Raw genomic sequence first — 115,343 nt, forward strand, 5'->3', positions numbered from 1 at the left:
ATTATAATCTCTGTCTGATTGGGGAATTTCCATAATTTTATCTATTATTTTTTCATGTTCATCTTCTTCATGCCAAATATTAAGTTGTGCGAACGGGTCTTTCTCCATCACTCTGCCTCTTTTCGTTTGTAAAATAGTAACACTTCGTAAATACCAATACATATTCCCCAAATTTCAATGAGCTAAAAATTGCTATCCTTTCAGGAAAATTCGTTGCAAACGGATTAGCCACTTGAGGCGGATGTGCCGCTGCAACCATAATGTGTATTCCAGTCTAAATCCAATACAATGGCCTGTATGTCCGATATCTGCATCCTCTATCAAGTAAACCGGAGTCTTAATCTTCCAATTATAACCTATGACAAGGGCAGGTGATAGGTTCGATTGAATTAATCTGCCGATTAACTTAATCTCCACTTTTATGCAATCCTCGTAGGAGGAGGATGAGTCTCTTCTTTCATTTTTCTCTATAACTTAACAGTGGTATTGGGACATTGAATCTTTCTGGTAATGTGAAAATGAAAAAAGACCATCTCGATATATGAATCGAAATGGTCTTTATAGTGGTTCGAATTTAAGATGGACTTTGTACATCCAAAGTTACCAAGCGTGGCTTCGACTGTAGTTTCTATTCATCTGGCAACTGCACGGTATCTTGCGCTGTTAACCTCTGGATTCAGCATAAAGCTGATCAAAAGCCGCTGCTGGACCGTGTACCCGCAAGCCGAGGCTGCCCGATGCGAAGGATGAATCCGTAACGTCTATTTTGGCCGCAGCCATGTCATCGACATACACGCGAATACGTGCTCCATCGGCGATAACTTTCAGGCGATAGGTCGTTCCTGTATTTACCGTCATGCTTGCGCCTGTAATGTAGGTCCAATTGTTATCGAATTTTCCGAGAACGACGGAGCCGTTCGTATTGATCGCAGCGTAATATCCCTTCAAGCTATTGGCGCCGAATCCCGGGTCGGACACGCGAAACAAAAGGCCGGCATCACCGCTTCCGGTAGTCATGCGGACATCGCCTTCATACACTACGTTGCCGAACGACGAAGTAGAAAAGACAGATTTATGACCGCTGCCGGCGCTTACCGTGTAGGCCCCGCTGCCAATCCCCCACGTCCCTCCGTAAGCTGCCCAGCCGTCGGGGTTTCCATCGCTGAAGCCGTCGGCAAACACCGGCGTTGCCGTCAGGTTGTCGAATGTCACCGCCGAATTGTACGTGCGCACGCCGATTCCGCCTGAGGTATAGGAACTGTCGCTGTGCGTGACGACAGGCGTATCCATATCATTAACGTAGACTTTAATAGTTGCTCCGTTCGCGACGACCTTCATGCGATAGGTCGTCCCTGGTGTTACGGTGAAGGAAGCGCCTGTCAGGTAAGTCCAGTTGGAGTTGAACTTGCCTAAAACGACCGTGTTGTTCGTATTCAGCGCCGCATAGTAGCCCTTCAGTGCATCGCTGCCTATCGCCGGGTCGGACACTCGGAACAGCAGGCCGGCATCGCCTCCGCTCGCCATTTTCAGCTCGCCCTCATAAACGAAGTCCGACAAGTTGATGCCGTTCGCGATTGATTTAAAGCCGGCTCCTGCATTTACGCCATAGGCTCCTCCGCTAACGCTCCATGAACCGCCGTATGTTGTCCAGCCATTGTCGCTGCCATCGCTGAAGTCATCGCCGAATGACGGACCTATCCACTCCAGCTCGATGCTGTCGATCTCCGCGTAGTTGACTCCTTTCGCAAATTTGATTGTGTTCTGGTAACCTTTCTTCATCTGTGTCTCGAATACGCTGACGTCGTAAGTATCCCAGCCGATGTTATTATAGCTGAGCGGGAACGGCGTGCTTCCGTTAACCGATACGTTGTGGGTAGCGGTTGCGCCGCTTCCGTTCGCATACCTCACATGGACTTTGTAGTGGCCCGATGCCGGCGCGTTGATGCCCTCGAACAGCGCGTAGCTGTCACTGTAGTCAATATATCCGGCGACTGCTCCGTGAGATGCTCCTGCTTTCGTATGAACTAGCGCGTTATGCAAGGTCGCGTGTTCCCCTTCAATTCGAAACTCGCCGGAAGGTACTTGTGTTCGCGCAGCTGGAGATACAGGAACGCCGAAATTTGGGGTTCCGTCCCCATTCCACGTGAACTTCTGCATGCGCGTCGGACGAGGTCCGCAGCCTTGCCCTGTTTCATTATTGGCATGATACACAATCCAATCTTCCGTGCCATCCTTTGATTTGGCAAAGCTGTTATGGCCTGTGGCGTATACGTTGTTCGAAGGGGAGGATTGGAACACGGAGCCAGAAGACTTTGTCCAGGAAGCGGCGCTTAACAAATTAGCCGTATCGGATGCCGTCAGCAAGCCGAGCCGGTAATTGTCCGACCAGCACGGGAAAGTCGAGTAACCAATGAAGATTTTGCCGTTTCGCTTGAGAACTTCAGGTCCTTCGACCAGATCGCTCTCCCAGCTTTGGTCGCGCGTCGCGATTTTAGTTAGCGGGGTGGACAGCGTCCACGGGTTGCTCATAGCGGCGATATAGATGCTCGACCAATTGGAATCATAACCGCCGTATAGAAAGTAGAGCGTGCCTCCGTTTTCGAACACAGTGCCGTCGAGCCCAGCTCCAGTACCGACGACTTTTCCTTTGCTCGTCCACGAGCCGGCGAATGGATCTGCCGAAGCGTTTTCCAAAATGTAGACACCACGGCAGGAGTCGCCGCAGCCTGAATTGGCCGTATAATAAATATACCATTTGCCTCCGATAGAATGAATTTCGGGAGCCCAAATGTCAGACATGCCGCTCGGAGGTGTCCATACCACCTTCTTCTCGCTGCTGTCGATTCCGGTCAACGTGCGCGAACGCCAAAGCGTGACATCGCCGGTCGTGCGTGTGTAATAATAATACCCGTCGTTGTCGTTATAATAGACCCAGGGATCTGCCCCGGCACTGTTAACGGGGTTTTGAAACTCAGTCGTGGGGGTAGCAGCGACGCTCCCAACAGCTAGCGACAACGCCATCCAAACGGCAAAAAGTAAGGCGATCGATTTTTTCATACGAAATCTTCCTCTCGCATTTGTTTTGTACTTGCACCTTCAAATACCGCTTTGCAAGCTTGCTGAGTCTTTTTATGATAACGGTTACAATTCAGAAACCTGTTTTTCTTTCCGGTATTGCCCGGGAGAAACCTGCTTCTCTCGCTTGAATACGCGCGAAAAATATTTTTCGTCCTCGTACCCTACCTCTCTGGAAATTTCAACAACTTTCTTATTCGTTCCGGCGAGCAGCGCCGCGGCTTGCTCCACTCTCTTCATCGTGACGTAATCGATAAAATTCATCCCGGCGGCCTCTTTGAACTTCACAGAAAAATACGAAGGGCTCATGTACAGCGATAGAGCAACCTCCTGCAACGAGATGTCTTGCTTATAATTTTTGTCGATAAACCGAATCGCTTGCTCGAGCTGGCTGCCGGAATCGTTTTTCGCCCGCTTGCATACCCCGGCAAGGCTATGAATGATAGAAAACAGCCAATCTCTGATGTCGAGAATGCCTACCTTTCTGTTTAGGAGGGCTGCAAGAACGTTAACTTCCCATTCGGGTCGAATGTCAAGCTTCTTATCTTGCAATCTCTCGTTCAAGCGCAGCAGCACGTTTAGCGCTACCCTCTTCACGTCAGCAATCGTTGCCATTGAATCGATCGCCGCCAACATGTAACGGTCCAAAGCCTGGACCAGTGAGTCCATATGATTCATGTCGATCCACAGCTGGATGTCGTCGTACTTGGGAACTTCTACTGGCTTGTCGCTTAGTGACGCCTCCATTTCATCGAACGCATAACGGCGAGCCGAACCATGGAGCAAGCCGTAATCGACCATCTTCATAGCTTGCCTGAACGAAACTTCGATCGCGGAGCCTGGCACCTTAGCACCAATCCCTGCAATAACGTCAGTGTGCACATCCATCAGTTGTATGAATTGGCGCTGAGCGTCCGGCCATGGAAGATCCCGCTCTAATTCAGAAGCTGATCGGGGGATGCAAGCGACAAGGATGTTCTTTCCGATCTCCGCGATTCTCCATTCTAAGTCGGCTGCTGCCCGGCTCAGCTCAGCATGCAGCGAGGCGATGCCTGCGGGTGTATGCAGGGCAGCGACAAAGTAATCGCCAATGAGTTCCTCTGCCGAAGAAGGCTCGCCTCGCAGTCGATTTCCCAGCTCGACCGCTGCATTTTTCCGAAGCGCGTCCCTTTGGTTGCGCTCAAGCTCTTGTCTCGCCTCCAGCCGGCCTCTGAGCTTCAGGAAAATTTGCTCCGCTTCATCGAACAAATTCAGCTTGAGCATATACGCCGCAGCTCCAAGAGCGATGCCTTGCTTCGCATAATGAAAATCCTCGTAACCGCTGAGCAGCACAACTTCGCATTCCGGGTCCATTTCCTTGGCCGCTTTCAGCAAATCGAGACCGCTTAACTCGTACATCTTAATATCCGTCATAAGCACGTCAGGCCGAAGATGGGCAAAGCATTCCAGCCCTTCCTCTCCACTGCCTGCCAGAGCCACGACCTGAAATCCCCAGTCCTCCCAAGGCACGGCGTCTTTCAGTCCCTCTCTCAATATTTCTTCGTCATCCACAATGAGCAGAGAAAACATCGTTTTAAGCCTCCTTTACCAATGGAAGTGTCAGCGTTACAGTCGTTCCGCTTCCGTACTCGCTTTCGATGCCCAATCCGTAATTCGCGCCGTAAAACAATTGAATGCGCTCATGAACGTTCAACAGGCCGATATGATCGGAAGGTGTCAAATAAGCGAGCCTCATTTGAATGGACGAAAGCTTGTTGCCTGAAATGCCTACTCCATCGTCTTCTACGGAGATCAGGAGCCGATCTTTGCCATCGGTCCTCAGACGAACGATAAGCAATAACGGTTTATCCTGGCTGGAGGCGTGTTCGAACGCATTCTCGACAACAGGCTGGAGCAGAAACTTCGGCATTTTGTAGTTCTCGATCCCTTCCTCATACTGCTGCACAACCTTGACTCGGGAATTGTAGCGAATTTCCTGAAGCCGGATATAGGCACCGACATGTTCCAATTCCTCTGCCACACGAATGATTTGATTGCCGCGGTATAAACCGAAGCGCAGCAGTTTGCCGGTCGCTTGAATCATTTCCGACGCCTTGTCATTTTGCTTGGTTTTGACGAGCAAGTGGATGGACGTAAAGATGTTATACAAAAAATGCGGGTTCATTTGTGATTGGAGCGCGGTCAGCTGGGCTTCTTTTTTCCGCTTCTCAAGCTCGAAACGCTCCAACTCCTTCTCCTTGATGTCCTCGCTCATGGAGTGGAGCCGATTCAGCATCTTTTTGAAGTTGCGCGCCATATGAGCGAATTCATTGTCGCCCAAATACAGCGCAAGGTGATTCAGCTTTTGCGTCTCAAAGCCGTCCATAGACCGGATCAGCTTTGCCATCGGCCTTAAGATTTGCTTGATTAGCAGTTCTGAAAAAGTCAATGCGAACAGCAGCAGCATTCCGACAACGATCAGGCTGCTAGTCAGAATGCGAACGTTTGAGGAAGCCTCTCCTTTCGAAGGCATGACGTAGACGAAACGCCAATCCGAAGCGCGTACTGCGCTATCGGCGATCATCATGCCGTTAGCCGAGTGTGTCTCGAACTCCGCCCCTCCGTCCCTCAAGCCCGTGCTCGCCAGCCAATCGCGAACACTTCGCTCCGTCTCGAATTCGTGTGGGCTCGACGAGTAGATCAGATTGGCAGAGCGATCGAACAAGTACAAAATGCGATTCGATCGTTCGGCGGACAACTGGATCTTCTCGTCGAAGAAAGGCTGCATCGCCATCTCGATATAGCCGATTTGCTTGAAGGCGCGCGTCTCGCGTCCCGGCTGCGGCAAAAATTTCACTTTGCTGTATAAGACGAGCCTGCGCACTTCGTCAGCGCCTTCATTATCTGCGTCCCAGAAGTAGGTGGCGAATTTGTTCATGAGCGCTTGCTGCCAAGCGTCATTGCTTGAGGCAAGACGTTCCTCGTTATCGCTCGTATAGATTAACCGATAGTCCTCGTCGTAGAATCGGATGTAGCGGATATGATGGGCCAAGATGCCTTTGTTCAAAAGCAAATCGGACATGTCCTTATTGTCCCCGAACGGCGCGGCGCTTGCTGTCAATGTGATCATTTCCTGCTGGATAGCAGGATCAAGGGACAGTTTTTTCAGGAAGATGCTGTAGCTTTCCATCTTGTATTCGATATTGCTCCGAATTTCCCGAACCGTGCCGTAGTCCTTCGTCCGGGCTTCTGTCAGGACGACGTCTCTGAATATAACGAAATTTGCCAAAATGACGATGAAAAGCGGTATGATGCCTAGCGAGAAATAGACGTAAAGCCGTGTTCGCATTCCCGACCTGCGCTGGTATTGCAAGATGAACCGATCGATCTCGTCTGTCTGGGATACATGTTCAATATGCGTCAACAGGCTGCTGAACGCGCTGATGGGGCGAAGCAGCCTGTCGGTGCTCCAATACAAAATAGCGCCGAAGATAACGAAAATGAACAGGCTGAATAAAATGATATGGAACAAGGGTTTGCGAAATTTCGCCTCGATTTCCTTGTCGTTCATCCATAACGAATATTCGAAGTCGCTATGCGGCAAGGAGTACTGTATTTCCAGATAAGAGGAGCTCCGCGCCATATCGGATTCGCTGTCGCCCGCGGCGTTTTGCCTGTAGACAGGGAGTTGTTCCTTATTCCGGATTTCGATCATCATCTGCTGATCTGAGATTAGTTCTCCGAACTCAAGCGCTCCGACCAGATATACGCCGTTCGAGACGCGCGTCACAATGACGTGCTCGGGCTGGAGCTTCTGCCTCGTATGAGACTTGGCTATCAAACGAAGCGCCTCCCGCTTCGTCTTCTCGGTGTCCATCTTGTCTCGGTCAGCCGTCTCTTCGTCGTAGACGGCCCAGTCCGTCGTTCCCTTGCCGATCAGCCAACCGCCCGCCAAGACGTTCAGGCTCTGAAGCTCTCTCATATGGTACAATTCCACGCTCAAGCGATCGAGGACGCGATCAATCTGCTCGCTTCTCTCGTAAGACGTGGTTGGCTTTCCCGCAATCGGTGTTATCTTGGCGCGTAGATCGTAATCGTCTGCCAGCAGCTCCAGCTTCTCGCGCACCACCGAATACGTGTCTCGAATCCGATCGTCGATTGCCAGCAGCTCGCTTTTTTTGGATGCGATGATTTGATCGGTAATCAGTTGTTTGGACACGACGAAGCTGATCCCCGACGATAATACATCGCAAAGCAGCAGCAGCATAAGAGCTTGTAAAAAAACTTTTCGCTTCAAAGTCATAGCATCCGATCCTCGCAGCGGGCTTATATAACGGCAGGCAGGCTTCGACATTCCCGAGCAGAGCTTGCCGTCTATAGATGACTTGCGCCCCTGAATTACTTAGCATTCGCCGCCTCGAAAGCTTCAATGTCATTAACAATAGCCTCGTAGCCGTACGAAGTCCACTCTCCAATAAACTTGTCCCAGTCAGTCTCGATATCCGCATCTCCGGTTACGAAGCTCGAAATCCATTTCGTATACACTTCTTCTGTTTTCGGGCCGTATTTGGCCGTGTTGTTCGTATTGAGGCCAATAATTTCCTCGCGAACGCCATGTTCGATAACGTCCATATAATTGTCGTGAAGAATCGGAAGCACTCGCGGCGACTTTTCTTTGGCAATGCCCGGAAAGATCAGCTGGCGGATGAAATGATGCTCGATGCCGCCGAAGTCGTGCTGCCACTTCTCCTCATTGTACAGGACCTTTCCATCTTGCATCTCGTAATGGATGCCTTCCACACCATTAAGGCTGAGATTCGTTCCTTCTTCGGTAAGCAGCCAATCGAGAATGGCCAACATGCGGACACTGACTTCTTCGTTTTCATTGGCAAGCAATATGCCAGTGGATCCGTAAGGGCTGCCGGAGCTTCTGACCTGCCCCTTCGGACCTGACGGGAACGGAACCGCCAGCGTAACATCCGCATCGGGCTTATATTGCTGCAGCGGAATTTGAATAAAATCTTTGTAATCGATGCCGTTCGCGTTATGGATGATCATGCCTGCGCGTCCTGTCGTAAATTTCTCCCGCGCGTTAGAAGCCTTCAGCAAACCAAACTCCTTGTCGATTAAACCTTCCTCATACATCCGGTGAAGAAATTTCACGCCTTCCTTGAATTCCGGCATGAGCACTTTATGCGTCCATTGCCCGCTTTGCTTCGTCCAACCCATCGAATGTACGCCGGTAAAGGTCGTCAAAATTTGATCAAATGTACCGAGGTCATCCGCTCCGTTCAGAGTAAGTCCTATATTTTTGTTGCCGTCGGGGTCGCTCTTAACGAACGCCTTTAACACCCTCTCCACTTCTTCCCAGGACTTCGGCACTTCAAGATTCAACTGCTCCAGCCAGTCCTTGCGAATGAACAAGCCCGGGTTGGGATAACCGTCGTTGCGCGGAATGGAATAAAAGTCTCCGTTTTCGTCAGCGTATATCGGCTTGGTTCCGAGCTCCTCAGCTTGCTTTAGCTGATCCAAAATGTTGATGAAATGATGTTTCTCCGCAAGCTCCGACACATTGACCGCCACTCCATCTTCAATCAAAGCCTTGTATTGAGCACCAAGATCCGATATCCAGAACCATGGCACAAGTGCGTAAGTGGCGTAATCTCCGGAAGCGATTCGCATGGCGAAATGGTCGATGTTCGGCTGAAAGTCGGCAACCGTAACTTTGAAATTAACGTTGAATTTTTTGCTGATAAACTTCATGACTTCATCGTCAGGATTCACCATAATCGGCCACCAAGCCATTACTTCGATATCCAGCTTCTTGCCGAAAGGGTCCGATTCATTGTCCGTTCCAGCATTCTTCGCAGTTGGAGCTAAAGCGAGCAGGTCCGCTTCTTTCGGATCGTTCGAATTTGCACTGCAAGCGCCAAGGATGGGGACAAAAAACACACTGATCAGAAGCATCGCAAAAATACGCCTTTTCACCGTACAGCCCCCTCAAGCTTTCATAGAAACTAACCTTTCATCGCAACTAACTTAACTGATACAGTTCAAGCCGCCGGAGCTTAGCTCCACCGTCCTTGGAATCATATAACCCCAATCCGGTTGCCGCGGTATCGGGAAATATGAGGTCGGTTATAACGGCAATCCCATCATTGACGAACACCTCTACCGAGGAGCGATCCACAAAGACATGCAGCTTGATTAGTTCGCTCTCCTCCTCAAGCTTCACCGAATGAATGACGGCAAAATTCTCTTGAAAGCCAATTAATCCGGACCGTGTACGGTCTAAATAGATTTCATTGTGTTCGGATTTATAGCCAATTACCGTTTGCTGGGAATCCGACGCTCTGACCTTTATAACGACATCCGAGGCTTCGGCGGAATGAAATTCCGCAATCATTTCAAAGCTTTCAAGGTTCAAGTCCGCCAGACGCGCGTGTGCTTCCCTGAGGGATGTTTCCTCTAGCGCCAAAATAGGCGTTCGAAGAATTTCCAATTCGCGGACGGGCTTCTGAATCAGCCGAATGCTGCCGCTTTGGGATGCCAATGCCAAGCTCCTTGGAACGGTCATCGCGCTTCGCCATCCATCTGTCGGGGTAACGGTGCAATAGTGATGATTGCTCATCCATGCCAGATAAATCCGGCGTCCATCTTCCGCTGGAAGATCGGACCAGCTGACCCCTGCGTAATTGTCGCTGCCGTAATCCAGCCGAAGTACGGTGCCAGCAGGGTTATCGTTCACAAAGGTCTGTCCATCGAAGTCCCCGATAAAATACTGGGTGAGCGACCCTTCGGCATGCTCGGCTCTTCCTCCGACGCTGACGATCATGACCCATTTCGTATGGGCAGAATCTCCATCGACAGGCAGTGGAAACAAGTCTGGACATTCCCATACCCCGTCGTTCAGTCCGTTATTGTGTCCAAATTCGCTGCCAAAGGTCCATTCCTTCAAATTGGCGGAGTGGTATAGACAGACCGATCGTCCCGTGGCCAGAATCATGACCCACCGCTTTGTGCCGGGATGCCAAAACACTTTGGGGTCACGGAAATCGATGAACCGATCGCTCTCCAGAACGGGATTGCCGATATATTTGACCCAGCTTCTTCCGGAGTCGGAGCTGTACGCCAAACTTTGGCGTTCCCTGACGCGCTCTGTTCCCGGCACTTTGTCATGATGGGTGAAAATGGCGACCAAGCCCGGCTTGCCACCGAAAAACCCTGTCGTATCCTCCCAGTCTACCACCGCGCTTCCGGAGAAGATTACCCCGTTCTCATCCGGATACAACGCGATCGGACGATGTTCCCAATTCACCATATCCGCACTGACGGCGTGCCCCCAATGCATGGGCCCTGGCGTTGTGCCGTCCGGGTGGTGCTGGTAAAACAAGTGATATTCTCCGTTAAAGAAGACCATGCCGTTCGGGTCGTTCATCCAATTTTTTTCGGGCGTAAAATGATAGATTGGTCTAAATAAATCCATATGGCGCACATCCTGTCTACTATTTATATGGTAAAAAAGAAAAATAAAATTTTACTCCTTGCGCAGTGTAATGGCGTGTTTCTCGTCTCCGTCCCAAAAGGCAAGCTCGACGACTGCACCCGGTGCAAGCAACGGCTCGCAGCCTTTCAGGTCCAGGAAAGGCTCGCTTGCCATCTGCTGCGTCTCCAGGCAAAACGCTGGATTTGCCGATGGGCTGCGCAAATCCTGATACACTCCCCGCTCCCGCGATGCCTCTATGATGGCAACATTGTAAAATTTGACGCTCTCGTCAGCGGAGCTTGCCACTTCCGAAAGCTCAGCAATCACAAACAACGCTTCGCGATGAGACCCCGATGCCAATAGCCACTTCGTTAACGCAAGCGCGTGAGCGAACGATAAGCAGCCGGAATGTCCGAACGCGAGAGGAAACAGGAGATGGAGTCCGAGCTCAGCTCGCAGCTTGGCACACGGCGCTTCCCACGCTGCTCCCGTCAATTGATGGCAATAGCAAAGCAGACTGGGCTTCCGTTCCGGCTCCTCCAGACTAAGTTGCACGAAGGCGGCAAGCGTTTCGTTGCTTACTGCCCTGCCGACATGGCGGATGGTCAAATAAATGTCAGGCTCCATTATCGCGCCTCCCCGCTCTCAAGCGGCACATACTGATGAAGCGCACAGCCGTAGTACCCGCCAAATCCGATTGAAACAGTCAAATAATAGTCTCCCGGCTGCAGCAATCCGTCCTGAACGGAGCAGGCAACGCTGTGAAGGACATCGACATTGTGCATGTGCCCGAATTCCGGCAGCGTCCCCCGATAGATTTTATCGGGAGTGCAGCCGATCGCCATCGCGATGCCAGTCCACTGTTCCATTCCGAGGTTCGTGCAATATACGGCGCAAATTTGTCCCAAATCTAGCGAAAACCGGCGCAGCAGCGTCCGGACAACGTGGCGGACACCAAGGTAAGACGTCGAGAAATACTGCCGCGACTGTTGGGAGGGTTGAGAGGAATCGTCGAATACGAAGCCGTCCGCTCTTATTTCCACACCGTACGTCGCATGGCCCCCTAGACTTGGCTCCGGCGTATACAGCGCGGAGCAAGCGCCGTCACCGAAAACCATGTACCGATTGACTCGTTCCGATGGCTTGCCGGCTTTGTCCGCCGTCACGAAGAGGATAGCCTCACCTTCTCGCACGAAGCTGGCATAAAACCGTTCTGCCAAATGCAAGGCAAGATGCACGGTGGAACAGCCGTATTCGCCGAGCTGAACGACCATCGTGCGAATCAGGCCCATTTCACGCACAATACGCTGCACAGCTTGCCGGTGTACGCTTGCTTCGTTCGTGACGCTTGCCAACAAGACGGCCGATATGGTCAAGCTGCGATCCGCCGCCTGGCGGACGGCTGGCTCAATGACGCGCCTCGCCATTTCCTCGAAGCCAAGCTTCTTTTCGACCGGCACATATTGAAAGCCCTTGCTGGCATATTGTTGCGCTGTACCGGCAAAATCGACGCCAGCCTCCAGCCCTTGGCCGACTGCTTCTTCCACCGTCATTTTAGTCTCCGGAACGTATACGTAGATACCGCTTAACGAAAAAATCGGATCTTTTAATAGCTTGTTAGGAACATCACGAATCAGATCGATCCCCCCGCCTCCTTTTTATCAGCTGCCCAATTCCTTGGCGCCTCCCCAAGTTGCCTCGCCCCTGCAGCGGCATTCATTGCCTCCTATGGGCATACGGCTTCCTCCTGCTTTACTATGGGAATGAACTCGCTTTTAGCGGCTGGACTCACTTGTACACTGGCGGTTCGCGAAGAACCGCCCGCGCATCTATTGCATCCGTGTACTTAACTATTTTTGATTAGCGATGTAACGATCGTACGCTTCTTGCACATATCCGATAAACTCGGGCAGTCCCGCTTTTTCAAGCTCCTTTTTATAGGCGTCCCATTCCTTTTCAATGCCGCCATCAATAATCCACTTTCTCCGGTTCGTGTCAATTAGTCCATAAACTTGAGGCGACAGAAGCGCCATTTTATCCGCCGTTTCTGCTTCGTAAAAAAGAGTATGAGGAATAAACGGATCATTAAAATGCTTATCCAAATACCCAACGGCTTTCATATCGTTCAAAATATCTTGTGCGTCCTGCGGATACTCAACCACCGTATCGTAGTAATCCGTCAAGATAGCAACGGGCGTATTTCCTTGAATCGTATTTCTCGCCCGCATATCGTTATAGGTATCTAGGCCGTCCTTTAACGTATCAAATACCATAACGCCCTTCTCGTTCTTTTTATATTGGTAGCCGAGCGGTCCCCAGTTCGTCTGAACCGACCATTCGGGATCATACATTTTATCGACCCATGCAAGCACCGCCGCAGGATTCTTGGTCTTGGTCGTCAACACGAATGATAGCGGATTGTGCATTTCAACCAAGTTTTCCCTGCCGCCATATTCGCCGCCCGGTCCCTTCAAATACGGAACGGGAACATAATCATGGGCTACCTTCTCGCCCGCGACATCGAGAACCGAAAAATGCACGACGGAACCTACTGTCACTACTTCGTTCCTCAGCTTGGCTTGAAGCTTTGGCCCATCCGTGATAGAGAACTCGGGATCAATGAGTCCCTCTTTGTACATTTCATGGAGATATTGAATGCCTGATTTGTAGGCTTCCGTCGAAGCGGTATTGAAAATCTTTCCGTTGCTGTCCAGGTCCATGCTGTCGCCGCGATCGACCTGTCCCCATAATCCGAAGAACTGGCCAAAATCGGCATTATTTCTCCATGAACCAATACCGGAATTGGCATTTTTGTTGGCAAGAGCCAGCCCGATTTCGTCTTTAATGCCATTCCCGTTCATGTCGTTCTCGACAAATTTCTTTAACGTATCGCGATACTCGTCTATCGTCGTCGGCACGGGAAGATTCAATTTGTCCAGCCAAGGCTTATAGATAGAAAGAATCCCCTGATTCGTAATTAGGCCAAACATTTCTTCGATATACGGCAGCCCGTAAATATGTCCATCCGGCGCTGTAATTAACGCCCGATACTCGGGTCTTTTCTCCAAAACTTTAGAGAAATAGGGCATGTCGTCAATATAATCCTCGATCGGAAGGAAAATGCCCGACTTGACATTTTTCATCACTTTCCCGATGCTCATCGTACCTAAAAACGCATCCGGCAAGTTGTTTCCAGCCAGCATCAGATTCACTTTCTCGTCGACGGATTCGTTAGGTATCTCTTCCCATTTGATTTTGACATTGGTCGGAGTCACCTCGCTATACTTCTTGAACCAAAGCATTTCTTCTACCGGCAAATTTCTGGGATCCTTGCCCCGTACGATCGTAATGCTCGTTGGTGCATTGGGATCCGTTGATTCGACTTCATTTGTCTGGTTATTGCTGTTTGCCGGGCTGCTCTCGGCGCAGCCTGCCAGCAAGCTGACGGATACGCAGCCGATTACAAAGGCTTTCGTCCATTGGGTTAATTTCATAGTTTACAGACCTTCCCTTCGAATTTTTATTTGTGGTTTATTTCCCTTGCCGCTTGGCTTCCAAACCCTCCAGATCACCTCCCCTAAAAAGTTTTGTGGCGATTATCCCTTAATCGATCCGATCATGACGCCTTGCGTGAAATACTTTTGCAAAAACGGATAAACGATGAGCAGCGGCAAGCAAGCCACAACGATGACACCGTACTTGAGCTGCTCCGATATGCGCTGTTTCGCAGCAAGCGACATCGGATCAATAACCATGCGAGAACCCGCTTCATTCATAATCAGCAGATTGCGGAGTATAACCTGCAATGGAAACTTCTCATTGCTTGTTAGATAGAGCATAGGCTCAAAGAAGGAATTCCAATGGCCGATGCCATAAAAAAGCGCCATAACCGCGATGATGACCTTCGATAAGGGCAAAGCGATGGAGAAAAAGAATCGAAAGTCCGAGCATCCGTCCATGACCGACGCTTCCAGCAGCTCTTCCGGTATGTTGCTCTGGAAGTACGTTCGCGTAATGATGATATTCCAAACGGAGGCTGCCACTGGCAAAGTGATGGCCCAGACGGTATTAAGCATGCCGAGATTGGAAATGAGCAGATAGGTTGGAATGAGTCCTCCGCTAAAAAACATCGTGAAGGCAAATAACAGCATGATGGGCGTCTTGCCCGCAAGCCCTTTACGCGACAGCGCATAAGCACAAGGAATGGTAACAGCCAGATTAATGAAGGTTCCGATAAACGTATACATAATGGAATTGAGATAACCGTCCCATAGCGGCTTGTAAGCGAATATTTTTTTGAAGCCGTCAAGATAGATCGATTCTGGGAAAAGGAGCAAACCGCCGCTGTTCACTTGATCGGGATCCGTGAAAGAAGCCAGAAACACGAAGTAAAGCGGATACAAAATAGCGATGGCAATGATGCTCATAATCGAATAATTAAACAGGTTAAATAATTTGTCGCCTTTGGATTGGCTTATCACTTTACCCACTCCTTACCACAGACTGTTCTGGGTCAGTTTTTTGGAAATAAAATTCGTCACAATCAGCAATACAAAGTTGATGACGGAGTTAAACAAACCGATGGCAGTCGCCAAACTGTACTGCGAATTCAGAAGTCCCACCTTGTACACATAAGTCGAGATGATCTCCGATGCCGGCAAGTTCATTCCTTGCTGCATAAGAAATGCCTTTTCCCAGCCGACCGCCATGACGCTGCCGACGCCGAGAATGAGCAGAATCATAATGGTAGGCGTAATAGACGGGAGGTCGATATGCCATATCCTCCGTACGGTTGTGGCTCCGTCCACGGTGGCTACCTCGTGTAATTCGGGATTAACCCCGCTTAATGCCGCCAAATAGATGATGGCGCTAAAACCCATCGTCTGCCATACGCCAGAGGCGATGTATACGCTGCGGAACCATTCGGCCCGCGCCATGAAATTAACGGCGTCTCCGCCGAACATCGTAATGAGATTGTTCACGAAGCCCGTGCTTGGAGCCAAAAACACATTGAGCATCGATACGAGGACGACCGTGGAAATAAAATACGGCGCATAGGTAATGGTCTGCACGAAGCGTTTGAATAGCTGCCTGCGAATTTGATTAAGCAGCAATGCGAATAAAATGGGAATAGGAAAGCCGATCAAAAGCGAAAAAACGCTAAGTTTTAACGTGTTGACTACGACATTCGTAAATACATATGAATTAAAAAAGGTTTCAAAGTGCTTGAACCCTATCCAAGGGCTTCCCAATATTCCTTGAACCGGATTGAAATTTTTGAATGCAATGATGATGCCGTACATGGGAGCATATTGAAATAAGAAGAGATAGACTAAGGCTGGCAATAACAGCACATATAATTGCCAGCTTTTCATGACTTGCTTAGGCGCCAATTTATTCATGATAGCGGTTAGCCTCCAGTTCGTTTGTCATTCGGTTTGACGAGTCTTGCCAATTTATATTTGCGCGTGCCTTCTCGCATCTCGTCGTAAATTCTCGTTCCCGGCAGCCCGATCGACTCCAGCAAAGCGCCTTCCATTTCATGATCCCTTTGCAAAGTAGAATAGCGTCTATTCCCCGTCAAATCGCTGGATAATAACACATTTTCCGTAATGTCCTTTTCGAACGCGAAGTCGAATCCAACACCTCGCAAATATTGCTCTCCCTCTTCAAATTTGGACAGGGGAAGATCGTCGGCATAAATGAACGTGCCGCCAGGCTTCAATACGCGGTACACCTCCTCGTAAAAGCGGTGCACATTAGGAAACAAATCCGCGGCTTCAATCGTCAGCACAATATCGCAGGAAGCTGTGCCGATAGGCAGCAGCTCGGCGTCTCCGACAAAGAAGTAAGCGTTCTCATGACGGTTTCGATTTTGGCAGAACAAGACGTTCACTTCGGTCAAATCCATACCTACGACGCTTTTGGGATGAAACTCCTTACAGAGCGCAGCCACGTTGCCGCCCCTGCCGCATGCGATTTCCAGCACGTCTTTGCCGGTAACGCCAGTGTCTCCGATCGCTTCCCGCAGCAGACGAACCGAGTTCCGGTGAACGGCATGCGCCTGAAGCTCTTCGCGTTCCTCTAAGTCCGCATATCCCCAATTCACGAATGTGGAGAAACGAGATAACCCGCTTGCTTCCAACGTCTCGTGTATCGAGGTAAACATCCGTTTAACGGAGTCCTTGTGCTCCGATTTTCGCTCGTCATCGAGCATCAATCGATAAGTTCTCCCTTCAACAGGATAATAAGAATGAAGACAGGCGGGGCATACCCACGATTCGACGCTGTCGTCCAATGCTGCCTTGCAACGGGGACATGCAGCTACAATGCCGGACATAGGCCAAATCCGGCTGCTCATGCCTCCCTATCTCCCTTGGTGAAATGCCAGATGTGAAACGTCCGTTTGCCTTGCTTCATCTCCTCGTACCTCTGAGTGCCAGGTGCTTCGAGCCATTCCAGCACTTCCTGCTCGCTTTCGAACGAACCTCGCAGCGCAGACATCCGATTGGCCAGCGCCTTTTCCCCCGCCTTCAGCACATTGGCTGTAATATCCCGGGAAGCAATCTGTGTGAATCCTAGCTCCTGAACAACCGCAATATTTTGCTGAAGGTCTGCTTCATCCATGACGTCGGCGTAGAGGAACAAGCCGCCAGGCTTCAATACGCGCCGCGTCTCTCGATAAAATTCGCTTATATCAGGGTACAAATGAGAGGACTCGATATTCAGTACGACGTCGAAAGCATCGTCTGCGAAGGGCAGCTGTTCTGCATCCCCAACGACAAATGAGGCCTGAGCATATCGATTGTTTGCCGCGCAGAATGCAATATTGGATTCTGTCAAATCCAAGCCTACCACCTGTCCAGGTCCATATAACTTGCACAAGGCGCTAACGTTGCCGCCCCTGCCGCAGCTTACTTCCAGAATGTTTTTGCCTATGAGCTCGCATCCCTTGACTACTTCCGACAACAAACGGATAAACAGCGCGTTCGCTCTACTGGCGTCCTTGTCGTCTTCTTCGTGTTCGAGAGGGGCATATCCCCAATTATTAAAGGTCGAAAATCGCGACAAGCCCTTATCCTCCAGCGATTGATTAATCGCGCTGAACGTCCGTTTAACCTCCTCTTTCTGCTTGCCTACGTTTCCCGATTGAAGCATGACGGGCTGGCCCGCGACTTTTTCGAAACGCAGCTCGCAAGCAGCGCATTCCAAGCGGTCTTGATAATCGGTAACATTGCCTTTGCATTTGGGACATGCTAGCGCAATCCCTGATGTATGCCATTTGATGCTCAATTTGACTCCTCCTCGGTTTGTTTATCGTTTCCGCTTGCGTGATCTAGCTATCAGCCGTTCGCGCTGCTATAGTTGCGTATCGCCTTGTTCCACAACACCCGAACGCTAATCAAGAGAAGCACGGGCGCTGCGGCGCCCCACATCATCTGATCTATCCTTAAAGCGTTCATTGCAGCGAGTGGAGCGAAATTCGTAATGACAAGGAACGGCAGCACATATACACCGATTCGCTGGATCCATCTGCCGTAGATAGGCATCGGCATATTGTTGGCATCCCAGATTGCGTAGAAAATGCTGGATAATCCGCCGGTATTCACAAACCAGAATGAAAGCAGCGCCGGAACGATCATTAGGCAATACGTGATTATGACGCCGATGCCAAGGAATAGCATATACAAGACGATAGAATACGCCGTGAGTGGGATCTCCATTGCGTTCCAGCCGATTGCCACCATTGCAACGCCTGCGACCACGTTCGGGATTGGCATGCCCAAATCCAAGTATCGGAGCGAAACGAGAAACTGCAGGGAGATCGGCTTCACAATCATCAGGTCGAGCGAACCGTTTCTTACGTACTCGGGCATGCGGACGAAATTCGTAAAGAACAGGCCAGAGTACACGCCAGTCATGATGGTGTACGTACCGACGAACATAAGCATGCCATCAGGGGTAATGCCGTCAATATGCAGATCTGTTTTGTACACAACCACAACGTAAAGCAGCTTCGAAATCAGATAGGCTAGCTCCACCGCCAAGCCAAGCACGAAGTTCGCGCGATATTCAAGCTGGGCAATCAAGCAGTTTTTGACGAATAGCCCATAAATGATCAAGTAGTTATTCAGCGTGCCGAGCCGACCTTTCAAATCTCATCCCCCTAAACCGAGATATTTCTTCATCCCAACGCTCCATATCATTCGCGAGCCGGCAAATAACACGCCAATCCACAAACCTTGCAGACCAAGCCCCTGAGCAATTTCATGTCCATTCAGCTTCCCATTAATGACGTTCGTCGGAAAATAAATCGAATATTTAAACGGGAGATAATCCAGCAGTTCGTTAATCGTCTCGCCAAAAACTTCAATCGGAAATATGCCGCCGCTAAGAATAATGATTAAAAGGCCCGTCAATTCAAAAAAATAAGATATTTCTGCGAGCCAGAAAGCAATTGCCGCAACGGTATACGAGATAAGAAAGGAGAGCAGCAGGGCCAGAGTCACCGCCGCGACAAACAAAGCGACTCTTTCTATCGTCAAGTCCACACCGTACAAGTTCGCGAATACGATTAGCAAAATGAAAATGATGCCGTGCATGACAGCGAAAAAGAACATTTTCTGCCCAAGAAGGCCAAACAGCTTTAATCCGAAATAGCTAGCAGGCAATATTAAATGTTTGTTGAGCGCCCCATCTTTAATGTCGGTCCCGATCGAATGGTCTGTATTCGAGGACACGATTCGGGTTACAATGGCTGCGACAATCGTATAGAGAATCATTTCTTCATACGAATAGCCAAAAAATTGCCCGTCAGGCGAACCGGCAAATACAGCCGTCCATATAAAGGTTTGAATGAGAATCGGAAAAAACGCGCTGACGAGCGAAAAGGCAAAGTCGAAGCGGTACTCCAGCGAGGTCTGAATACCCAGTTGAAACACCCGTAAATATTTACCGAATGGGTTCATGCAAGCTCCCCCTCCGATACAACGATAAGATGACGTCCTCGATGGGGACATCCTCGATCGTAATGTCATCGATCGGGAACCTGCCTAGCAGTTCTCTGGACACTTCTTGGATACGCTCCCTCCCAATCTCCATCGTGACGACTTGACCATTCGACTGCATCACTGTTCCATAGGGAGCAAGCCATTCTGCTTCGACGCTGCTTGCAAACTTAAGCTTTACAATCTTTTTCCTGTTCATCCAATCGTCAATCCGATTGAATTCGCCATCGAACACGAGACTTCCGTCGCTAATGATAATAGCTCGATTACACAGGTCTTCAATATCTTTTAAATAATGGCTCGTTAGCAGAATTGTCGTTCGGTGCTGCTCGTTGTACTGCTTTAGAAATCTTCTCACCCTTTGTTGTGTCTCAATGTCGAGCCCAATTGTCGGTTCGTCGAGGAAGAGAAGCTTTGGGCGATGAATGAGCGCTGCTATCAGTTCCATCTTCATCCGTTCTCCCAGAGAGAGGCGTCGGACCTGCACGTTAAGAATCTTACCGACGTCAAGCAGCTCTACGAGTTCATCGAGCGTTTCCCGATACTGGCGTTCCTCCACTTGGTAGATGTAACGGTTTAATACGATCGACTCGGAAGCGGGCAGATCGGTCCATAGTTGGCTTTTCTGCCCCATCACGATTGCAAACTGCCTCTTAAACTCTTTTTTTCGTTCATACGGCTTGTAGCCAAGCACCGAAACATCTCCGCTTGTCGGATGGAGTATTCCCGACAGCATTTTAAGCGTCGTCGTTTTTCCTGCCCCATTCGGTCCAAGGAAGGCTACCATCTCGCCTTCTTCGATCGAGAAGCTTACCCCTTTCACCGCTTCTTTCACAAGCGTATTCCTGCGAAACAAATTTTTCAGCGAATGCAAGACGCCGGCTTCTTTCGTATAGTAGGAGAAGCTTTTGTATAACTCCTCCACGTGTACATCCTTCAACCAGCGGTCACCTCCCGTAATGGTACAGCAAGCCGCACCGGGAACAGACGGGCATCAGTCCGCATGATAGCAGCTCCCGATGGTTTCCGTACTTGTCGCCATGCCAGATCTCTTCAGGAGAAGCCTCGTGCAGACTCCCTACAACAAGCTCAGGGAAGAACTTGCATGGAGTCGCTTGCCCGTTCGGCAGCACGTCCATCCGCGTCGATATAGCCAGACATTTCGTCCGGTTCATTCCTGCTTGCGGCTCCCCTCTAATGAAGCTATCCACTTCATTCTCCTCAAGCGCAGGCATAAATCGAACGCGGCTCGCCCATACCTGTTGCGAGATTCGGCGGACTTCTTCTTTCAAAGCCTCGATTCGATCCGGAGTAATACGGTATGTGAACGAATGCCAACTGCAACTGCCCATCCTTATGGAATCCAGCCACTCCATGCGCCTGGCGTAGAAGTCATCCATCGACGAGGCCGATTCAGGAGAAATGTACCAGGGATAGACGAGATAGATGGAGTCAACGCCCATTTCTGAAAAGTGCTTAATAAAGTCAAAGAGCTTTGGTATCATATTGTCGTTCATCGTCAAACTAACGGAAACACGGCCCTTGTATATTTGTTTCCGTTGTAGTTCCAGAAGCGTCTCGATGGCCGATACGACCTTCCGCCAGGTTCCCTTCCCGCGGATTTTATCATTTTCAATTTCGAATCCTTCCAGACTGGCCAATACAACAAGCCCTTCGCCGATCTTCAATAGCGAGTCTAGCTTCTGCTCCAGCAACACCGCGTTGGTACAGATCGTCGTCGTCCTCTGGTCCGCTTCCAGCATATTTGCTATTTCATCGAACCGGCTGTAATAGAGCGGCTCTCCTCCCCACAAATACACCTTTGATTTTTTGGGCTTTGTGAAGGCGAGCAGACGTTCAACCAACACCGGATCAATCTCCCTGACCTGCTCCGATTTTTCCATGTTCCAATGAAATCCGTCTTCGTTCCACTCGTAGCAATGCTTGCACCTCAGATTGCATCCGTTGTTCAGCTTAATTCCAATGTCCTCCGGTATATCGAGCGCATAGCGTGGATTATCCGCTATTCTGCGACTCGCCCGGGACATGTTCATAATCGTGCGTTTCATGTCACTGAACAACTGCTCGTCAAACGTTCGATTCGTTTTCGGCTGCATATAGATTCCCTCCATATTCAATCGTGCTCGCTCTTGCTTGGAGTAAGTTTTCGTGTATGCGGACAAGTGGTTCAAAGGCATATCCCTGAGTCTTCCAATCGTCGTACCAGATGCCGAGTCCCCGCTCGATCCAGTATCGTGCATTGCTTTCCTCATGCTTGGCGAAGGGCTCTAGAAAAATGAACGGCGTGGCTGATTCCAATGACTCGAATAGCGAGTAGCCGCCTGGTTTGCTAATGATCGCCATGGAATTGCGGATAATATCAAACAGCGGCGGATAATCATCTCGCCGGGAATAAACGACGGGATAACCGGAGTCGATTCGCCCGAGCGGCGGAAAACCGTGAACCCCTCGCCCATCCTTAAGCCACGGGCTCCAATTTGGATCGTTCATATAATAGCGGACGTTCTCGCTCATTTCGATATCGTTATCGAAATAAGCCAGTACATTAAGCTGCATGCCGCCAGCGAGCATTTCCCGGCATGCTCGTTTATAAGTGCCGATTCCCCATCCGCCGCCATGAAGCGTGAAGCGCTGCTCGCGTTCCGCAAGCGGAATCGCAGATTGCTCCGTAATCGATAGAGTCATCGCCATCTGGCTGCAGGACGTGTCGAAGAAACGGATTTTTCGATAAAAGTCACCTATCAATTCGCGGTACACGACATAGGATACCGATATGCCTGCGTCCAGATGAAGCAAGTCAACCTTTAGGCCGCCAGAGCCATGACGTTCGCGATATTGATTCAGAACTGGCAGCCAAAATCCGGTTGTCGCGATAAACGAGTTTCGCCCTTCCCGCTCCCATTCATCGAGCAGCTGCTCCACCTTTAGCGGATCGAAGCTGCCGGAAATGTCATGGGCGAATTCGGCGCTTTTTTTAGCCAAGTTGAAGTCGTTGTGAAACGCTTTTCGGTAAGCCGGAACCTTATTTTTAATAGAATCCCTATAGAAGTTTTCTAGGACGCATATTTCGGAGCGAATTCCCTGCGCGTCAAGCCGGCGCGATAATTGCACAGCCGGCACATAAGCGCCTAGCGAATTGCCCGATCCCAGCAGCGTAACAACTCCCTTTGGATTATTCATAGATTCGGGCACCTCGTTCTTGCAGGATCCGCTTCGCCTCGTCGTACAATCGTTCTCGCTCCCCGGTATCTTCGGCAATTACCGTTACATACAATCTTCCCTTATACCAATGGGCATCATCGCTTGGAATAGACGATTGAGCCGAAACCGCGGCGATGGATAGCGCTGCCGATGATAGAGGAATGATGCCGTCCCCTCGGCGGTTGGGGAACAATGCTTCGCGTCCTCGGAGTGCCAAAAGCAGATCCTCGTAGTCTATGATGTCGCGATAGCCGAATGAGATGAAGGTTAGCGCGCCTCTCCGCCGAAGCGTCCGGTCCAGCCGATGATTAATCAGCCCCATCGAAATGCGGGCATTAATCTCGACGACAGGCACCAATGTACCGTCCGCGAGCAGCATGGAGTCGACGCATACATGTCCGAAATAACCCGCTGTAGAGAGGCTGTCCGCTACAAGCTCCATCGCATCAAAATAATCTCGCTTTTTTAAGGCTTCCCGGCCCTCTTCATCCATTGATCTGGAGCCGGCATATGCCAATTGGCGGTTGACCATTTCCTGTACGCCATGCCATTGAACAGAGCCGCCAGAGGATAATTCGAACTGGCAAGAGAAATCGCTCGCGACGTCGAGGAACGGCTCGAGAAGAAATCGGGTGACTTTGCCCCCTTCCTCCTGCTTCCGCAGGTACGCAACGACCGCGTCCAGGTTATAGGCGGAGCGGACAAGCAAATTCCCTTTGCCTGAGACCCCATAAGGATCCTTGATTAATATGGCGGCGTGATAACGGAGAAGCTCATGGCCTTGTACCGCCAAATCATCAGATCCATCTATCGGGTGGCTGAAGCTTGTCAGACCGAGCTTATTTGACAAGCTGGCCGAATACAGCTTTGAATTGACCAGCCTAACCTTGTCGTACAGGGGCAGCTTCTCTTCCAAGCCAATCGAAGCGCAGAACTGCTGCGTATCGGCAAGGATGGAATAAGGCAATGCCCGACTGTACGATCTCAGCTTATCCGCCGTTTCGCTCACGCCGGCTGCGTGCGGCTCGAACGCAAAACCTAGCTTGCGCAAGTAGTACAATTGCGCCTCTTCGATCGGATACCGCGTAAGAAGGCCGTCTTGGGGGGCACACAAAGGAAACAGCAGCTCATCCATGCACGACACGATTAGCGATCGATCGAAATCCCTTATGGCCGGCAGCTTGCTGGATGCATCGTCCCTCCACAGCGACTCGGAGTCAAAAGTTCCGAACACGAGCGTTTTATCCAACTCGCGGTTCCATTCCTTCCAAAAAATGCATGAACGCCTCGACCGATAATAGATACTTGAAGTCGAGGTCCTCATATGAAATCTCGACCCGAAAAACGTCCTCGACCATGAGAATAAACTGAATCATTTGCAGGGAATCAATTCCGATTTCATTGATCAGGTCCGATTTCAACGTAATGGTATCTCGCAGCGTTTCGTCTTCTTTTACAGTTGCTAGAATGTCTTTTATTTTCTCGATCATTGCGATTCCTCCAATTTTAAGATTGGCATTTGAGAAAATTTAAATATAATAGAATTTAATTCATATTTTTCTAAAGGAGCTGCATCTGGTATGAAGCATCTATTTCTATCTCCCCACCTGGACGACGCTGTCATTTCTTGCGGGGATTACATCGATCACCTCGTCCAAACAGGCGATGCCGTGACCATCATGACGATTTATACGGGAGCGGCCGAACAGCTGTCCATGCTGGCCAAAATCATGCATAAGAAATTCGGTCTGCGCGATCAGAATGTCATGGAAGTTCGGCTCCGCGAAGATCAAGAAGCGTGCTTCCTGCTTGGTGCCGACACCATACATATAGGTTTGCCGGAATGTCTCTACAGGGTTGATGAAGAGGGCCAACCGGTATACAGCAAGCTGCAGCAGCTGTTCGCAACCGCCACTTCCGCCGAACCTAGGGCTGGCAAGATCATCCGCGCTGCGCTTTCCGATATGGACTTTTCGCCATACGACCGCATTTATATTCCTTTGGGCATCGGAAGGCATATCGATCATCTTCTTGTCCGGGAAGCAGCGGAATACATAACCGAGCAATCCGGGCAAGCTTTAAAGCTAATGTATTACCGTGATTTGCCGTACTTTTTTTACGGGACAGACCCTCATTGGAGGAGCGAGATCGCGCAAGGCATGCAGGAAATCCGTTTTACGCTTCCGGCCGTCTCACTCAGAAACAAGCTGTCCGCTATTGAACAATATGGCTCTCAGCTCCGTATGCTATGGACATCCCGGTTCCTCATGTTAAGACATATGGTTGTTCATGCTCGCTCTTTCGAGGACTCCCGCATGCGCATGCCGGAAGGGACGTACGCTTTCCCCCTATATACCCGGGCTCCGTGAACGTTCCTTTTCGTTGGCAAGCCTCCCTACCTCGCTTGCCAAGTCCCCAATCGTTGTCCACTTGCTGCCATGCCCAAGCAACTCGTCTGGCAAAATAATGTCATATTCCTTTTCTATCGCGACTACAAGCTCTATGACCCGTATCGATTCCAGCATCGGCCATAACAGCGAGAGCGGCAAATCTTGTTGAATGGTTTCTTTTACCTCTTCATTTTCAATCATGGATCGGATTTTATTAAGAATGGATTCGGTAATCGTTGCTATTTTGATCATGGCTCAACTCCCTTCCTCCTTACGCTTTTTTCAGTTATGCTCACAGCATCCTCAGCATTGTAGTAAGCGTCTTTTTCTCCCGATCCGAAATTTCGCCGAGCAGCGTTCCAGCTTTTTTCATAAATTCGCGATTGCCGGCCACCCTTGCTTTGACGACTAGGTTCCTTGCCAGAAATGCCAAATTCGCTATGATTTCGTATTCACCGTACAGCTCTTCATAATGATTCAGATATCCGTATTGCCCCATATATTCGATCCTTTTGAGCATAAGCTTCTTATGATCGTAAATGACGTGGAATGGTTTGTAGTCCGGTTCCCATTCGCCAGCTGCCGCCTTAATCGCGTCCTCCGCCAGCGCTTCGTACACATCTAACCCGAATGCGCATCGCCGATCGCTTCCGAGGCTGAAGCTGCTGGAGCAGGCCAGAAACTCCTGAATAAGTCTCCTCACGAGCTCGATGTTAAATTCGTAGCGGGCATCGCGAAAGCTGAAAAGTGCCACGCCGCCGCGACCGCCCATTAGCCAATCCCATTCGTCGTTTACTGCTTCATAGGCCATTCTCAACTGTGCAAAAGACACTTTCTCGAATGAATACTTCCCTTTGAATGTAAAATCCGCAACATAAAAGACCTCTTCGTCCATGTCGTACCCATAAATAAACGTATCATGCTGAAAGTGGTCGATTCCGTCCAGAAAGACGCTTTGTTCGACTACAGTGTAAATATAGTTGCCTCGATCGATACAGCCGCAAAAAAACGTTACAGGATCATCTGCGATCAAACGGACCGTCTCTCGCTTAAGCAACTGCTGGTATATCCATGGAGACAGATGAGGAAAGGTCCCGAATTCCACGGTCGGAGCGCGGTAAAACTCGATCTGGGAAGCCGTGGGATCGAAAGTCATTTGAAGCTGGATATAATTGCTCATGATCCACGGCGTGGACTGCGGATAATTGGACAGCACCGCTAATAGGTTGGCGTGCCATTGCCAAGACGTCACATCGGGATACTGCATAGGCAACACTTTCGCTACCATGAAACGTCAGCCCCCGCTTTCCAGATCCCACTTGTCTAAACTCAGCTCGCACTCTCCGTCCGACTCGAACACGATCCCGGTGCTGTTGCCGGAGGGGTAGATGGTGGCGCTCATCGTACGTACACCACCATCCAAAAACACCTCGACGCTTGCACGATCGAGAAATACCCGCAGCGATAAAACGCCATCGCGCAGTTCGATAGGTACGGAACGCTTGCCATTCACGCCTGCTTCTTCGGGAGGCGTAGATATGCTTCGACCGCTGTTCGAACGATCAAGCGTGAATGTCCCCTCAGCCGAATCGTAGTACAACCGTGTTTCTTCTTCCTCGCCTTTACGAACCTTCAGCCCAAATCGGGCTGCCTTCTTAGGTGTGAAAGAAATGAGCAGTTCCAGACAGTGACCTTCCACGCCTTCTGCCTTTGCTGTGCCATTTAGCAAAGTCTCGAATCGGATGTGATTTTTCCGATAAGCTTCAACTTCTCGTATCGGCTGCTGAATGAGACGGCTGCCTTCCACCTTCAATTCCCGGGGCAGCGTCATCATGCCGGACCATCCGTGTCCCCATTCATCCACTGGAATGGAACGCCCCCATGCTTGCATCCATCCAATGACAATTCTTCTGCCCTTGTCGTCGATAAGCGTTTGCGGGGCATAAAAGTCGAACCCGTAATCCAGTTCCTCGCTTGAAGAGGGCTGGAATTGCCCCGTCTCCCGGTTAAAGTCGCCGATCATATACATGACGGAATCCCGATTGTGATGGCGATACCCGTCTCTCTCCACGCCTTGAGGAGAAATAATCAGCACATGCCTGCCGTCCAGCGGGAAGAAATCAGGGCATTCCCACATATGGCCGAGGCTTGGGTTACCCTTCAGTAACAACCCCACATAGGTCCAATTCTTCAAATTCGCGGACCGATATAAAAGAATTTGCCCCACATGCTCCGCGGCACGACTTCCAATTACCGCGTAATAGAAATCGCCATCCTTCCATAGCTTAGGATCTCTAAAATCCTGAGGCAATGCTCCTTCAGGCAGCTGATCAGAGGTCAATACTGGATTTTCAGCAATCTTGTCATATTGCATACCATCCCCGATAGCAATGCACTGGGTTTGCCTAGTCAACGAACCATCCTGCGAATGTGGTTGTACATGACCGGTATACATGATGACATGTTTTCCATTATCCTCGATGGCGCTTCCCGAAAAACAACCGCTGATGTCGTATGCCTGATCCGGTGCAAGAGCGACGGGGAGATGACTCCATTCCATTAGATCCCTGCTTACCGCATGCCCCCAATGCATGGGGCCATTTTTCGAGCTGTAAGGATGATATTGATAAAATAAATGGTATTGGCCGTTGTAAAACGAACATCCATTCGGGTCATTGATCCAGCCGATTTCAGCGGAAAAGTGATAGGATGGTTTGTACTGTTCGTTTGCAGCATGTTTGTTCGCTTGAATATATTCGTTCGCGTTTTTCGTAGAGAAAGCCATAGTGTTCACCGCTTTTCGATGGATTTGCTTAAGTCGTCCGTCTTAATCGCCGATCGGCCGCGCTTTGCGGTATGCTAATCGTACGGTTCTCCCCCTTTCCCTCACGAGTTACCAAAGAAAATAAACACGAGTCAAGAAATATATTGAATACGTATTCATGTTTGCAAGCACTTTCATTTACAGGTTAGCACCCCGCATTTTTCTTGTCAACGCACTAAAACGAAGTTTAAGTTGGACTTTTTTTCTTGATTTCTTTCACTATTTTAAGATTGATGTAAGCTAAGTGTTTATGGTAATCTCTTCTTCTCTATAAAACCCTTTCTGCTTAGAGGAATAGATATTAAATTAAATTCACAAAATCAGAATACGATTTCTTGTCAAGTTAATTAGATTCAGAATATATTCTTATTGGTATTCAGAGAATATTCTTATTCGACATTTTTTGTGATATAGTAAGTCTGAAAGGAGTTTGCCTCAATGGAAAAATTGACGATGAAGGAAATCGCCAAAAGGGCGAAAGTGTCTCAACCTACCGTCTCCAGAGTCATCAACGGGCATAAAGGCGTTAGCGAGGAAATCGTTAATGTCGTTAATAAAGTCATTGAAGAAGCTGGATATATTCCCAACAAAGCTGCTCAGTCATTGAAGAAAAGCAGTACGAATATCATCGGCATATGCGTAAAGGAAATCTATAATCCTTATTTTGTCGAGATCATCCATTCGTTGGAGCTTGAATCGAGGAAAAACGGTTACAGCATTTTGCTGCACAATTCAAATTTCAATCCGGTTACGGAATGGGAAAATATTCAAAACTTTATTTCCCGTCAAGTAGACGGTATGATCATTGTCCCGACTGGCGATTTTAACTTGGAGCGAATTTCGAAGCTGGAAACGCCCGCCGTTGTGATTACACAAAATTATAAATTCATCGATAGCGTTGGACTCAATCACCTACAAGCAGGCAAACTGGCCGGGGAACGATTTATTCATTCGGGGCATCAGACATTCGGGTATATTGGAGCGGAGCAAGACGGAGAGAAGTTTTACGGGTTCGTAAATGTACTGCAAGAGAATGGATTCGAATTCCAGTCATCAAACTTCATTCAAGTTTCTGAATCGTCCAATAGTACCTACTTGATACGCAGAGATATCGAGAAATATTTAGATTATCCAGAAAATCATAAATTCACATGCATTTTTGCTGAAAACGATATTATGGCTCTTGAATTTATGAGAGCTGCTCAGGAAAAACAGATACGAATTCCTGAAGAAATAAGTATCATTGGTTTTGACGATACGTATTTGTCTAAAATCATGGAAATCTCAAGCATCCATCAACCGATTGGCGACATGGCAAAAACCACTTTCGAGGTATTAATGAACCGAATGAATCAAAAACTGTCCTCCAGTTTAGTTAATATTTTAATGGAGCCCACGCTAATCGAAAGGAAAAGCTCGAAAATACGGCGGAGTTAAGACTACCCTCCTGTACTTAAACAACATCCAACAAACGGTGTACCTGCTAAGGGCAGAGAGCATTCTGCCTCTGCGGTTTCCACACAATCACTCCTGCATACTAAAACATGACATATATTATAAAGTTATATATAGTAAGCATAGGTATCCATGCGTTTGCTTAGACAAAAAAATTACTGTCAACGGAATAGCCATAGTATTTAACCTCACTTTAATTAACAGGATTGATTCATTATTGTTGAGGAGGAAATAAGTTTTCTCTATCAAAATAAACAGACATGATGATATCATCATGTCTGTTTATTTTTTATATTCTTTTATACGCTGAATCGCCAAAAAACTTCGACTGTAATCCTGATTATGCTACTGCGCTTACCTTTTATGAAACAGCCCCTCGTTTAGGACGGCTGTCAGTTTAACATTGAAATGGTTGAAAAATGAGCTGAGAAAAATGATACAAATCGTTTTTCCATACCGGCCAATCATGGCCTCCGCTCTCCTCGTACCAAATATGAGGCACATTTTGCCGGTCCAAATACGCATGTGTCTGGTCGCTGACATATTTTAGATTATCCAAAACTCCGCATGAAAGCCAAAGCAGCTTGAGTTTCGCAGTTGTTTCCTCAGGATTCGGCACTAGCTGCTCAGGCGCCTTCGTATTAGGAGCGGAAGAGAAACCGCCAATCCATGCAAAATGGTCAAGATTCCCTAACCCGATATTAAGCGATTGCCCTCCTCCCATAGATAAACCGGCAAGCGCGCGATTCTCTCTTCCGATCTGAACCCAATAGTTTGATTCTATATATGGAATGATCTCATGTAACAATTCGGATTCAAAGTCCTCGAATGCTTGCAGCTTGTCGGTATCGAATAGGTTTCCCTCCGCTCGATCATTCGGCATTGCCCGACCGTTTGGCATGACCACGATCATAGGCGCAAGCTTGCTTGCTGCATATAAATTATCAAGTATAACTTGCGGATTGCCGTGATGGTACCATTCCGTTTCATCCCCGCCAATACCGTGCAATAGATAGAGTACGTTATACCGTTGATTATCTGAATATCCGGGCGGGGTGTAAATCATCATTTTGCGCGAGTTGCCTACCTTCGCAGAGAAATATTCAAACGTGTCTATTTTCCCACGAGCTATGTTATCCCCATATTGGTCATATCCTGCTGGTGCGGTATTCAATATTAAATGATATTTATCCATGTTCATTATCTTCCTTTCCTGAATGGAAGTGCTTCACTGCCAACAGTGTATTACTTCCATTCAGTGCTAACAACCTGTTGATTCATACTTCTTTCTCATACCCCAAAGTAGAAATTGGCGGGGCATACTCCCATAATCCGACAGGTTGCCGTCGACCATTGTCTAGTAGTAAGCTCATTTTGTAAACGCATACATTTACTTCCATTCCGAAACAAGATCCCCAAGAAGAAAGTATTGCCCGCTCCACCCTGCCTTATTACTATCATGATTTGCATAAATCAAACAAAATAAAGGAGATGTAACGAATGAGTAAGAAGACATTCAGTTTAGGAGTCAAGATTATGCTGCTTCTCGCATTAGTGATGTCGCCGATGTTGCTAAACGGAAAGCCGGTAGAAGCGTGGGTTGGCATGCCAATGTCCAAGCTCCATGTTAGTGGCAATCAGCTGGTGAACACCAACGGTCAGCCCGTATTGCTCAGCGGGTGGCATCAGCCTTCCGGTGCTTACTGGACATACCAGAACAGCAACTACTATTTGAATCAGAACGGCGGGAATCGGCATGCAGCTATTCTGGCCTATTTGAAGGATATTACCGATACCTTTACGAGCACTTCCGCCAAATACGGCAACAACCATGGATGGTATATGAATCAGGTCCGTCTATTCATTGACCGGGAAGACATGGGAGACGTTGCAGCGGGTACCTATAACTTTGCTGGATTGCAGGCGGTTACCCAAAACGTAATCATCCCTTACATCAACTATGCCAAGACCAAAGGGCTTTATGTTACACTCGGCCTCGATTTCACATTGAATAACAACCAAGCGACAACGCCCGACAATCTTGCAAAATTCAATCAGATCTGGGGCTACCTAGCTGACCAGCCGGGCATTAAGAGCGCGGATAACGTCATGTTCGAATTAATCAACGAGCCTGTTCTATCCGATGTTAACGGTGTTTGGGGCGGACATCCTTCCCAGTCCAATTTCGTTGCGTACTGGAACTCGCTCAAAAACTTCCAAAATGCAATGATCTCCACAATCCGCAGTAAAGGGGCAGATAACGTTGTCTGGGCGGCGGGGCTCGGCTGGGATCAATACTATCAATTGTGCGCAGCGTACCCGCTGACGGATCCACTGAACAATATCGGTTATTCGGTCCATTGGTATCCAGGCTATGGTGCCAATGACAATTATGCGCTGTTACAGCAGCAGTGGGATACCAATATTAAGCCTTGCGCTGATAATTATCCAATCAATATTACAGAAACAACCTGGTTTAAAACACAACCCGGAGACTCCTCCTATTGGGAGCTGTTTAACGGCTCAAACGAAGGATTTGGCAAAAACACTAAAGCGATCTTCACAGCGGCAGGCAATGTGAGCATTGCCGTCCATATGAACGGATTTTTGCTGAATTCCGGCACGAGAAGCTCGTTCGCAGACCCGACAGCCGGTTTGCTGTATGATGGCAATACCGCCCGCGATGGCATGGCCCGCTTTATTTTTGAATGGTATTATGAACGGGCGCAGTTAAATCCCTGGAATGGTGTCTGGAATGGAGTGACGAATGGTGCGACGTACAAGCTTGTGAACCGTGCATCGGGCAAAATACTTGAGGTGCCGGGCGGGCAAAACACGAATGCGCTGCAGCTTCAACAGTGGACGGACAATAACACGACGGCTCAGCGCTGGGTCGTTACGGATCAAGGAACCTACAACAACTATTACGAATTGCGGAGCGTGAGCTCATCCGATAATAAAGTCATGGATGTTCGTAACGGAACAAAAAATAACGAGGAAGCGATTCAGCTTATGCAGAATCTCTCTAATACAGCACAACAGTTTCGATTGATCAAGCTGAGTAACGGATACTGGAGCATTCTTAACGTGAACAGCAACAAAGCAGTCGAAGTATTGGGATCCTCCACGGCAGATGGAGCGAAGATCCAACAAAATTTATACCGCGGCGATCTGAATCAGCAATGGCAGTTGGTTCAGATTAATTAGCTGAGCCTATTAGACAAAAACGCTGTGAAATTGGAAGGGCAAATCCATTACGGACTATGCCCTTTCTTTTGCTTAGTATGAGCTAATAGCAGGTTAAAATAGTATCATTAAGTTCACTTGCCTGATCTTAAGCACCTAGTTGCCGTCGCTCACCGAAGGATAATCTGCTCCCGACTAGGCCCTACAGATACCGTCGTGATCGCGACTCCGATCTCCGACTCGATGAATTCGACATACCCCCTTGCCGCTTCCGGTAAATCTTCCATTTTAGTCACCTGCGAGATATCGGACTTCCAGCCCGGAAGCCGCTTATATACAGGTTTGGCCGAGGATAACTTCTGTGGGAAGAGGAATTCGTCCGCGACCTCCCCCTCCGTCTCATATCCTACGCATATCGGTATCTCATCCAGGTAACCTAGAACATCCAAGTTGGTAAGGGCGACGGAGGTTGCGCCTTGGATCCTGCAGCCATAACGCGTCGCGACCGCATCAAACCATCCGACCCTTCGCGGCCGGCCTGTCACCACTCCATATTCGCCGGCATCTCCCCCGCGGCTTCGAAGCTTCTCGGCCTCCTCCCCCTCCAGCTCTGCAACGAAAGGACCGGCGCCGACGCAGCTGGAGTAAGCCTTAGTAACCGCAACTATCTTCTCGATCGCATACGGCGGAAGCCCTGCACCGACCGACGCGTATCCGGCAAGCGTAGATGAGGAAGTGGTGAACGGATAAATGCCGTGATCCGGATCACGCAGAGCCCCAAGCTGTCCCTCAAGCAAAATTCCTTCTCCATTTCGATATGCCTTATGCAACAACGATGTGGTGTCGCACAGGTAAGGCGCTATGGCTTCCGCCTGCTCGCTTAGCTTGGATAACCAGTCCTCCACCTTAATGCAAGACTGTCCGTAAAGATGCTCAAGCACAATGTTCTTGCTCTCCAATAAATGCTCCAACCGTTCACGAAGATGATCTTCAGCGAACAACTCGGAAATTTGAATTCCGAGCTTCGCGTATTTATCGGCATAGAAAGGAGCAATGCCGCGTTTGGTCGAACCGAAGCTGCGTGTTCCCAATCGATTTTCTTCAAGCTCATCGAGCATCCGATGCACTGGCAATACAATTTGAGCCCGCTCCGAAATACGTAATTGAGGACTCGGAATCCCTCTTACCGTTAAGGATTCCAATTCTTGCAGCAGCACATCGATATCCACCGCTACTCCCGGGCCGATAACGTTTACGACATTCGGATAGAAAACCCCTGAAGGAAGCATCCGCAGCGCGAATTTGCCGAAAGGGTTGATAATCGTATGCCCCGCGTTGCTCCCGCCTTGGTACCTCACCACATAGGAAGAATCGGCCGCCATCACGTCTGTCATTTTTCCCTTGCCCTCGTCTCCCCAATTCGCACCTACAATTGCTGTTATCGTCATATCCTTGACCTCCGACCCTAATTTGCTTACAGAGCTAATGATAATGGAAGTAAAGTGTATTAGAATAATAGATATTAGTTATATTAGGTATAAAGAGAGGTAATGGATATGCAAGTGAATCTGGAATGGTACCGTGTCTTTTATTGGATTGCTAGAACAGGAAGCTTATCGCGGGCCGCGGATCAGCTTCATATCACTCAACCGGCCGTCAGCCATACCATTAAACAGCTGGAGAGCACCCTTGGTGGGCAGCTGTTTTTCCGCACTCCCAAGGGAGCTACCTTGACCAAGGAAGGAGAAGTGCTTTTTCACTACCTGGAGCAGGCTTTCAATTTCGTTGACATCGGAGAAAAGGCCATAGCAGAGATGAACAACTTAAACAGCGGAGAAATCGCGATTGGAGCAAGCGACACGTTGTGCAAACACTACTTATTGCCTCATCTGGAGCAGTTCCATGCCCAGCACCCCGGAGTACGGATTCGAGTCACGAATCGGACGACTCCGGAGACGCTAGCGCTGCTAAAGGAAGGCAAAATCGACTTTGGCATCGTCAGCCTGCCCGCATCCGACAAACAAGTTGAGTTCCGTAAGAGCACGCCGATTCAGGACAGTCTTGTCGGGGGGATCAAATTTCGGGATTTGGCGGCTGACGGCCCGCTTTCCATTGAAGCCCTCAAGCAATATCCTCTCCTAATTCTTGAGTCGGGGGGCAGTACAAGAAGGTACCTGGATGACTATGCCGCTTTACATGGAGTAAAGCTGGAGCCTGAATTCGAACTGGGAAGCGTGGATCTTCTCGTTCAATTCGCTCGCAGCGGATTCGGCCTTGCTTTTGTCGTTCGAAATTATGTCCAAGAGGAGCTGCAGTCCGGCAAGCTCTTTGAAATATCATTGGATCCGCCGTTGCCCGAACGGCAAATCGGTATTGCAACGCTGCGAGGAGTCCCTCTGTCTTCGGCGACCCGGTCTTTTCTGGCGTTATTGCCTTGAAAGCCGTTCCAATCATCTGGCCGGGCCCTTCTGGAAGTAAATGTAACCGTCCCAACACCGCATCGTTCCTTTGATCCAGAACATTACAATATTTCGATATACCCTTCAGTTCCATGCACGCGAATGCGTTGCCCATCTTTTATTAGTTTGGTAGCACTTTCTACCCCAACAACTGCTGGCAAGCCATATTCACGCGCGATAACGGATCCATGGGTCATTAGTCCGCCCACTTCGGTGACTAGTCCTTTAATGGATACAAACAAAGGTGTCCAGCCAGGGTCAGTAAAGGACGTGACTAATATATCTCCATCTTCTAGAACCGCATCTTCCATCCTTAAGATGACACGTGCTCGCCCCTCAATCACTCCAGAAGAAACAGGCAAGCCTACCAAAGCTTCGGCTGGGAGATTTTCTCGTTCGTATTTACCCGAAAGCATTTCACCATCAGACGTAATAACTCGTGGTGGAGTTAGTTTTTCATAAATGTTGTACTCGTCCTTTCGTTTGCTGATGATCTGGTAATCCAGTTTTTTGGTGCGTACGACATCGCTAAGTTCGTCAAAAAAGAGATAATATACATCTTCTTTCTCATGAATAACGCCCGCTTGAACGAGTTGCTCGGCTTCTTTCAGTAAGGCTTGCTTATATACGAAGTAGCGACTAATCATGCCGTATTTTGGATATTCACGATACCCGATGAAATTTTGGATTAGACTAATCACTCGTTTGGTCTCTTCGGCTTTGCGATTGCCATCCGGTAATGCTTTCAAGCGATCCAATAACTCTCGTTCTTTTTCTAAAGCTTCCTGTCGTCCTTGCTCAAATTTCCGTTTGCCCTCATTAGGCTCAAAGTTTTTAATGTTACCTAGAATCATCGGGATAAGTGTCATTGGTTTTTCACTCCAACGCGTTTTCGTCATATCGATTTCTCCAGCACAGCGCATTCCGTATTTATGGAGATAAGCAGAGATAGCGTCTAGGGTTTCCTGTCCGCCTTTAAACGTAACGAGCTCATCCAAAAAGTTATCGTTTTTTACATGCTGTAAAAAATCAATGACTTCTGGAAAAGGGCGAATCACATCGGCGACATCCAATAGCGCCAGACCCATTTCCGAAGTAATATTGTTTGGAACAGATTGCGAAAGCGTATCTGCCACGTTTTTTTCACCTAACCACTCTTTCATTCTTTCATTAATCCATGCAGAAGCATCCATGGCAGTCATAAACACAGCCGAACTTTGTGGATCAAATAAAAATTTCTTTAATTGCTGGATATCTTCTAGAATAAAATCAAATAAAGCTGACCCTGTTTTCGTTTGGATGTTTTGTTTTAACTCTTCTATCGATGTTTGATTACGCTTAATCAAATCAGAAACGATGGTCGGATCGTTTTCGATTTGTGCTTGAAAATCCGAAGACGCTATACCTTCATGGCTATTACTGGTACTAGGCATTTTTTCACCATCATCTGGTGACGTTTTTATAAAACCTTCTCGCGCAACGATGGTCAAAAGTGCGTCTTTGATGAGTGGCTCGGATTTACCCAGTGCATCTATGATCATCTTTCTTCTGTCAGGCGAAGCCAAAGCAGGTGTGATATCAACAAATAGTCTTCCACCAGCTTTACGCATAGGTGCACGTGTCGTTAACAAGTAAAAAGACAATCCCAATGGTTTTATAGGGTCGGTCATCATTTGTTGGTGGCCGACAGATACATAGACGCGATTTTCTTGATCGTCCGCTTCAGGGATCGGGTATAAAGTAGTGATTGGCCGGCTCTGAACAATATAAAAGGTATCATGAGCCAAGCACCATTCGATATCTTGCGGGCAGCCGAAATGTTCTTCAATCTTTCTTCCTATGCGTGCTAGCTGTAAAATTTGTTGTTCAGTAAGGGTTTGCGCCTTTTGCTGATCAGGATCGATCTGCTGAGTCTCTGTTCCGCCTTCTTTTAGTCCATAGATAGCCCATTTTTTGGCTGCAATCTTCATATCAACGATTTTCTCTTCCTGTACTTTATAACTATCGGGAGATACCAACCCAGATACCAAAGCTTCTCCAAGTCCAAAACTGGCATCGATGGTTAGCCGCTTTCGGTTAGAATTAATCGGATCAGCAGTAAATAAAATCCCTGAAGCCTGTGGGAAAACCATTCTTTGAACAATAACGGATAAATAAACTTGGCTGTGGTCAAATCCATTTTGCATACGGTAGATCACCGCGCGATCCGTAAAGAGGGAAGCCCAACATTTGCTAATATGCTGCAAGATTGCTTCTTTGCCGATGACATTTAAGTAGGTATCTTGTTGGCCAGCAAAAGAGGCATGTGGCAAATCTTCAGCCGTCGCACTAGAACGTACTGCATAAGCATGTTTAACCCCAAACTCGGAGAGATAATGAGTAACTGCTTTTACAACATCGGCAGGAATGTCTGCTTCCATAATGATCTGTCGAATCATTCGGCTGATTTCACCAATTTGATCTCGATCCTCTACTGTTAGCATCATTAGTCGATTGAGCAAAGCATGGTACGTTTCGTTTTGTTCGATGACTGTTTGATATCCCGCCGTTGTAACACAAAATCCTTCTGGTACTCGTATTCCTTCTATTTTGGATAATTCCCCTAAATTCAACCCTTTTCCACCAACGAGCAACAGCTGCGTTTTATCCATTTCCTGAAAACCGAGAACCAAAGAACGCATACAACATCTCTCCTAACCATTAAATTGAAAAAAAAATCATTTGACACGAGTTCATCAACATAGTACAATTAAATTATAAGATGCGTTATTTATGTCAATTTAAATCACGAGAGTCGTATTCAGATTGTATCATCGTGTCTGTTTATATGCAATATGAAAGAACCTGATTAGACTAATCAGGTTCTTTTTGTGATTTCTCGCTATGATTTGTTGTATCAAAAAAAGTGGACATTTCCGTTTTCTAAAACGGATGTCCACTCTTTTTGTACGCATTCTTTCATTTTATTCTTCTATGACTATTAATATATGATTATTGATTTACCAATGAATATCTACGCCGCCTTCAACACGGATATCTTGTCCTGTTATCCATCTGCTATCTTCTGAGGCTAAAAATAAAATAACGGGGATCACATCTTCTTCTGGTATTCCAACTCTGTTGAAGGGACTGGATTTCGCCACTTCCGTCATTATGACATCATAAAGTTCTTTCGGAGAGTCATTTATTACCGTATCCGTTATCGCTATAGGACTGACATTGTTCACTCGAATATTATATTTTCCCCATTCAATCGCAACAGTACGGGTTAAAGCCCCAACAGCGCCTTTAGCTGCAGTATAAGATGCATATCCATCTAGACCTTGAACGGCCCTGCTTATAAAATTGATAATCGATCCCCCATTTTCTTTCATTAAAGGGAAACAAAGCTGCATCATCGTCCATGTTGCATATAGTTGTGTTTTTAATGAATGATCTAAATCCTCAATCGTTTGCTCTAAAAAAGGCACCATATAGTTCGAAGAAGTGGCCCCATTAATTAATACATCTACATGGCCAAATTTCTCTTGAATGCTCTGCACAAATTCCTTCATTTGCTCTTGTTCTTTTAAGTTTGTTACTATTGCTAATACATCTGTGCCTTCTGCCTCACACAGCTTTGCCGTTTCCTTTAATTTCTCTTCTTGAATATCACAAATGGCTAGTTTTGCCCCTTCTTTGGCAAAGCGGATCGCATTTTGTTTTCCAAGTCCTGCAGCTGCTCCAGTAATCACAACAACTTTATCTTTAAATTTCACTTGCTACACCTCCGAATGTTATGAAAAACAGATCCTGTGTCCATATAAAAAATGACACCTTTACTGTAACAAACTTCGAAGCGGTAACATTACAAGCTTGATGCTTTTTTATATCAGATTTGTACGTGAACTTTTAGATGGTGCAAAGTGGTGCAAATAAGAAATAGACCATTCTTCGCCAAGGAGATGGTCTATTTCTTTTCTGAAATTAAGCGTTTATCTTTGGTTAATATGTGCTTCAGCCTCAATCATGTTTGAGATTTAGGCTTGAGACGGTACTGATGGGGTGTGATTCTCATTTCTCTCCGGAATATATCGGTAAAATGGCTTTGTGAGCTGAAGCCGAGCTTTTGTCCAATATCGTTCAATGTCAGCGAAGTATGTTCGAGAAGCTGCATAGCCGCGGAAATCCTCTCCTTACGGATGCGATCAGAAAGCGTTTCTCCCGTCTCTCGTTTATATGCATGGGAAAGATGGCTTCGGCTAAAGTGCAGCGCCTCCGCGATTTCGCTGACAGTCAGCGAATCGTACAGATGTTCTTTAATATAATGATGACACTTTCGAACTAACGGTGAATAGCGTTTATCCTCTTGGGCAAGCGCGACTTTGCCGGCATACTCAAGGAAAACTTGTTGATGCAAATCTAATAAAGCTTGCACGGATTTGACCTGTTGCGCCTTAAGAATATAATTGCGGTAAATACCTGAAGCCTCCATATCCGACATTCCTCCGTCTACGGCAGAACGCACAATTTGAGGCCATAAAAATTGAACAACCATATAAGTAAAAGATAATTGATTGCTAAAAATCAGCTTTGTATAGGTTTGAAATTCGGGTGTACTCAGCTCTCTCTCAATTTGTTTGCGACGACCGCCGCGAACGCAATCTAATAAAAACGATAGGATGGAATTTCCTTTCAGTCTCGCATATTCATCAGAAATATCGGTTTGAAAGTCCATTGCAAGCGCCTCCTCATCAAATCACTGTTTCTATTCTACCAGAGAGTTGAGGAGGTTTTCATCTCAGAGAGTGTGACCATTCAAAGAGTAAGCGATTTCTAAGCCTGCTTTTTCTCAGCAGCATCTCCGTTAAGCTGTCGGTGCAGCCCCAATCTGTTGAAGCAACCCCAGCATATCGGGTTGGCCAAATTCTTCGACGATTTGTCCACCGGAAAATCGGTAGAAATTCATTGCCTGCACTTGGATCGTCTTCGTTGTTGGTGGGAAACCGTAGAAAGTGCCCAGATGTGTACCTCGCATGATGAAGCGTACAGCCACCTTATCCCCTTCGGCAACCATCTCCTCCAACGTCCACTTTATATCAGGGAAGCCACTTCGCATCATTCCGATGATCGCGAGATAGCCAGCTGGCCCCCGCATCGGCTCGGCCTGTCCGGGGACAAAGAAGATAGCATCCGGTGCAATAAGCTCTACAGCTAGCTTCTCGCTAGCTGTATTAATAAACTCAGTAAATCTGTGCATCTGATGTTTGTTAGTTTCAAATAACATGGTGAAACTCCTTTCTAGACTTCTATTGTTTTTAAGGCTTAGGGAAAGCTTCATTTTTCGAAACATGTATCATCGCATGAGGGAAACTTTTCTTGAAGTACTTTTCGACTCTGACATGGATATCCCCGCGGTACCAATCGGTCAGCCCATGTGCTGCAAATAATTCAGGCATTCCTAGCCGCTTTGAACGCTTTCCCATCGAACCGTCCCCTATATTCAGCGTATCAATCCATATACGATCCACTATGCCGTTCAGCAATTTAGGAAACTCAGGGGTAAACGGCAATACCGGTGAAATGGAGGCCTGCGCAGCTATTCCGGATTCATATATTTCTCTTATAGCTCTTAGGCGCAATTTGATCCCAGGCGCATACGGCGAAAAAATTTGCTTAATATCCTCTCGATCTGTTTCAATCGTCATGGATACCAGGACATCACAAGTCTCCTTTAATTTAAGTATCAAATCAAGATCCCTTGTAATGAGTGGGCTTCGTGTCTGGATTTGAAGCAGATCAGGCGGCGTTTCGAGCATCGCTTCCAAAATCCGTCGTGTAATAGCTGTCTTTCGTTCAATCGGTTGATAAGGATCAGTTGCCGAGGACATAAAGATCTTAATCGGTTTGTTTTTTTGACGCAGCTTGATGACTTCATTCCGGTAATTTTCAGCCGCATTTGTTTTGATCTCCACCCATTCTCCCCAAGGCGTCTCTTTAAACTTTTGAATCGGCATTTCTCTTACGTAACAATATCTGCATGAGAATGCGCAGCCGCTATACGGGTTTAAGGAATGGGTATATCCCGTATCTAAATAACCTGTGGCTTCACTTAAAATTTTCTTGGAAGTTATATCTTTCAATTCAATTGGCAATTAAATTCACATCCCTCTCTGTAAGATCAGGATTGAAACGCATGGAGGTATTCCGTGTAATCGTCGTCGCTGAACACATTAAAGATGATTTTCTCAAAATGGTGGGCATGCGTATTCAACCACTCATTGACGGTTTGGACAGCTATTCTGGACGCTTCTGGCTTAGGAAACCCAAACACCCCTGTCGAGATTGAGCAAAAAGCGACCGTTTTTATATCCTCTATTTCATTGGCCAGCTCCAGACAAGCTCGGTAACAAGCGGCTAACTCTGCCTTTTGCTGCTCTATCAATTCCGTTCCTTTGAATACTATCGGACCTACGGTGTGCAAAACAAACCTTGCGGGCAAATTATAACCTCTTGTGATTTTTGCTCCACCTGTAGCTTCTGGCTCGCCTTGATAAGCCATAATGATTTTGCAATCTTCCCTTAACTGCGGGCCTGCCGCACTGTGAATAGCATTATCAATACAAGCATGATATGGTTGAAAACAGCCCAACATATATTGATTCGCTGCATTGACGATTGCATCTGCACCAAGCCGTGTAATGTCGCCCTGCCATAAGCTGAATTTATCAGCTTGGCTAAAGCTGCACCGGGGTACCAAAGTTGAAACGCAATCTAAATGATCCACATCAACAGTCCCTTTTTCTTTTAATTCGGTTTGCAAAAGAGCGTCTAGCTTGCTTAAAAAGTCCGCTGCTAATGGTGCCGGTTCCCTGACCGTGAGAAGCCTCTTTAGTAAATTGCGTTTTTCCATATAATTAGAGGGAAGCTCCGTTTTCCGCACCTGCTGTTGTTCTTCCAGCAGCGTTTCTAATAAATCGTTTACCATTTCCTCTTTACGACAGAAATCATTTTGCGCTGGTATATAACGGTCGTTCAATTGGATGAGAGAAGCATACTCCATTAATGTTAGTTGCACCCTTTTACATCTCCCTCAACATGAATTTTATTTCATAACCGCTAATACAATCTCTTGCATATCTTCGGTAAATGTGATTGTTTTAGCATTTATTTCCTGCATGCCCTCTGGATGGTCTTTGTTCAGCCGAATTAAAATAGCCCTCTCATTATGATAAGTCATTGTTTCAAAAGGATAACGAATGATGCCCGGCGTATTAAAACCAACTCCCAATTCCAAAAAAACAATCTTCTTTTCTTCAGCATTCAATAAAAAATTTTTGTATGACGTATCCCGATCATGCCACTTGTCATCCTGCACAAAATACCGGTTCATTCTTAAATTAGGATCCATCTTTCCGCCGCAGACCGGACATTTAGGTACGAGCTCAGCTGGTATTTGACAATTAACGGTCTGCTGAATCATATCCTTAACGATTTGTTCATTATAATAAAGTTTGTTGTGGCAGCCTTTAGCACACTGTAGATAGCTGTAATTGCCTTGTATCTCAAATATGCGATCTGGCGGAAAGCCTCCCTTTTCAAACTGGCTTTCGACATTGGTCGTGATGACAAAATACGGCTTGTCTTGAACCAATCGAAATAAATCCTGGTAAAGCTTGGTCGCACCCGCTTCATAGCGGCTTAAACTGATATGCTTGGCCCAGTAAGCCCATTTCTCTTCCTCTGTTGCAAACGGATAAAAGCTGGACGTGTAAAGGTCAGTGAAGCCATACTTTTCAATAAAGGGGCCAAAATGGTCGGTAAAAGGTTTCCCGCTATATGCAATACCCGCAGCTGCCGATAAACCTGCCCCTCCGCCTAATAAAATGGTATCCGCTTCCTCCAACGCCGCTTTTGCTTTGTCCAAACGCGCACGATAACTGTCCATCATTTCGATCACTCCTCGGTTCTTACCAGAAATGAATTGCTCTTTAGAAAAACGGTTCAAAACGTTCCATCTCCCACTCATTCCCTAATATTCCTGACATGCATAGGATGCCATACTCTGACACGAGCGACAGCGAATGTTTCAATGTTGCCGTTCCTACTAGCTCCAAAATTTTATTTGCACCTTGCGGCGCAATAGCAAACAGCTTTTCGGTTAATGATTCATCATCAAGCAGTACATAATCTGCGCCAAATTGCTTTAAAAAATCTGCTTTGTTTTTATCTCGGGTAGTCGATATACCAGTTGCGCCAGCGGACTTGGCAAGCTGCATGGCTGCCATACCTACAGAACTGGTTCCTCCACGAATCAGCAATGTTTCACCCACGCTCAACCTTAGACATTCAAATAGCGAAGCATAAATAGTCCTTAGAATGATTGAAAAAATAATCGGATAGTTGCATCCATAAATTGACGCCCAATGTGACTCGCCCTTTATCCTCGAAAAGTCATCGTATAATAGCTGCGACGTTTTACGGGGATGCTAAGCGCCCATATTTAACACAAAAGTGCGCTTAAACCATTCATTCAAGCATTTAGTTTTATATAAAACTAAATCGCCAAAAAAATTAGAACTCGATTTTGCGAAGAAGTTCTATGATTTGTTTTTTTTCCTCAATAGCGAACTTGCTATATATTTTGTCTATTAGAGAATCAGATATTTCTTCAAAAACTTTTCTAAGATCGTATCCTTTCTCTGTAAGAGTTAGCCGATATATACGCGTATCCTTTAGATCCTTCTCTTTTCGGATGTATCCTTTCTTCACCATTTTATCAACCAAAACGGTTACTGTTGATTTGTCTCGGTCGATTAGCTTGGATAACTCATGCATAGTAAGGCTTTCTTGCTGATACAGTCTAAACAAGATATCACCATGTGATGGCGCAATATCCTTAATATTTCTTTCTCTTAGCTCACTTTCTATAAACCGATTACCCTGACGATGGATGCGGCCAACTAAAGATAAAATATATGTTTCATTCATGAGCTTCATTTTAGTTTTATATAAAACTTTTGTCAAGCACCGTGCTGTTACTTAAATCAGTCAAACTGATTACTTAACAAAAGATTGCTTAACTTAAAAGGCTGCCGATTTTGCCGGCAGCCTTGGAGGAGCATATGAATATTTATCTGAATGTGGATTTGATGCCTTACATCAGATATTTTCCTGTAATCGACTGCTCCGCATCGATGATCTGCGGAGGTGTGCCCTCGAACACTACCTGGCCGCCCTTGCTGCCTCCGTCCGGTCCCATATCAATGATCCAATCGGCTTGGCTGATCACATCGAGATTGTGTTCGATAACGATTACCGTATTGCCGGCATCCACGAGGCGGTTCATGATCTCCAGAAGAAGACCGATATCTGACATATGCAGACCTGTCGTCGGCTCGTCCAGTACGTAGATGCTGCCCTGCTTATGCAGCTCGCTTGCCAGCTTGATGCGCTGGCATTCCCCGCCCGAGAGCGTGCTGAGCGGTTGGCCAAGCGTTATATAGTTCAGCCCCACATCGCTCATCGCCTGCAGCTTGCGTACAACGACTTTCAGCTCGAAAAAATCCAATGCCTGCTCCACAGTCATTTCCAGCACTTCTGCAATGGACTTGCCGTTCAGCTTGTACGCGAGCACCTCTTCCTTGAACCGTCTGCCTCCACATTCTTCGCACGGCAGCTTTACGCTGTCGAGAAAGGCAAGGTCTGTATATACAACACCGAGCCCTTGGCAGTTCTCGCAGGCCCCCTTGGAGTTGAAGCTGAACAAACCTGGGCTGACCTTGTTCGCGGAAGCAAATGCCTTTCGCACATCATCCATAATCCCCGTGTAGGTCGCGGGATTAGAGCGCGTTGACACGCCTACCGCCGATTGGTCGATGACGATCGCATCCAGATGCTGGCTGAGGAACACTTCATTAATCAGCGTGCTTTTCCCCGAGCCGGCGACACCCGTAACTACCGTTAGCACGCCGGTTGGAATATCTACACTCACGTTTCGCAAGTTGTGCAGTGTGGCATTCTTGATGGAGAGCTTGCCAGACGGCTGCCTGCAATCATGCTTCAGCTGGAGCGGCCGCTTCATATGGGTGCCTGTCAATGTACCTGCCTCCAGCAAACCTTGGAAGCTTCCTTCATATACGATGTTGCCGCCGCGGCTGCCGGCGTGTGGCCCAACGTCGACAATATGATCTGCGAGCTTAATTACATCGGGATCATGCTCGACGACAATGACGCTATTGCCCTTGTCCCGGAGCTTTTGCAATAGCTCATTTAACTGATGCACATCGCGGGGGTGCAAGCCCACACTTGGCTCATCAAAAATGTAAGTGACGTCCACCAGACTGCCGCTCAGATGCTTAACCATCTTGACGCGCTGCGACTCGCCACCGGACAAAGTATCCGTCTCACGGTCCAATGTCAAGTAGTCAAGCCCAATATCCACTAGATGCTGCAGACGTTCTGTCAGCGACTTGACGACCGGAGCGGCAACAGGATCGTTAATCTCCCGTATGACGCGAATGAGCTGTCCGACCTCCATTGAGGACAGTTCTGCAATATTGAGTCCATTGATCCTGCAATTGAGTGCAGCCTGACTAAGCCTCGCGCCGCAGCAGCTGGTGCAGGGGCCTTCAGAGATGTACGGCGCAACAGTCTGTTGAGTGCGCTCGGACTTCGTCTTCACATCCTGCTTAATGTACTTGTTGGTGAACTTCTCAATGATGCCTTCCAGAGTAATGTTCATTGCCTTGCCGGCAAACTGCATTTCTACTTTCCCCGCCTTGGCGTACAGCAGCTGCTCCAGTTCCTCTTTCGAATAATCGCTCAGCTTCTTGTCGGCATCGAAGAACCCCGTCTGCATGATCAAGTTCCAATCCCAGCCGTTCACCGAATAGCCCGGCAGCAGAATGGCCCCTTCATTCAACGACTTTGACATGTCCACCGCCTTGCTCATGTCGACGCCCAGCCTGCGACCGAGCCCATTGCACTCCGGACACATTCCTTGCGGATCGTTAAATGAGAACATATTGGCTTGTCCAATAAAAGGCTGACCCACTCGGGAGAAAAGAAGACGAAAAATGGGAGAAATATCGGTAATCGTGCCCATAGTGGAATGGGAACCGCCGCCAAGCCGCTTCTGATCGACAATAACAGCCATGCTCAGATTCTCGATTCCGTCCGTATCCGGCTGTGGAACACGGGGCAGAAAATTGCGCACGAACATGCTGAAGTTCTCATTGAGCAACCGGGTGGATTCTGCAGCGATTGTATCAAAGACGATCGATGATTTGCCAGATCCGGATACCCCGGTGAAAATCGTGATCTTCCGCTTGGGAATGCGCAAGGAGACGTTTTTGAGATTGTTTTCTCTCGCTCCCGAGATTACGATGTACTCTTGATTAGAGTCGCTCATGCGTTACATCCTTCCGATCGTGTTAATGGGGTGGGTCCGTAATTTAATGTGAAACTCATTCTTCTTCCTCATCAAATAGTTGGTTCAAGTCAAGCATATTCGCACTCCAAAACTTGCTGTAGAAGCTTACCCAATCTTGAATTTCTCTGAGTGGAGAGGCATTTAGCCTAAATCGTGTTTCTCTGCCGACTTTTCGATCAAGCACCAGCCCGGCCTCTTTCAGGATTGTCAAATGCTTGGATACGGCTGTTCGGCCCATTTGAAACTGTGCCGTTAACTCATGAAGCGGTATCTCGTCTGTTTCGGCTAACAGCTGAATCAGTCGGCGTCTAGTTGGATCTGCAATCGCGTCAAACACATCCCGCATCGGGTTGTTCTCGCTCACAACACCCTCTCCTAAAAATTATTACCAAGTGACCACCGAAAATTTCATAACCTTCATAATTGATACGGCTCTTCGGATGCACCGCCCACGAGGCGATAATGGTTAATTCGACACCATTTAGTGCCACTTAGATAATAGGTCACCATTTGGTGTCGTGTCAACAACATTTTCAACTCCATTAATGTTGAATGTAAGGCTAATCCAGTCCCTCGAATAATGCTAAATAGTCAAGGGCAGACTTCTTTTAACTTGCTCTGCAAGATTATTAAACGGAGGCCATCTGCATGCTAATCGGCAGTCATGTATCTATGGGTGGCAAAACGATGCTGCTAAGAGCAAGTGAAGAGGCTGCATCCTATGGTGCTAATACATTTTTGATATATACAGGAGCTCCTCAAAATAGTAAAAGAAAGCCCATAGCAGCCTATAACATTTCAGCGGGCCATGCACATATGAAGGAACATGGCATTAGCCATATCGTTGTTCATGCCCCTTTCCTGGTCAATTTGGCTAATACGATTAACAGTAAAGTATTTGAATACAGCGTATCATTTATGTGTGACGAATTAGAACGGACAGAAGCTCTAGGCTCAGATCAGATTGTTATGCATCCGGGGAGTCATGTCGGGGCAGGAGTGGATTTGGGAATCAAAAAAATAATAGAAGGACTGAACGAAGTGCTGGCCCATAAAATGGCCTACAAAACAAATCTTCAAATCTCCCTTGAAACGATGGCTGGCAAAGGAACTGAATGTGGAAGAAGCTTTGAAGAGCTGGCTCGGATTATCGATGGAGTTACACACAATGAACGATTATCCATATGTCTGGACACTTGCCACGTGCATGATGCTGGATATGATATCGTTCACGATTTTGACGGTGTGTTGGAGGAATTTGAGCGGATCATCGGTTTAGAACGGTTAAAAGTGGTTCATATTAATGACTCTAAAAATGAACGAGGCTCTCGTAAAGATAGACATGAGAACATTGGTCATGGATATATTGGCTTACAGGCGCTGGACTACATTGTACACCATCCTCAACTGATCGATCTGCCCAAGCTGCTGGAGACGCCCTCGATAGGCAAAATCAAATATAAAGATCCGCCCTATAAGCATGAAATCGCGCTGCTCCGAAGAGAAATAACCGAACCGGTTTTGAAACGGCATGAAATAACTGAATCATGAAAATAAATGAATAACACAAAAACAAAAGCTGCATCATTTAATTGCAGCTTTTGTTTTATTTACGTAACCCTATTTGTTTTCATAACGCATCATGCTGGTGATTGCATAGCATAGGAGTGCCTATCCGGGCTATTCGTTTAAGGCTGTTTTGATCAAGGTGTTCACTTGGGAATTGAGAAGCAGACCGATATGGGAAACCAGCGAAATCTGGATGTTGTTCGCCCCGTCTAAACGGGATAGTGCAGGCGATACGATCGTATCGCTTGTAGAATATATGGAAGTGACCTTGATTCCTGTTGGCGCTGTGGTTGTAGTCAGCCGATTGGCTCCTCCAAGGGTCACCAGCTTGTCCACTTTGGAAGCTCCGCTACGGTTCAGTATGTAATATAAGCTATTGGCCCCTCCCATGCTGTGAGCAACAATGTTGACTTTAGTGTGGCCGGTTTCACTGAGCGTATTATCTACGAATTGGCTAATAGCTGCCGAATTCAATAGCTGATTCCCTTGTTTGCTGGGCAGATCAATCGCAAATAACTCATTACTGGACCAGCCCTGACTGCGCAGATAACTTTCAATGTATATGAAATTGCTATCCGAACCTCCCAATCCGTGCACGAATACGACAGGCGTGCGTGCTGTGGCCGCAGAAGCCTTCGAGCTTTGCCCTATACCCGATAGAGTCAAGGCAAGAATCATGCTCATTACAGTTATAAAAATAAATTTGGTCTTTTTCATTTTTTTCACTCTCCTATAAAATGTTTTATTGTTTATATATTACAAGTGAATATATGGAATATATATGGACCATTAGTCTCATCTTTTTAACATAAGAATCGGGATAATTATAACTAATAGGACATGAAAGGACGGACTGAATAAAAATATTTATTCTCAAATTAGGTAAAAATGGATATCATTGAAATAAAAAAAGCCACCCTTCAGGTGACTTCCCCCATCCATCCTATTAACTGCTATTCTTATCTCTTCATCTGCTAGGCTTCCGCTTGCAGCCATTCGGATGCCAGACCTGCTTCCTGCTTCGAAGCGGCCTACTTAGTAGCGCCGTTCACAGGCTTCATGATTCTGGCAAGCATTTTCTGCTTAGGCTTGTTCCATGTCTGCCAATCGTCTAACAGCAGTCCGCCGGTATCTCCACTGTTCGGATTGAGGCTCCAGTAGGTCCAATACAAATCATTTTGCCCGATGTAGTCGACAAGAGCATTTTGCCACTTGCCCTCCTTCGATGTTGAATCGACATTGCGGCCGCCGAACTCCCCGAGCAATATCGGTGCGATTTTTTCCTTATGAATATAGCCCCAATTAGCATCCCATACGCCAGACAGATTTGCGGGAAATGTCTGGCCTGCGAACCACGGCTGCGACGAAACGCCCGGGCCATAATCGTGCGGTGAGTAAACGAGCTGGTTAGGCACTTTCAGCCGGACTGGATATTTGCGAACCCCCGACAGATTGCCGCCCCACCAATAGGAACCGCTCTGGCCTTTTACATTCGCGTCCACCCCTTCCACAATGATCAGCCAGTCCGGATTGACAGCGAGAATTGCATTGCCCGCCCGCTCCGCAGCCAACCGCCAATCGCTGTCTGAATCGCCGCAACCCCAGCATACGGAACCGTGCGGCTCATTGTGCAAATCGGCGCCGATTACCGTGTCGTTGGCCAAGTAGCGCTTTGCCAGCATCGTCCAATCCTTTATCCATGTTTTTTCCGGTACCCCTTGTGTATACCACCGCTCCGCTTGCTCGGAGGCGTTTGGGCGGTGACGGTCCAGAATGATTTTCATACCGCGCTTTTCCGCCTTCTGAACAAGCTTATCCAGCAGCTGGAGCGGTGTCAGCCCCTTTAGGTCGGGATTTTTCATATAGTCGATCCCGCTTGGTTTTTTACCAGCAAGCAGCATTTCATTCGTATAAGGAATACGCAGCAAGTTGTACCCTTCTTTTGCAAGCTGGTCCAGCATGCTGTCCAATGATCGCGTCCACAAGCCATGGGGTGAAAAATTGCCCGTCTCGAATCCGAACCAGTTCACCCCGTTGAAACTAGCAGGTTTACCTTGGGCATCGACGATTTGATTGCCTGACGTGTGGTAATAACTCAATGCTGCTGCGGGCTTGCCAGCAGCAGCAGCCCCGGTGCTCGAGATAAGCACCGCCGCCAGCAACAGGCACGTTCCTATCCATCTCATCCAATTCTTCCTTTCTATTATCCACGATTAACCTTAACACGCAGCGTGCAGCCTCGCACGTATATAACGCCTGACATGGCCCGCTCTTGGAATATATCGGATAAATAGTGTAATTGCTGCAGCTTAATTGCATTAAACCCTCTTTTTCTTAGCGGTTCTCGGAAATCCCCCCTCATTATGACCCTTCTCTACTTTATGTATATGACTTCTTTTAATTGGAACTATATAAAAATTTTGCTATACTGACGTATGCTAGATTTATGCTCTATCAATTGAAATTCTATTTTTTCTACTTTTACTAGTATCCAATGAGAAGGAGGAAAACAAGTTATGTTCATAAAAAAAGTAGGAAAAACAGTTGCCGCCACCCTTCTTGCCTTATCCTTGATCGGTACTGCTCCAAATATCGGTGATGTCTATGCAGCGCCTGCAATATCGGTCACGCTGGATCATGTTCTCTTGCAATTTGATGCAGCGCCGCGGATAGACAAAGGGGTAACTTATGTCCCCTTCCGGACGGTTGGAGAGGCTCTTGGAATCCATATCACCTGGAACAGCAAGACACAAACGGTCAAAGCGGCAGGCAGTCTTAAAGGGAAAATAACGGAGGTACTTCTTCAAGTGGGGAGCACTACGGCTACCGTCAACGGAACAAAAGTGAAGCTGGCTGCAGCGCCGATTCAGCTAGAAGGCCGTGTGCTCATCCCGCTCAGTTCGTTCAGCAGCCAATTTGGTGTCGCTGTGGCCTGGAATCAAGCAACACGCACAGTTTCCCTTCTATCACCACAACGCGAAATGCATTTGAGAGCCTTCTATGCCCTGCAATCTTTTCAGGAAAGAGATTTGGTTTCATCGATGAATTCTGTAGCTTTTGGGTGGAGCCGCATCGATCGGGAAGGCCAGTTTACCCTGCAAGGTGACGAGTACCGATTGCCTGCTGCGGCAGGTGACATTACGCCTCAATCCATTGTGGCGGATGCAGCAAATCAGGACATCAAACCGTACCTTATGGTTTATGCTTTAGACGGGAACGGTGAACTAACCAAGGTTTTGAGTGACAGCAGCTTGCGCCAGAAGTCTATCCAGGGCATAACGGATTCCGTTGCAGAGAACGGTTTTGGCGGGATTGTTCTTGATTTTGAGGGGTTAGGATATAAGCTGGATGCTTTGCAGCAGCAGAAGCTGCTAAACGATTACGTTAAGCAGTTGAAAAATTCCTTGCCTAAGGATATCTCCTTATCTTTAGCAGTGCCACCATTGAATAGCGCCTATAAAGGCTACGATTATAAGACTCTTGCTTCCATGGCAGATGATCTTATCATTATGGCTTATCAGTTTAATCCGATTGGGACCAAATCACAGGTACCCGAACCTAATAGTCTTGTAGATGAGGCGATTCAACTTGCACTGGATGCTGGTGCGCCTAAGCAAAAGCTCCTGCTTGGCATCAGCCTAAGCAGTGAAACGCCCTCTTCCATCAAAGATAAGCTAGGTCTTGCCAAGCGTTATGATTTGAAAGGAGCGGCCTTCTGGCGTCTAGGCTTATTCCGTGCCTATAACGACCAGATGGAAAGCGCTGTGAATACTTCGGTTGTAAAAGAGTAAGCTTATCAAAATGCCCTAGTTCCTAAATTTTTATTTAATCATTTGCCAATCATTGAACCGAATCTCCTGACTCGCCCATTTGCAGCATTGGTCTCAAATGAATCCCATAATGCTTGAGTGAACAATGGAGATATCGGTTCAATTCCTTTAGGTGGAGACAGGCTGGCGCAGCAGCAAGCGGCTGCGTTCCATGCTTCAACATAATTTGACCGGGTATAGAGGCTATATGAGATTAACCGGCTTGAGCACGAGATCTTTTTGAAACGCGAGTACCTCATCCCAATCCCCATGAAAAACCGGTATCCGGTAGTACCCTACTCTTTCATAAAGCGCTGCCGCTTCAGGCTGCTTGGGACCTGTCTGCAGCTTCAGATTGCTGTAGGCAAATTCGAGCGCAAGACGCTCCGCTTCAGCCATAATGGCCTGAGCAACGCCCTTCCGGCGGAAATCTGAACGTGTATATACGCGCTTGACCTCAACTGATGTTTCATCAAGCGGCCTGATTGCCCCGCAGCCTACAGGAAACCCATCCAGACGGGCAACAATAAAGGCTGATCGCGGTGCCTCCACGTCGGATAGCTGGAATCCTGCTGTCCCATCCCCGCCATATAATAATCCCAGTTCTTCGCTTAGCTCCTTAATTAATTGCTCGGAATCCTTGCTTCGTACATCTTCAGCAGCAGCAACCACAATAGACGGCATATCAAAAACCCCTTTATCTCATTGGATTTATTGGTTTTAAAGTGTTTGATATAAATTATCATGAACGATGCTAAGCGTCAATTGCTCCATCGATTGAATTTTTCGATAAGCATTTCATGAAAAGCTATAATCACCTGCCAAATCAATCCCATTCATTTATAATGATGCATTTATTCAAGTTATATCACGCAACAGATTTGCGGAAAATACGGGAACTGTTTACGGTGCTATATCCAAATAAAAGAATTATACTAAATAAAAAAAGATCATCCTCGAAAGCAGTTATATATCGAATACGAAAAAACAAAATTGGAATATAACGGAACGAAATTTCCGATTCATAATTAAAAATGATTTGTATGTATGTCATACATATTGCAGGAATATCGTCTATTGGTTTTCGTCAATCTAAGGCTTTTCCTATGCATAAAAATGAGGTGTTTACTTGACAAGCAAGCTATTATTGCTGCTTTCTCCCGATTTTGGTAAACTAGGGCCAACGATCCAAGAAGAGGTTTTCAAAGACTTTTATCATTTAACGTACGGGCCAATCATGTATATGGTCAAGGATCACAGCGCGGCGGAGGATATTATTCAGGAGGTCTTTTATAAATCCATCTCCCATACGCCACAAGTTCAGGATGAAAGGCAGTTAATAGCATGGATCAGAGTTTTAGTGAAAAATAAAACGCTAAATTATTTACGAAAACATAAAAAAATTCGTAACGAAGTAGAGCTGGAAAGTGTTTTTATTGAGACGGGGGTTATGCAGTCCGCTCATTCTGAGACGGTGGAGCGCGAGGTCGAGGCGAAGCTGCTGGAAGAGGAATTAATAGCGTGCATGCTGGAAATGAAACCGGAATACCGCCTCTTAATTGAGCTTAAGTGGAAGCGACAGTTCTCCTACCGGGAAATAGCAGAACATTTAAACTCGACAGAGGATATTATCCGCCAGAAGCTGTACCGGGCTCGTAAAGCACTGAAAGACAAATGGGATAAGAAACGAGGTGATGCTGATGGAGGACGAAGACAATGATCCGTTATTTGATGAGGCCTTCGAGAAGGCTATCCAGCAAATGCCGCCAGCCTTTCATTCTACCCATCACAACTCATGGCAAATAACGCAAAAAAAATTAAAAGCACTTAACCGCAGAAAACGTCGAAATCGAGCTCTACGCTATGTCGCCCTAATAACGGCATCCATTATGATTGGCTCCTTTCTATTCGGGACTCCAGCAAAGACCAAGGCCTTTAGCCCTATATACCAATCGATCGTCGAGCTGCCCGGCCAAATGTTTTCATTCTTCTTTGGAAATCAGGATAAAAGCGATAAAGGAGCGAAGACCATCCCTCCTGAAGAACGGGATACCTCGCATGACAAAAGCAACAATGAATCATCTATTCATCCCCTTCCAGGGCTAGAGTCTCATACGATATCGGTCATGGAGGCTGAGGTTAATAATAAGCTTGCCTTTACACCTCCCTCCTTTCCTCAACTGCCAGAGGGCTATCAATTAAGCCGGATTGATATTTCCGTACAGCCAAACGATGCTAAGTCCAATGAAGTGCTGTATGTATTTAAAAATGACGAAGAAAAGCTGCTTAGAGTCAATTTGCAGCAATTGGAATCGGGCTCCGTAGTCGGCTCGCTTGCAAGTGCAGCTAGCTCCACCGTAGAGAGCATTTCACTTCAGCGCGGTAAAGGTTATTTGACCAGCATGCCGAATGAAACAAAAAAACTGGAATTCATGTTAGCTAACCTCTATATTCATATCGTTGGCAATCTCTCCAAAGCTGATTTAATCGCATTTGCTGAATCGATGAACCAAAAATAAAACAGGGGCTCCGCGCAGCCGGCCCCTGTTTTATTTTTTTTATGACACAAGAATATGTTCGCTTATTACTTGGCCCTGCTCATAGTTGCCGTCTTCAATGACCCAATGGATGGTACGTACACGATAGTAGTAACCGCTATTTGCGCTCATCGTCACAGAACTGCTAAAAGTATCTTTATTCAAATCGCTTCTGTTTACGCCTGTTCCGTGGGTCACCCATTCATTCCCTGTCCATCTCTCCAAATAAAATGTAATTCCGAGGCTATCAAGCTGATAATAGCCATATGTATAACCTGAGAGCGTCACAGCTTGATTATTCACCTTAGTAATGCGGTTTGTTCCATCGAGCAAATAAATATGACTTGGATTCATAAAGCCCTTCAATGAAAAGGTTGAAGGTGGTGGTGCCGTAAGCGCAATGCCTTTGCTTATGGTCGGTGCCGCATAGGTGGTAGTCGAAAATAATAAACTGGCAATCATCATTATTCCCATAGCAGCTTTCGACAATCTATTTTTGAATAATATCAATTTGAATCACCTTTCCTCTTCTAGATATAGTGAGTTTCTTCTTTATTTGCTGGTTCAATAATGCTTCGGATGCTCGCGGCCACCTTCTCCGGCTCTGACAGCAGAAACATATGTCCTCCTTCAAAGCGATGCAGCCGGACATTATGGGCCCATTTCCTCCATCCGTCAGCTTCCTCCGCGCATTTATAGTCTTCAGCACCGTAAAACACGTGCATAGGCGCCTGAAGCGGCGTGTGATCGCAATGTTCAAAGGTTTCGAGTGCCTGAAAGTCCGCCCGGAAAGAGGGCAGGAAAAAGTCGAGCATTTCCCGCTGCTTTACTAGTTCCTCAGGTATGCCGCCTATGCGAATGACGTGATCGAGAAAGGCGTCATCCTTAAGATGCGCTGTTCGCTCACGCTTGTTTTGTGGCGGCTGAATAGCTGAAATAATGACTGCTTCGGCGACTATTCCTTGCTGCTCCAGCTTTTGTGCCAAACGGTATACAACCATTCCACCCATGCTGTGTCCAAACAGGACGAATGGCTGTTGAAAATATGCAGCAAGCTCCCTCGCATACAGCTCAACCAATCCCTCCAAATTTGGAATCAAGGTCATGCTGTTCGTTCCATGTCCAGGGGGTTCAACCGCCAGCAGCTGGCAATCCTTTTGAACAAAATGGTGCAAAGGCCAGAATGCAGCAGAATATCCTCCCGCGAATGGAAAACAGATAAGTGGAATTTTTCCTGTTCCCGTGCCCAACGTTTTGAGCAATGGATTCATTTGTTCACAGGCCTCCTTTCCAATAGAAAGCGGATGGTTTGAGCATTTAGTCTGGCAAAGCCCCCTTGCAGCATCTCCCCATGCTTCCCAAAGCCTTGATGCTCCACATATTCGCCCGTTCCCGTAGCCCTTTTCCAGGAAGAGAGCTCAGACGAAAGTGTAAATGCGGTTTCGGATTGAATCAGATGAATAGAAGCATGAACTTGCCCCGCCGCAATCCATTCTACGTAATATTTATAATAGGCCGCTGTTTTGCGAACGATTCCTTCACGAACTGCGTCTATTTGCAGCGCAATATTTTGCTTATTGGCTTCCATAAGCTCTGCAACGTCACCTTCCACTGTACGTCCCTTCAAATCACTTACGTTATTTTTCCAATAAGAATCAATCATGATGAGAACGTCTACCTGCCTGCCGCCCCGTTCCAATTGTTTGGCAACTTCGAACGCCAGAGCGCATCCAGCAGAATAACCGATCAAGATGAAGGAGCCATGCGGCTGAATGCTCTGCATTTGATTGGCGTAACGAGTGATGCGATCCTCCTCTTCAATAAAATCAAAAGCGTGAATGCAATAATTAGGCAGCTGGTCTGCAAGCTCCTTGAACACTATGCCATACCCAAGCACCGGAGGGAAAGCAAATAAATGGGCGCCACCCTTAGGGTTAAGCAGCGTCAGATGCGCTGAAGCTCTAGACACCGGTTGCCCACTTTCGACCAAACCCTGCAAATAAGCTGCGATTTCAGCAATTGTCGGCGTCTCAAACAATAATTTTATAGGGATGTCGATCTGAAATTCCTTCAGCATGATAGAACAAACCGTCATTGCTTTCAGCGAATGACCCCCTAGAGCAAAAAAATCATCATGAATACCGACGCGTGCTACCCCGAGTACCTGCGACCATACGACAGCGAGCCTGGCCTCGGTATCATTGCGAGGAGGTGCGTAGTGTTCGAATTCATTCATGAACGCTGTCACTGCAGGCAAGCTTCGCCGATCCACTTTTCCATTGGCGGTCAACGGCAGTCGCTCAAGAAAAACAAAGGTTGGCGGAACCATATAGTTTGGCAAGGTGCTTAGCAAATAAATGCGAAGCTGATCCTTGCTTAACTTCATTTGAGGCTTCAATACAACATAAGCGCAAAGCGATGCCTCGCCCGAAGCACTCCCTGCAACAGACAGGAACGCTTCTTTAACCTGCTCAAGTGTTGCAATCTGCTTCTCGATCTCACCTAGCTCAATGCGATGGCCGCGAATTTTCACTTGATCGTCGACGCGTCCTATAAACTCGATATTCCCATCGGGCAGCCACCTTGCCAAATCACCGCTGCGGTAAATACGCTGTCCTTGTACGAACGGATTTGGAGCAAATTTCTCTGCGGTTAAAGCTGTCCGATTCAAATACCCTAGCGCCAGCCCCTCACCGCCCAGGATCAACTCCCCGACCGCTTCAATTGGCTGAAGCTGGTTCGTCTCATTTACAATATAAGCTGAAGTTTGATTAAGCGGCTGGCCAATGGGGATGGAAGCCATATCCTCCGAAAGCGCATGAACCGGATAAAAGGTCGCAAACACCGTACTTTCCGTTGGGCCATATACATGTATGATTTTATCCGGTCCCATGCTATGCAGCGCTTTGCGTACATGATTCACCGAGGAGCGTTCTCCGCCGAACAGCACCTTGCGGATGCTCTTCATCCACGTATCCTCCTCATCTACGAGCAGGTTGAACAGCGCCGTCGTGACGAACATGACCGTAATTTTCTCTTCCTTAATGAACTGCACGAGCTTGCCAGCATGCATAATCGTATCGCTTGGAGCAAGCACCAGTGCAGCCCCATTTAACAATGCGCCGAATAAGTCAAAGGTGAAGCCGTCAAAAGCATAATTGGATAACGATAGCACGTTGTCATTCTTAGTTATTTCAATATAATTCGTATTTACTGCAATCCGCGAAATATTAGCATGTGTGATCAGCGCCCCCTTAGGCTGGCCAGTCGTACCAGAGGTGTACATTACATAAGCAAGCCTGTCCAAGCCTCCGGGAGTCGTCGCTAATAGGTCTCTTGGCGCTTCCCCAGTATCCAAATTGCTGGCGGCAGCTTCCTTAAACAGCTCTGGATCATCGAGGTACAGCAGATTTCCTTGATACACTACTTTCTCGATAACGCTTGTCAATGAATATTGCGTGAGCAGCAGCTTCGCTCCGCTATCCTCCAGCATGTAGCTGATTCGCTGCTCTGGGTAGGCAGGATCAATCGGGACGTATGCCGCTCCAGCCTTAAGAACGGCTAAAATAGCTGCAATCATATCTGATGAGCGGTGAACGAGCAGACCAACGATAGTCCCGTCGTTAACTCCTCTGCCACGAAGCACGTGAGCGAGCTTATTTGCACGAGCATTCAGCTCAGCATAAGTTAATAATCCATCTGGAGCAGAAAGGGCAAGATGTTCCGGCGTATTCTCCACCTGCCATTCGAATCGCTGAGCAAGCGTCATCTTGCTTGCTGCTGCCATTTCCCCGTCCCGGCCATTCAAACGGTTAAAAGCTAATAAGCGGTGTGCTTCTTCCTCCGGCACAATTCCAAGCTCGCCAAGCGGCTTATTGAACTCCCTCGCGAGCTGGCGGATCATGTAGATGAGCTGCGCCTTCAGACGTTTAATGAAGGAGCCTTCATACACATTGGCATTGTATGCTAGCTTCATCACCATTTCTTTGCCAGGCCCAGCGAGTAGATTAAGATCATAATTGCTTTTTTCGAAAATATGAATGTCACCCATCGTAAATCCCAGACTCTGCTCGTCACTTTGTTTGCCGGCCTCTTGAAGCGGATAATTCTCGAACACAACAATATGATCAATTAACGTCTGCTGGCCTATTCGGCTCTGGATATCATAGAGCGGCACGTATTGATGCGCTTCGGTTTGCACCGAAAGCCTCTGCATTTCCGTTATTAATTGCTTGAAGGTCATATCTGGTACGATCTGGACACGGGTTGGAATTACGTTGATAAACAGGCCCACCATGCTCTCCACACCGCTAATCTCAGCAGGACGACCCGATACAACTGCTCCAAACAACACATCGCTGCTGCGCTGGTAACGGCTAAGCAGAATAGCCCAAACGGCTTGAATTGCCGTGCTTAACGTAACCTGCTGCTCTCTTGCCAGTCTAGAGAAAGCCTCACTGTCTTCCTCTCCAAGCTTAAAATGAAGCTCGCCTGACGAATAGCCTTCCTTCCTGCATCTGCTGCGCTGCTCGGCGAAAGACTCCTGCCCTTCAAATTCAGCTAAATAGCTCGACCAAAAGACAAGCGAAGCCTCCTTATCCTGCTTGCCAAGCCAATTAATATATTCCTTATATGGTTTGGAGACGGGCAGCTCGTATGGCTTATGATTCAGCAAGGCGCTGTATATCTGGAACAGCTCCTTTACAATAATGCCAAAGCACCAGCCGTCCAGCATGATGTGGTGATAGCTCCATATCCATTCATACGTGTCCTCAGCTGTCTTAAAAACGGTCGTCCGCATTAAAATATCTTTGGACAGATCAAATCCCAGCATTTTATCCTGCTGCTTGAAAGCAGCAAGCTGTCGCTGCTGCTCCTCATGCGGCTGATCACATAGATCCATTTCCTGAACGCGGAACGCTCGCTGCTTGAATACAACTTGAACCGGCCGGTTGATTTTCTCGTGCAGGAATACGGTACGAAAAATATCGTACCGATCCATCAACACGTTCATGCTTTGTTCCAGCAACTCTTTGCGAAAAGAGCCTTTCACCGAAATGGCCAGCTGCTCCATGTAATAGCTCTGTCCGGGGTGCAGAAGCGTGTGAAACAGCATGCCCTCTTGCATAGGCGATAAAAAATATATATCTTGTACTTGATCCTTCTGAAAAGTAATCCCGTTCACTTGTGCTTGGCCTCCTTCTATCCATTCCGCAGCAAATTAAGCTGCGCGCTAATTCATTCTTTTAGCCAAACTTCTCTGCCAGCATGTCAAAAATATCTCCGACCTCTTCGAGCTGCAATTCGCTCGCCGTAAAGTCGCTAGGTGTGAAATCTCTGTCCGTCTTGGCTGTGCAATGCTGAATTAATACAAGCAAATGATGGTGGAAGCGATCCATTAGCTGATCTATCGTAGCTCGCATATATTGCTTTTTATTGTAGGCGCAAGACACAACCAGGCGTCCGCCTCTCACCATGCCGCTTAAGCTGAGCGCATACAGCGCTTCAGATTCCGGGCTAGTTTGCGCGCCCATATCGTATACGGATGGTGAAAACAAGTCTGTTTGCACCTCGCTGTCGAATTGCCCCAAATAGTTAAAGCTTATTTCCGGCTTCAGCGTAAAAACAAGTCCTGACTTATGCTTCTCGCTCGACAAATAGCGGAGCATGCCGTACCCTATGCCTTTATCAGGAATTTGGCGCTGGTTCTCCTTAATCGTTTTGATCAGTAATGGAAGATCGCCCGCATGCTCCATATTCAGCACAATCGGATATTGTGCGCTAAACCAGCCAACCGTCCGGGATACATTCAGCTCCGAAATAATCTCCTCCCGGCCATGTCCCTCCAAATTAAGGCCAATTGCTTTGCCATTCGTCCATTGGTGAATAGCAAGCCCAACAGCTGTGAGCAAAATATCGTTGATCTCTGTGCCATAAGGCCGGTGTACATCCGTCAGCAGCAGCAAAGTCTCCTCATTCGATAGCTCTATCGAAACGGCTGCCGAGTCCTTCGCCTTTCTTTCCCTAACGACATTATCGCTCGGCAGTGGCGATATGCTCATCCGCTCGATTTGCCGCCAGTAGTCCGCCTGTTTAAGAAAAGCTTCCGAGTCCGCATAAGCAGCAAGCCCTGCTGCCCAATCCTTATAGGAATTCGTTTTTTCCTGAAAAACAATGTTCTGGCCCTGCTTGGCTTGTGCATAGCCCGATGCAAAATCCTCCAATAAAATTCGCCAGGATACCCCGTCTATGACCAGATGATGAATGATGATCAACAGATGATCGCCATCTGGTGTTTTATACTGGACAAGCTTAACAAGCGGCCCGCTTGTTAGGTCAATGCTTCTCTGCACTTGCTCGGCATGACGGGCAACTGCCGCCGCAGCATTGGAAGCATCCTCCAAATGGATAACTTCCAAGGTGTAGGTAGAATGCTGCACATCACGGTATAGCTGTCTGTACTCGTTTGTGTTCTTCAAAGGAGCATAATTCATGCGAAGCGCATCATGATGCTCGGTAATCTTGTTCATCGTTGTGCGGATAAGCGCTGTATCCCATCCAGCAGGCGCATGAAGCATAATGGATTGGTTCCAATGATGCGGATTGATAAAGCTCTGTTCGAAAAACCATTGTTGAATCGGAGTGAGCTGCGCTTCACCCTCCACCGGCCCCTGCTCGACCTGCTGACCTTTCACCCATTGCAAATAAGGGCTTACCTGCTCAATTGCCGGATGCTGGAATAAATGCTTCATTTCCAGTTTCCAGCCGTGTTTATACAGGCGGCTTGCCATTTGGATCGCTTTGATAGAGTCGCCGCCGAGCGTAAAGAAATTATCGCTTATACCGACTCGTTCAGCGCCGAGAACATCCTGCCAAATCGAAGCAAGAAAACGCTCCAGCTCATTTCTTGGTTCCTTATAATCTGCTGATTCTGCATTCATTGACGGCACGGGCAGTGCTCTGCGATCAACCTTGCCATTTGGTGTTACCGGCAGCGAATCTAAATGCACCCAATATGGCGGAATCATATATTCGGGCAGTCTTTGCGCCAAGTCTGTGCGCAATTGTGCAAAGTCGAACGCACCTGCCGGGACAATGTAAGCGCACAGCGACGTGTGGCCTGCAGCATCCTGAACAGCTGCAACAGTGGAGGCTTTGACCGTTGGCAACTGGGTTAACTGCGCCTCAATTTCCGCCAGCTCAATTCGATAACCCCGTACCTTCACCTGATGGTCAATTCGCCCCAAATATTCAATGCTGCCATCTTCCAGCCATCTGCCCAAATCCCCCGTACGGTATATGCGCTCATTGGGATTATACGGGTTTGATACGAATTTCCGTGCCGTCTCCTCCGGCAAATTCCAATAACCGCGGGCAAGTCCCCGTCCAGCTATACAAATTTCTCCGGCCACACCCTGCGGCTGCAGCGCATGACCATTACCGAGAATATAGATCCGCGTATTGCCGATCGGCCTTCCGATTGGCAGCAATGGTGCACCGGACTCGATCCTCATACTCGTTGCTACTACTGTACTCTCCGTTGGGCCATAGTTGTTGATTAAACAATACCGCGTCGCAATTGAGCGCTTGAGCTTGTCTCCACCCGTAAGCAAAATTCGCAAGGAGTCGTTATCCAGTTCCATAAACTGTTCGCATAGCTGTGTTGGCAGGAAGGTGACCGTAATACGATGCTGTTCAAAATACGCATTGAGACTTACAACGTCCATACGGATAGCTTCCTCAATCATATGAATTTGCGCACCAGCTATCCAATAAGGGAACATCTCCCACACCGTAGCGTCAAAGCCAAAGCCGGCATATTTGGCACTGCGATCCTGATCGCTGATCTCAAACGCCTCATTATGCCAAAAGCATAGATTGACCAAAGAACGATGCTCAATCATGACTCCCTTAGGCTGGCCTGTCGTTCCCGACGTATAAATAATATAGGCCAGCTTGTCCGAAGTGGTTGTTGCCGCTGGATTAGGCTCCTCATATAAGCAGGCCTCGTCCTCCCTGCTTAACGGTTCATCGCTCAGCAGCATAACCTCTCCGCGGAATGCCGCTGGCACGGTAATACCCGCTTGTGTGAGCAAAACCTTCGCTCCGCTGTCAGCAAGCATATACGTGATTCGCGGCTCAGGATAATCCGGGTCAATCGGCACAAATGCGCCGCCCGCCTTGAGAATAGCTAATACTCCGGCTGCCATTGCAAGGGAGGGCTTCACCATAATGCCTACTGGCTGTTCTGCATAGATTCCTTTGGCAATAAGCTGCCGCGCCAATAGGTTCGCTCTAGCGTTCAGCTCATGGTACGTCCATTGCTGTCCTTTGTACACAACGGCCGCATGGTCTGGCGTTCGCAGCGCTTGAGCCTCGAACAGCTCGTGAATCGTCTGATGCTGCGGCACTGCTTGACCCGTATCGTTCCAGGTATGCAGAATAAGCTGCTGCTCGGCAGGCGCCAGCATCTCTATCTCGGACAATACGATATCCGGGTTCAACGCAGCCGCTTGCAGGATACGGAGAATATAGACGCTCCAGCATGCTATCGTTTCCCTGCTGAACAAGTCTGTCGCATATTCCAGCTGAAGCCCCATTCCTGCGGGGCTCTCGAATGCGCCTAATGTGAGATCAAACTTAGCCGTTCTGTGTGCTGTCTCATAAGGCGCTATAGTCAAGCGTTCAAGCTGCAGCTCCTGCTTGTCTGGCAGTTCAACCGTAAGCATCACATTAAAGAGAGGATTCCGGCTCATATCCCTTGGCAAATCCAGCTTATTGACCAGTTCCTCAAACGGATATGACTGATTCTCCAGCGCCCGCAAGCACGTTTCCTTCGCCTCGGCAAGCAGCTGCTTGAACGTTTTCCCATGTTCCGGGGCAAAACGCAGCGCAAGCGTATTGACGAACATGCCTGGCATAGTCTGAACCTCAGCCGTCGTTCTGCCCGTTACGGCAGAACCGATGACAATGTCCTCCTGGCCTGAAATACGGGCCAGAAAGGTACTAAATGCGGCGAGTAATGCCATATGCAAAGTTGTACCCGTATCGAGCGCCAGCTTTCGAAGCTGGCGAGCTGTCGCCTCAGGAACATCAAAGCGAAGCAGGTCGCCTGCAAAACTCTGCACAGCAGGCCGCGGAAAATCGGTTGGCAGATGCAAATCAGCAGCAGGCTGCTGGAATTGCTCCAGCCAATACTGCTCCTGCTCGCCAATACGCTGCTGCTGGCCAGGCTCCAGATTCCAAACGGTATAGTCCTTATAGTGCAGCTCTGGCTTCTCCAGAATCTCGCCTGCATGTAAGCCGGCAAGCTCCTTGATGAAGACGCTTCGTGAAATGCCATCCGCAATAATATGATGCATATCGATAAGCAGCAAATGCTGTTGATTATTCAGTTGAATAACTCCAGCGCGCAGCAGCGGTGCCTTGTTTAGATCGAAAGGACGAATAAATTGTCGAATCGTTTCATCCATCTGCTCCTCCACTGTGTTAAGTACGTTTAGCTGGAAATCCACAGAAGCATGCACCATTTGCACGGGAGTCCCATCTAATTCTGCAAATGAGGTTCGAAGCGTCTCATGGCGATCAATCATCGCTGCAAGTGCCTTCTCCAGACGTCCTAGCTCAAGCTCACCCTCAAGCAGCAGCGCCGAAGGCATATTATAGCTGATACTCTCAGGCTCCAACTGATGCAAAATGTACATTCTTTTCTGTGCAGACGATACCGGATAATGTGCTTTAATCTGTGCCGGAGCTATGCATTCAGCCTTGAGGCTATCCACTGTGACCGCAGCCTCCTCCATGTATCGGGCGAGCTGGCGAATGGTAGGCTGCTCAAACAAAACCTTAAGCGGGACCTTGCGGTTCATATGATTTTGCATATTGCTGATCAGCATAATCGCCTTTAACGAATGACCGCCCAAATCAAAAAAGCTATCCTCTGTGCCAATTGCTTCGATACCAAGCACTTCTTTCCACAGCAGGCATAATTGATGCTCCAGCTCGTTGTTTGGCAGAGCCAAGACGGGACGCGTCTGCGCCGTTATAGGCTCAGGCGCTGGCAGCAGGCGGCGATCAACCTTGCCGTTAGAAGTGAGCGGAATCACATTAAGCCTTATGAATCGGGTCGGAACCATATAGCTTGGAAGCCTCGCAGTCAGCCAATCTCGCAAATCAGATACGGTCAGTTCCTGGTCTGCCGAATAATAAGCACACAGCTCCGGCAATTGTCCCTCCGCAGAGAAGGGCATAACAACCACTTTCGTTATAGGCTCATGCTCCAGCAGCTGCATTTCAATCTCGCCAAGCTCAATGCGGTAGCCGCGAATTTTCACCTGATCATCCACACGACCGATATAGGCGAGCTTTTCATCTGGGAGCTGGCGTACCAAATCCCCTGTTTTATAGAGCAGCTCTCCGGCTGCGAAAGGACTGGCCATAAATCGCTCTGCCGTCAACTCCGGTTGATTCAAGTAGCCGTGCGCAAGTCCAGGACCGCTAAGATGCAGCTCGCCGACCACTCCAGCAGGCACGAGCTGGTTGCCCGCACCTAGAACATAAGCAGCCGCATTATAGATCGGCTGGCCGATGGTCGGTTGCTGGGCATAGCTGTCCAGCCGCGATGTATCAATATACTGCGCAATCGCTCCAATCGTCGATTCCGTAGGCCCGTAATGATTCATTAGTTCCGTATTTGCATATTGCGCATGGAATAATGCCAGGTCAGACGTATGAATGCGTTCCCCTCCCAGTACAACCAGCCGCAGCGAGGCGAACGGTTTGGAAGTGAGGAAGCTGTGTGAATGCACAAGCAGATGGAACAGGGACGGTGTCAGCTTCAAATAGGTGATCCCTCGTTCATACAAATAATGGCTTAGTTCATCCGGTTCGGTCACGATTTCGGATGCTACGATATGAAGCTCTCCTCCGGCAAGAAGTACCGGAAACAGGCTCGTATAGCCCAAGTCGAACGCGAAGGATGACAAAAGGACTGTTTTGTCCAACGCGGTTACGTTCGCCTCGCTCATAAACCAGAAAGCATAGTTAACCAAGCCGCGATGCCCAAGCTGCACCCCTTTAGGCAACCCCGTGGTGCCAGACGTATAAATAACGTAAGCCAGATCATTCACCTGCTCGTCTGGATCAGGCACGTCAGCATGTTTCATAATTGCCGTAGGCTCCGACTGAAGCTGATGAGCACGAAGATCCACGACTTCCCCTTTGTAAGCGGCAACGCTTTGCAAATGCTCACGCTGAGTAACAAGCCATCCCGCTCCGCTATCTTCCAATATATACAACATACGCTGCGCCGGAATTTCCGGGTCAATCGGGAGGAATGCGCCTCCAGCCTTCATAGTGGCAAGGATGGAGATGATCATATCCTCCGTGCGATCGACGAGCAGTGCGACGAGCTGATTACGTGCTACTCCTCGCTTGCGAAGTATCGAAGCGAGACGGTTAGCCTGCTCGTTAAGCTCACTATACGTAAGCCGCTTCTCACCGCAGACGACCGCAATATGTTCAGGCATGAGCTGCACCCGCTCCTCGAACAGGCGATGCAGCGGACGATTCGCCGGCGCGTCTGTCCGCTGGCCACGTTGTACCTCCAGCATACGGGTTGTCTCTTCTTCGCTCAGCAACGAGAGTTCAGACAATAAGCTTTCTGGATTGTCCAAAGCTCCCTTGACCAGTTGCAGCAAATGCCCGCTCCAGCGGCGGATCGTCTCCTGCTGATACAGGGCAGAGGCATATTCAAAGCTGAGGCTGACCGCACCCTCGTGCTCGAAGGCTTCGAGCTTGAGATCAAATTTCACCGTAGGATACAGCAGCGAATAAGGTGAAATATGCAGGTTGCCAAGCACAAGCGGCGGCATTTCTGCATTTTGCAAATGAAACATAACATTGAATAAAGCGCTGCGCTTCGTATCCCGCACTAGCGGCAGCTGCTCGACCAGCTGTTCAAACGGATAATCCTGATGGTCGAACGCCTGCAGGCTAGCTTCCTTTACTTCGAGCAAAAAGGCCTTGAACGTTTTTGCCCCTTCGGGCCTGCTCTGCAGCGCAAGCGTATTAATAAACATGCCAGGAATAGCAGCCGTGTCCGCATGTGTTCGGCCTGCTGCTGGGGAGCCGACGATAATTTGCTCCTGATTCGCATATTTGGAAAGAAAGACCTTGAACACCGCGAGCAGGAACATATACATCGTCGTCCCCGTTTCCGCCGTCAATCGCTGAATTTGCTTCGTTAGCATTTCATCCATGCCGAAAACAAATCGTTCCCCCGCAAAATTCTGCTCCTCTGGACGCGGGAAATCCGTCGGCAAATCGAGCATAGGGATTTCGCCGGCGAAGCAATCAAGCCAATATTGCTCTAGCTGCTTCAGCCGCTCCTGCTGCTCGGGCGCATGTTGCCAAACGGCAAAATCCTTGTAATGCAGCTTAGGCTCAGGCAGGCTCGCCCCATCGTACAGCTGCGTCAAATCGCGGACGAACAAGCCCATCGAGGTGCCGTCCGATATAATATGATGCATATCGATTAAGAGCAAATGGCGAAATTCCGCAAGCTCAACCAGCTTGGCACGAACAAGCGGCGCCTGATGAAGCGCAAACGGACGAATAAATTCACTAATGATTACCTGCGCCTCGGACTCCGCTGCCTGGACTACATTTAATGGAATGCTTGCATGCTCATTTATGCGCTGTACAATGCGGCCATCGGCCAGCTCAAACGAGGTTCGCAATATTTCATGCCGATTAACCAATTGCTGTAAAGCCGCCTCCAAACGGACTCGATCCAGCTCCCCTTCCAGCAACAGTACAGCAGGGATGTTGTAGCTGATGCTCGCTTCTTCCAATTGGTTCAAAATGTACATGCGGCTCTGCGCCGAGGAGACAGGATAATAGTTCTGATAAGGCGCTTTCTCAATAGGGGCATAGCTTATCTCGCTCCTCCCCCGTTCAGCCGACCGCTTCATTTCTTCCAAATATACAGCAAGCCGCCGAATCGTCGGGCGCTCAAACAGTGTTTTAATGGGAAGCTCGACCTGGCATTTCTGGTGAATTTTCGCCGAGAGCATCATTGCATTGAGCGAATGTCCGCCTACCGCAAAGAAATCATCGTCAATGCCTGGTTTAGCTCCTAGCACCTCCTGCCAAATTTCGCAGAGGAGCTTCTCCTGCTCGCTAACGGGCTCCGCGTATTCTATACCTCCTGTCAGACTCGCATCCGGCTCAGGCAGAGCCCTGCGATCGACTTTGCCATTGGGCGTAAGCGGAAGCTTCTCCAGTTGAATAAAAACAGCAGGCACCATATATTCCGGCAGCGTCCGCAATAACGCCGAACGCAGCTCCACGCCTGATAAATCAAGCGCTCCCGTGAAATAAGCGCATATGTAATTTTGCCCTGCTTCATCCTGCCTCGTCATGACGGCTGCATCGTCTACCTTATCCACCTGCAGGAGCTCGGATTCAATCTCTCCAAGCTCAATTCGAAAGCCGCGTACCTTTACCTGATGATCCATTCGGCCTAAAAATTCGATGTTGCCATCCGGCAGCCATCTTGCCAGATCCCCCGTTAAGTACATCCGCTCACCAGGTGCATAGGGATTGTCTACAAACTTCTCCTTCGTCAAATCTTGACGATGCAAATAGCCGAGCGCTACCCCATCTCCGCCAACGCATAGCTGCCCCGGTATGCCTACGGGCTGAAGCTGGTTGCTGGCATCCAAAATATATGCGGAGGAATGGCCGAGCGGCTTGCCAATCGGAATATGCCCGGTGTATTCCTTCTCGATCAGGAAACAGGTGGAGAAGGTCGTGTTCTCCGTTGGACCATAACCGTTCCATAGCGACAGCTCAGGACACGCATTTCTCACCTGATTGACATGTTTAGGCGACAGCGCATCTCCACCAATAATTAAATGCTGGACGCTTGCGAACATATTCGCATTTTTCTGCGCCAATTGATTGAATAATGGTGAAGTCAGCCACATCGTCGTAATGTTATGCCACCGCAAAAATTGGGCAAATTCCGCTGCATCAAGCAGTACCGATTTGGGGACGGGATGCAAGGATGCCCCATGCAGCAGCGCTCCAAATATTTCAAACGTGCTGGCATCGAAGCTGATTGCCCCTGTCTGTGCCATCTTCATTTTGTCATGGAACGGAATATATCCAGCATTTTTCACCAAGCGAACGACATTTCTTTGTGAAACCATAACGCCTTTAGGCCGGCCCGTCGAACCGGAAGTATACATCACGTAAGCGAGATCATTCGGCAGACACACGGGCATAAGGTTGCCCGAATCCAGCAGCTCGTAAGAAGGGCTGTCAATATCAAATTGTTTATATCCCTGCAAACGGCTGGAAAACGGCTCAGAGGTCAGCACCATAGCCGCGGCGCTGTCCTGCAAAATATAGTTCACCCGATCATCTGGATTGTCGGGATCTATGGGCAAATATGCGCCGCCCGCTTTCAGAATCGCCATAATGCCGACAAACATGTCGATCGATTGCTCCACCATAATGCCTACGACGGTATTAGGCTGCACACCGTTAGTTCGCAGCCATTTCGCTAAGCGATTCGCCTTGGCATTCAGCTCTCCGTACGTCAGCCTGTGATTTTTGAACACGATTGCCAGATGGTCTGGCGTAAGCTCGACCTGCTTCTCGAATAGCTCGCCTATCGTGCTCTCCCGCGGATAATCGGCTTTAGTAGCGTTAAACGTCCTCAGCAGCAGCTTCTTATTTTGATCAGTTAGCAGTTGAAGCTGATTCATCGTTGTTTCAGGTGCGCGAACGAGCAGCTTGGCAAGATGCGTTAAATGTCCAGCCACCTCCTTGACCCACCGATTGTCATACTTGACTGCGTTATACATTAGCTTGAGCGTCCATTGCTTGGCAGGGTGAACGATGAGATTGAAATCATAATTCGTTTGCTCGAATGCCCCTGCCACCTTGACGGCGAAGCCTAACCGCTGCTCTTCTGTCCCATTTTTCAACTGCTGGTCCAATGGATAGTTCTCAAAGGCTACTAGATGGTTGACGAGATGCTGCTTGAGCGCGGTACGCTTCTGAATCTCATACAGCGGGACGTAATCGTAAGGCTCTGCCGCAAGAGCTGCTTGCTGCATCGTTTGCATTAGCTCGCTGAAAGGGGCGTCTTGCCCGATTCGCAAGCGCATAGGGACCGTATTGATAAACAAGCCAACCATGCTTTCAATGCCAGGAATGGCAGAAGGCCGTCCAGACACTACCGTGCCAAATACGACATCATTCGTATTATTGAATTTGCCCAGCAATAGACCCCACATCGCTTGCAGCAGGTTCGGAAGGGTCACCTGATAGCGGCCTGCCAAGTCGGTTAGCGCTTGAACCTGCTCCTCTTGCCAAATGACGGCAACCTCTTCGCTGACGTAGCTGGCGGCGTTCGCCGCAGCAGAATGGTTCCAGTGCGGAACAGAGGCAGGCTGCTCGAAATCAGCCAAAGCCTGCTCCCAATAGGCGTAAGCCTCGTCCTTGTCCTGCTTTTCAAGCCATTTAATATAATCGGCGTACGGCTTTTCAATTGCTCCAGGCAGCGGCAGCCCGCTGCGAAGAGCTTCATAATTTTCAAATAGACGCTTCATCAGAACGCCCAGGCTCCAGCCATCCAATAAAATATGATGATTGCTCCAAATCAAGTGGTAAGTGCTGTCCGTCAGTTGAAATACAGCGATTCTCAGCAGCAAATCCTTCGCCAAATGAAAGCCCTTCGCCTGATTATCCCGCTTGAAGGACGCAAGACGCTGCTGCTGGCGATCTGGCTGCAAATGAGCTATATTTTCAAAATAAACCTCTGCTTTACGCTCTCCTAGCACGATTTGCCGCGGGCGCTGCAGCTGCTGATGGACAAATACCGTTCGTAAAATATCGTAGGTACGGATTAAATAATCCACGCTTTGCTCAAGTAAGGCTACATCCAGCTCGCCCATAAGCTCCAGCTCCAATTGGGTAAAATAAGAGCTGGAATCCGGTTCCAGCATTGCATGATAAAGCATGCCTTCCTGCATCGGTGTTAATGGATATACTTTTTGAATTTTAGGCTGAGTCATAGGCCACCGCTTTCATTAGATAGTAAATTTTTCAGTGCCGCTTGCCGTCGCTTGCTTAAATCATTTGCAGCAGGTTATCCAGCTCTTCCAAAGTGAGCTCATCGTCCCCCAGATCGCTCGGCGTCAGCTCGCCGCCCTTCTGGCTGATGCAATGCTCGATGAGGCGCAGCAGTGCAGCTTGTATCCTCTCGCTAAATGAAACCATCGTCTGCTCCTCAAACTCCAGCCCGTTATATGCGATCGTCACGCTCAACACATCCCCTTCAATGAAGCCGATCACATCGATTGCCGTTACCCTCTCCGTATTTGGGCTGAGCGGATTCCCAGGCGATAATGGAGAGCGGCCAAATAGGCCTGATTCCGTCATCTCATCAAACTGCCCCAAATAGTTAAAGCTGATCTCCGGTTTGGAGGAGAAGGCGAGCCCCGCTTTATGCCCATCAGCTGCCAAATATCGCAGCAGGCCATAGCCGATTCCCTTATGGGGAATATGGCGCAAATCTTCTTTCACCCGTTTTATTTGATAGGCTATATCATCCGTATAACTCATATCGAGCACAACTGGATATTGGGAGGTGAACCAGCCTACCGTACGTGATACGTTAATAGCTTCCACTATTTCTTCGCGCCCGTGGCCCTCCATGTTAAGAAGAATTTGATTATGCTCGCTCCACTCCTTAACAGCCAGGCCGAGCGCAGTAAGCAATATATCATTCATTTCGGTGCGATAGGTCAGATGGACACTGGTAGTCAACTGCTTCGTCTCGTTCTCGCTGAGCGAAAAGGCAGTTGTCCGCGTATGCCGCATGCGCTGATCCGTCGCAGCATGGTCTTTGGGCAGCGGGTTTACCGCAATACTCTCCAGCTGCTTCCAATACTCTTTTTCCTTAAGCAGCGCTTTGGAATTTGCATATAGCTGCAGCTGAGAGGCCCATTCTTGATAGGAGTGTGTTTTGTCCGCAAGCACGATGGTTTCTCCCTTGGAGGCCTGTAAATAGCCTATCGCGAAATCCTCCAGCAAAATGCGCCATGATACGCCGTCTACGACCAAATGATGAATGACCAGCAGCAGATGATCACCTTGACTCGTTTGAAAAATGGCTGCTTTCAGAAGGGGCCCGTTATGCAGATCAATACTTGCATGAATCCGCTCTGTCTCCAGCAAAATAGCTTGCTCAAGCTCTTCCGCAGCGACAGCCCCCGGCCTAATCACCTCCAGCTTCACTGCACAATCGGCTGGTTTGCCATTATGCTGAGCAATTGCTTCGTTTCCTTCCTGCGTGAATACGATGCGAAGCGCATCGTGATGCTCCATAATCGCGCCAAGCGCCTGCTCGGTAAACTGCGGATCCAAGCCCGATGCAGCGTGCAGCATGACGGACTGATTCCAGTGGTGCTTGTCCGTAAAGTCCCGTTCGAAAAACCACTTTTGCACAGGCGTTAAGGCTACTTCTCCCTCAACGGCACCTTGATCCACTTGTCCCCCTGCTATCACTTGCAAGTAGGAGCTCACCTGTTCAATGGTTGGGTGCTGGAATAAATCCTTCATCTCAAGCTTCCATCCATGCTTGTATAATCGATTCGCCATTTGAATGGATCTAATGGAATCCCCACCCAAGGAGAAGAAGTTGTCACTGATTCCGATGCTTGAAGCGCCAAGTACCTCCTGCCAAACTTGTACTAGCAATTCCTCCTGTGCATTCCGTGGCGCCTTATAGTCCGCTGCTCCGTTATCAAGCACTGGCTGCGGCAGCGACTTGCGATCTACCTTGCCGTTAGGCGTGAGCGGGAGCCTATCCATATTCACCCAATATTTCGGAACCATGTAGGCGGGTATGCTTTGAGCCAGATCTGCTCTCCATTGTTCGGAATCGAGCTGTGAATCGTTAATCGGAACGACATAACCGCATAGCGCCGTGTCTCCCTGGGCATCCTGCACCGCTACGACTGCTGCCGCCTGTACATGCGGATTTCGAAGCAAATGTGCCTCAATCTCGGATATCTCGATTCGATAACCACGAACCTTCACCTGTTGGTCGATCCGTCCACCGTATTCTATGCTGCCATCCGCTTGCCATCTGCCGGAATCGCCGGTGCGATACATCCGCTCGCCAGGCTGAAAAGGATCGGGAACAAAACGCTGCTCCGTCTCCTCAGGGCGGTTCATGTATCCACGAGCCAGCCCGCTGCCTGCAATCCATATTTCTCCGAACGTACCGATCGGCTGCAGCTGTTGGTCAGGACCGAGAATATAGATGCGCGTGTTGTCAATTGGCATACCGATTGGCAGCGCCTGTGCCATAGGAGGAATGGCGATGCTGGTTGCTACGACGGTATTTTCGGTTGGCCCGTAATTATTGACAAGCGTGTATGCATGCGGAGCAAGACGCTTCAGCTTATCGCCTCCAGTCAGCAGTACACGCAAGGACCGATTATCCAGCTCCATAAATTGCTCACAGATTTGCGTCGGCAAAAATGTAATCGATATATGATTTTGCTCGAAATAAGCATTAAGCTGCATCATATCAAGGCGAAGAGCCTCATCAATGACATGAACCTGCGCTCCGGCCAGCCAATACGGGAACATTTCCCACACGGAGGCATCAAACCCGAATCCGGCATATTTAGCACTGCGATCCAAATCAGTAACGAAGAAAGCTTCATTATGCCAATAGCATAGGTTCACAAGTGATTGATGCTCAATCATCACTCCCTTAGGCTGGCCCGTCGTCCCCGAGGTATAGATGATATAGGCTAAATGGTTCGGGCCTGTCGCGGTTTGCGGGTTTGCTTCCTCGCTGAGATCCGTTGTATCTGCCCAGCAGCCGCACTCCCCATCCAGCAAAATCACCTCTCCATTAAAGATAGCCGGAACAGATGACGTCGTTTGCGTCAGCAAAATCGCAGCTCCGCTGTCCGCGAGCATATAGGCAATGCGTTCCTCCGGGTATTCAGGGTCGATCGGCACAAACGCGCCGCCCGCCTTAAGAATGGCAAGCACACCGGCAGCCATTTCTAGCGAAGGCTTGGACATAATGCCAACTGGCTTATCCGCGCCAATTCCTTTAGCTATCAGTACTCGTGCTAAGCGATTTGCTCTCGCATTCAGCTCCAGATACGTCCACTTCCGTCCATTGAATATGACGGCGTGCTGACTTGGTGTTCGCAGAACTTGCAGCTCGAACAATTGCTGAACCGTATAATGCTGTGGATAGTGGACAGCCGTATCATTAAATTCAACTAATAACCGTTCCCGCTCCGCTTCAGGAAGCATGCTCGCATCTTTAAGCAGAATACCGGATTCGGCTGTTATATGGCGGACCAGTTCGGTGAAATAAACGCTCCAGCGCTTTATCGTCTCCTGTTTGAACAAGGCGGTGTTGTAAATAAAGCGGCATTCAATAATACCGTCTTCCTGTTCTACTGCGCTTAAGGTTAAATCGAATTTAGCCGTCTTGTCCTCGAACGGATAAAGCTCCAGACGCATGCCCTCCAGGCTCAAATGCTGCGTTTCCAGCATTTGCAGATCAAACATGGCGTCGAACAATGGATTGCGGCTCATATCCCGCTGCAGCTTAACCTTTGCCACCAGCTCCTCGAATGGGTAGTCCTGATTCTCCAATGCGCCAAGTGCCATTTGTCTTACTTCCTGCAAGTAAGCCGCAAACGATTTATCGCCGTTCGGAAAACTGCGCACAGCGAGTGTGTTGATGAACATGCCTACAAGGCTTGACAGATCCGCATGTGCTCTGCCAGCAATCGGCGAGCCGACCACGATGTCCTCCTGCCCGCTCAGCTTGGACAAGAACAAGCTATATGCTGCAAGCAGCGTCATATGCAGTGTCGTGCCTGCCGCTTGGCCCAAGCGATGAAGCGCCTCGGTCAGCTCGGGATTTAAATGAAACGCAACCTGCTCGCCTTCAAAGCTTTGAATGGAAGGACGGCTGCAATCGGTCGGCCATTCTAGCACCGGAGGCTCTTCAGCAAATTGCTCCAGCCAATAGCTTTCTTGTTTCCCGTAAGCTTCCGTCTGCAGAAATGACTGCTGCCAAACCGCATAATCTTTATATTGAATGCGCAGCGGTTCAAGCTGCTTACCGGCATACAATTGGGTCAGATCCTCAAGCAGCAATCCAACGGACATACCGTCAGAAATAATATGGTGCATATCAAACAGCAGCAGATGCTCCTCTTCCGACAGCTTTACAAGCATAGCTCGAACAAGCGGCGCCGTATTCAAGGAGAATGGACGGATAAACGCTTTAATTATTTGCTGTATATCAGCATCAGCAGCTTTGGAAGCAGCATCAACAGCAGATGTTGCTATAGCAGCAGCTTCGTCTGCTTCATGGAAAACGATAGAAAAATCCACTTCCTCATGGATGCGCTGCACCGGCTTTCCAGAGTCCGTTATTTCAAACGATGTGCGAAGTGCCTCATGCCGCTGCACGAGCGACCTAATGGCCGTTTCCAGCTGCTCCTTGTCAAGCAGCCCCTTGAGCTTCAGCACGGTTGGCATGTTATAGCTTTGCTCCGCGCCTTCGAGCTGCTGAAGCACGTATAATCTTCTCTGGGCGGAGGATGCAGGATAAACCTCCTGAGTCCCAGCAGCAGTTATTGCTGCATAATGCTGCTCCCCTGCTTGCAATACAGTTTGCGACACAACAACCGCCAAGCTTGCTATCGTTGGTGCCTGGAATAGCACCCTAAGCGGCAGCTCGACCTTCATAACTTGATGGATATGCGCGAGCAGCGCCATCGCTTTAAGGGAATGCCCGCCCAGCTCGAAGAAATTATGCTGTACGCCAATCGGCTCTATACCTAGAACCTCCTGCCATATTGTTACAAGCTGCTTCTCGGTCTCATTGCGTGCAGCTTCATAGTTCACACTGGATATGGCGCCAAGATCTGGCACAGGCAGCGCCCGGCGATCGACCTTCCCGTTGCCAGTAAGCGGCAGCTCATCCAGCTGTATAAAGACAGACGGCACCATGTAGGCTGGCAGCTCCTTCGCCGCTAGCTCTCCTAATTCGCTGTTTGAAATCGGCAGATCAGTGACGACATAGGCACAAAGCAGCTTATCGCCTACTGCTGTATCTACAGCAAGCACAATAGCCTCCCGTATCGCCTCCGCCCTGCGCAATTGATGCTCAATTTCGCCTAATTCAATGCGCTGTCCGCGAATTTTAATCTGCTGATCGATGCGCCCAATAAACTCAATATTTCCATCTGGCAGCCATCGGGCTAAATCGCCTGTACGGTAAAGCCTGCCCGCATCCGCAAAGAGATGTGGAACAAACTTTTCAGCAGTCAGCTCTGGGCGGTTCGCATAACCGAGCACAAGCCCATCGCCCCCTACACACAGCTCCCCAGCTGCGCCAATCGGCTGAAGCTGGTTAAAGGCATCGACGATATATACGCTCGTATTGCTTACAGGTCGGCCGATTGGAATAGCTGCAGCCTCATCTGCTACTGCGTCTACTTCATAGTAAGTAGTGAAAACCGTGCTTTCCGATGGCCCATACATATGCAGCAGCTTTCCTGGTCCCGCAGCCTGAACCGCTTTGCGCACATGCTCAACCGATGCCCGCTCCCCGCCAAACAGCACTTTGCGAATGCCGCAAATGCTGGCCGGATGAATATCGACAAGCAGATTGAACAACGCCGTTGTAATCATAAGCACCGAGATTCGTTCCTGTTCAATAACCTGCGGCAATCTGGAAATGTCCAGTATAGTGTCCTTGCTGGCAAGCACCAGCTTGGAGCCATGCAGCAGGGAGCCGAACATATCAAACATAAAAGCGTCAAATACGTAATTAGAAAGCGACAGGAATACGTCCTGCGCAGATATGGATAAATAATTCGTATTTATGACCGTCCGGATGATGTTGGCATGGGTTACCATATTCCCTTTAGGCGTACCTGTCGTTCCTGATGTATAAGTCAGATTGGCGAGCATTCCCGAGCTGATTGGAATGTCCAAATTGGAAGCATCCCCTTCGTACAAATTCGCATTATCAGCAGCTATGCAGCCCCCGGCAAAATCAAGATTTTCCACCTCAGACAGCAAGGCATGCTCCGTCAGCAGCAAAACGGCTTCGCTATCGGCTAGCAAATATTTCATTCGCTCCTGCGGATGCTCGGGATCAATGGGAACGTATGCGCCGCCCGCCTTCAAGATTGCGAGAATGCCGATGACCATTTCGGCCGAGCGATGTGTCCATACAGCCGCTACTTTTCCAGGGCGCACGCCCCGGGAATAAAGCGTTCTGGCCAGCTGATTCACCCTGCTATTTAGCTCCTGATAAGTAAGTTCCGTTTTGCCAAATACGAGCGCCGTGCGATCAGGCGTCCTGTTCACCTGCTGCTCAAAAAGCTCGACGAGCGTGCTTTCCTTAGGATAGACGGTTGCTCGTGGATTAAAGCCAGCAACCAGCTGCTCCTTCTCCTCCATTAGCAAAATATCCACTGCTCCCAGCTTCAGCGAAGGCTGGTTTGCAATCTCCTCAAGCAGCTTCACATAATGCGTAAGCAGCTGATTGATCGTAGTCCGTCCATACAGCTTAATGCTGTAATCCATATCTAGCGTAATGCTGTCTAATTCTTCTTTCGCCTGCAGCGTCAAATCGAATTTAGCCACATGAACGTTCGTCTCCTGAATGGACATGCGCAAATTCCCAAGCACCGGAAGCCCCTCATAGGCATTCTGCAAAATAAATATCGTATCAAAAAGTGGATTGCGGCTCATATCTCTCGGCAAATGAAGCTTTCCCACAAGTCTCTCGAACGGATAGTCCTGATGCTCAAAAGCATCAAGCACATTGCTGCGCACCTGTTGCAGCAGTTCACCGAAGGAGCCTTGGCGGTTAATCTCCGTCCGAATCGCCAATGTTTGAATGAACATTCCGACGATTCCATCCAGCTCTGCATGGTTTCTTCCCGCTACAGGCGTCCCGATTACCAGCTCCTCCTGCCCCGTATATTTGGCGAGCGCAGCATAATAAGCTGCAAGCAGCACCATATACAGCGTCGCCCCGCTTTCCTCTGCCAGCTTGTTCAGCTTATCCTTGAGCCTGCGATCAAGCATCGCTGATACTCTGTCGCCTTCGAAGCTCTGTACAGCCGGTCGCGGATAATCGGTTAGCAGCTGCAGCACAGGCAGCTCTCCAGAAAGCTTATCCAGCCAGTACTTTTCTTCCTTCAAGTAGCCCGTTTCCGCCTGCTTCGCTTGCCATACGGCGTAATCCTTATATTGCAGCCTAAGCTCTGGCAGCTTCTCTCCAGCATAAAGCTGAGACAGCTCCTTCAAAATAATGCCAATTGAAACTCCATCAGAAATCAAATGATGCATATCAAAAAGCAGCAAATGCTCGTCCTTGGAAAGCGGCTGAAGCTCTGCTCTTATTAATGGCGCCACACCGAGGTCAAAGGGGCGGACGAACGCGCTCAGTGCTGCTTGGGCAGACTGTCCCCCGGACTTTTTCACCGTGATGACAAACGGAGCAGAAGCATGGATGGTCTGCACAGGAACACCCTGTAGAACCGAGAAAGAGGTACGCAGCGCTTCATGCCTCTGAACGAGCTGTCCAAAAGCGTCCTTTAAGCGCGGAATGTCTATATCCCCTTCCAGCAGCACTGCAGCCGGCATATTGTATCCGATTCCAGCTGACTCTAGCTGGCTAACGATGTACACCCGCTGCTGCGCAAAAGAGAGCGGATACGTTTCATTGGATTCCGCGCACTCTATCGCAGTATACGTTGAACGCTCAGCCTCCCCGATATATTGCGCCAGCGCATAGACGGTTGGGCTCTCGAACAACACCTGCAGCGGAATGGCTGCGCCAAACTTCTGATGTGCCCGTGCCAGCATCTCCATCGCCTTAAGCGAATGTCCCCCAAGCTCGAAGAAGGAGTCATATAAACCAATCCGCTCTACTCCAAGAACAGCCTGCCAAATTTGCGCGAGCTGTACTTCTAATTCCAATGCCGGAGAGGCATAATCGCTGTCGCTGATCGACATAACCACTTGAAGCAGCAGCTTCTTGCGGTCCACTTTACCGCTTGAGGTTAGCGGAATCTGATCCAGCTGCGCAAAATAAGACGGTATCATATACATAGGCAGCTGTTTGGATAAAAATTCTCTTAACTCCGCGATGGATAGCGTTTCCTCTGCTGCATTCAACACCACATAAGCGCAAAGCTCTTCTGAACGAAGCAGTACAACTGCCCTGCTGATCTTCTCATGCTTCTGCAAAGCAGCAGCTATTTCTCCAAGTTCAATCCGGTACCCGCGGATTTTCACCTGATCGTCCTGCCGTCCCAAAAATTCAAGCATGCCATTAGGCTTCCAACGAGCCAAATCGCCTGTTTTAAAAAGTCTTTCTCCGGGTACATAAGGATTGTCTATGAATGTCTCAGCCGTTAATTCCGGCAAATTCAAATAGCCGCGCCCGACGCCAGCCCCGCCGATGTACAGCTCGCCCGCTGCACCTGCTGGCTGCATTCTTCCATTAGCGTCGAAAATATACAATCGGTTGTTTCCAAGTGCGCGCCCAATAGACAGATAAGCGCTATCCAATTCTAATTCCATATCGGGCCGCGCTATATGCAGGGCGGAAGCGTCAACGCAGCATTCCGTTGGCCCATAGACATTCGTAATCGTTGGCAGCCGTGCTGCTGCTCCACTTGCCTTAAAATGTTTGGCAAATTCTCGTATCGTCGCATGCGGAAGCGCCTCGCCGCCAATCAGCATATGCGCAAGCTTAATACCGTCCAGCTGTTTTGCAGCAAGCAGCATTTGCAGATGTGCCGGTGTACCATCCGCCACATCAATCTGTTTGCTTCGGTAATAATCCGCTAAGGCTTGTCCGCTTGTAAGCGATGCTTTAGGAATAATGTGCAACGTATGCCCTAGCAGCAGCGCTGCAAAAATTTGCTGTACGGACGCATCAAAATGGAATGGAGCAACGAGTGACAGCTTTAAGCCCGGTCCATACTGCTCGTACACAGAGCTGTGCAAAGCTGTAATTAGATGAGCGACTTGAAGATGCTCAATCATGACGCCCTTCGGGTTGCCGGTTGTGCCGGATGTATAAATGATATAAGCCAGATGATGGCTGCTCACTGGCTCATCCAAATTGCTGCATTCCCCATAGAGCAGCGTAGCCTTATCCAGAACTAATACGTCTATTGCATCAGGCACAGTCAGGCTTTCCAGCAAATTCGGCTCGGTTAGCAGCATCTTGGCTCCCGAATCCTGCAGCATAAACTGGATTCTTTCTTGCGGGAAGTCGGGATCCATCGGCACATAGGCGCCGCCTGCTTTCAATACCCCCATAATAGCTGTAATAATCTGCTTTGATCGTCCCATGCATATGGCTACTGGCGTATCGGGCCCAACACCTTTGGCTTTTAAAATCCGCCCTAATCGATTGGAACGCTCATTCAGCTCCTTGTAGGTCAGTTCCCCTTCTTCATCAACTACAGCTGTCTGCCATGGCAGGATCGCCGCCTGCTGCTCAAATAGCCCATGAAGCATCTGATCATTGGGAACGTTTAAATGCACATTACCCGCTTGCGCCAGCAGCTTGCGCTTCTCCTCCAACGTACAAATCTCCAGCTCGCCAATTGCTTTTGCGGGATCATTGAGCGCATCTTCAAGCAAAACGAGGATGCCATTGTAAATATGATCCACTTCTTCCTTCGCAAACAGCTCTGTACGGTAATCCATGTCTATCGTTATCTGGCTTGTATCCCAGCGCTCCTTCACATGGATGGAAATATCATTGACTTCATGCTCGCTGAATAGAGGTTCGATTATGAACGACAAGCCCTCCTTCTGCTCCCAATTCATCACCTGGTATTCGAGTGATAAGCCAAATAATCTTCCTGCCTGACCATGAAGCTCCCGTAAATCATTCACCAGCACATTATAGGGGTATTTCTGATGGCGAATAAGCGTTAGTTGATCCTTCATCCGCTGCTGCACAAAACGGAGAAAATCTTGACTCTCATCGACATATGCGCGCATTGGAATGGTGGAGACAAACATGCCAAGCATCTGCTTTTCCTTCTTGCTCGTCCGATTTCCCATAAACGTTCCAAGTACTGCTTCCTGCTCCCCTGTTATCCGGTACATATAGATGTACAGAAGCGACAGAAACAAAGACAGCATGCTCACGCTGTTATCCTTGCAGAAATGCTGAAGCTTGTGCTGGAGCGGCTGCGGAAGCACTTGTGAAAACCGCGCTGCTTCCGTACGTATGCGATTGATGTCACATTGCTTTAGCGATGTGGACTCTGGAAGAGCCTTGAACTGCATATTCCAATAATTTTTATCCTTCTGAAAGCGATCGGACTGTTCATATTCCAGCTCGCTTTCTATGTAATCCGCATACGAAATTTGCTGCGGCAGCAGCTTGCCGCTATCAAGTACCAGTTCCAGGTAGCCGTCAATAATTTGGTTCCCCATTAAGACGTTCGAGATGCCGTCAGAAATAATATGGTGGATTTTGGAGAACAGCCAAATCTCCCTGCTGCTTATTTTGAATAGACGAAAATAAAATAAAGGACTATCATAAAGCGGCATTGGTGTACGCGCCTCTGCCTGCCCCCAAGCCATAATAGCTTCCATGTCTCCAGCTTCGCTGAAATCAGCCGTTTCTAGTTCAAATGGTGCATATTCAGCTATATATTGCTTGGGCTCTTCACCGCTGCTGCCACTCCCGGCTATTCTAAGCCTCAAAGCATCATTGCTGCGAACAACCTGCTGGATTACGTTTATAAGCCTGGTGTTATCCATTCCCTCATGCGATCTAAGCTTGAGAAACCCGCTCAAATTGGCCATACTGGTCCCGGGGTAAAACTGCTCGGTATACCAAATTCGTTTTTGCGCATGTGTTAATGGATAATAAAAACGTTTCATCTAATTACCCCCAATAACTTGTTTTGATAAATAAAAAACTGCCCGGATGTTGGACAGTCTGCTCCCATTTTCCGGCAACCTGTCAACCGTAGCATCGTCTGATGCCTTAGGCCATGGCTTTGCGTCCCTATGTTTCCATAGGTATGCCTTTATCCATTTTATGTTTGTTTTATTCCATTCCTAATCTATAAACAATCCATTCGGCAAATAGTTACGTTTTTTTACATTTTTTTATATTTTCATTCGACAAAAAGTTTTTGGGAGAGGGGTCCTATGAAAATGAAGAGGATGAAAGTCTATGGGAGGAATCGAAACGGGGCTTGGCTAGAACGAAATAACCCTGCGCAGATGAATTCGCGGATTAATAAGGAGGATATACCCATGACTGAGCCACAGTTCTCATAGATAATAGCAATTTGCTGCTTTAAATCTAGCTGTGCAGATTCATCTTCTTTAATTCGTTAAACTATGAAAATTTTAAAGCAAAAAAACCGCCATTTAGGCGGCATGGCGGCATATTGGTTATTCATTTACGATGCAATGTAAAAAAGAAGCTTGTTCCCCTATCGTTCGATTCGACCGCAATCGTCTCCTTTAATTGCGTGAGAATTTCCTTGGCGAGCGAAAGCCCAAGCCCCGTTCCCATTCCCGTGTGCGACTTGTCAGACTTATAAAAACGGTCAAACACGTAAGGGAGCTCCTCTTCGTCGATTCCAATACCCGTATCAGAAATCGAAATCGTAATGGCATCCTCTTCCCAAGTCGCATTCAGGATGACCGAACCATCCGGTTCCGTAAATTTCAAGGCATTATCCAGCAAAATAGTGAGCACTTGTTCTACCCGATCCGCATGCCCAAAAAAATCCGGCATCGTGGAAGCTTGCTTCGTAATTATAAAATGAACCCCCATTTCTTCTGCAAGAACGGAAAAGCGGCCGTGCACTCTTTCTATGATGGGTTTTGCCTGAATCACTGATTTCATCATAGCAGACGAGCCCGATTGCAGCCGGGAGAGCTCCAGCATGTCGTCGATTAGCCGCTGCAGTCGAATGGATTCACGCAAAATCGCATGATAAAACCGTTGCTTTCCTTCCTCGTCATGAAGCATTTGATCACAAAGTGTTTCACTCATAGCACGAATTGATGCCAGCGGCGTTCTGAGCTCATGCGTAACATTTGCAACATAATCGCGCCTTACTTGCTCTAATCGTACAGCTGCTTGATGGTTGTGTTCCAATTTGGATGTTAATATGTTCAACGAATGAGAGAGTTCCCCTAATTCGCCATAACCGTTCTCAGGAACTCTAACCTCATAATTTCCGCTTGCCATCGCTTCGGATGCATGCGTCATAACCCGTATTGGCATTAACATAGGTTTGATGATTCGATAAATAATATAAAGCGTGAGGATAAGAGCCGTGCTGGCCGACAAAGCTAACGTAAAATAAAACCCTGTCCGAGCGCTAGTAAAATCTGAAACGGGCTTCAGTAGAAAAAGGCCGCCGATTACATGACCGCTGCTCCTGATAGGCTCACCAATAACAATCGAATAACCACCCATCTCATCGGACTGCGTTATTGTCGCAACTTGAGCTCCCGTAAGAACCTTGCTAATGAAAGGTTTCACCACCGTGTGGATGTCCGCCTCCGAGAAAGGAAGCTGCGGCTTCATGTCAGCAATCAAATCATGCTCCAACACGTCCATTTCTTTGGAATAAAGATCGAAAGCTTTAAGAATAAAGCCTTGATCCTTTAAGTAAGTAGAAGCATGTCCACCCGCCCCAATCTCCTTTGCAATCGTTTCTAATTGTGGCTGAAGTTCCGTCAATTTATTATTTAAAAAATAAGATTCAAGTGCTTCTCTCCCGATAATGACGGATATCGCAAAGGTCAGTATAAGAACGGTAGCTATAGAAATAAATAATTTCCTCAATAATGACTGCTTCATCCAAGCACCTCAAACTTGTAGCCTACGCCATAAATGGATTTTAAGCTCCAGCCTGCGCTTTCCTCCGGAAGTTTTTTTCTCAGCCGTTTGACATGCGTATCGACAGCCCGGGTATCTCCAAGGTAATCGTACCCCCAAATCGAAGTCAAAATTTGTTCTCGACTTAACACTTTGTTCGCATGAGTGGCTAGCAAATACAAAATTTCGATTTCTTTTGGTGTAGACGGGATGACTTTACCATCAATCGATAGCTCATACCCTTCCAAATCAATGCGAAGCTGTTCGCATTCATAAATTTTGTTTTTTTCGGAAAAGGTTTCGTTCGGGGTAATCCTTCTTAATATCGTTTTTATACGAACTACAACTTCTCTAGGGGAAAATGGCTTTACAATATAATCATCGGCTCCAATTTCCAAGCCAATAATTCTGTCCACTTCTTCTCCTCTAGCAGATAACATAATAATGGGAACTTGGCTGTCTTTCCTTAATTGTTTGCATACTTCCGTCCCGAATAGCTCTGGCATCATAATGTCTAATATAATCAAATCCGTTTTTTTGCTCCATGCGAGCGTAAGCGCCTCTTTACCGTTGTAGGCCGAACTGTACGTCATCCCCTCCGCCTGAAGATAGGCACCTATCGTTTCGTGTACAGCCGGGTTGTCGTCGCATATTAAAATGTGAGCGGGGTTTGCCATCTGTCTTCCTCCGTCTCTTCCCAATCAGATTGCAATACGAACTTGTTGATGAATACAAAAACGGAGCTATCCCTGAGGTCATTTTTTGACCTTTTGAGATAGCTCATATTGACGGCTTAATCCTTCAAGCATGAGTTTATGCTGTGCACTATGAATGAGTATTAATTAGATTGCGCTCACTTCATGTATTTATCCAAAAATTCAAACACCAGCTCTACATTTTGCTCTTCGTCGAACTGCGATCCTCCATGCTGCGCACCATCGAGAAGTGTCAGCGTCACTTTGTCTTGACCGAGAACACTTTCTAATTTGGAGGCGAAATCTACGGATTGCTGCGTAGGAACGTTAGCGTCTGCTGTTCCATGCTCAATGAAAAAGGGTGGATCATCAGCTGTGATGTAGGTTTCAGGGTTGGCGGCAGCTACAAGATCAGGCGCTTCCGTAATCAGTTGTCCAATATATTTGGATTCCGCTGAATTTGCCGAGCTTGTCTGGCCCATCATAGGGGTAATTCCCGATTCGTCAAACTGTTCGTCAAATTTAAGGAAGTTGATAGGTCCGAACCAATCTACAACGGCTGTCAGTTTATCTGAAACATCGGGATATCCCAGCGAGTCATCATAAAGCTCATTCGTTCCGCTTGTTGTACCCGCGAGCGATGCCAAATTACCGCCAGCGGAATCTCCCCATGCGGCGATTTTATCCGCATTCAACTGGTATTTGTCCGCATTGGCACGAATGAATCGGATCGCGGCTTTGACGTCGTTGATGGCTGCCGGGAATGTCTCTTCTCCAGACATTCGATATTCGACCGTCACTACAGCGTAACCATGGTTAACACCCTCCAGCATGGACGCAAGATCACCTCCTGTACGATTCCCCATCATAAATCCGCCACCATGGATGGCAATAATAACAGGAAACGGGCCTTCCCCTTCGTTAGGCAAATAAATATTCAGCTTTTGATTTTCCGATTGATTTGCATATGAAACATCTAGGAACTGTGTCGCAATCGTTGAGGCATCAAAGGAACCTCCGCCAAGTCCGCCTCCTGGTCCTTCTCCCATAGGAGGCAGCCCTTGGCCATCAGTTGGTATCGTCCCTTCGGCTATAGAAGAAGCCGCTTGGCTAGTGTTTGTATCCCCGGCCTGTACGTTGCTTTCTTGCTTTGTTCCTGAGCATGCTGCAAGTGCGGCAGTCAACAATATGCTGGCGCTAATGATCAGCATCGTTCTTTTCATTTTACAATCGCCTCCATCACTTTTCATCGTTATGTTCTGTCTTGCAATTACATCATAACGTTCGTTTGTGGCGAAAATATGGCGCAAATCAGAACCCATTCGCACATTTTCTCTTTCCGTGCGCTGACGCTAAAACTATTTAGTAGCAAATCGCCGCGCGATCGCTACACAAAGCACGACACCAATATTCACAATAAAGATTGGCCAGCCAATGGATTCGTGCAGAACGAGTGCAGCAAGCAGCAGGCCGAAGAAAGGCTGAAGGAGCTGCAATTGGCCAACCGCGGCTATTCCGCCTTGGGCAAGACCCCGATACCAGAATACAAAGCCGATGAGCATGCTGAACAAGGAAACATAAACAAGGCTAATGAAAGAGGAAACGGAAATACCCGACCACGATGCTGGCATGTAATAAAACGAGAGCAGCAACATAACGGGAAGCGAAAGCACGAGCGCCCATGAGATTACCTGCCAGCCGCCTAGCGTGCGTGAGAGCCTTCCCCCTTCCGCATAACCGTAGCCGCAGACGATAATTGAAGCCAGCATCAAGGCATCGCCGGCAGGAGAAGAGCTCCCGCCTTCCATTAAGGCGAATCCTGCTACTAGAAAGCTGCCTAAAGCTGATAATATCCAAAAAGCTGGCCGAGGGCGTTCACCCCCGCGCAATACACCAAAAATAGCCGTCGATAGCGGCAGCAGCCCAATATAAATAATGGCATGCGCGGATGTGGCATACTGAAGCGCCAAGGCTGTCAGCAGCGGGAAACCTACCACCACGCAGAGTGCTACTAATAACAGGGGAACGATGTCGCTGCGGACAGGCCGTTGCTGCCGGAAGATGAGGAGCAGCGCTCCAGCTAATACACCAGCAATTGCGGCTCGGCATACGGTGAGGAAAATCGGATCAAAATCCATTACAGCCAACCGTGTGGCGGGCAGCGAGCCGCTGAAAATAAGTACGCCCAGGAAACCATTGATCCAGCCGCTAGTTGTTTTGTTCATTACAATCACCTCAAAAAAAATTTTGTGCAAAAATGCATACGGTACTATTTTCGTATGAATATGTGTATTATATTAGATACAAAATACGATGTATATTGATCATTTATTCATCTGTAAGGGTACAGAAAACAGATTGATTCATACAAGCTGGAGGTTTATTTATGAAAAATAAAAAACAAGCGATTGTTGAAAGCATCCGCTCGGACATCGTTAACGGCCTCATCAAGCCCGGTCAGAAGCTGCCTTCTATCCGTGTGCAAAGCCAAAGATTCGACTGCAGTCTCAACACCATCATTGCTGTTTATCAGGAGCTTGAAAATCACTATCTCATTTATTCTCGTCCGAAGAGTGGTTATTTTGTCGTGGCCCAAGAAGCGCTCCTTCCCCTGCTGAAAACAAAACGAATCGATTTTGCATCAGCTGCCCCTGATCCCGAGACGATACCGCAAGTCGACTTTCGCCAATGCTTGAATAAAGCAATGGAATTATTTGAGACTTCCATATTTACATATTCAGATCCTCAAGGCTTGCTTTCTCTTCGCCAGGAGATCGTGAAGCTGTTTCAGCAGCAGCAGGTTTTCCCTTCGGCCCAGCAAATTTTTGTGTTTTCAGGCGCTCAGCAGGCGCTTCATCTTCTAGCAGGGATGCCTTTCCCAAATGGCAAAACGAACATTCTCGTCGAGCAGCCCACGTATTGGGGAATGCTTGCTGCACTTAAGACACATAGGCAAACCGTCATCGGTATTGAAAGAACGGCAGATGGGATAGATTGGGAGACGTTGGAGCGCCATTTTCAAAGCAATATGATCAAGTTCTTCTATACCATTCCGCGATTCCATAATCCATTAGGCACTTCATACACAGCGGAAGAAAAGCAGCGATTGGCAGAGCTTGCCAAAGCCTATGATGTTTATATCGTTGAGGATGACTACTTGGCTGATTTGGAAACAAACAGCAAAGAAGACCCCATTCACGCTTATAATGGGGCTAGCCATGTCATCTATCTCAGAAGCTTTTCCAAAGTCATGCTGCCCGGATTAAGGATTGCCGCTGCCGCTGTACCCGATTCTTTTATTCCGCTGCTTCAATGGCATAAACATACGGCTGACCTAAGCACCTCGGTGCTTTCCCAAGGAGTGCTTGAAATTTATATGAAGTCAGGCATGTATGCTCATCATGCAAAGCAGATGAAATCCTTATACAATCATCGGATCAACTACCTAAAAGAAGTTTCACAGCGACTATTGCCCAAAGAATGTTTATATACGATCCAATCTTGTGGGGGCTATTTGCTTCCATTCACCTGGAGGACTCCATTCATACAGAAGATTTGGTTATGCGGCTGGAAAATCGCGGCGTTGATGTATTGGGTACCGACAAACAGTTCCTCTCCTCTTTCCCAAAGCTGAATTTATTGCGCCTTAGCATCATCCGAACCGATGAGAAGGCTATTGAGGAAGGAATCCGCATCATTGCCGAGGAACTGGAGTTTGCCAAATATACAAGCAGCACCCATAAGCCTTTTTTTCGGCTATAGGCTAGAAGATGAATGCAAAAAGCTCCTGCAGGCTGCAGGAGCTTTTTGCATGACACATATCCTTTGTTTCTATCGGGTACAATTACTGATGACCAACCTGTAATGATTTTTTATTTTTCAACAAACGTTTCACAAATAAAGTGAACAGCAGCAAGGAAATCGCAACAGACAAAGCGCTGACCGTGAATAGCGCCTGATAGCTCATGTACTGGGAAACCCAGCCTAGCACGATCGCACCGAGCCCGATGCCAAGATCATTAGCGGTCGATATCGAGGCGTTGGCAACTCCGATTCGCTCTGGATGGGCTAGGCGGATTGTTGCCGCTTGAAGGGCCGGCTGCGCGGAGCCAAAGCCGATGCCATATAAAATCGCCGCTGCAAGCACACCGCCTAAGCCGGTCGACATGCTGAGCACAATCAAGGCGCCGATCGTAATGACAAGAGCCGGTACGATGACCAAAATCTCTCCATATCGATCCGAAAGTTTTCCTGAGATAGGACGGCTGAGCGCCAATGATGCAGCAAAGGCCAGAAAGAAAGCGCCGGAATTAACCTGGATCGACTTAGCGAACAGCGGAACAAATGTTGTAATGCCGCCATACGCGATAAACAGAAAAAAAACAGATGCCGCGATGGGCAAAACCGATTTTTCGAACAATTCGATTTTTCTTACGCCCGTTTTCGGCTGGAAGGGCATTTTTGCGCCTAATGTCAGGAACAGCGCTATCGCAGAGAGGACGACGGCGATTAAAAACAAAGCGCTGTACGACTGGTTCTCTGTCACCCAAAGCCCGAACATCGGACCAACTGCCATAGCCAAGGTCATGGATGTGCTGAACCATCCCATTCCTTCGCCGCGGCGGCCCGCTGGAATCATGTCTGTAATCGCTGTCATTGAGGCGGTTGTAGAAACGGCCCAGCTCATTCCATGCAAAATTCTGAGCCCCATCAGTACAACAATACCTCCTACCCAGTTATACATATACATTGCCAGGATGAACAGAATAAGCCCCCAAATGAGAAACGGGCGCCTGCCGAATCGGTCCAGCATCCCGCCGACGATGGGGCGAAAAATAACGGCGGACAGCATAAACGCGCCCATCGCCAGTCCGACCTGCGATTCGCTGCCTCCCATCTGTGTGATGAATAGCGGCATCGTCGGATACAGCATATAAAAGGCATTAAACAAAAATAGGTTTCCAATAGTCATGAGCGTAAAAGATTTCGTCCATAGACGTTCCATTGTTTTTTCCCCCCGTTTTTTACGTATAATCCCTCGATGCTTTTTTCGGACATCAAAAACATTGAATTTCTACTATTCCTTGATTCATTAATGTACTCACGTCTATAATTATAAACAGACACCGGATATCTGCAATTGCTAAATGGGCTGGATTTGTTAAGTAATGAACAGATGCATCATCATTGTCTATTATTAAAGAAAGTTTGGTGATTCCCAGTTGGCTAAAGTGGATCGGAGAATACTCAAAACCCAGGAAGCGTTAAAAAAAGCGGTTATTGATTTGATGTCAGAGAAAAATTTTGATGATATTACGATTCAGGATCTTTCCGATAGGGCGAATGTGAGCCGCGGAACGATCTATCTTCATTACATGGATAAATTTGATCTGCTGGACAAGCTTATCGAAGAACATATCAACGTGTTAAGGGAAATGTGCAAATCTGCAGCCGAATTGGATTTTACCGAATCCACTTTGATGTGGACGCAATACTTCGAGCTTCATTATTCCTTTTTTTCCATGATGCTGGCGAGTAAAGGCGCCCCCTATTTTCGCGGCCGGTTTCTCGACTTGCTTATCGAAGAATTAACGAATGAGGTTGAGGTAACCAAAGGGAAAAACGAGAAGTTAAATGAAAATCTTCTAGTCAGGTTTATTGCATCTGCTTACGTTGGGGTTGTGGAATGGTGGTTTACGAATGACAAGCCTGTCCCCCATCCTATCTTGGCAGAGCAATTGGGGACATTGCTTGAGAGAAATGTGTAAGGAAAGGCCCTCATCATGCTGAGGGCGGAAGCATCCCTTTTTATTGGCAGGCGCAGCTTCAACTAAAGTCCTCGAATTAGCTGCATGCCTGCACCTCTTATCTAGAATGCTGCTTTGTCGGACGATACATGTACATTCTTATTAATATAGCTAACAAACTAAATGCCAGAAATAATATTCCTCCTAACACGATGTATCGTGTACCCATCCCTGATAAAAACAATCCGCCTACCGCAGTACCAATCGTTATTCCTAAATTACTGCACGATAAAAACAATCCGTTTGAGAAATCAGGAGCTTCTGGAGCTGCAGAGGAAACCCAATATTGATTGATTAAATTACTTATTGCAAATAAGGAGCCCCAAAATAAAATGGTTACGACCATAGGCACAGTTGACGTACCCGTAACAAATGATAATAGATAAAAGAACCCTAATACTATTGGGTAAGACACGACTGTTCTCAATGGATTTTTAGAGAGCAGCCTCCCTCCGATTAAGTTGCCCAGCAAGCTGGCCAAGCCATATATAAATAACGTCAAGCTTAACATTTTCCCCGTAATATGAGTAATGGCTTCAAGGTACTCTGCAATGTAACTGCTAACACTAGCCCCTGCTGAGCCTATAAGTACAACAGCCGCAATAGCTAGCCAAGTAATCGGTTTTTTCAATACGCTTAACTGGGCTCCGTATGAAAGTTTTTCCGTAACAGGCATGGATGGTATAAATAGCCATGTTGCGATGAAGGCCAAAGCGTTTACGACAGCAAAAAAGACCATCGCCATTTCTATGGAGGTTTCATTAGCTATAAAATTTGTGATGGGCACACCAAGTACCATTCCCGCGGTCACGCCAAGCATCACTTTAGAAATAGCTTTTGGAGCCTCTTCCTTGCTTACAGAGCTAGCGGCTGCTGTCAAAGCCAAGGAACAATAAATGGGATGGAAAAAGCCTGGAATAATACGGGCAATTAGGGCAACGGTAAAGGTTGGCGCAAATAGGGATACTATATTGCAAACAACAAAAATCCCGAGGACCAGCAGCATGACTTTCTTGCGATTTATACCGGAAAATAATAACGGCATTGTGGGACCTGCGATTGAAACGGCAAGGGCAAAGAGACTTACTAACAATCCCGCTTGCGAAACGCTGACTTGAAAATGACCGGCAATTTGGGGCAATATCCCAACGATCCCCATTTCAGTCGTTAAAATGCCGAAAACCCCGATAATTAAAATATACATAAATAAATGATTTTGCTTAACCATGCCTAATGACTCCTTCACTTTCTGAATTTCTACCATATCTCTGAACAATACATTGATGAATTATTGCTCGTATGTGTATTATTGTAGATAAAAGAAGTATTCGCAATTACTAAAAGCGGACGATTTGTGCATTAATGCACAAAAATCAGAGAGTTGCATAATAATTCAAGAAAGTCAGGTGACTTCATCGTGTCTAAGGTAGATCGAAGAATACTGAAATCTCAAGAAGCGATTAAAAAAGCGGTTATTTCGTTGATGTCTGAAAAAAATTTCGATCAAATTACAATACAGGATATTTCCGACAGAGCAAATGTTAGCCGGAGAACGATATATCTCCACTACATGGATAAATTTGATTTATTGGATAAGCTCATTGAAGAACATATGAACGAGCTAAAGATATTGTGCGAAGCGGAGGTTGAATCAGAATCCAAAGATGGGGGCATGAGCTGGTTCGAATATTTTGAGTGTCATTATTTGTTCTTTTCAGCCATGTTGGCAAGCAAAGGAGCTCCCTTCTTTCGCAGCCGCTTCCTAGAATTTGTCATCGAGGATATTAAGCGCAGCTGGGAAATGACAGAGGGGAAAAATCGTGGAATCACTGAAGATGTAATGGTTCAGTTTTTTGCACCCGCTTACGTAGGAATTGTGGAATGGTGGTTTCTAAATGGAATGCCCTATTCCCCTCGTGTCATGGGAGAGCAAGTAGAAAAGCTGCTGAATATGAATCTTTCATAGTTCAATTTGCCTCTGGCAGACAGCGAGAAGCCTAGCTTTAACGCCAAAATCCCCCAGACTGAGGCTGGGGGATTTTGGCTAGGTATGAAAATAGAGCTTGCCACACTGCCCTATCCTTGTTGGCCTTTTGAGAAAGCTTCTTTCAGTTTGTCGCTTATCAGGTGCCAGGCATCTTCTGCGACGGCTAGATCACCATAATGGGTAAATCCGTGCGCTGCTCCCTCATATTGTTTATGCAGCACCTTCACACCATTTTGTTGCAGCTTTGCAGCATAGGCGCTGCCTTCTTCAGCCAATGAATCTTTTCCAGCGGTAATAACCAATGCTTCGGGCAGTCCTTGAAGAGCTTCCGCATATACAGGCGAAGCTAGCGGACTATGGGCATCGTCTGCGGATGCCAAATACATGGAGTTAAATATTTTTGCCATTTCCGCCGGGATCGCTTCCTCAAAGCTTGGTTTTAAAGCAGGATCCATTGCCAAATCCAATGGCGCATAATCAATAATTTGCAATACGATCGGAAGCTCGCTCCCACTCTGTTGATTTAACAAGCATACAGCGGCAGCCAGATTGCCGCCTGCACTATGTCCCCCGATCGCCATAATCGCTGAGTTGATTGAAAAAGATTCTGGATGCTCGTGAACCCACTTGGCAACGTCATAACATTCATGAACGGCCGTCGGGAACCTATGCTCAGGAGCAAGGAGATAATCGACATTAATGACGACACAGCCAGCTCGATGGGCAATCAATCGACACCAAGGATCATCCATTTCTGCCTTTCCCAAAATAAAACCGCCCCCGTGCATATTAATGTATACAGGTAGAGAATTAGGCAAAGCAGATTCTGGTGTATACACCAGGACACGAGTATCCCCAGCGCTGGTAGGAATGATGACCTCTTGCCTTTGTATAGCAAAGCTTGCGCTTGGCTGGAGCGCGGCTCCCGTACCCACCACATTTTCACGAAATCTTCGTACCATTTCTATTTGCTGCTTATGATCCATTTGCTGTCCATCCATTGTCAATCACTCCATTCTATTTTTTAAATTTTATTTAGAGCTTTTCTCAATTAATTCCTGCAGCCGAATGCTGGAGTTGTTAATATTGCCGATAAAATCGTAGATGACATCGATATTTTTCTCCTGCTCTTGTGTCGTGGTCAGTACCCCTTCGGTTGCTGCTGCATGCTTTTGAGAAATTCCCGAAATATGATCAACCTGCGTCCGCACTTGAGAAAAGATTACACTCATTTGATCCGTCATGTCCAATTCCTGGGCTATGTAGTGATCAATCCGTTGAAAAGAGGATCTAATGCTGTCAAAGCTATCCAGCACTTGACCGGTGAGCGCTTCCCCTTCTTTGGCTGCCACGCTGCCGTTGCTGGCCTTGTCAACCACAAGCTGCGTTTTGCTTTTAATATTATGAATAATCATATTGATTTGTTTAACCGAGTTTAAGCATTCCTGGGCAAGCTTCTGAACTTCATTCGCCACGACCGCAAATCCCGCTCCGGCTTCCCCCGCCCTGGCGGCTTCAATATTAGCATTTAAAGCGAGAATGCTGGTCTGATCGGAAATCTGCTTAATGGCTAGCAGGAAAGTATTCACATCGTCCACGCTTTTGTTTAATTCCTGAACGGTAGTTAATGAATCCGATACGGCCGAGTTGATGATATTCATTTGTTTGCCCATTTGAACGATTCGCTCCGAGCTTTGGCGAACGGCCCTTCCGTTGCTGCCTGAGAGGTCGGCGAGATTGTGGGACAGCTGATTGATTTCCGACATCTTCCCATCCGCATGGTTCATCATTTCGCTTATATGAGCCATGCTTTCAGACTGATCTCGAATTCCCGCCGTCACTTCCTGTATGCTGGCCGTTATCGTATTGCTCATCTTCTTTAACACGCCCATATCGTGATTACAGTTGGCAATATCGGCATTTAACGAGGACGTGTTCTCGTGAACGACACCGACCATATTATCCCGCTCGTCCAACAGCTCCCGGGCTTCGGCTTCTTTATGCCGGCTTACATGAATGAGATCATTTCCGCGTTTGCAGACAAAATATAACGCCACAATCGTCAGTTCGATGAAACCAATCGTCATATAAAAGGTTGTATCGAATTGCTCGTGTTTGGAGTAGTAAATCACAATATAGGATATATTGTACAAGCCTCCAAATCCGAATAGCAGCACTCTATTCAAATAAAGCGAAACGACACAAAGCACGACCATAATGAGCATGCCCGCCCCAGCCGATTCTATATACGGGGTTGTACAGGTTAATATGGCGATCATCAAAGTAACCATCGTCTGAATCGGGTATTTTTTTCTAGACATTAGTACCGTCGCAACGACCAGCTCCAAAAACAGCGAGAAAACCACTTCAACTTTAACTTGACCACTGGCAAGAAAGAAACAGAAGGATAACAAAGCAAGCCATAAAATGCACGCGATTATTGGGTTGACTTTTTCAGTGTTGCTTCTCAAAAAGCTGTTTTTCATTTGTCTTCTTCCCCCGGATGATAGTGTCTGATAATTTTTATAATGATTAAACAAATATTAAGCAGAAACAAGCCAATTACATAGATGGGTCCACACCCTCTTCCTCTGACAAAGACTCCTTCTTCTTTTTGTACAGCATATAAATGCCTATGAGAAAAAACAAAGCACTGCATGCCATCCCAAACAAAGCGCTGACGCTTATGGCATAAGGTGAGGCTTGCATCGTTAGCAAAGTCGTTTGGGTGACAACAATGGACACCATTGCATCAATAAAATTAAACATTTTTAGTGTGGAAATTATGGGATTTTTCAGCTGCCGGTAAACGATATTCCCATAGATGGCAACCGCCAGCTTCGTAAAGGCGACGGCCGCTACCAGATATACAATAAAACCGTCGAAAATAAAGACGTCTCTAGCCAGATACATGCGCAAGCAGACCAGCATATAAGAGACACCTAGCAGGCAGAGGAAAATGCCGCTGCGTTTATACACGCTGAATTCCAAGTCATACTTTTGCTTAGGAGATTCAATCTTTTTGGCCACGGTATACATGTGGAGGGCCTGCCCTTTGGCGGCGCAAAGGACCAAATAATATAACGCATTCGTAATGAACCAGCCGGAAAGAAGATAGAAGCCAAGGACTAGCTTGCCGATGCCAATAAAAATATTAATGACAAGCGATGCCGTATTTACTATAGCCGTCCGATCCTGAGCATTTCTGAGGTAATAAGCTAGCATCTCCTAAATTTATATCCTCCCTTCGGATCGTCATTCCTTTACTTGGCCAGCAAGCTATTTCCCTTCTGGCATACCTCATAAATTTCGTCATATTTTTTGTCAATGAACGGCGCAACTTTGTCCGTTTTTTTCTTGCGAATGCTGCTGTAGCCATAATACGGGATGATCCACCCAGTGAGACCGAGAACGGCCAAAATAATCGTAAGCGGCAGCATGCCTGCAAGATATGCAAATGTTGAGCCCGCCATCAACCCCGTTCCGGCTACACCGACAACATAAGCAGCTGTAGAGGCAGCCATCGTTATGGAGCGTTCCAGCCTCTCGATATCCTTTACACAGGCTTCAAATTGCCGCTGTAAACGGGTCAGTTCCGCTTTATTGCGGATATTGCGATCCCGCTTGTACTTCATCGTTACAGCACCGACGCTTTGGATTGGAGTCGAGGTTCCCTCCATCATCCAGCCAAAATGGGTATAGCCATCTGCATAAAGGGATTCCTTGGCGCGCTTTACCGTAATATCCTTGTATTCATAGCCAACGAAGTTATTTTCATTTTTAATAATCTCGCTCAAAACCTCTATCACTCCTTGCATAATGACCCTTCATTTGGTGTACCTATCGTATCGAACATTTGTTTATAAGTTGCTTATGAAATGTTTGAGAAATGTTAATACGTTAGGATTGGCATAAAAAAAGCCTGGATTCGAGGTTTTCGAATTCAGACTGGTTGTTAGCGATAGCTTCTCAATTTTAAACTTTTGTCACTTTGATAAGGCTGGCACAATCTCTTGAATATCCTCGTTAAATGAAATGATCGTGCCTTCTTTTTTTTCAAAATGATCTGCATCGCCTTTTTTCAACAAAACTAAAGGTTCATCCTTTACACCCAAGCCTATAAACAGCCGCTCCTTGCCGATGGATTCGAGCACGAAGTTTTTGTATAACGCTTCTAATTCATAAAACTTCTCATCCTGCACAAAACATTTGTTGATTCTGATATTTGGAGCCATTTCGTCGCCGCAGACAGGACATTTAGGCACAAGCTCATGGGGAATTTTGCAATCCACTGTGTTCTCGACCATATCTCTGATTAGTATTTCATTATTGTAGAGCCGGTCATGGCAGCCGGCTGCACATTGCAAGTATCTGTAATTGCCATGCGTTTCAAATACTTTGTCGGGCGAAAAACCTGCCAGCTCAAATTGGCTGTCGAGCGTAGTGGTGAGAACGAAATATTGCTTGTCCTTAACCAAACGATATATGTCCTGGTAAAGCTTTGTCGGCCCCGTCTCAAAGCGATTAAGGCGGATACGTTTTGCCCAATACCCCCATCTGTCCTCCTGTGTAGGAAACGGGTAAAAACCGGAAGAATACATATCTGTTAAATCGAACTTGCGAATAAATGGGCCGAAATGATCTGTAAATCTTTTTCCGCTATAGGTAATACCAGCAGCAGCCGAGACGCCCGCTCCACCGCCTAACAAAATATATTCCGCCCCTTCTATTGCCTCTTTTGCCTTCTCGATACGCGATTGATAATCGTCCATTTTCCCCATCCAATCCTTCTAAAGTTATAGTATCAATTAAGAAAGCGATTACAAAATGTTAGCTGCCATGAAAGCAGCGGCTGTGAAAAGGGGCTTGCCCACTTGGCGATTTACTTGCTTCCCCCTGTTATCCGATATTATCGCATTTGGAGTTAACTCCATGTCAAGAGCTTTTCGGAATGTCTTGTCTACCCCCTATCATGGAAAACAATAGTTGGTGTCATTGAAGATGAAAAGTTGTTTGACTTTTATTAAAAATAAAAAAAGTCGCCCTATTGGCGACTTTCTCTGCACAGACGACTCTACTCGATCCTAATGATCTCCAATCAGCTGCTTCAGCTTCGGAAATACCCGCAGCGCATTGTTATAAAAAACATCCTCCCAGTGAGCCTGTGGAATCAGATGCTTCACAAATTGGATATAGGCATCCAGTTGAACAAGCGGCCAATCGGTACCGAACACAAGCCGGTCATATTTTTCGGCAAACACAATGGCACGCCGGAAATGATCCGTATAGGTTTGCTCCATTAGCAACCGTTCTACCTTTGCGGCATCGCCTACTATCCAGCCCGACAGATCTGCGTAGAGATTCGGATTTTTTTCCAGCAATGCGGCTGTTTCCATGACCCAAGGATCACCGAGATGGCAAAGCATAAAGGTTAGATCACGGTGCTTCAAAAAGGTTTCTTCCATCGACAGCGGATGCGAATATTTCAGCAAGCCTTTGTCCGAATAAGTCAGTCCTCCATGAATGACGATGGGCAGCTGGTAAGCGGAAGCGAGCCTGTACACCGGGTCATAAATTTCATCACCGACATTGTAATGGTAATATCCCGCATACAGCTTAATACCAACGACATCCTTCGAGCGCAACGATTGTTCCAGCGCTTCGAGCTGACCATCCAGATGCAGGGTTAATGGATTAATGCCGACACAAGTGAATAGATTGTCAGGAAGCTGGCCGCTCAAATCAAGCAGCATAGGATTAAGGGCTGCCGAATCCGGGAAGGCCCCTTCAACCGTTTCTGTAACGCCCATCCCTACACCAGCGATAACACCAGCGTTTCTGAACTCCTCCAGCAAACCGCTTGCTGTGTAATCAATAGCGGCCAACGTTTGTGCGGTCTCTTTAAAAGCTGCAATATTGGAAAAATGGACATGTGCATCTATAATTTTCATCAATTTATCCTTTCTTAAGTCAGCTGGTCAAAACGAATGTTGAGCAAATCCTGATAAGCTTCCTCTGGGGCAAACAGATCAGAAACGATATAGAACTGGGGCTTGGTGAACTGCTGCTTCCCGTGTTGCAAAAATAGTTTTTCTATTGCCACGGATGCCGCTACATGGGTATTTACATGCAGCTCGCTTGAATCTAGCTCGGGATGGGCAATGAAAGTCAGCCGCTGCTTCCGTTCACGGGAACCATACTGGATGATTCCGTTTGGACTGCTGGCGCTATACTGAACCCTGCCAGCCTTATAGATAATATTTTCACCATTGTTATTTTTAACATACCCCCTGCTTTCCTGAATATCGCTGCTTGCCTGGTAGAAGGTCGAATTGGAAAGGGTCAGCGGATGCAGCGGCGCACCTGTATTTTGCTCCACCCGAATGGCAGTTGCAAGTACAGGTACTCCTGGAAGCATTAAGAAATAGTGATGGAGCACAAGCCCTCTGAATTTTGCATGGTTGCTGATCGTCACACTCATACGAATACCCGACCAGCTATTTCCCATATTATCAGTAATTGCTGCAAAGGCTGCCTCACGCGGCTGTTCCAGGAAGCTCGCCCCAGACATGCCGGATACTTCTGCTGCAAGGCCGCCGACCCAAGGATTCCACCAAGACTTAGGCCCTGGATGAGGAAAGGAAGAATCGAGCCATTCCACGCCGTGATGCTTTAATGAAAATAGGGCCGGGGCAAAGCTGCTGCTTGCCTGAATTTGCATAACCCCATTGCCCGCAGTAAGTACCTCGCCATATTCCGTATGTTCCGTTTGTTGTGTTATTAGGAAATCCGACACTGGAAAAACAAGGCGGCTTCTTCCTGCCCCATAGGATTCCATATCGAGACGCAGAGTTAGAATATCCGCCTCGGGGCTGGATTTCCAGGTTACAGGCGTTACGATCTCGGTTAGCTGCTGCTCGCCGGATATAAGGTGTTTTGCCGTTTCTATGCTGTCTAGTGCAGATGAGATTTCAATCTCGCCTTCCAAAAAGGCATTTTTCCGTTCAACAATCCGGACCTCCAGCGATCCTTGCAGAAAAGGATTGCCCTGATTCACAATCGTCTCCAGCTGCTCGGTAGTCTCCAGCTCCTGTGAAGTTCCCCTGTTCAGGGCAAAAGAACGGAAATCACGCCAATTTCTCCACGTTCCTAAAGCAATGCGGATAGGCTCAGTCTGTGCAATACCTCCGGCGGGAATGATGCCCAAAGCATGCTCAATGCCGTAATGCCAGCCCTCTGATACGATCTCCAATTGTTCTGGCCAGGTAATTCCCCGTGACGACTCTCCGTTTTGAGCAAAAATCCAATTTTCCGTTAACCGAGTTTTCTCCCAATAATCGGAATTGGAGGCGTCGGGCCCTTTGCTTAAATCCACATATTGGCCTTCATAAGGAATAACGCTGTCTTCAAGGCTGAAGTTAAAGCCTTCCTTCAAAAATAGCGGTTCATCCCGAGCCGCTGTCGCCTTGTTCTGTACAACATGATGGCGGGTAATTATACCATTGCTGTACAATTTGACGACTAGAGTTAGCAGCAGGTTAGCGGAAGTCAAATCATACTCGGCTTCAAGCACCATAGCTTCGTCATGACGGCAAGTGACTTGAGATACACGATTTTTCTCAAAGGCGCTGCTATAAGGCAACCCAAACTTAGGATAATACAAACTTATGGTGCTGTGAGTTCCCTCGCAAATGGATAGTGTGTTGCTTGATTTGCTTAGGCGAGCGGAATATTGTCCGTTAAAGATTACCCAGTCCTGATCGGTTTCGCCTCCGAAAGCAGCATGTATCCCCGGGAATACAAGACTGACCTCCTGCTGCGATACGAGTAATTCGCCAGTACTAACCACCTTATGAATAGCAAGGCGATGATGCCAAATGCCATAGGTCAGCAATCTAGCTTCAATGGTAATGGTCCTCCGGCCTTTAGCAGGTACCTTGATACGGACAGAAGGCTCGCTGAAGGAAAGAACAGCATCATCCGCCAGCTCGAAAGCAAACACCGTCTCCGCTTCGTACTCATTTTCTACTGTTAAGTCAATCGTAATAGGTTCACCTGCATAAAGGGGCCCAGCTGGCGCTTGAAGCTTTAGCTTCGCTGGAAATTTTGGCTCAATGCCGATTTTGAAGGTAGCTGGCAAGCCATTAATGAGCAGCTCGGCTTCAACAACCGGATGTGTCTGAAACTGGTTCTGATCCTCTTCAGTGGCATGGACTAAAAAACTGCCTTCAATTCGCTCCTGTGACTCAACCACTCTCGATTCATGCAGCTCAAAGCTAATAGCAGCGCTGCCAACGCTCTTGATTTCCACAGCTAGAGCCTTCCCACTTTTATTGACAGCTTCATATATGATCGGATAGCTAGCACCGAAAGGCAGTTTATGGTGATCAGGAATCGTTGCCTTAATGAGGTAGTCATCCGTTTCAATTAGTCTTAACCCGCGTCCTGTTCGTTCATATTCCATCCTCAGGTGTAAATTGCCTTTTCTCCACTCATAAGTAAAATAATCAAAACCTTGTTCCTGACGTCCATCGGGGCTGACGGCAATTTCGCGTATGCTATCCGTGTACCAGTTGATTTCTTCAAAATAAGCCTGTACAGCACCGGTCTGCAAGACGGATGGAATCAAGTTCATTAGATGTGTGGTGTCATCCCGTTTTTCCCAGAAAAACCCGCTTTTCTTATAGGCAGGGACAGCTTTAGTATTGCCTGGCCACGTATAGAGGTCGAGTCTCGGCCAGCCAAGCTTCAAGGTCTCCTCAATTGCGCGCAAAATAAGCCGCTTGCCAACTTTATGACCGTGATAATCAGGCCGAACATTAAGTAAAGGAATGTACAGGGCACCGGCATCTTCCTTGTAATGGGAGAAGCTGCAATATCCCACAACCTCCCCGCCAGCTATCGCCAAAAATACATGAAGAAAGGTACTGTTGTGATGTTCTTTAAGAATGCTTTCCTCCGTCTGGAGCGAATTGTCTCCACCCCAACTCTCATTGCTTGTATTCCACATTGCGGCGATGGAGGCTGCATATCGGGGTTCATATTCGACGATAGTCATTTCTTGATTTGTATTCATAAGAGCACTCACCTCCTAAATTCGTTACACAGGGCTGAAACAAATTTCGACATTATACTGACTGAACGTTCAGTATATATTGTAGCATGTGCATTTTTGCTGGTCAATTTTCCTGAATCTCTTAATCTACTGGATTCCTCGCCTATCTGTTTACAAATTGTGTAAAAATCTGTAATCTATATTTGTAAACTCAAATGTAAAGGAGATGAATAGGTTGAGTAATCGCTACTTAATTAAAAACGGCTATTTTTTAACAATGGATCAAGCTCTAGGAGATTTTAAGAAAGCTGATATGTTAATTGAGGACTCTATCATTGTCTCGATTCAAGAAGAGCTAGATGCTTCAGACTGCGAAATCGTTGATGCAACGGATATGATTGTCATGCCGGGCTTTGTAGATACCCATCGGCATGTTTGGGAGTCTTTGGTTCGAACGATAGGAGCGGACTGGTCACTGCCAACCTATTTGCAAAATATTTATTATGGCGGATTTGGCAGCAAATTGCGCCCGGCAGATAGCTATGCTGCCAATTTGCTGGGAGCTTTGGAAGCGCTGAATGCTGGCGTAACTACCCTATTGGATTGGACGATGATTTATTCTCCGGAGCATGCAGACGGATTGATTGAGGGCTTGCAAAATGCCGGCATTCGCGCCGTATTCGCGTATGGAGCTTCCGGTGAGACTGAATATTGGGACCGCAGCAGCAAAAAAATCGTTTCCGATGACGTCTACCGCGTAAAAAGGCAGCACTTTTCCTCCAATGATCAACTGCTAACGATGGGCTTAGCCATTAGAGGACCGGAATTCAGCCATTGGGACGCTACCGTTCGGGAAATACGTCTCGCAAGGGAACTCGATGCAATCTGTTCCATGCATGTTGGCTTTGGCAGCTGGGGCCCTGATGATCGCTCCATCGAAAAGCTATACCAAGCAGGCCTGCTTGGTCCCGATTTAAACATGGTTCACGCTAATACGATGGGCTATGACGAGTATAAAATGCTTGCAGATTCAGGAGCCTCGATATCGATTACTCCTGAGGTGGAGATGATGATGGGGCATGGCTATCCAGCTACTGGGCTATTTATTGAAAATGGCGGTACTCCTACTCTTGGCGTAGATGTGGTGACTTCAACCAGCGGGGACATGTTTACGCAAATGAAATTTATGCTGCAGGCTGAGCGGGCAAGAAAGAATCAGAACATTTTGGCGTCCAAAAGCATGCCTGGCGAATTAGGTTTAAAGGCACAGCAAGTATTACATTTTGCAACACTAGCCGGAGCCAAAGCCTTAGGATTAGACCGCAAAGTTGGAACCCTGACGCCTGGCAAAGAAGCCGATTTCATTATGGTTCGGATGACGGATTTGAATCTGTTCCCTGCCTCCGATCCGGTTGGAGCCATCGTACAATTTGCAAACCCGTCCAACGTTGATTCTGTATTTGTTGCCGGTCGTCCGGTCAAGCGTCACGGCCAGCTGCAGCATGTCGATTTAAATCATGTACGTAAAATTGCAAACGAAAGTAAAGAATACTTATTTTCTGCCTTTGCAGATACCGCGAACGGAGTCATTTAAGCCATCCAGCTTAGAAATATTTTCAAGGGCGCATACATGCCTATATTTGAACAAAAACCGGTCTCCAAAGGATGGAAACCGGTTTTTGACCCGAAAATTCACTACTCTGCCTGTTAACATTTGAACCTGTTTGCCATTATTATTTCATCATATCGGCAATAAGTACCTTCTGCCCAAGCCGCGCGCTCTCCAGCGATGCAAGTACCATCGCCATGCTGTAAATATTATCGCTGCTATCGGTTTCCGGCTTGCGGCCTTCATCAAGCGCTGCGAACATTTCATCAAGACAGCCTTCGTGGAACTCATTATTCAGCTGCACAAGTCCGCCCTCTACGCGCACATAATCACGAATAAATTTGCCCGTTTGATCGCTTGGAGCAACAACTTCAGCATAGGGCTCACCGTTTCCGTCCCAAATGGCTGTACCAAACTCTCCTGTAATACGCCACTGCGCTTCCCATGAGGTAATCGCCCCCTCCGCACACCATGAGCCGCGATAATTAAATAGTGAGCCATCGGACATTTCAAAAATACAGATTGCTGCGGCATTTCCTTCATACCAGGAGCCAGGAGGGTTAAATTCATGGCAGTAGACCGATACCGGATTCGCCCCCGATATATACCGCGCCTGATCAAACGTATGAATCGCCATATCAAGCAGCAGCGGGCTGCTCATCGCATCCCGAAATCCGCCAAAGTGCGCGCCGATAAAAAAATCTGCACCGATAAAGCCGGTTCGACCAATATGGCCATCCGACAGCAGCTTGCGCAAAGCACGAATGCGCCCATCATAACGGCGATTTTGCATAACAGCATGTGTACGGTCCGTGCGCTCCGCCAGCTTTACAATAGACAGGCACTCTTCCATGGTTTCTGCCAAGGGCTTCTCGCCAAATACATGACAGCCCTGCTCTAGCGCTTTTTTGCCAATTGAATAGTGACTAGATGGAATTGTAATATCAAAAACAAGGTTCGCTCCCGTCTCCACAAGCGCAGTCTGCAAGCTTGTAAAAGTCGGACAGCTCAATTGTTTACGCTCAGCCATCGCCTGGGCAAATTCCTGTTTTATATCGACCAGACCAACGATTTCCGTATCCTTCCTGCCTAATGCATAGTCCACCCATCTGTTCGCCATTCCGCCGCAGCCTGCGACAACCACCCGATATTTTGCTGGCATTGTGCTATTCCTCCCGCTTCTTTTCTGCTCGTTTTTATACGCTTGGATTTGGAATAAAATCGCCACCGCGGCAGCGCTTTAAATAATTTAAGGCATGAACCTGACCCGTCATTTCCAGCTCGTCCTTGTACACAGGATCATGCCAGCCTTCGATGTCAATCGTGCCTTTATAGCCATTTTGACGCAAAATCGTTATAATATCGCTCCAGTTGCTGTCGCCAAAGCCCGGCGTCCGGTGCCACACAAATGGCTGGGGACCGTGCACACCGTGCTCCTTCACAATATCCCAAGCGATCGTCGCATCTTTGCCGTGAACATGGAATACTTTGCTTGCCCATTTGCGAAGCTGCGGGATCGGATCAATCAGGCTGACCATCTGGTGGCAAGGCTCCCACTCCAGGCCAATATTATCCTCTGGTACTGCGTTGAACATAAGCTCCCATGCAGTCGGATTATGTGCGATATTCCAGTCTCCCTGCTTCCACGTGCCACCCATATCGCAGTTTTCGAACGCAATCCGCACGCCTTTGTCCGCCGCACGCCTCGTTAGCTCCCCGAACACTTCCTTAAAACGCGGGATGGATTCATCAATCGGCTGGTCCGTCAATCGCCCAGTAAACCCGGATACAATATTAGCGCCAAAAAGCGATGCGTGGTCGATTAAGCGCTCCCAACTGGTTAACGTATCCGCATTGTCGCCCGCTCCCGTAAGCGGATTGCCAAATACGCTAAGCGCCGACACCACAAAACCATGCTCATCGGATAGAGCGCTTACACGTTTGGCCAACTCCGGCAGATCTGTTTGGCCCGTCGTTTGCCAAAACGTTAAATTAAAAGATTCAAAACCATGTCCCACGATTTGCGGTATAATCTTATCAGCATTCCCGCCGCCTACCAAGGTACCTATTCGCATTTGTTCACTCACTTGAATATCACTCCAATATTGGCTTATAGTATGCTTAGCACCTTCATTATAACGAGAGAATTACGAGATGACTCTAAACAATCTTGAGCAAAAGTAGTCTAATCTTGTGGTGGTGAAATTAATTATGACGTATCCAAAGGAACTTTGGGAAAATACGCGGCTAGAGCATAAGGCTTATCCCATTCAATTATTTCATAACCAAGTGCTTGCTATTAAACCGGGGGACAGCATGCTGTATTTGCACTGGCATGAGCATTTCGAGATTATTCTGATGCGAGAAGGCAATGCGCTATTGCATATCGACAGCAGACCTTACGAGATTTCGCAGGGGGAGCTGATCGTCATTCCGGGAGGCGGACTGCATGTTGGCTATGCGCTGAGCGCGGGCGATATTCGTTATGATTGTATCGTTTTTAATGCTTCGTTGTTCAATGAGTGGGTTCATGATCCTGTGCATGCGCAGCTTGTTGCGCCTTATCTGGAGGGAACGCTAAGATTTCCCGTCAAACCGCTGGAGCATGAGCAGCATGGCGGTGCTATCGTGAAGCTGCTGAATGAGCTGGTGGGAGAGCTTGACGACAAGCAGGCCGGCTATCAACTGCTTGTCAAAGCGAAGTTGTACAGCGTGCTGGCACTGCTTGCCCGCCGATACGACAGCCAGCCGCCGAACAGTGGCAAAGGCGCAGCAGCCTCTCATTTGGCTAACCGCGACCGCTTCAAGCAGCTGATCAAACGGTTGGAGTCCGATTTTCAAACCAAAATAACGGTAGAAGCAGCGGCACGGCAGGTTAATCTGAATCCGTTCCATTTTTGCAAGCAGTTCAAAAAGCTGACTGGGCGCACCTTCATCGAATATGTCAACGTTTGCCGCGTCAACGAGGCGCAGAGGCTGCTGCTGCAAACGACAAGCACCATTGCCGAAATTGCTGCAGCGGTAGGCTGCGACAATCCGAATTATTTTACGAAGCTATATAAGCAATACAAAGGCGTAACCCCGTCGGAAGCGCGCAAACGGCCATTGTAGGGCAACAAAAAAACCTGACAAACCCTTGGTTTCACAAGGCTTTTGTCAGGTTTTGCTTTACTTGCTGTTTCACTAACGAATAATGCCAGTAATAGCTTAATGCTTAGCCAGCATTCCAACTCCCTTATTTAACGAATGCTTTCATTGTGCTTCTTCCACCCTTGAATTCCCCCTTCGAGACGGTAAGCCTTGTATCCTTCACGGTTCATCTTACTTACGGCCTGTGCAGAATATATGCAATAATACCCTCTGCAATAAGCAGCAACCTCAACATCCGTAGGCAACGTTTGAAGGCACGTATCAAGCTCCTCCATTGGAACTGAAATAGCTCCCGCTATATGCCCTGCTTCAAACTCGTCATGTGGACGAACATCTAACAACAAAATGGTGCCGGACTCCATCTTCTTCGTTAATGCCTCTTTCGTGATCGTTAACACATCCTCAGATTGGATTGAATAATTGAATTAAACATTAAACTAGCATCATATTCAATCATTTAATTGGATAGTTGAATAATGTGCATTTTTAATTCAGCAATGCCTTATATATGCTCTAAAGGCTTGGTAATCCTCTGTATGCTAGAGAACGGCCGGAACATGTCTAGCACATTCCGGCCGTTCACTAAGTTACGGTATTTGTTAATCTATGATTAAAGGATCTTCATCGGCAAATGGGTTAACGACTGTCCTACGGCGGAAGTTGTAAGATGACGCTCCAGGTCAAAGGAGTCAACCGCTTCAATTCCAGAAACCTGCTCCACAAATGCCTTCAGGGCAATGTTCAGCTCCATCCTTGCCAAAGGCGCACCTAGACAAAAGTGAGGGCCATTGCCAAAGGTTAAATGCTTTTTGTTATTGGCACGATGAATATTGAGCTCAAACGGATTTTCAAACATGCGCTCGTCCATATTCGCCGCACTCATCCACGAGATGACAACGTCACCTTTTTTCAAATGGACCCCTAACAGATTGTTATCCTGCTTAACTGTACGATGTCGTTTGGAGCAGTGGAATCGATAGCGAAGCATTTCCTCAACCGCTTGAGGAGCCAGATTCGGATCTTTTCTTAATTGCTCATACAACGGTTTTCCTTCATGCAAAAAAGAATAGAACATGCTGGAAATCGTGTGGCTCGTTGTTTCTATCCCTGCTCCCAGCAAAAGCATCGATGTCCGTACCACTTCGTCTTCGGTGAATTTTTCCCCGTCTACCTCTACATTCAATAGATCCGAAATAATATCATCGCCAGGATGTGTCCGCTTATGAACGACCATAGGATATAAAAATTGATAATATTCCTGCGCGGCTGCCTGTTTTTTCAATTCAATCTCTTCTGCGTTCTCCTCGCCGGCCGGCTGAAACAAAATGTCTACCCAGCCTTTAAAAAGGGTGCTATCCGTAAGAGGAATGCCCAGCAAATCAGCCATAACCATTGCGGGCAGCGGGGTTGCCAGTGCCTGAACGATATCAATTGTCGTATTTGGTTCAATGTCCTCTACCAGCCGCTTTGCGATGCTGTTGATGCGAGGCTCCCAGTTTTTTAAGCTGCGGGGGGTAAAAGCTGCGGATAACAAGGAGCGGCTCTTGAGATGGCGCGGAGGGTCTATGCTTGAAACATTCAGTTTATCCGGAGGTGTCCCCTCCTTGTTCTTCGCTCCTACTAAAACCGTAGTCCTAGACCCTTCGCTTGAGAAATATTCATGCTTGCTCAGCACCATCTTGACATCGTCATACCTGAAGACATTCCAAGTGTCGGTGCCTTCATGATAATACACAGGATGTTCGGATAGCATTTTCCGATACCATTCGAGCGGAAAAAATTCTTCCGATCTTGACTGAAACCGCGAAATTTCATGAACCGCAATCACTTCTTTGTACATAAAGATGCCACCTCCGGATTAATTACATAAATTCACAAGCTAGAGCGTACTCATTATTCCATTTTTCAAATGCCTGGTTCGGCACTTCCATACATCACACAATAATTATACCATTCGTTCATTTTATTGGAATAATTCGTAAGAACTATTTGGAATTTCTCTGTAATTAAGGCATCTATTTTATACGATTAGTTCAATTTAGTGCTTAATCCGTTTAGTTCATTTCGAATGCGGTCTGCTTTGCTCCATATACCACCAGCATTCATTGGCAAGCTTTCTAGCTTCATTCTGATAGACGCTGGACTCAAATTCGATTTGAAAGGCCTTTAATACTACTTCCAACATCGATATATTCAGCTCAGCATCTATAACCAACGACAGAAGTCCTTTTGTAAGCTCTTGAGCTTTGGTAGCTGCTTCCCCTTGATGAATGGAATGACTGAACGTCTGAAGCTCAGCCACTAGGCTGGCTTTATCCAGCACGATTGGTTTGGACAAGGGGTTGATCAATGCAAGGTTGTCAGAATCAATCATATGTTCATGCCTCTCTAGCATGGCTCTCAACAAAATTTCGACATAATTCAACAGCTTGGGTACGAGATTTTTCCAATCCGGCTGTTCGAGGCGGAAGTTCCGCCATGTATTGGAAATTTGATGGATCATGCCCAAACAAAAAATGGCTCCTTCAAAGGTATAGGCTTTTAATTCTTCTCCATATATTTGGGTCAGCCTTCCCGATAGCCAGTCCAACTGGATTCGAGTCAGATGCTGCAAATCCAACTCCCCTGAATATAAGCCTGTCCAAAATAATTCAAGAACACGCTGCTTTTCCGGGATCGTAATCGGAACTACAAGTTGGTCGACAAGCAAGTCGAAATCCGAGGCATAGCTCAAGGATTCCAAATCTTTTCGAAGAATCATGTCTTCCTGCGTACGTTGTTCCAAAATCGCCAGGATGCAATCGTCCTTAGAACCGAAAAATTTGTAAAAGGTGCCTTTGGATACGCCTGATTGGTCCAAAATCATTTGAATCGAAGTATTTGCTACACCATATTCCTCAAATAGCACAAGTGCTGTATCCAACAGTCTTTTTTTACGTTTATTCATAAGCTCCCCCTGGATTCTTTTGCATTAAGATGTATAAAGTGATTGTATCACCCAAGTGGGGAAAGAAAATAGAGCTACAAAAGCCTCATTCGAGACAGGTTCGGACCCTCTTCTTCAATGCTCCTATAGTGACGACTATTGCTGCACCATATCTGAGCCTTCTAATCATGGAGGTGTAACAACATTTGACCGGTGAAAAAACAAAAAAGAGTCCACTCTTATCATCAGACAAGAACGGACTTTTTTTGTTTTTTCGATTTTGATCCACCATTCTACGTGTTTAACTGATGAGGCTCAATAGACTTTCTCCCTGCATATCTACGAGCTGTGAGTAAAAAAACAAGCATTAGCAAAGCACAGACGACGATTACCCAAATCGTCATTGTGGCTTGCAAATAGTCCATGCTCCACCCGATCAGCAAGGGCAATACTGCACCTCCAACACCACCCGAAGCAATCAAAATGCTTGTTGTTTTTTTCGTATTTCCCACGAAAACACGGTTCGCATAGACGAGTACGACTGCAAAAATACCAGACAAGCATAGCCCAAGCATTAAAACAATAATAAACGCAAGGATCGTATTTTTGACTAGAGCCATACCAACCAGAAATACAATGACACCTAATGTGCTAGTGGCCAGATACCTGTTGTAGTTGAACTTCTCGGCAATTGCTCCCGAAAAAATTCGTCCGACAACCATGGCGATCCAAAAAAAGGTTACCGAAACCGTGGCTGCTGAAGTATCCAAATGATATTGCTGAACGAATATGGACGGTAGAAAATTAACTAAGCTGGTTTCAATGCCGACATACAAAAATACGAAGCAAATAAAAAAGGCATATTTTAAAATAGCAAATTGCTGTTTGCCCGTCTGATCGAGTGCTTCAGCATGTAGGGCTGGGGTTTGCTTTGATTTAGGGCTGCCAGGCTTCTTGCTCCAAAGCATGAGGTTTATTATGGCGAACACAATAACGATAGCAAATGACCAAATCCAGGAAACGTTGGCTATTAATAAGCCCGACATGATGGGCATAAGCAACGCTCCGAAACCAAACGCCACCTCTAGCCGGCTCATCATCACAGCCCCATTATTAGATGATTCCAACAGAAACGTCCCTATAACCGTTTGAGTCATTCCAAAAGCAAATCCGTTTAATGCAGCAAGCAGCAAAATCAGATACCAATAGGGCTGAAGCAATAAGGTGCTGTGTACAATAACTAAGCTGAGTACTGCCAATAATATGGTTCGCTGGTAACCCAAGCGTTGAGAAGCAAACGGAGCAAGCGTAACCCCAATAAAAAAACCAGCAAACTGTGAAAAAACCAATTGCCCGCCACTACTGTAAGTACGACCGTAATCGTGCAATATTTCCGGCAGCAATGCACCAAATACGACGGTCGCAAGCCCGACTAGAAAATAGCTCACACAACCTAACCACACCGCTCGATTCATCCAATTATCCCCCTTCAAAAACCTACTGTTGCAAGGAGCGGTTATAGGTAAGAATATGGTCTATCGCTTCGGCTACAGATTGAACGGTATAGCTCGCTTTCTGCTTGATTTCAGCGTGGCTGCTGCTCATCGCATAGCTGTGTTCCGTTATGGCGAACATGGACAAATCATTAAAGGAATCCCCTATGCACGCCACTTCACTTGGATGCAGCCCCAACTTACTCATCAGTAGGGATAGCCCTACTCCTTTGGATACATTTAATGGCATGACATCCAGACAATCTTTGTCTGAAATAAATGTTTCGATTGCCCCTGTAAAAAGATCATTTAATTCATTTTTCATTTGCATTAAATGATTTAGTTCTCCAAAGAAGGAAATTTTACTGCACCTCATTTCATTGTTGGCTAAGGCAGTTTCGACGTCGCCACGTTCGGTACAGGCCGTTAAAATGCGATTTTCATAGGAAAGCGAAGCTTCTGTCCGTTTCCTTATATAAAAAGTATCATCCGTACAATGAATAAAATTTACAAACTGTTCAAAGCTCCGCGTTGTTTGAAGCACCCGTGAAGATACTTCAGGCTCGAAAACATAAGAAGCCAGAAGCTCAATTTCCTTGTTATATACGGTTGCCCCGTTCTGTCCAATCGCATAATAACGTTCCGTCAACTGCTGCATGATCATCTTAATTTCTGAATACATCCTCCCGGATGCAATGCACAATTCCAAGTCCTCATTTAGTGCGCTCTCAATGGCATCCAAATCCCTTTTTTCAATTTGACGTGCATGATTCATTAAAGTGCCATCTAAATCACTAACAATCAGTTTAATCATGGTAGTCTTCCTCCGATACAACCAATAGCTCCACCTGATGCTCTGCAAGCTTTTCCATCATTTCTTGATTGGGCTTCTGGTTCGTAATCAACAAATCAACTGATTCCAAGCCTGCTATTTTGTAAAACATCTGTTCACCGAACTTCGTATGATCCGCTAATAAAATGACTTGTTTGGCCCGTTTAATCATCTCTCGCTTAACAACACCATCCTCCTCCTGAGGGTAAGATAAGCCCTCAGCCGTAATGCCGCATGCGCCAAGAAATAATTTATCAACATAGTAGTCGGACAGCTTATTTATCGTCGACTGCCCGAACAAGAAACGATGCCGCGGATGCAATTCTCCACCTAACAATATTGCTCTTGCCGATTTTTTTCGGGATACTACATCTGCGATATCGATCGAATTGGTTACAACGACAATGTTTTCGGAAGATAAATGTTCTGCTGCGAATTGAACCGTGGTGGACGCATCCATCATTATAAAATCTCCGTTTTTGACGAGTGAAGCTGCAAAATGGCCGATCTCGCGTTTCTCATCCGATTCTCTGACCAGACGCTCTTTATATTCGTAAATCGCTTTTTCTTTTGTTGGCAGCATAGCTCCACCATGTGTACGGATGATGAGACCAGACTCCTCCATCTTCAATAAATCTCTGCGAGCGGTATCGCGTGACACATTGAACTGCTGGCAAATATCTTTAATATCGATGCGCTGATGCTGATTTAAATGCTCAATAATAGCGTTTAACCGCTCCTCTTGAAACATGCCAATCCCTCCCTAAGTTCCTGATGAACAGCGTTCACTCGCAAATAACTATATAAGGCATCTTACATCATATAATAAGTATTTTCAATCACTTATCTTCTTTTATGCATCATTTTTTGCCGTAAAAATGGCTGCACAGGTTTATTCGCCTGTACAGCCATTCCTATAGCTGGCATCTCTGCATATTGGGGTGGGCGACCACCTTCAACGCTTCATTATTTACAGCTTGCTTCGTATCCCTCATGGAGAAGCTCCTGTTTTAAAATGCTGAATGATATATTCACGAAAGTTTATCGCTGCATGTGATAAGTATCGATTCTTCATCCACGCCAAATAAAAGGTCAATTGGCATGATGGTTTTTCAATTTCAATATAGGTAAGGTCGGAATACTCTTCACGAGAGCCTGCTGGCTGGAAGGCAATCCCTAATCCTGAACGAATGAGACTGGCAATTGCTGCTGGTTCATCGCCCTCACATATCGTTCGTGGGATGAAACCCGCTTCCTTGCAATAGGCGTCCATTAATTCTCTAAAGGAATATCCCTGTTTGAGGGAGATAAAATCTTCCTGGGCTACTTCATCGAGTGTAATCCGTGTAGTACCAGCTAATCGATGGGTTGGCGGCACCGCAATCATAATCTTCTCCGTAACGAGCGGCACATGTTTAATATCATCACGGCTAATTAATTCGGTTGTCAGAAAAAAATCAATCTCGTTGCGTTCAAGCAGCAGCAGCTTGTCCTGCTCTGTCGATGCCTGCGTAATTCTAAAATTAGCGTCTGGATATTGAGCTAAATAAGGAGAAAGTACATTAGATAACCGATTTAGCGTAGTAACGGCAAGAGCAATTCTATTTTGCTCCCGATGAGTTAACACCGTAACTTCTCTTCTTCCCTCTTCCAAGCTGGCCAAGGCGATGTTGACTCTCTTTAAATAGGCTGTGCCCTGTTCATTGAGGCGAATTTGCCTGCCTACCCGATCAAATAATGAGGCGCCTAAATCGTCCTCCAATCGCGATATGATCATACTGAGTGCCGACTGGGCGATATTTAATTGATTAGCTGCTTTGGTCATATGTTCCATACGGGCAACGGTTTGAAAATATTTGAGATGCATTACATCCAAATTCGTTCCTCCTTTCATTCATATGAATATAATTATGATTATATAATAATTTATATATTTTTATTAATTAATATTTTGATTTATACTGGGAATATTCTAATGCACTTTGGAGGTTGTCCATGGCACAGCAGTTAGCTTTCTCCGCTTCACAATCAACTGAAAACCCAGATAAGATGCTCCGCAAGGTGGCTTGGGTTGTCGCGCTTGGCGTGCTTCTCAATCCGCTCAATTCATCGATGATTGCCGTTGCTCTCCTGCAGATTGGCAATGCGTTTCAAGTCAATTTAGCAACCGTCACCTGGCTGCTTTCCGGTTTTTACTTAGCCGGGGCCGTCGGTCCCTCTCTTGCAGGCAAGCTATCCGATCTGTTTGGAGCCAAAAAAATATTTATGAGCGGGCTTGTACTCGTTCTAATTAGCAGCCTGCTGGCAATATGGACCCAAAACTTCGGCATGCTTTTGACGCTGAGGATCATACAAGCTTTAGGCAGCGCTGTTGCTTTTCCAGCTGGCATGTCCATGCTGCGCTCCACCGCAGCAAAGCATAGTGAGCAGGAGCATCCAGACCGAATCTCCTCGGCCTTAGCCCTCGTCTCCATTATGGCTAACGTCATGGCTGCATTCGGCCCAACACTTGGAGGCATTCTTGTCGGTTCTGTCGGTTGGCCGTCTATTTTTTGGATCAACATTCCCATTGCCTTGGCTACACTATTTATCGCCCGCCTATGGCTGCCCAATGACCAAGACCGGCAAACAGCGAGCAGCGAAGATGCCTTCCCTGCCTCCACACCAAACATTTGGTCACGTATCGATATTCCTGGCATTACTCTCTTTATGATCATGCTTACTACTCTAATGTTGTTTCTGTTATCCCTGTCAAAAGGAATGTCATGGTGGCTTCTTGGCTGCGCAATCGTATCCATGGTTGCACTTATAGTATGGGAGAAGCGGGCAGCAAATCCGTTTCTTAACTTGCAGATGCTTACTTCCAACTGCCGCCTGCGGTCTGTGTACGTTCAGTATATTGGAGTAAACATTGTGTTCTATTCGCTATTCTTCTGTATCCCGCTTTGGCTCAGTCAAGTGAAAGGCTTTGATCCGAAAACAACCGGCTTGCTAATGCTGCCTTTAGCTGGACTAGGTGTAATCATGACTTCCGTGGCAGTCAAGTGCAACAAGCGCTTCGGCTACCGTACAACGATTATCGCCGGCAATGGCCTCCTTGTACTCAGTACGTTGCTTCTGCTGCTTTTGGGCGATAACAGCTCAATGCTTATGATTGTTCTGATTAATGCTGCGCTCGGCATTCCAAACGGATTCAATAATATGGGCCTGCAAACTGCTTTATATGTCGTAACTCCAACAGAAGAGACCGGAGCAGCTTCCGGCTTGTATGTTACGTTTCGTTCAATCGGGAGCATCTTATCCACCAGCTTGCTGGGACTGTCCTTCGGCGGTGCGATTACATCTAGCGGACTGCACACCATAGGGCTTATAACAGCTGGCCTTTCTGTTGTCTTGTTCGTAACCAGCTTATCCCGCAAATTGATTTAAACGACCATGAAAAAAAGCTTGATTGAATCATCAAAAACACCCCGGAATCCTTATGGATTTCGGGGTGTTTTCCAAGTAAGCACGGCAACCTTATTCCTTTTATTGATGCATCTTCCACTTGCATTCTGTCATTTCTAACTCGCTAAATATAGCTTCAAAAGATGATTGTTCCGGGCTACAAGCATAAACGCCAAATTGTATTTCTTCTCCACCTTCGAACAAATGGAATATTCGCATTTGTTTATAAGTGATTCCATCATATGAATTTTCAATACAATAATCACTTACACGACGGCTTAATCGGTAATACATCGCCTTTACATTTGCCGGTATGTCCGTTGTCGCCCAATCCGAAAATCCATGGTTGGTGACGACACTTCCTAACCGTTGATAGTTATCATTTTCAAATTCAATAGACGCTTTAAACCAGTTTTCGCTGTTCTGATAAAGGATGACGCCGCACTGATCATAACGATGCTTACTGTCAAATTCCGTCTTCACGACAAACGAGAAATAGGGTTCGGCTGTTTTCAGCAATAAAGCAGGTGCAGAATCATTTTGAAAACCGTAATAGGTGCGCTGCCAAAGATCGGTTCCCGGCTCCGTCGTAATCGCAACCTTATGCGGTTCCACGGCATACTTTTTCGGTTCATTAAGCCAAAATGCATGTTGTAATTCATATTTCATTGTATAGATCTCCTTATTCATAATAATCAGTTTGAGATTATGCTCCTTAAAAATAGTATGACCTGAATCTACGAGGTTTGCTAGTCTTCTGATATGTACAAAATATACTGAAAAAAAACGCCAAGGTCGATGCCTTGGGCGTTTTTTTGATAGGGGTACATCCTAAGCCTTCATCTTCTCCAAACAGCTTAAAATAAAGGCTTCCTCCCGCTCCAAATTGTCCTGCAGCTTGGCATAGATGCTGCGGGGCAGCTTCTCGTCCTCTTTAAATCTGTATTTA

General features: G+C 47.4%; 82 protein-coding genes and 1 riboswitch (2 of these 83 cut by a window edge). Of the genes, 14 read left to right on the plus strand and 68 right to left on the minus strand.

Translation table 11 applies throughout. The annotated features are described in order from the left end of the window. From BBD42_RS32920 to BBD42_RS25250, 20 genes are all read right to left on the minus strand, one after another. Positions 1-108: the 5' portion of a DUF5713 family protein gene (locus BBD42_RS32920; RefSeq protein WP_481855900.1), read on the minus strand. It extends 609 nt beyond the left edge of the window; the window shows 108 of its 717 coding nt (coding positions 1-108); the start codon lies at positions 106-108; its stop codon lies beyond the left edge, outside the window. A 555-nt stretch (positions 109-663) separates the two neighbouring features. Then, positions 664-3,057 carry a family 43 glycosylhydrolase gene (locus BBD42_RS25160; RefSeq protein WP_099520386.1) on the minus strand — a complete coding sequence of 798 codons (2,394 nt, stop codon included), beginning with the start codon at positions 3,055-3,057 and terminating at the stop codon, positions 664-666. Between the two features lie 84 nt (positions 3,058-3,141). Continuing rightward, complete coding sequence (locus tag BBD42_RS25165) at positions 3,142-4,644, minus strand: response regulator transcription factor (RefSeq protein ID WP_099520387.1); 1,503 nt, start codon at positions 4,642-4,644, stop codon at positions 3,142-3,144. Between the two features lie 4 nt (positions 4,645-4,648). Then, positions 4,649-7,357 carry a sensor histidine kinase gene (locus BBD42_RS25170; RefSeq protein ID WP_172455620.1) on the minus strand — a complete coding sequence of 903 codons (2,709 nt, stop codon included), beginning with the start codon at positions 7,355-7,357 and terminating at the stop codon, positions 4,649-4,651. 95 nt (positions 7,358-7,452) lie between these two features. Continuing rightward, complete coding sequence (locus BBD42_RS25175; protein WP_099520389.1) at positions 7,453-9,042, minus strand: type 2 periplasmic-binding domain-containing protein; 1,590 nt, start codon at positions 9,040-9,042, stop codon at positions 7,453-7,455. Positions 9,043-9,088: 46 nt separating this feature from the next. Further along, positions 9,089-10,540 carry a glycoside hydrolase family 32 protein gene (locus BBD42_RS25180; RefSeq protein WP_099520390.1) on the minus strand — a complete coding sequence of 484 codons (1,452 nt, stop codon included), beginning with the start codon at positions 10,538-10,540 and terminating at the stop codon, positions 9,089-9,091. A gap of 51 nt (positions 10,541-10,591) precedes the next feature. Then, positions 10,592-11,167 carry a hypothetical protein gene (locus BBD42_RS25185; RefSeq protein WP_099520391.1) on the minus strand — a complete coding sequence of 192 codons (576 nt, stop codon included), beginning with the start codon at positions 11,165-11,167 and terminating at the stop codon, positions 10,592-10,594. After that, positions 11,167-12,093, minus strand: a complete 927-nt coding sequence (locus BBD42_RS25190) for a hypothetical protein (protein WP_099520392.1) — start codon at positions 12,091-12,093, stop codon at positions 11,167-11,169. The genes BBD42_RS25185 and BBD42_RS25190 overlap by 1 nt, the downstream gene beginning before the upstream one ends. A gap of 297 nt (positions 12,094-12,390) precedes the next feature. Continuing rightward, positions 12,391-14,034, minus strand: a complete 1,644-nt coding sequence (locus BBD42_RS25195; protein ID WP_099520393.1) for an extracellular solute-binding protein — start codon at positions 14,032-14,034, stop codon at positions 12,391-12,393. Between the two features lie 102 nt (positions 14,035-14,136). After that, positions 14,137-14,967: a carbohydrate ABC transporter permease gene (locus BBD42_RS25200; protein WP_099521798.1), complete on the minus strand. Its 831-nt coding sequence runs from the start codon at positions 14,965-14,967 to the stop codon at positions 14,137-14,139. A 66-nt stretch (positions 14,968-15,033) separates the two neighbouring features. Next, on the minus strand, positions 15,034-15,942 hold the full coding sequence (locus BBD42_RS25205) for an ABC transporter permease (RefSeq protein WP_099520394.1): 909 nt from the start codon (positions 15,940-15,942) through the stop codon (positions 15,034-15,036). Positions 15,943-15,950: 8 nt separating this feature from the next. After that, on the minus strand, positions 15,951-16,901 hold the full coding sequence (locus BBD42_RS25210) for a class I SAM-dependent methyltransferase (protein ID WP_099520395.1): 951 nt from the start codon (positions 16,899-16,901) through the stop codon (positions 15,951-15,953). Next, on the minus strand, positions 16,898-17,833 hold the full coding sequence (locus tag BBD42_RS25215) for a class I SAM-dependent methyltransferase (protein ID WP_099520396.1): 936 nt from the start codon (positions 17,831-17,833) through the stop codon (positions 16,898-16,900). Before BBD42_RS25215 ends, BBD42_RS25210 begins: the two co-directional genes overlap by 4 nt. 50 nt (positions 17,834-17,883) lie before the next feature. After that, positions 17,884-18,696: an ABC transporter permease gene (locus BBD42_RS25220; protein ID WP_237163226.1), complete on the minus strand. Its 813-nt coding sequence runs from the start codon at positions 18,694-18,696 to the stop codon at positions 17,884-17,886. 3 nt (positions 18,697-18,699) lie between these two features. After that, positions 18,700-19,509 (minus strand): ABC transporter permease, encoded by an 810-nt coding sequence (locus BBD42_RS25225; RefSeq protein WP_099520397.1) that lies wholly within the window; start codon positions 19,507-19,509, stop codon positions 18,700-18,702. Continuing rightward, positions 19,493-20,488, minus strand: a complete 996-nt coding sequence (locus tag BBD42_RS25230) for an ABC transporter ATP-binding protein (protein ID WP_099520398.1) — start codon at positions 20,486-20,488, stop codon at positions 19,493-19,495. The genes BBD42_RS25225 and BBD42_RS25230 overlap by 17 nt, the downstream gene beginning before the upstream one ends. A gap of 7 nt (positions 20,489-20,495) precedes the next feature. Continuing rightward, positions 20,496-21,665, minus strand: a complete 1,170-nt coding sequence (locus tag BBD42_RS25235; RefSeq protein WP_099520399.1) for a radical SAM protein — start codon at positions 21,663-21,665, stop codon at positions 20,496-20,498. Further along, complete coding sequence (locus BBD42_RS25240; RefSeq protein WP_099520400.1) at positions 21,637-22,749, minus strand: hypothetical protein; 1,113 nt, start codon at positions 22,747-22,749, stop codon at positions 21,637-21,639. Before BBD42_RS25240 ends, BBD42_RS25235 begins: the two co-directional genes overlap by 29 nt. Further along, positions 22,742-24,019, minus strand: coding sequence for an ATP-grasp domain-containing protein (locus BBD42_RS25245; protein ID WP_099520401.1), 1,278 nt, complete (start codon positions 24,017-24,019; stop codon positions 22,742-22,744). Before BBD42_RS25245 ends, BBD42_RS25240 begins: the two co-directional genes overlap by 8 nt. Continuing rightward, entirely contained in the window at positions 24,012-24,260 is a 249-nt protein-coding gene (locus BBD42_RS25250) for an acyl carrier protein (RefSeq protein WP_099520402.1), read from the minus strand. The genes BBD42_RS25245 and BBD42_RS25250 overlap by 8 nt, the downstream gene beginning before the upstream one ends. Before the next feature lie 90 nt (positions 24,261-24,350). Between BBD42_RS25250 and BBD42_RS25255 the strand changes: the two genes are divergently transcribed. Continuing rightward, positions 24,351-25,139: a PIG-L deacetylase family protein gene (locus tag BBD42_RS25255; RefSeq protein ID WP_099520403.1), complete on the plus strand. Its 789-nt coding sequence runs from the start codon at positions 24,351-24,353 to the stop codon at positions 25,137-25,139. Here the strand turns inward: BBD42_RS25255 and BBD42_RS25260 are convergent. From BBD42_RS25260 to BBD42_RS25270, 3 genes are read right to left on the minus strand one after another with little or no spacing between them, the layout of a single operon-like run. Further along, a complete protein-coding gene (locus BBD42_RS25260) occupies positions 25,119-25,412 on the minus strand; it encodes an acyl carrier protein (protein WP_099520404.1) in 294 nt (97 codons plus the stop codon). The two genes, BBD42_RS25255 and BBD42_RS25260, sit on opposite strands and share 21 nt — an antisense overlap. Positions 25,413-25,452: 40 nt before the next feature. Next, positions 25,453-26,448 (minus strand): hypothetical protein, encoded by a 996-nt coding sequence (locus tag BBD42_RS25265; RefSeq protein WP_099520405.1) that lies wholly within the window; start codon positions 26,446-26,448, stop codon positions 25,453-25,455. A 6-nt stretch (positions 26,449-26,454) separates the two neighbouring features. Further along, positions 26,455-27,945, minus strand: a complete 1,491-nt coding sequence (locus BBD42_RS25270; protein ID WP_099520406.1) for a glycoside hydrolase family 32 protein — start codon at positions 27,943-27,945, stop codon at positions 26,455-26,457. Positions 27,946-28,422: 477 nt separating this feature from the next. Here BBD42_RS25270 and BBD42_RS25275 point away from each other — a divergent pair, with 477 nt between their 5' ends. Continuing rightward, complete coding sequence (locus BBD42_RS25275) at positions 28,423-29,421, plus strand: LacI family DNA-binding transcriptional regulator (protein ID WP_099520407.1); 999 nt, start codon at positions 28,423-28,425, stop codon at positions 29,419-29,421. 415 nt (positions 29,422-29,836) lie between these two features. Here BBD42_RS25275 and BBD42_RS25280 read toward each other — a convergent pair whose 3' ends face one another. Beyond that, positions 29,837-30,634 carry an alpha/beta hydrolase gene (locus BBD42_RS25280; protein ID WP_237163227.1) on the minus strand — a complete coding sequence of 266 codons (798 nt, stop codon included), beginning with the start codon at positions 30,632-30,634 and terminating at the stop codon, positions 29,837-29,839. Positions 30,635-30,939: 305 nt separating this feature from the next. On the opposite strand from BBD42_RS25280, the gene BBD42_RS25285 reads away from it, so the two are divergent. Continuing rightward, the gene (locus BBD42_RS25285) at positions 30,940-32,646 is read left to right on the plus strand and encodes an RICIN domain-containing protein (RefSeq protein WP_099520409.1); all 1,707 of its coding nucleotides are present in this window, start codon (positions 30,940-30,942) and stop codon (positions 32,644-32,646) included. A 149-nt stretch (positions 32,647-32,795) separates the two neighbouring features. Here the strand turns inward: BBD42_RS25285 and BBD42_RS25290 are convergent, their stop codons facing one another. After that, entirely contained in the window at positions 32,796-34,073 is a 1,278-nt protein-coding gene (locus tag BBD42_RS25290) for an adenylosuccinate synthase (RefSeq protein ID WP_099520410.1), read from the minus strand. Positions 34,074-34,181: 108 nt separating this feature from the next. Here BBD42_RS25290 and BBD42_RS25295 point away from each other — a divergent pair, with 108 nt between their 5' ends. Then, positions 34,182-35,063: a LysR family transcriptional regulator gene (locus tag BBD42_RS25295; RefSeq protein WP_099520411.1), complete on the plus strand. Its 882-nt coding sequence runs from the start codon at positions 34,182-34,184 to the stop codon at positions 35,061-35,063. Between the two features lie 83 nt (positions 35,064-35,146). On the opposite strand, the gene ppsA is transcribed toward BBD42_RS25295, so the two are convergent. From ppsA to BBD42_RS25350, 11 genes are all read right to left on the minus strand, one after another. Further along, positions 35,147-37,765 carry a phosphoenolpyruvate synthase gene (gene ppsA / locus BBD42_RS25300; RefSeq protein ID WP_099520412.1) on the minus strand — a complete coding sequence of 873 codons (2,619 nt, stop codon included), beginning with the start codon at positions 37,763-37,765 and terminating at the stop codon, positions 35,147-35,149. A gap of 318 nt (positions 37,766-38,083) precedes the next feature. After that, on the minus strand, positions 38,084-38,842 hold the full coding sequence (locus BBD42_RS25305) for an SDR family NAD(P)-dependent oxidoreductase (protein ID WP_099520413.1): 759 nt from the start codon (positions 38,840-38,842) through the stop codon (positions 38,084-38,086). Between the two features lie 248 nt (positions 38,843-39,090). After that, positions 39,091-39,801 (minus strand): helix-turn-helix transcriptional regulator, encoded by a 711-nt coding sequence (locus tag BBD42_RS25310; protein WP_099520414.1) that lies wholly within the window; start codon positions 39,799-39,801, stop codon positions 39,091-39,093. 129 nt (positions 39,802-39,930) lie between these two features. Then, complete coding sequence (locus BBD42_RS25315) at positions 39,931-40,350, minus strand: ester cyclase (RefSeq protein WP_099520415.1); 420 nt, start codon at positions 40,348-40,350, stop codon at positions 39,931-39,933. A 31-nt stretch (positions 40,351-40,381) separates the two neighbouring features. Further along, positions 40,382-41,218 (minus strand): SPL family radical SAM protein, encoded by an 837-nt coding sequence (locus BBD42_RS25320; RefSeq protein ID WP_237163228.1) that lies wholly within the window; start codon positions 41,216-41,218, stop codon positions 40,382-40,384. A 26-nt stretch (positions 41,219-41,244) separates the two neighbouring features. Continuing rightward, complete coding sequence (locus BBD42_RS25325; protein ID WP_099520416.1) at positions 41,245-42,141, minus strand: protein-ADP-ribose hydrolase; 897 nt, start codon at positions 42,139-42,141, stop codon at positions 41,245-41,247. Between the two features lie 27 nt (positions 42,142-42,168). Beyond that, positions 42,169-43,071, minus strand: a complete 903-nt coding sequence (locus BBD42_RS25330; RefSeq protein ID WP_237163229.1) for an SIR2 family NAD-dependent protein deacylase — start codon at positions 43,069-43,071, stop codon at positions 42,169-42,171. Then, entirely contained in the window at positions 43,055-43,396 is a 342-nt protein-coding gene (locus BBD42_RS25335; RefSeq protein WP_237163558.1) for a zinc-binding dehydrogenase, read from the minus strand. The genes BBD42_RS25330 and BBD42_RS25335 overlap by 17 nt, the downstream gene beginning before the upstream one ends. Positions 43,397-43,637: 241 nt before the next feature. Further along, positions 43,638-44,090, minus strand: coding sequence for a MarR family winged helix-turn-helix transcriptional regulator (locus BBD42_RS25340; protein WP_237163230.1), 453 nt, complete (start codon positions 44,088-44,090; stop codon positions 43,638-43,640). A 130-nt stretch (positions 44,091-44,220) separates the two neighbouring features. Next, complete coding sequence (locus BBD42_RS25345) at positions 44,221-46,476, minus strand: ATP-binding cassette domain-containing protein (protein ID WP_099520418.1); 2,256 nt, start codon at positions 46,474-46,476, stop codon at positions 44,221-44,223. Positions 46,477-46,531: 55 nt separating this feature from the next. Next, positions 46,532-46,861 carry an ArsR/SmtB family transcription factor gene (locus tag BBD42_RS25350; RefSeq protein ID WP_099520419.1) on the minus strand — a complete coding sequence of 110 codons (330 nt, stop codon included), beginning with the start codon at positions 46,859-46,861 and terminating at the stop codon, positions 46,532-46,534. Positions 46,862-47,145: 284 nt separating this feature from the next. Here BBD42_RS25350 and BBD42_RS25355 point away from each other — a divergent pair, with 284 nt between their 5' ends. After that, on the plus strand, positions 47,146-48,048 hold the full coding sequence (locus tag BBD42_RS25355; protein WP_172455622.1) for a deoxyribonuclease IV: 903 nt from the start codon (positions 47,146-47,148) through the stop codon (positions 48,046-48,048). Positions 48,049-48,177: 129 nt separating this feature from the next. On the opposite strand, the gene BBD42_RS25360 is transcribed toward BBD42_RS25355, so the two are convergent. After that, a complete protein-coding gene (locus BBD42_RS25360) occupies positions 48,178-48,783 on the minus strand; it encodes an esterase/lipase family protein (protein WP_099520421.1) in 606 nt (201 codons plus the stop codon). Between the two features lie 314 nt (positions 48,784-49,097). Further along, the gene (locus BBD42_RS25365; protein ID WP_099520422.1) at positions 49,098-50,252 is read right to left on the minus strand and encodes a glycoside hydrolase family 5 protein; all 1,155 of its coding nucleotides are present in this window, start codon (positions 50,250-50,252) and stop codon (positions 49,098-49,100) included. 330 nt (positions 50,253-50,582) lie between these two features. On the opposite strand from BBD42_RS25365, the gene BBD42_RS25370 reads away from it, so the two are divergent. After that, the gene (locus BBD42_RS25370) at positions 50,583-51,857 is read left to right on the plus strand and encodes a stalk domain-containing protein (protein WP_099520423.1); all 1,275 of its coding nucleotides are present in this window, start codon (positions 50,583-50,585) and stop codon (positions 51,855-51,857) included. A 222-nt stretch (positions 51,858-52,079) separates the two neighbouring features. On the opposite strand, the gene BBD42_RS25375 is transcribed toward BBD42_RS25370, so the two are convergent. Then, complete coding sequence (locus tag BBD42_RS25375) at positions 52,080-52,559, minus strand: GNAT family N-acetyltransferase (RefSeq protein WP_099520424.1); 480 nt, start codon at positions 52,557-52,559, stop codon at positions 52,080-52,082. Positions 52,560-53,004: 445 nt separating this feature from the next. Here BBD42_RS25375 and BBD42_RS25380 point away from each other — a divergent pair, with 445 nt between their 5' ends. Further along, complete coding sequence (locus BBD42_RS25380) at positions 53,005-53,595, plus strand: RNA polymerase sigma factor (RefSeq protein ID WP_099520425.1); 591 nt, start codon at positions 53,005-53,007, stop codon at positions 53,593-53,595. Beyond that, entirely contained in the window at positions 53,576-54,394 is an 819-nt protein-coding gene (locus BBD42_RS25385) for a DUF4367 domain-containing protein (RefSeq protein ID WP_172455623.1), read from the plus strand. Before BBD42_RS25380 ends, BBD42_RS25385 begins: the two co-directional genes overlap by 20 nt. 39 nt (positions 54,395-54,433) lie before the next feature. Here the strand turns inward: BBD42_RS25385 and BBD42_RS25390 are convergent, their stop codons facing one another. From BBD42_RS25390 to BBD42_RS25430, 9 genes are all read right to left on the minus strand, one after another. Next, positions 54,434-54,922 (minus strand): hypothetical protein, encoded by a 489-nt coding sequence (locus tag BBD42_RS25390; RefSeq protein ID WP_099520427.1) that lies wholly within the window; start codon positions 54,920-54,922, stop codon positions 54,434-54,436. A 20-nt stretch (positions 54,923-54,942) separates the two neighbouring features. Beyond that, entirely contained in the window at positions 54,943-55,683 is a 741-nt protein-coding gene (locus BBD42_RS25395; RefSeq protein ID WP_099520428.1) for a thioesterase II family protein, read from the minus strand. Then, complete coding sequence (locus BBD42_RS25400) at positions 55,680-59,540, minus strand: non-ribosomal peptide synthetase (protein ID WP_099521803.1); 3,861 nt, start codon at positions 59,538-59,540, stop codon at positions 55,680-55,682. The genes BBD42_RS25395 and BBD42_RS25400 overlap by 4 nt, the downstream gene beginning before the upstream one ends. A 118-nt stretch (positions 59,541-59,658) precedes the next feature. Continuing rightward, entirely contained in the window at positions 59,659-70,503 is a 10,845-nt protein-coding gene (locus tag BBD42_RS25405; RefSeq protein ID WP_099520429.1) for a non-ribosomal peptide synthetase, read from the minus strand. Between the two features lie 55 nt (positions 70,504-70,558). Continuing rightward, positions 70,559-81,427, minus strand: a complete 10,869-nt coding sequence (locus BBD42_RS25410; protein WP_099520430.1) for a non-ribosomal peptide synthetase — start codon at positions 81,425-81,427, stop codon at positions 70,559-70,561. 70 nt (positions 81,428-81,497) lie between these two features. Continuing rightward, a riboswitch (cyclic di-GMP riboswitch) is annotated at positions 81,498-81,585 on the minus strand. Positions 81,586-81,953: 368 nt separating this feature from the next. Continuing rightward, on the minus strand, positions 81,954-83,375 hold the full coding sequence (locus tag BBD42_RS25415) for a sensor histidine kinase (protein ID WP_099520431.1): 1,422 nt from the start codon (positions 83,373-83,375) through the stop codon (positions 81,954-81,956). Next, positions 83,372-84,070, minus strand: a complete 699-nt coding sequence (locus BBD42_RS25420; RefSeq protein WP_099520432.1) for a response regulator transcription factor — start codon at positions 84,068-84,070, stop codon at positions 83,372-83,374. Before BBD42_RS25420 ends, BBD42_RS25415 begins: the two co-directional genes overlap by 4 nt. 176 nt (positions 84,071-84,246) lie before the next feature. Continuing rightward, a complete protein-coding gene (locus BBD42_RS25425) occupies positions 84,247-85,311 on the minus strand; it encodes an alpha/beta hydrolase (RefSeq protein WP_237163231.1) in 1,065 nt (354 codons plus the stop codon). Between the two features lie 135 nt (positions 85,312-85,446). Continuing rightward, complete coding sequence (locus BBD42_RS25430; RefSeq protein ID WP_099520433.1) at positions 85,447-86,313, minus strand: DMT family transporter; 867 nt, start codon at positions 86,311-86,313, stop codon at positions 85,447-85,449. Positions 86,314-86,474: 161 nt separating this feature from the next. Between BBD42_RS25430 and BBD42_RS25435 the strand changes: the two genes are divergently transcribed. Next, a complete protein-coding gene (locus tag BBD42_RS25435) occupies positions 86,475-87,722 on the plus strand; it encodes an aminotransferase-like domain-containing protein (protein WP_099520434.1) in 1,248 nt (415 codons plus the stop codon). A gap of 210 nt (positions 87,723-87,932) precedes the next feature. On the opposite strand, the gene BBD42_RS25440 is transcribed toward BBD42_RS25435, so the two are convergent. Beyond that, a complete protein-coding gene (locus BBD42_RS25440; RefSeq protein ID WP_099520435.1) occupies positions 87,933-89,093 on the minus strand; it encodes an MFS transporter in 1,161 nt (386 codons plus the stop codon). A gap of 217 nt (positions 89,094-89,310) precedes the next feature. Here BBD42_RS25440 and BBD42_RS25445 point away from each other — a divergent pair, with 217 nt between their 5' ends. After that, entirely contained in the window at positions 89,311-89,856 is a 546-nt protein-coding gene (locus BBD42_RS25445; protein ID WP_099520436.1) for a TetR/AcrR family transcriptional regulator, read from the plus strand. A 97-nt stretch (positions 89,857-89,953) separates the two neighbouring features. On the opposite strand, the gene BBD42_RS25450 is transcribed toward BBD42_RS25445, so the two are convergent. After that, a complete protein-coding gene (locus BBD42_RS25450; protein ID WP_099520437.1) occupies positions 89,954-91,123 on the minus strand; it encodes an MFS transporter in 1,170 nt (389 codons plus the stop codon). A gap of 189 nt (positions 91,124-91,312) precedes the next feature. On the opposite strand from BBD42_RS25450, the gene BBD42_RS25455 reads away from it, so the two are divergent. Continuing rightward, positions 91,313-91,861 carry a TetR/AcrR family transcriptional regulator gene (locus BBD42_RS25455; RefSeq protein ID WP_099520438.1) on the plus strand — a complete coding sequence of 183 codons (549 nt, stop codon included), beginning with the start codon at positions 91,313-91,315 and terminating at the stop codon, positions 91,859-91,861. A gap of 110 nt (positions 91,862-91,971) precedes the next feature. Here BBD42_RS25455 and BBD42_RS25460 read toward each other — a convergent pair whose 3' ends face one another. The 7 genes from BBD42_RS25460 to BBD42_RS25490 all read right to left on the minus strand — a co-directional run bounded on the left by BBD42_RS25460 (position 91,972) and on the right by BBD42_RS25490 (position 100,958). Continuing rightward, positions 91,972-92,868, minus strand: a complete 897-nt coding sequence (locus BBD42_RS25460; protein ID WP_099521805.1) for an alpha/beta hydrolase — start codon at positions 92,866-92,868, stop codon at positions 91,972-91,974. 45 nt (positions 92,869-92,913) lie between these two features. Then, a complete protein-coding gene (locus tag BBD42_RS25465; RefSeq protein ID WP_099520439.1) occupies positions 92,914-94,368 on the minus strand; it encodes a methyl-accepting chemotaxis protein in 1,455 nt (484 codons plus the stop codon). 76 nt (positions 94,369-94,444) lie between these two features. After that, entirely contained in the window at positions 94,445-95,107 is a 663-nt protein-coding gene (locus BBD42_RS25470) for a hypothetical protein (RefSeq protein WP_099520440.1), read from the minus strand. Positions 95,108-95,145: 38 nt separating this feature from the next. Continuing rightward, on the minus strand, positions 95,146-95,679 hold the full coding sequence (locus BBD42_RS25475) for a hypothetical protein (RefSeq protein WP_099521806.1): 534 nt from the start codon (positions 95,677-95,679) through the stop codon (positions 95,146-95,148). 189 nt (positions 95,680-95,868) lie between these two features. After that, positions 95,869-96,663 carry a Sir2 family NAD-dependent protein deacetylase gene (locus tag BBD42_RS25480; RefSeq protein ID WP_099520441.1) on the minus strand — a complete coding sequence of 265 codons (795 nt, stop codon included), beginning with the start codon at positions 96,661-96,663 and terminating at the stop codon, positions 95,869-95,871. Between the two features lie 303 nt (positions 96,664-96,966). Beyond that, entirely contained in the window at positions 96,967-97,833 is an 867-nt protein-coding gene (locus tag BBD42_RS25485; RefSeq protein WP_099520442.1) for an amidohydrolase family protein, read from the minus strand. Positions 97,834-97,847: 14 nt separating this feature from the next. Further along, positions 97,848-100,958 carry a GNAT family N-acetyltransferase gene (locus BBD42_RS25490; protein ID WP_099520443.1) on the minus strand — a complete coding sequence of 1,037 codons (3,111 nt, stop codon included), beginning with the start codon at positions 100,956-100,958 and terminating at the stop codon, positions 97,848-97,850. A 256-nt stretch (positions 100,959-101,214) separates the two neighbouring features. Here BBD42_RS25490 and BBD42_RS25495 point away from each other — a divergent pair, with 256 nt between their 5' ends. Further along, positions 101,215-102,531, plus strand: a complete 1,317-nt coding sequence (locus BBD42_RS25495) for an amidohydrolase family protein (protein WP_237163559.1) — start codon at positions 101,215-101,217, stop codon at positions 102,529-102,531. A 139-nt stretch (positions 102,532-102,670) separates the two neighbouring features. Here the strand turns inward: BBD42_RS25495 and BBD42_RS25500 are convergent, their stop codons facing one another. Both BBD42_RS25500 and BBD42_RS25505 read right to left on the minus strand, forming a co-directional pair. Continuing rightward, entirely contained in the window at positions 102,671-103,708 is a 1,038-nt protein-coding gene (locus tag BBD42_RS25500) for a Gfo/Idh/MocA family protein (RefSeq protein ID WP_099520445.1), read from the minus strand. Positions 103,709-103,742: 34 nt separating this feature from the next. Next, positions 103,743-104,621 (minus strand): sugar phosphate isomerase/epimerase family protein, encoded by an 879-nt coding sequence (locus tag BBD42_RS25505; protein ID WP_099521807.1) that lies wholly within the window; start codon positions 104,619-104,621, stop codon positions 103,743-103,745. A gap of 136 nt (positions 104,622-104,757) precedes the next feature. On the opposite strand from BBD42_RS25505, the gene BBD42_RS25510 reads away from it, so the two are divergent. Further along, a complete protein-coding gene (locus BBD42_RS25510) occupies positions 104,758-105,657 on the plus strand; it encodes a helix-turn-helix transcriptional regulator (protein ID WP_099520446.1) in 900 nt (299 codons plus the stop codon). Positions 105,658-105,785: 128 nt separating this feature from the next. On the opposite strand, the gene BBD42_RS25515 is transcribed toward BBD42_RS25510, so the two are convergent. The 7 genes from BBD42_RS25515 to BBD42_RS25545 all read right to left on the minus strand — a co-directional run bounded on the left by BBD42_RS25515 (position 105,786) and on the right by BBD42_RS25545 (position 112,814). Beyond that, positions 105,786-106,058: a rhodanese-like domain-containing protein gene (locus BBD42_RS25515; RefSeq protein ID WP_099520447.1), complete on the minus strand. Its 273-nt coding sequence runs from the start codon at positions 106,056-106,058 to the stop codon at positions 105,786-105,788. A gap of 248 nt (positions 106,059-106,306) precedes the next feature. After that, positions 106,307-107,536 carry a cytochrome P450 gene (locus BBD42_RS25520; RefSeq protein WP_099520448.1) on the minus strand — a complete coding sequence of 410 codons (1,230 nt, stop codon included), beginning with the start codon at positions 107,534-107,536 and terminating at the stop codon, positions 106,307-106,309. Positions 107,537-107,755: 219 nt separating this feature from the next. Then, positions 107,756-108,643, minus strand: a complete 888-nt coding sequence (locus BBD42_RS25525; protein WP_099520449.1) for a TetR/AcrR family transcriptional regulator — start codon at positions 108,641-108,643, stop codon at positions 107,756-107,758. Positions 108,644-108,915: 272 nt separating this feature from the next. Further along, entirely contained in the window at positions 108,916-110,097 is a 1,182-nt protein-coding gene (locus BBD42_RS25530) for an MFS transporter (protein WP_099520450.1), read from the minus strand. 22 nt (positions 110,098-110,119) lie between these two features. Next, positions 110,120-110,929: an HAD family hydrolase gene (locus tag BBD42_RS25535; RefSeq protein WP_099520451.1), complete on the minus strand. Its 810-nt coding sequence runs from the start codon at positions 110,927-110,929 to the stop codon at positions 110,120-110,122. After that, positions 110,922-111,698 (minus strand): DeoR/GlpR family DNA-binding transcription regulator, encoded by a 777-nt coding sequence (locus tag BBD42_RS25540; protein WP_099520452.1) that lies wholly within the window; start codon positions 111,696-111,698, stop codon positions 110,922-110,924. Before BBD42_RS25540 ends, BBD42_RS25535 begins: the two co-directional genes overlap by 8 nt. Positions 111,699-111,938: 240 nt before the next feature. Then, positions 111,939-112,814, minus strand: a complete 876-nt coding sequence (locus BBD42_RS25545; protein ID WP_348272609.1) for a LysR family transcriptional regulator — start codon at positions 112,812-112,814, stop codon at positions 111,939-111,941. A 128-nt stretch (positions 112,815-112,942) separates the two neighbouring features. Here BBD42_RS25545 and BBD42_RS25550 point away from each other — a divergent pair, with 128 nt between their 5' ends. After that, positions 112,943-114,376: an MFS transporter gene (locus BBD42_RS25550; protein ID WP_099520454.1), complete on the plus strand. Its 1,434-nt coding sequence runs from the start codon at positions 112,943-112,945 to the stop codon at positions 114,374-114,376. 99 nt (positions 114,377-114,475) lie between these two features. Here the strand turns inward: BBD42_RS25550 and BBD42_RS25555 are convergent, their stop codons facing one another. Together BBD42_RS25555 and BBD42_RS25560 are read right to left on the minus strand one after the other, a co-directional pair. After that, a complete protein-coding gene (locus BBD42_RS25555) occupies positions 114,476-115,063 on the minus strand; it encodes a DUF1349 domain-containing protein (protein WP_099520455.1) in 588 nt (195 codons plus the stop codon). 162 nt (positions 115,064-115,225) lie between these two features. Beyond that, on the minus strand, positions 115,226-115,343 hold the 3' end of the coding sequence (locus tag BBD42_RS25560; protein WP_099520456.1) for a cysteine peptidase family C39 domain-containing protein. The gene runs 869 nt beyond the window's last position; 118 of the gene's 987 nt are visible here — the last part of the coding sequence; the start codon falls outside the window, past its right edge; it ends in the stop codon at positions 115,226-115,228.

The sequence above is a fragment of the Paenibacillus sp. BIHB 4019 genome (genome assembly GCF_002741035.1).
In the GTDB taxonomy this organism is placed as follows: Bacteria; Bacillota; Bacilli; order Paenibacillales; family Paenibacillaceae; genus Pristimantibacillus.

Bases quoted from the DNA above. Each gene is read 5' to 3' on its own strand.
- BBD42_RS25160 (WP_099520386.1), bottom strand. From the start codon at position 3,057: ATGAAAAAATCGATCGCCTTACTTTTTGCCGTTTGGATGGCGTTGTCG.
- BBD42_RS25410 (WP_099520430.1), bottom strand. From the start codon at position 81,427: ATGAAACGTTTTTATTATCCATTAACACATGCGCAAAAACGAATTTGG.
- BBD42_RS25405 (WP_099520429.1), bottom strand. From the start codon at position 70,503: ATGACTCAGCCTAAAATTCAAAAAGTATATCCATTAACACCGATGCAG.
- BBD42_RS25165 (WP_099520387.1), bottom strand. From the start codon at position 4,644: ATGTTTTCTCTGCTCATTGTGGATGACGAAGAAATATTGAGAGAGGGA.
- BBD42_RS25180 (WP_099520390.1), bottom strand. From the start codon at position 10,540: ATGGATTTATTTAGACCAATCTATCATTTTACGCCCGAAAAAAATTGG.
- BBD42_RS25295 (WP_099520411.1), top strand. From the start codon at position 34,182: ATGCAAGTGAATCTGGAATGGTACCGTGTCTTTTATTGGATTGCTAGA.
- BBD42_RS25535 (WP_099520451.1), bottom strand. From the start codon at position 110,929: ATGATTAAACTGATTGTTAGTGATTTAGATGGCACTTTAATGAATCAT.
- BBD42_RS25505 (WP_099521807.1), bottom strand. From the start codon at position 104,621: ATGCGAATAGGTACCTTGGTAGGCGGCGGGAATGCTGATAAGATTATA.
- BBD42_RS25395 (WP_099520428.1), bottom strand. From the start codon at position 55,683: ATGAATCCATTGCTCAAAACGTTGGGCACGGGAACAGGAAAAATTCCA.
- BBD42_RS25265 (WP_099520405.1), bottom strand. From the start codon at position 26,448: ATGGTAGCGAAAGTGTTGCCTATGCAGTATCCCGATGTGACGTCTTGG.
- BBD42_RS25515 (WP_099520447.1), bottom strand. From the start codon at position 106,058: ATGGAGTCCGGCACCATTTTGTTGTTAGATGTTCGTCCACATGACGAG.
- BBD42_RS25415 (WP_099520431.1), bottom strand. From the start codon at position 83,375: ATGAAGCAGTCATTATTGAGGAAATTATTTATTTCTATAGCTACCGTT.
- BBD42_RS25450 (WP_099520437.1), bottom strand. From the start codon at position 91,123: ATGGTTAAGCAAAATCATTTATTTATGTATATTTTAATTATCGGGGTT.
- BBD42_RS25540 (WP_099520452.1), bottom strand. From the start codon at position 111,698: ATGTTTCAAGAGGAGCGGTTAAACGCTATTATTGAGCATTTAAATCAG.
- BBD42_RS25510 (WP_099520446.1), top strand. From the start codon at position 104,758: ATGACGTATCCAAAGGAACTTTGGGAAAATACGCGGCTAGAGCATAAG.
- BBD42_RS25170 (WP_172455620.1), bottom strand. From the start codon at position 7,357: ATGACTTTGAAGCGAAAAGTTTTTTTACAAGCTCTTATGCTGCTGCTG.
- BBD42_RS25345 (WP_099520418.1), bottom strand. From the start codon at position 46,476: ATGAGCGACTCTAATCAAGAGTACATCGTAATCTCGGGAGCGAGAGAA.
- BBD42_RS25240 (WP_099520400.1), bottom strand. From the start codon at position 22,749: ATGAATAATCCAAAGGGAGTTGTTACGCTGCTGGGATCGGGCAATTCG.
- BBD42_RS25275 (WP_099520407.1), top strand. From the start codon at position 28,423: ATGGAAAAATTGACGATGAAGGAAATCGCCAAAAGGGCGAAAGTGTCT.
- BBD42_RS25470 (WP_099520440.1), bottom strand. From the start codon at position 95,107: ATGCTAGCTTATTACCTCAGAAATGCTCAGGATCGGACGGCTATAGTA.
- BBD42_RS25250 (WP_099520402.1), bottom strand. From the start codon at position 24,260: ATGATCGAGAAAATAAAAGACATTCTAGCAACTGTAAAAGAAGACGAA.
- BBD42_RS25205 (WP_099520394.1), bottom strand. From the start codon at position 15,942: ATGAATAAATTGGCGCCTAAGCAAGTCATGAAAAGCTGGCAATTATAT.
- BBD42_RS25290 (WP_099520410.1), bottom strand. From the start codon at position 34,073: ATGACGATAACAGCAATTGTAGGTGCGAATTGGGGAGACGAGGGCAAG.
- BBD42_RS25255 (WP_099520403.1), top strand. From the start codon at position 24,351: ATGAAGCATCTATTTCTATCTCCCCACCTGGACGACGCTGTCATTTCT.
- BBD42_RS25520 (WP_099520448.1), bottom strand. From the start codon at position 107,536: ATGTACAAAGAAGTGATTGCGGTTCATGAAATTTCGCGGTTTCAGTCA.
- BBD42_RS25465 (WP_099520439.1), bottom strand. From the start codon at position 94,368: ATGAAAAACAGCTTTTTGAGAAGCAACACTGAAAAAGTCAACCCAATA.
- BBD42_RS25525 (WP_099520449.1), bottom strand. From the start codon at position 108,643: ATGAATAAACGTAAAAAAAGACTGTTGGATACAGCACTTGTGCTATTT.
- BBD42_RS25260 (WP_099520404.1), bottom strand. From the start codon at position 25,412: ATGATCAAAATAGCAACGATTACCGAATCCATTCTTAATAAAATCCGA.
- BBD42_RS25490 (WP_099520443.1), bottom strand. From the start codon at position 100,958: ATGAATACAAATCAAGAAATGACTATCGTCGAATATGAACCCCGATAT.
- BBD42_RS25555 (WP_099520455.1), bottom strand. From the start codon at position 115,063: ATGAAATATGAATTACAACATGCATTTTGGCTTAATGAACCGAAAAAG.
- BBD42_RS25420 (WP_099520432.1), bottom strand. From the start codon at position 84,070: ATGGCAAACCCCGCTCACATTTTAATATGCGACGACAACCCGGCTGTA.
- BBD42_RS25235 (WP_099520399.1), bottom strand. From the start codon at position 21,665: ATGCAGCCGAAAACGAATCGAACGTTTGACGAGCAGTTGTTCAGTGAC.
- BBD42_RS25355 (WP_172455622.1), top strand. From the start codon at position 47,146: ATGCTAATCGGCAGTCATGTATCTATGGGTGGCAAAACGATGCTGCTA.
- BBD42_RS25310 (WP_099520414.1), bottom strand. From the start codon at position 39,801: ATGGACTTTCAAACCGATATTTCTGATGAATATGCGAGACTGAAAGGA.
- BBD42_RS25360 (WP_099520421.1), bottom strand. From the start codon at position 48,783: ATGAAAAAGACCAAATTTATTTTTATAACTGTAATGAGCATGATTCTT.
- BBD42_RS25460 (WP_099521805.1), bottom strand. From the start codon at position 92,868: ATGGATCATAAGCAGCAAATAGAAATGGTACGAAGATTTCGTGAAAAT.
- BBD42_RS25285 (WP_099520409.1), top strand. From the start codon at position 30,940: ATGAGTAAGAAGACATTCAGTTTAGGAGTCAAGATTATGCTGCTTCTC.
- BBD42_RS25425 (WP_237163231.1), bottom strand. From the start codon at position 85,311: ATGAAAAGAACGATGCTGATCATTAGCGCCAGCATATTGTTGACTGCC.
- BBD42_RS25400 (WP_099521803.1), bottom strand. From the start codon at position 59,540: ATGCAAGAGGGCATGCTGTTTCACACGCTTCTGCACCCCGGACAGAGC.
- BBD42_RS25480 (WP_099520441.1), bottom strand. From the start codon at position 96,663: ATGGGGAAAATGGACGATTATCAATCGCGTATCGAGAAGGCAAAAGAG.
- BBD42_RS25530 (WP_099520450.1), bottom strand. From the start codon at position 110,097: ATGAATCGAGCGGTGTGGTTAGGTTGTGTGAGCTATTTTCTAGTCGGG.
- ppsA (WP_099520412.1), bottom strand. From the start codon at position 37,765: ATGCGTTCTTTGGTTCTCGGTTTTCAGGAAATGGATAAAACGCAGCTG.
- BBD42_RS25435 (WP_099520434.1), top strand. From the start codon at position 86,475: ATGAAAAATAAAAAACAAGCGATTGTTGAAAGCATCCGCTCGGACATC.
- BBD42_RS25550 (WP_099520454.1), top strand. From the start codon at position 112,943: ATGGCACAGCAGTTAGCTTTCTCCGCTTCACAATCAACTGAAAACCCA.
- BBD42_RS25195 (WP_099520393.1), bottom strand. From the start codon at position 14,034: ATGAAATTAACCCAATGGACGAAAGCCTTTGTAATCGGCTGCGTATCC.
- BBD42_RS25500 (WP_099520445.1), bottom strand. From the start codon at position 103,708: ATGCCAGCAAAATATCGGGTGGTTGTCGCAGGCTGCGGCGGAATGGCG.
- BBD42_RS25385 (WP_172455623.1), top strand. From the start codon at position 53,576: ATGGAGGACGAAGACAATGATCCGTTATTTGATGAGGCCTTCGAGAAG.
- BBD42_RS25280 (WP_237163227.1), bottom strand. From the start codon at position 30,634: ATGGATAAATATCATTTAATATTGAATACCGCACCAGCAGGATATGAC.
- BBD42_RS25375 (WP_099520424.1), bottom strand. From the start codon at position 52,559: ATGCCGTCTATTGTGGTTGCTGCTGCTGAAGATGTACGAAGCAAGGAT.
- BBD42_RS25365 (WP_099520422.1), bottom strand. From the start codon at position 50,252: ATGAGATGGATAGGAACGTGCCTGTTGCTGGCGGCGGTGCTTATCTCG.
- BBD42_RS25315 (WP_099520415.1), bottom strand. From the start codon at position 40,350: ATGTTATTTGAAACTAACAAACATCAGATGCACAGATTTACTGAGTTT.
- BBD42_RS25430 (WP_099520433.1), bottom strand. From the start codon at position 86,313: ATGAACAAAACAACTAGCGGCTGGATCAATGGTTTCCTGGGCGTACTT.
- BBD42_RS25270 (WP_099520406.1), bottom strand. From the start codon at position 27,945: ATGGCTTTCTCTACGAAAAACGCGAACGAATATATTCAAGCGAACAAA.
- BBD42_RS25370 (WP_099520423.1), top strand. From the start codon at position 50,583: ATGTTCATAAAAAAAGTAGGAAAAACAGTTGCCGCCACCCTTCTTGCC.
- BBD42_RS25185 (WP_099520391.1), bottom strand. From the start codon at position 11,167: ATGGAGCCTGACATTTATTTGACCATCCGCCATGTCGGCAGGGCAGTA.
- BBD42_RS25440 (WP_099520435.1), bottom strand. From the start codon at position 89,093: ATGGAACGTCTATGGACGAAATCTTTTACGCTCATGACTATTGGAAAC.
- BBD42_RS25225 (WP_099520397.1), bottom strand. From the start codon at position 19,509: ATGAACCCATTCGGTAAATATTTACGGGTGTTTCAACTGGGTATTCAG.
- BBD42_RS25210 (WP_099520395.1), bottom strand. From the start codon at position 16,901: ATGAGCAGCCGGATTTGGCCTATGTCCGGCATTGTAGCTGCATGTCCC.
- BBD42_RS25200 (WP_099521798.1), bottom strand. From the start codon at position 14,967: ATGAGCATCATTGCCATCGCTATTTTGTATCCGCTTTACTTCGTGTTT.
- BBD42_RS25545 (WP_348272609.1), bottom strand. From the start codon at position 112,814: ATGCATCTCAAATATTTTCAAACCGTTGCCCGTATGGAACATATGACC.
- BBD42_RS25495 (WP_237163559.1), top strand. From the start codon at position 101,215: ATGGATCAAGCTCTAGGAGATTTTAAGAAAGCTGATATGTTAATTGAG.
- BBD42_RS25190 (WP_099520392.1), bottom strand. From the start codon at position 12,093: ATGACGGTGGAAGAAGCAGTCGGCCAAGGGCTGGAGGCTGGCGTCGAT.
- BBD42_RS25485 (WP_099520442.1), bottom strand. From the start codon at position 97,833: ATGAAAATTATAGATGCACATGTCCATTTTTCCAATATTGCAGCTTTT.